The organism is Aureicoccus marinus, from assembly GCF_002954325.1.
In the GTDB taxonomy this organism is placed as follows: Bacteria; Bacteroidota; Bacteroidia; order Flavobacteriales; family Flavobacteriaceae; genus Aureicoccus; species Aureicoccus marinus.
Genome location: NZ_MQVX01000001.1, coordinates 2,640,111 through 2,755,453 on the forward strand (window position 1 = coordinate 2,640,111; position 115,343 = coordinate 2,755,453).

At 47.2% G+C, this 115,343-nt stretch carries 98 protein-coding genes and 4 pseudogenes (2 of these 102 cut by a window edge); 60 read left to right on the forward strand and 42 right to left on the reverse strand.

The genetic code is table 11. From position 1 onward, the window contains the following. From BST99_RS12335 to bioD, 9 genes are all read left to right on the forward strand, one after another. A protein-coding gene (locus BST99_RS12335; protein ID WP_105002068.1) for a DUF4270 domain-containing protein crosses the window boundary here: on the forward strand, positions 1-747 show its end. 1,113 nt of this gene lie to the left of the window's left edge; 747 of the gene's 1,860 nt are visible here — the last part of the coding sequence; the start codon falls outside the window, past its left edge; it ends in the stop codon at positions 745-747. 123 nt (positions 748-870) lie between these two features. After that, positions 871-2,718, forward strand: a complete 1,848-nt coding sequence (gene glmS, locus BST99_RS12340) for a glutamine--fructose-6-phosphate transaminase (isomerizing) (RefSeq protein ID WP_105002069.1) — start codon at positions 871-873, stop codon at positions 2,716-2,718. Positions 2,719-2,896: 178 nt separating this feature from the next. Beyond that, complete coding sequence (locus tag BST99_RS12345; protein WP_105002070.1) at positions 2,897-5,650, forward strand: TonB-dependent receptor; 2,754 nt, start codon at positions 2,897-2,899, stop codon at positions 5,648-5,650. Between the two features lie 177 nt (positions 5,651-5,827). Beyond that, complete coding sequence (atpD, locus tag BST99_RS12350; protein ID WP_105002520.1) at positions 5,828-7,336, forward strand: F0F1 ATP synthase subunit beta; 1,509 nt, start codon at positions 5,828-5,830, stop codon at positions 7,334-7,336. A 14-nt stretch (positions 7,337-7,350) separates the two neighbouring features. Further along, positions 7,351-7,629 carry a F0F1 ATP synthase subunit epsilon gene (locus BST99_RS12355; protein WP_105002071.1) on the forward strand — a complete coding sequence of 93 codons (279 nt, stop codon included), beginning with the start codon at positions 7,351-7,353 and terminating at the stop codon, positions 7,627-7,629. 57 nt (positions 7,630-7,686) lie between these two features. Continuing rightward, complete coding sequence (locus tag BST99_RS14420) at positions 7,687-7,836, forward strand: hypothetical protein (protein ID WP_181044227.1); 150 nt, start codon at positions 7,687-7,689, stop codon at positions 7,834-7,836. Beyond that, positions 7,833-8,801 (forward strand): aminotransferase class I/II-fold pyridoxal phosphate-dependent enzyme, encoded by a 969-nt coding sequence (locus BST99_RS12360; RefSeq protein WP_105002072.1) that lies wholly within the window; start codon positions 7,833-7,835, stop codon positions 8,799-8,801. Before BST99_RS14420 ends, BST99_RS12360 begins: the two co-directional genes overlap by 4 nt. Before the next feature lie 12 nt (positions 8,802-8,813). Next, positions 8,814-9,221, forward strand: coding sequence for a putative signal transducing protein (locus tag BST99_RS12365; protein WP_105002073.1), 408 nt, complete (start codon positions 8,814-8,816; stop codon positions 9,219-9,221). After that, complete coding sequence (bioD, locus tag BST99_RS12370; protein ID WP_105002074.1) at positions 9,214-9,843, forward strand: dethiobiotin synthase; 630 nt, start codon at positions 9,214-9,216, stop codon at positions 9,841-9,843. Before BST99_RS12365 ends, bioD begins: the two co-directional genes overlap by 8 nt. On the opposite strand, the gene BST99_RS12375 is transcribed toward bioD, so the two are convergent. Beyond that, positions 9,840-11,183, reverse strand: coding sequence for an ArnT family glycosyltransferase (locus tag BST99_RS12375; protein WP_181044228.1), 1,344 nt, complete (start codon positions 11,181-11,183; stop codon positions 9,840-9,842). The genes bioD and BST99_RS12375 overlap by 4 nt on opposite strands. Before the next feature lie 193 nt (positions 11,184-11,376). Here BST99_RS12375 and bioA point away from each other — a divergent pair. The 4 genes and pseudogenes from bioA to BST99_RS12395 all read left to right on the forward strand — a co-directional run bounded on the left by bioA (position 11,377) and on the right by BST99_RS12395 (position 16,079). Next, positions 11,377-12,652, forward strand: a pseudogene (gene bioA / locus BST99_RS12380) (adenosylmethionine--8-amino-7-oxononanoate transaminase). Between the two features lie 2 nt (positions 12,653-12,654). Continuing rightward, entirely contained in the window at positions 12,655-13,830 is a 1,176-nt protein-coding gene (locus BST99_RS12385; RefSeq protein ID WP_105002076.1) for a beta-ketoacyl synthase N-terminal-like domain-containing protein, read from the forward strand. Between the two features lie 273 nt (positions 13,831-14,103). Further along, positions 14,104-15,207, forward strand: a complete 1,104-nt coding sequence (gene bioB, locus BST99_RS12390; RefSeq protein ID WP_105002077.1) for a biotin synthase BioB — start codon at positions 14,104-14,106, stop codon at positions 15,205-15,207. An 11-nt stretch (positions 15,208-15,218) separates the two neighbouring features. Further along, complete coding sequence (locus BST99_RS12395) at positions 15,219-16,079, forward strand: cupin-like domain-containing protein (protein ID WP_105002078.1); 861 nt, start codon at positions 15,219-15,221, stop codon at positions 16,077-16,079. Here the strand turns inward: BST99_RS12395 and BST99_RS12400 are convergent. From BST99_RS12400 to BST99_RS12410, 3 genes are all read right to left on the reverse strand, one after another. Beyond that, positions 16,076-16,567 (reverse strand): regulatory protein RecX, encoded by a 492-nt coding sequence (locus BST99_RS12400; protein WP_245916258.1) that lies wholly within the window; start codon positions 16,565-16,567, stop codon positions 16,076-16,078. The genes BST99_RS12395 and BST99_RS12400 overlap by 4 nt on opposite strands. Positions 16,568-16,639: 72 nt before the next feature. After that, positions 16,640-18,190: an Rne/Rng family ribonuclease gene (locus BST99_RS12405; protein ID WP_105002080.1), complete on the reverse strand. Its 1,551-nt coding sequence runs from the start codon at positions 18,188-18,190 to the stop codon at positions 16,640-16,642. Positions 18,191-18,441: 251 nt separating this feature from the next. Then, on the reverse strand, positions 18,442-18,732 hold the full coding sequence (locus BST99_RS12410; protein WP_105002081.1) for an HU family DNA-binding protein: 291 nt from the start codon (positions 18,730-18,732) through the stop codon (positions 18,442-18,444). Between the two features lie 92 nt (positions 18,733-18,824). Between BST99_RS12410 and mutY the strand changes: the two genes are divergently transcribed. The 4 genes from mutY to gldD are packed head-to-tail and all read left to right on the forward strand — an operon-like array spanning position 18,825 to position 22,303. Beyond that, positions 18,825-19,922, forward strand: coding sequence for an A/G-specific adenine glycosylase (mutY, locus tag BST99_RS12415; RefSeq protein ID WP_245916259.1), 1,098 nt, complete (start codon positions 18,825-18,827; stop codon positions 19,920-19,922). A gap of 23 nt (positions 19,923-19,945) precedes the next feature. Then, on the forward strand, positions 19,946-20,407 hold the full coding sequence (locus BST99_RS12420; protein WP_105002082.1) for a single-stranded DNA-binding protein: 462 nt from the start codon (positions 19,946-19,948) through the stop codon (positions 20,405-20,407). A gap of 17 nt (positions 20,408-20,424) precedes the next feature. Next, positions 20,425-21,753 carry a gliding motility-associated protein GldE gene (gene gldE / locus BST99_RS12425; protein ID WP_105002083.1) on the forward strand — a complete coding sequence of 443 codons (1,329 nt, stop codon included), beginning with the start codon at positions 20,425-20,427 and terminating at the stop codon, positions 21,751-21,753. Continuing rightward, positions 21,743-22,303 (forward strand): gliding motility lipoprotein GldD, encoded by a 561-nt coding sequence (gene gldD / locus BST99_RS12430; RefSeq protein WP_105002084.1) that lies wholly within the window; start codon positions 21,743-21,745, stop codon positions 22,301-22,303. Before gldE ends, gldD begins: the two co-directional genes overlap by 11 nt. A 2-nt stretch (positions 22,304-22,305) precedes the next feature. Here gldD and BST99_RS12435 read toward each other — a convergent pair whose 3' ends face one another. Then, positions 22,306-22,767: a hypothetical protein gene (locus tag BST99_RS12435; RefSeq protein WP_105002085.1), complete on the reverse strand. Its 462-nt coding sequence runs from the start codon at positions 22,765-22,767 to the stop codon at positions 22,306-22,308. 89 nt (positions 22,768-22,856) lie between these two features. Between BST99_RS12435 and BST99_RS12440 the strand changes: the two genes are divergently transcribed. Beyond that, positions 22,857-23,792: a DMT family transporter gene (locus tag BST99_RS12440; protein ID WP_105002086.1), complete on the forward strand. Its 936-nt coding sequence runs from the start codon at positions 22,857-22,859 to the stop codon at positions 23,790-23,792. A 17-nt stretch (positions 23,793-23,809) separates the two neighbouring features. Here BST99_RS12440 and BST99_RS12445 read toward each other — a convergent pair whose 3' ends face one another. Together BST99_RS12445 and BST99_RS12450 are read right to left on the reverse strand one after the other, a co-directional pair. After that, positions 23,810-25,882, reverse strand: a complete 2,073-nt coding sequence (locus BST99_RS12445) for a M16 family metallopeptidase (protein ID WP_105002087.1) — start codon at positions 25,880-25,882, stop codon at positions 23,810-23,812. Between the two features lies 1 nt (position 25,883). Beyond that, positions 25,884-27,206 carry a M16 family metallopeptidase gene (locus tag BST99_RS12450; protein WP_105002088.1) on the reverse strand — a complete coding sequence of 441 codons (1,323 nt, stop codon included), beginning with the start codon at positions 27,204-27,206 and terminating at the stop codon, positions 25,884-25,886. A 273-nt stretch (positions 27,207-27,479) separates the two neighbouring features. Here BST99_RS12450 and rplU point away from each other — a divergent pair, with 273 nt between their 5' ends. After that, complete coding sequence (rplU, locus tag BST99_RS12455; protein ID WP_105002089.1) at positions 27,480-28,019, forward strand: 50S ribosomal protein L21; 540 nt, start codon at positions 27,480-27,482, stop codon at positions 28,017-28,019. A gap of 18 nt (positions 28,020-28,037) precedes the next feature. After that, positions 28,038-28,295 carry a 50S ribosomal protein L27 gene (gene rpmA / locus BST99_RS12460; protein WP_105002090.1) on the forward strand — a complete coding sequence of 86 codons (258 nt, stop codon included), beginning with the start codon at positions 28,038-28,040 and terminating at the stop codon, positions 28,293-28,295. A gap of 59 nt (positions 28,296-28,354) precedes the next feature. Here the strand turns inward: rpmA and BST99_RS12465 are convergent, their stop codons facing one another. Genes BST99_RS12465 through ahcY form a run of 3 tightly spaced genes read right to left on the reverse strand, consistent with a single transcriptional unit; the run spans position 28,355 to position 31,384 of the window. After that, on the reverse strand, positions 28,355-28,900 hold the full coding sequence (locus tag BST99_RS12465) for a DUF1569 domain-containing protein (protein WP_105002091.1): 546 nt from the start codon (positions 28,898-28,900) through the stop codon (positions 28,355-28,357). A gap of 57 nt (positions 28,901-28,957) precedes the next feature. Next, a complete protein-coding gene (locus tag BST99_RS12470) occupies positions 28,958-30,067 on the reverse strand; it encodes an SDR family oxidoreductase (RefSeq protein WP_105002092.1) in 1,110 nt (369 codons plus the stop codon). Next, positions 30,068-31,384, reverse strand: a complete 1,317-nt coding sequence (gene ahcY / locus BST99_RS12475) for an adenosylhomocysteinase (RefSeq protein WP_105002522.1) — start codon at positions 31,382-31,384, stop codon at positions 30,068-30,070. 75 nt (positions 31,385-31,459) lie between these two features. Between ahcY and BST99_RS12480 the strand changes: the two genes are divergently transcribed. The 7 genes from BST99_RS12480 (at position 31,460) to BST99_RS12510 (ending at position 38,821) form a co-directional block, all read left to right on the forward strand. Further along, a complete protein-coding gene (locus tag BST99_RS12480) occupies positions 31,460-32,092 on the forward strand; it encodes a 4'-phosphopantetheinyl transferase family protein (RefSeq protein WP_105002093.1) in 633 nt (210 codons plus the stop codon). An 8-nt stretch (positions 32,093-32,100) separates the two neighbouring features. Beyond that, a complete protein-coding gene (locus tag BST99_RS12485) occupies positions 32,101-32,361 on the forward strand; it encodes a thiamine-binding protein (RefSeq protein ID WP_105002094.1) in 261 nt (86 codons plus the stop codon). Beyond that, a complete protein-coding gene (gene pnuC, locus BST99_RS12490; protein ID WP_105002095.1) occupies positions 32,345-32,986 on the forward strand; it encodes a nicotinamide riboside transporter PnuC in 642 nt (213 codons plus the stop codon). The genes BST99_RS12485 and pnuC overlap by 17 nt, the downstream gene beginning before the upstream one ends. Further along, entirely contained in the window at positions 32,938-33,528 is a 591-nt protein-coding gene (locus BST99_RS12495; protein ID WP_245916260.1) for an AAA family ATPase, read from the forward strand. Before pnuC ends, BST99_RS12495 begins: the two co-directional genes overlap by 49 nt. Then, a complete protein-coding gene (locus tag BST99_RS12500; protein WP_245916261.1) occupies positions 33,506-35,068 on the forward strand; it encodes a DUF4301 family protein in 1,563 nt (520 codons plus the stop codon). The genes BST99_RS12495 and BST99_RS12500 overlap by 23 nt, the downstream gene beginning before the upstream one ends. A 509-nt stretch (positions 35,069-35,577) precedes the next feature. Further along, entirely contained in the window at positions 35,578-37,761 is a 2,184-nt protein-coding gene (locus tag BST99_RS12505; protein WP_105002097.1) for a TonB-dependent receptor, read from the forward strand. 58 nt (positions 37,762-37,819) lie between these two features. Continuing rightward, on the forward strand, positions 37,820-38,821 hold the full coding sequence (locus tag BST99_RS12510; protein ID WP_105002098.1) for a Gfo/Idh/MocA family protein: 1,002 nt from the start codon (positions 37,820-37,822) through the stop codon (positions 38,819-38,821). Positions 38,822-38,824: 3 nt separating this feature from the next. Here BST99_RS12510 and BST99_RS12515 read toward each other — a convergent pair whose 3' ends face one another. Beyond that, entirely contained in the window at positions 38,825-39,277 is a 453-nt protein-coding gene (locus BST99_RS12515; RefSeq protein ID WP_245916262.1) for a hypothetical protein, read from the reverse strand. A gap of 171 nt (positions 39,278-39,448) precedes the next feature. On the opposite strand from BST99_RS12515, the gene greA reads away from it, so the two are divergent. Both greA and BST99_RS12525 read left to right on the forward strand, forming a co-directional pair. Further along, positions 39,449-39,925 carry a transcription elongation factor GreA gene (gene greA, locus BST99_RS12520; protein WP_105002525.1) on the forward strand — a complete coding sequence of 159 codons (477 nt, stop codon included), beginning with the start codon at positions 39,449-39,451 and terminating at the stop codon, positions 39,923-39,925. Positions 39,926-39,928: 3 nt separating this feature from the next. Further along, positions 39,929-40,327, forward strand: a complete 399-nt coding sequence (locus BST99_RS12525; protein ID WP_105002099.1) for an HIT family protein — start codon at positions 39,929-39,931, stop codon at positions 40,325-40,327. Here BST99_RS12525 and BST99_RS12530 read toward each other — a convergent pair. Next, a complete protein-coding gene (locus BST99_RS12530; protein ID WP_105002100.1) occupies positions 40,324-41,487 on the reverse strand; it encodes a sensor histidine kinase in 1,164 nt (387 codons plus the stop codon). The two genes, BST99_RS12525 and BST99_RS12530, sit on opposite strands and share 4 nt — an antisense overlap. A 76-nt stretch (positions 41,488-41,563) precedes the next feature. Between BST99_RS12530 and BST99_RS12535 the strand changes: the two genes are divergently transcribed. Genes BST99_RS12535 through aat form a run of 3 tightly spaced genes read left to right on the forward strand, consistent with a single transcriptional unit; the run spans position 41,564 to position 44,028 of the window. Continuing rightward, positions 41,564-41,944 (forward strand): DUF3127 domain-containing protein, encoded by a 381-nt coding sequence (locus tag BST99_RS12535; protein WP_105002101.1) that lies wholly within the window; start codon positions 41,564-41,566, stop codon positions 41,942-41,944. A 2-nt stretch (positions 41,945-41,946) separates the two neighbouring features. After that, positions 41,947-43,311, forward strand: a complete 1,365-nt coding sequence (locus tag BST99_RS12540; RefSeq protein ID WP_105002102.1) for a short-chain fatty acid transporter — start codon at positions 41,947-41,949, stop codon at positions 43,309-43,311. 36 nt (positions 43,312-43,347) lie between these two features. Further along, entirely contained in the window at positions 43,348-44,028 is a 681-nt protein-coding gene (aat, locus tag BST99_RS12545; RefSeq protein ID WP_105002103.1) for a leucyl/phenylalanyl-tRNA--protein transferase, read from the forward strand. On the opposite strand, the gene BST99_RS12550 is transcribed toward aat, so the two are convergent. Beyond that, positions 43,988-44,566, reverse strand: coding sequence for a DNA-3-methyladenine glycosylase I (locus BST99_RS12550; RefSeq protein WP_105002104.1), 579 nt, complete (start codon positions 44,564-44,566; stop codon positions 43,988-43,990). The two genes, aat and BST99_RS12550, sit on opposite strands and share 41 nt — an antisense overlap. A gap of 10 nt (positions 44,567-44,576) precedes the next feature. Further along, the gene (locus BST99_RS14425) at positions 44,577-44,834 is read right to left on the reverse strand and encodes a sodium-dependent bicarbonate transport family permease (protein ID WP_181044229.1); all 258 of its coding nucleotides are present in this window, start codon (positions 44,832-44,834) and stop codon (positions 44,577-44,579) included. A gap of 111 nt (positions 44,835-44,945) precedes the next feature. Here BST99_RS14425 and BST99_RS12560 point away from each other — a divergent pair, with 111 nt between their 5' ends. From BST99_RS12560 to BST99_RS12580, 6 genes are all read left to right on the forward strand, one after another. Continuing rightward, positions 44,946-45,617: a TetR/AcrR family transcriptional regulator gene (locus tag BST99_RS12560; protein ID WP_105002105.1), complete on the forward strand. Its 672-nt coding sequence runs from the start codon at positions 44,946-44,948 to the stop codon at positions 45,615-45,617. Positions 45,618-45,622: 5 nt separating this feature from the next. Next, positions 45,623-47,305, forward strand: coding sequence for a peptidase domain-containing ABC transporter (locus tag BST99_RS12565; RefSeq protein WP_105002106.1), 1,683 nt, complete (start codon positions 45,623-45,625; stop codon positions 47,303-47,305). Next, a complete protein-coding gene (locus tag BST99_RS12570) occupies positions 47,298-48,662 on the forward strand; it encodes an HlyD family secretion protein (RefSeq protein ID WP_105002107.1) in 1,365 nt (454 codons plus the stop codon). Before BST99_RS12565 ends, BST99_RS12570 begins: the two co-directional genes overlap by 8 nt. Then, positions 48,659-49,870: a TolC family protein gene (locus BST99_RS12575; protein ID WP_245916263.1), complete on the forward strand. Its 1,212-nt coding sequence runs from the start codon at positions 48,659-48,661 to the stop codon at positions 49,868-49,870. Before BST99_RS12570 ends, BST99_RS12575 begins: the two co-directional genes overlap by 4 nt. Continuing rightward, on the forward strand, positions 49,867-50,073 hold the full coding sequence (locus BST99_RS14715) for a hypothetical protein (RefSeq protein ID WP_245916264.1): 207 nt from the start codon (positions 49,867-49,869) through the stop codon (positions 50,071-50,073). The genes BST99_RS12575 and BST99_RS14715 overlap by 4 nt, the downstream gene beginning before the upstream one ends. 63 nt (positions 50,074-50,136) lie before the next feature. Then, positions 50,137-50,769 carry a thioredoxin family protein gene (locus BST99_RS12580; protein ID WP_105002108.1) on the forward strand — a complete coding sequence of 211 codons (633 nt, stop codon included), beginning with the start codon at positions 50,137-50,139 and terminating at the stop codon, positions 50,767-50,769. Here BST99_RS12580 and BST99_RS12585 read toward each other — a convergent pair. The 6 genes from BST99_RS12585 to BST99_RS12610 are packed head-to-tail and all read right to left on the reverse strand — an operon-like array spanning position 50,749 to position 56,082. Then, complete coding sequence (locus tag BST99_RS12585) at positions 50,749-51,474, reverse strand: hypothetical protein (protein WP_245916265.1); 726 nt, start codon at positions 51,472-51,474, stop codon at positions 50,749-50,751. The two genes, BST99_RS12580 and BST99_RS12585, sit on opposite strands and share 21 nt — an antisense overlap. A 22-nt stretch (positions 51,475-51,496) precedes the next feature. Next, entirely contained in the window at positions 51,497-52,207 is a 711-nt protein-coding gene (gene truB, locus BST99_RS12590) for a tRNA pseudouridine(55) synthase TruB (protein WP_105002526.1), read from the reverse strand. A gap of 1 nt (position 52,208) precedes the next feature. Further along, positions 52,209-53,003: an undecaprenyl-diphosphate phosphatase gene (locus BST99_RS12595; RefSeq protein ID WP_105002110.1), complete on the reverse strand. Its 795-nt coding sequence runs from the start codon at positions 53,001-53,003 to the stop codon at positions 52,209-52,211. 2 nt (positions 53,004-53,005) lie between these two features. After that, complete coding sequence (locus BST99_RS12600; RefSeq protein ID WP_105002111.1) at positions 53,006-53,266, reverse strand: DUF3098 domain-containing protein; 261 nt, start codon at positions 53,264-53,266, stop codon at positions 53,006-53,008. Positions 53,267-53,285: 19 nt separating this feature from the next. Then, the gene (locus BST99_RS12605) at positions 53,286-54,161 is read right to left on the reverse strand and encodes a cell division protein FtsX (protein WP_105002112.1); all 876 of its coding nucleotides are present in this window, start codon (positions 54,159-54,161) and stop codon (positions 53,286-53,288) included. A 55-nt stretch (positions 54,162-54,216) separates the two neighbouring features. Then, on the reverse strand, positions 54,217-56,082 hold the full coding sequence (locus tag BST99_RS12610; RefSeq protein WP_105002113.1) for a T9SS type B sorting domain-containing protein: 1,866 nt from the start codon (positions 56,080-56,082) through the stop codon (positions 54,217-54,219). A 61-nt stretch (positions 56,083-56,143) separates the two neighbouring features. On the opposite strand from BST99_RS12610, the gene leuS reads away from it, so the two are divergent. From leuS to BST99_RS12625, 3 genes are all read left to right on the forward strand, one after another. Then, positions 56,144-58,942, forward strand: coding sequence for a leucine--tRNA ligase (gene leuS / locus BST99_RS12615; RefSeq protein WP_105002114.1), 2,799 nt, complete (start codon positions 56,144-56,146; stop codon positions 58,940-58,942). A 10-nt stretch (positions 58,943-58,952) separates the two neighbouring features. After that, a complete protein-coding gene (ald, locus tag BST99_RS12620) occupies positions 58,953-60,053 on the forward strand; it encodes an alanine dehydrogenase (protein WP_105002115.1) in 1,101 nt (366 codons plus the stop codon). A gap of 111 nt (positions 60,054-60,164) precedes the next feature. Next, positions 60,165-60,860 carry a zinc metallopeptidase gene (locus BST99_RS12625; protein ID WP_105002116.1) on the forward strand — a complete coding sequence of 232 codons (696 nt, stop codon included), beginning with the start codon at positions 60,165-60,167 and terminating at the stop codon, positions 60,858-60,860. A 2-nt stretch (positions 60,861-60,862) separates the two neighbouring features. Here the strand turns inward: BST99_RS12625 and BST99_RS12630 are convergent, their stop codons facing one another. From BST99_RS12630 to BST99_RS12640, 3 genes are read right to left on the reverse strand one after another with little or no spacing between them, the layout of a single operon-like run. Continuing rightward, entirely contained in the window at positions 60,863-61,774 is a 912-nt protein-coding gene (locus tag BST99_RS12630; protein WP_105002117.1) for a lipid A-modifier LpxR family protein, read from the reverse strand. Beyond that, complete coding sequence (locus tag BST99_RS12635; protein ID WP_105002118.1) at positions 61,774-62,244, reverse strand: Lrp/AsnC ligand binding domain-containing protein; 471 nt, start codon at positions 62,242-62,244, stop codon at positions 61,774-61,776. The genes BST99_RS12630 and BST99_RS12635 overlap by 1 nt, the downstream gene beginning before the upstream one ends. Positions 62,245-62,282: 38 nt before the next feature. Then, entirely contained in the window at positions 62,283-63,656 is a 1,374-nt protein-coding gene (locus BST99_RS12640; protein ID WP_105002119.1) for a saccharopine dehydrogenase family protein, read from the reverse strand. Between the two features lie 75 nt (positions 63,657-63,731). On the opposite strand from BST99_RS12640, the gene BST99_RS12645 reads away from it, so the two are divergent. Next, positions 63,732-64,124 carry a DUF423 domain-containing protein gene (locus BST99_RS12645; RefSeq protein WP_105002120.1) on the forward strand — a complete coding sequence of 131 codons (393 nt, stop codon included), beginning with the start codon at positions 63,732-63,734 and terminating at the stop codon, positions 64,122-64,124. Positions 64,125-64,187: 63 nt separating this feature from the next. Then, entirely contained in the window at positions 64,188-65,804 is a 1,617-nt protein-coding gene (gene pckA, locus BST99_RS12650) for a phosphoenolpyruvate carboxykinase (ATP) (RefSeq protein WP_105002121.1), read from the forward strand. Between the two features lie 68 nt (positions 65,805-65,872). On the opposite strand, the gene BST99_RS12655 is transcribed toward pckA, so the two are convergent. From BST99_RS12655 to BST99_RS12665, 3 genes are read right to left on the reverse strand one after another with little or no spacing between them, the layout of a single operon-like run. Beyond that, positions 65,873-66,616: a uroporphyrinogen-III synthase gene (locus BST99_RS12655; protein ID WP_105002122.1), complete on the reverse strand. Its 744-nt coding sequence runs from the start codon at positions 66,614-66,616 to the stop codon at positions 65,873-65,875. 5 nt (positions 66,617-66,621) lie between these two features. Then, positions 66,622-67,278 carry a DUF4271 domain-containing protein gene (locus BST99_RS12660; RefSeq protein ID WP_105002123.1) on the reverse strand — a complete coding sequence of 219 codons (657 nt, stop codon included), beginning with the start codon at positions 67,276-67,278 and terminating at the stop codon, positions 66,622-66,624. A gap of 7 nt (positions 67,279-67,285) precedes the next feature. After that, on the reverse strand, positions 67,286-68,986 hold the full coding sequence (locus BST99_RS12665; protein WP_105002124.1) for an ArnT family glycosyltransferase: 1,701 nt from the start codon (positions 68,984-68,986) through the stop codon (positions 67,286-67,288). Positions 68,987-69,067: 81 nt separating this feature from the next. On the opposite strand from BST99_RS12665, the gene BST99_RS12670 reads away from it, so the two are divergent. Genes BST99_RS12670 through BST99_RS12680 form a run of 3 tightly spaced genes read left to right on the forward strand, consistent with a single transcriptional unit; the run spans position 69,068 to position 71,600 of the window. After that, the gene (locus BST99_RS12670; protein WP_105002125.1) at positions 69,068-69,835 is read left to right on the forward strand and encodes a polyprenol monophosphomannose synthase; all 768 of its coding nucleotides are present in this window, start codon (positions 69,068-69,070) and stop codon (positions 69,833-69,835) included. Continuing rightward, on the forward strand, positions 69,798-71,123 hold the full coding sequence (locus BST99_RS12675) for a dihydroorotase (RefSeq protein ID WP_105002126.1): 1,326 nt from the start codon (positions 69,798-69,800) through the stop codon (positions 71,121-71,123). Before BST99_RS12670 ends, BST99_RS12675 begins: the two co-directional genes overlap by 38 nt. An 18-nt stretch (positions 71,124-71,141) precedes the next feature. Continuing rightward, positions 71,142-71,600, forward strand: a complete 459-nt coding sequence (locus BST99_RS12680) for a DUF4296 domain-containing protein (RefSeq protein WP_105002127.1) — start codon at positions 71,142-71,144, stop codon at positions 71,598-71,600. On the opposite strand, the gene BST99_RS12685 is transcribed toward BST99_RS12680, so the two are convergent. Further along, positions 71,597-72,610: an NAD-dependent epimerase/dehydratase family protein gene (locus BST99_RS12685; RefSeq protein ID WP_105002128.1), complete on the reverse strand. Its 1,014-nt coding sequence runs from the start codon at positions 72,608-72,610 to the stop codon at positions 71,597-71,599. The genes BST99_RS12680 and BST99_RS12685 overlap by 4 nt on opposite strands. A 42-nt stretch (positions 72,611-72,652) precedes the next feature. Between BST99_RS12685 and tyrS the strand changes: the two are divergent. Continuing rightward, positions 72,653-73,947, forward strand: a pseudogene (gene tyrS, locus BST99_RS12690) (tyrosine--tRNA ligase). An 8-nt stretch (positions 73,948-73,955) separates the two neighbouring features. Here tyrS and BST99_RS12695 read toward each other — a convergent pair. The 5 genes from BST99_RS12695 to BST99_RS12715 all read right to left on the reverse strand — a co-directional run bounded on the left by BST99_RS12695 (position 73,956) and on the right by BST99_RS12715 (position 81,874). Beyond that, on the reverse strand, positions 73,956-74,942 hold the full coding sequence (locus BST99_RS12695) for a LuxE/PaaK family acyltransferase (RefSeq protein WP_105002129.1): 987 nt from the start codon (positions 74,940-74,942) through the stop codon (positions 73,956-73,958). A gap of 35 nt (positions 74,943-74,977) precedes the next feature. Then, the gene (locus tag BST99_RS12700; protein ID WP_105002130.1) at positions 74,978-75,301 is read right to left on the reverse strand and encodes a T9SS type A sorting domain-containing protein; all 324 of its coding nucleotides are present in this window, start codon (positions 75,299-75,301) and stop codon (positions 74,978-74,980) included. Positions 75,302-75,426: 125 nt separating this feature from the next. Then, positions 75,427-75,768 carry a T9SS type A sorting domain-containing protein gene (locus tag BST99_RS12705; RefSeq protein ID WP_105002131.1) on the reverse strand — a complete coding sequence of 114 codons (342 nt, stop codon included), beginning with the start codon at positions 75,766-75,768 and terminating at the stop codon, positions 75,427-75,429. Positions 75,769-75,948: 180 nt separating this feature from the next. Then, complete coding sequence (locus BST99_RS12710; RefSeq protein ID WP_181044230.1) at positions 75,949-78,897, reverse strand: beta strand repeat-containing protein; 2,949 nt, start codon at positions 78,895-78,897, stop codon at positions 75,949-75,951. A gap of 49 nt (positions 78,898-78,946) precedes the next feature. Continuing rightward, positions 78,947-81,874: a TonB-dependent receptor gene (locus BST99_RS12715; protein ID WP_105002132.1), complete on the reverse strand. Its 2,928-nt coding sequence runs from the start codon at positions 81,872-81,874 to the stop codon at positions 78,947-78,949. 194 nt (positions 81,875-82,068) lie between these two features. Here BST99_RS12715 and BST99_RS12720 point away from each other — a divergent pair, with 194 nt between their 5' ends. Further along, the gene (locus BST99_RS12720) at positions 82,069-82,755 is read left to right on the forward strand and encodes a response regulator transcription factor (RefSeq protein ID WP_105002527.1); all 687 of its coding nucleotides are present in this window, start codon (positions 82,069-82,071) and stop codon (positions 82,753-82,755) included. Between the two features lie 116 nt (positions 82,756-82,871). Beyond that, positions 82,872-83,813: a sensor histidine kinase gene (locus tag BST99_RS12725; protein ID WP_394335626.1), complete on the forward strand. Its 942-nt coding sequence runs from the start codon at positions 82,872-82,874 to the stop codon at positions 83,811-83,813. Positions 83,814-83,931: 118 nt separating this feature from the next. Here BST99_RS12725 and BST99_RS12730 read toward each other — a convergent pair whose 3' ends face one another. Continuing rightward, positions 83,932-84,849: a glycosyltransferase gene (locus BST99_RS12730; RefSeq protein WP_317046174.1), complete on the reverse strand. Its 918-nt coding sequence runs from the start codon at positions 84,847-84,849 to the stop codon at positions 83,932-83,934. 104 nt (positions 84,850-84,953) lie between these two features. Between BST99_RS12730 and trmB the strand changes: the two genes are divergently transcribed. From trmB to BST99_RS12765, 7 genes and pseudogenes are all read left to right on the forward strand, one after another. Then, on the forward strand, positions 84,954-85,628 hold the full coding sequence (trmB, locus tag BST99_RS12735; protein ID WP_105002134.1) for a tRNA (guanosine(46)-N7)-methyltransferase TrmB: 675 nt from the start codon (positions 84,954-84,956) through the stop codon (positions 85,626-85,628). Then, on the forward strand, positions 85,625-86,266 hold the full coding sequence (locus BST99_RS12740) for a LysE family transporter (protein WP_105002135.1): 642 nt from the start codon (positions 85,625-85,627) through the stop codon (positions 86,264-86,266). The genes trmB and BST99_RS12740 overlap by 4 nt, the downstream gene beginning before the upstream one ends. After that, positions 86,267-86,611 (forward strand): MGMT family protein, encoded by a 345-nt coding sequence (locus BST99_RS12745; protein WP_105002136.1) that lies wholly within the window; start codon positions 86,267-86,269, stop codon positions 86,609-86,611. Between the two features lie 75 nt (positions 86,612-86,686). After that, positions 86,687-87,825, forward strand: a pseudogene (locus BST99_RS12750) (P-loop NTPase). A 1-nt stretch (position 87,826) separates the two neighbouring features. Beyond that, entirely contained in the window at positions 87,827-88,072 is a 246-nt protein-coding gene (locus BST99_RS12755) for a NifU family protein (protein ID WP_394335620.1), read from the forward strand. 40 nt (positions 88,073-88,112) lie between these two features. Further along, positions 88,113-89,219 (forward strand): NAD(P)/FAD-dependent oxidoreductase, encoded by a 1,107-nt coding sequence (locus BST99_RS12760; protein WP_105002137.1) that lies wholly within the window; start codon positions 88,113-88,115, stop codon positions 89,217-89,219. 2 nt (positions 89,220-89,221) lie between these two features. Beyond that, positions 89,222-89,554, forward strand: a complete 333-nt coding sequence (locus BST99_RS12765) for a 2Fe-2S iron-sulfur cluster-binding protein (protein WP_105002138.1) — start codon at positions 89,222-89,224, stop codon at positions 89,552-89,554. Here the strand turns inward: BST99_RS12765 and BST99_RS12770 are convergent. After that, a pseudogene (locus BST99_RS12770) lies at positions 89,551-91,286 on the reverse strand (ABC transporter ATP-binding protein). The gene BST99_RS12765 and the pseudogene BST99_RS12770 overlap by 4 nt on opposite strands. 156 nt (positions 91,287-91,442) lie before the next feature. Between BST99_RS12770 and BST99_RS12775 the strand changes: the two are divergent. Continuing rightward, positions 91,443-93,671 carry an acylase gene (locus BST99_RS12775; RefSeq protein ID WP_105002139.1) on the forward strand — a complete coding sequence of 743 codons (2,229 nt, stop codon included), beginning with the start codon at positions 91,443-91,445 and terminating at the stop codon, positions 93,669-93,671. Here BST99_RS12775 and BST99_RS12780 read toward each other — a convergent pair. Next, positions 93,668-94,342 (reverse strand): hypothetical protein, encoded by a 675-nt coding sequence (locus BST99_RS12780; RefSeq protein WP_105002140.1) that lies wholly within the window; start codon positions 94,340-94,342, stop codon positions 93,668-93,670. The two genes, BST99_RS12775 and BST99_RS12780, sit on opposite strands and share 4 nt — an antisense overlap. A gap of 227 nt (positions 94,343-94,569) precedes the next feature. Between BST99_RS12780 and BST99_RS12785 the strand changes: the two genes are divergently transcribed. Then, complete coding sequence (locus BST99_RS12785) at positions 94,570-96,945, forward strand: GAF domain-containing protein (protein ID WP_105002141.1); 2,376 nt, start codon at positions 94,570-94,572, stop codon at positions 96,943-96,945. Between the two features lie 6 nt (positions 96,946-96,951). On the opposite strand, the gene BST99_RS12790 is transcribed toward BST99_RS12785, so the two are convergent. Continuing rightward, on the reverse strand, positions 96,952-98,157 hold the full coding sequence (locus tag BST99_RS12790) for a Pycsar system effector family protein (RefSeq protein ID WP_105002142.1): 1,206 nt from the start codon (positions 98,155-98,157) through the stop codon (positions 96,952-96,954). Between the two features lie 36 nt (positions 98,158-98,193). Between BST99_RS12790 and BST99_RS12795 the strand changes: the two genes are divergently transcribed. Beyond that, positions 98,194-101,814 carry a metallophosphoesterase gene (locus tag BST99_RS12795; RefSeq protein WP_245916266.1) on the forward strand — a complete coding sequence of 1,207 codons (3,621 nt, stop codon included), beginning with the start codon at positions 98,194-98,196 and terminating at the stop codon, positions 101,812-101,814. A gap of 91 nt (positions 101,815-101,905) precedes the next feature. Here BST99_RS12795 and BST99_RS12800 read toward each other — a convergent pair whose 3' ends face one another. The 6 genes from BST99_RS12800 to BST99_RS12825 all read right to left on the reverse strand — a co-directional run bounded on the left by BST99_RS12800 (position 101,906) and on the right by BST99_RS12825 (position 114,965). Then, positions 101,906-102,766, reverse strand: a complete 861-nt coding sequence (locus BST99_RS12800; protein ID WP_245916267.1) for a hypothetical protein — start codon at positions 102,764-102,766, stop codon at positions 101,906-101,908. Positions 102,767-102,794: 28 nt separating this feature from the next. Continuing rightward, on the reverse strand, positions 102,795-103,706 hold the full coding sequence (locus BST99_RS12805; RefSeq protein ID WP_105002143.1) for a GyrI-like domain-containing protein: 912 nt from the start codon (positions 103,704-103,706) through the stop codon (positions 102,795-102,797). 8 nt (positions 103,707-103,714) lie between these two features. Next, positions 103,715-105,052, reverse strand: coding sequence for a vanadium-dependent haloperoxidase (locus BST99_RS12810; RefSeq protein WP_105002144.1), 1,338 nt, complete (start codon positions 105,050-105,052; stop codon positions 103,715-103,717). 38 nt (positions 105,053-105,090) lie between these two features. Continuing rightward, entirely contained in the window at positions 105,091-108,264 is a 3,174-nt protein-coding gene (locus BST99_RS12815) for a CRTAC1 family protein (protein WP_245916268.1), read from the reverse strand. Between the two features lie 81 nt (positions 108,265-108,345). Beyond that, positions 108,346-111,684, reverse strand: a complete 3,339-nt coding sequence (locus tag BST99_RS12820) for an FG-GAP-like repeat-containing protein (protein ID WP_105002146.1) — start codon at positions 111,682-111,684, stop codon at positions 108,346-108,348. Continuing rightward, positions 111,681-114,965: a VCBS repeat-containing protein gene (locus BST99_RS12825; protein WP_105002147.1), complete on the reverse strand. Its 3,285-nt coding sequence runs from the start codon at positions 114,963-114,965 to the stop codon at positions 111,681-111,683. Before BST99_RS12825 ends, BST99_RS12820 begins: the two co-directional genes overlap by 4 nt. Before the next feature lie 170 nt (positions 114,966-115,135). Between BST99_RS12825 and BST99_RS12830 the strand changes: the two genes are divergently transcribed. Beyond that, positions 115,136-115,343: the beginning of a sodium:solute symporter gene (locus tag BST99_RS12830; RefSeq protein WP_105002148.1), read on the forward strand. 1,466 nt of this gene lie beyond the right edge of the window; 208 of the gene's 1,674 nt are visible here — the first part of the coding sequence; its start codon is at positions 115,136-115,138; its stop codon lies beyond the right edge, outside the window.

Consider the following 115,343-nt stretch of genomic DNA (forward strand, 5'->3'; position numbering starts at 1 on the left):
GAGGACACCACAGACGATTTTGTCGAGAAAGACGAGAGAACCTATACCCTCAACCTCTTGACGGGTAATATTCTGGGAATTGGAGGTAACGCCGTTAATCAATATACTTCTGAGAATTTTCCGGCCGATATTGAAAGTACTATTGCCACAGGAACAGACGATTCTCGTTTGTTTTTAAAAGGTGGCGCAGGGACATTTGCAGAAATTCAACTCTTCGGAGACGAGGCGACTTCTGAGGCCACCATCGAAGAAATACGAGCCAACAATTGGGTGATCAATGAGGCCAACCTGATCTTTTATGTAGATCGCGACCGCCTAACCTCTGTCGGAGGCACTGTTGAACCGCCTCGATTGTATTTGTACAATGCCGAAACCAATCAGCCTTTGTACAACATCATTACCGAATTGACTTTTACCGACACTCCTTTAGGACGTTTTCAGAACTACGGGGGCATCTTAGAAGAAGAGGGTGGAACAGGTTTACGTTACAATGTGCGAATTACGGAGCACTTGAATAACATTATTGTTCGCGATTCAGCCAATGTACCGCTGCGGGTAGTTTTGTCTGCGGATATTCTGAATGTGGCCACCCGAGAAGCCAATGAGGCAGGGGCTACGGAACAAGTGGATATTCCGATCATGACGACCATTACTCCGCTTGGGACAGTACTTATCGGACCCAATCCAGAGGCGGCTTTGGAGGACAAGCGCCTTCAATTGCAGCTCTTCTATACCGAAGCGAACTAGGTTTTCTTAGCAAGAGAATATTAAAACTTCCTTTTTCGGCGTTAATCCTCTGACTAAGTACAAATTGTTTCAAAGGAATCGTTTATTTTACGGTTTATTTCGGCAACCTAAAGCAGAAAGATCATGTGTGGAATCGTAGGTTATATCGGCCCAAGAGAGGCCTATCCTATTTTGATAAAAGGACTGCAAAGACTCGAATACAGGGGTTACGATAGTGCGGGAGTAATGCTCTACGACGGAGGGCAAATCCACCTTTCCAAAACCAAAGGCAAAGTAGAAGACCTCAAAAAGAGGGCAGAACAAGAAATTCCTACGGCAGGAAACCTCGGTCTTGGGCACACCCGATGGGCGACACACGGGGTTCCAAACGACGTGAATGCTCACCCGCAAGTTTCTAATTCCGGAGATTTAGTAATAATCCACAACGGTATTATCGAAAACTATGGAGCCATTAAAAAGGCACTTCAGGATCGAGGGTATACCTTTCAATCGGATACCGATACCGAGGTGCTCGTCAACCTCATTGAAGAAGTCAAGAAGAGCGAAGGAGTAAAGCTGGGCAAGGCGGTACAAATCGCCTTGAATCAGGTTTATGGAGCCTATGCCATCGCCGTTTTTGACCGGAACAAACCGAACGAAATTGTGGTGGCTAAGCTCGGAAGTCCTTTGGCCATTGGCCTGGGAGAAGACGAGTTTTTTGTCGCCTCTGACGCTTCCCCTTTTATAGAATATACCAACAACGCCATCTACCTCGACGACGGGGAAGTAGCCATTATCCGTCCAGGCAAGGAGATAAAACTGCGCAAGGTAGAGGGGGATACGGTGGTGTACCCCAACATCATGGAGTTGCAGATGAGCCTGGAAGAAATTGAAAAAGGAGGCTACGATCACTTTATGCTCAAAGAGATTTATGAGCAGCCCCGGGCCATTCAAGACACCTACCGTGGACGCTTACTGGCGGATCAAGGTCTGGTGCGTATGGCGGGAATTGATAACCACCTCGAAAAATTTACCAATGCTGACCGTATTATCATTGTCGCGTGCGGAACTTCCTGGCATGCCGGCTTGGTAGCGGAGTATATTTTTGAAGATTTAGCGCGTATACCAGTGGAAGTGGAGTACGCTTCTGAATTCCGTTACCGCAATCCGGTGATCACCCCAAATGATGTGGTTATTGCCATTTCTCAATCCGGGGAAACCGCCGATACGCTTGCAGCCATCAAATTGGCGAAAGAAAAAGGTGCCTTCGTTTTTGGTGTTTGTAATGTTGTAGGTTCTTCAATTGCGAGAGAAACCCATGCAGGGGCTTACACCCACGCAGGGCCTGAAATTGGAGTGGCTTCTACCAAGGCCTTTACCACCCAGATTACGGTATTGACGTTGATCGCTTTAAAGTTGGCGAAAGAGAAAGGGGTATTTTCTGAATCTGAGTTCCATGAAATGTTGACTCAACTCGAAGGTGTCCCAGCTAAAGTAGAGCGAGCTTTGCAGTCGAATGACTTGATTGAAGCCATTGCCGAGGTCTACAAAGATTCGACCAACTGTCTTTATTTGGGGCGCGGATACAACTTCCCTGTTGCTTTAGAGGGGGCCCTTAAGTTAAAGGAAATCAGCTATATACACGCAGAAGGCTATCCGGCTGCCGAGATGAAGCACGGGCCAATTGCCTTGATTGACGAAATGATGCCGGTGGTTGTGATTGCCACTCGCAAAGGGCATTACGAAAAGGTGGTCAGTAATATTCAAGAGATCAAATCCAGACAAGGGAAGATCATTGCCGTGGTCTTTGAAGGAGATGAATCGGTTAAGGAATTGGCCGACCATGTCGTCGAAGTTCCGGCTACTTCTGAACCGCTTTCGCCGTTGGTTACCACTATTCCTTTGCAGTTGCTTTCTTACCACATCGCCTTAATGAGAGGATGTAATGTGGATCAGCCGAGGAACCTCGCAAAATCAGTAACAGTAGAATAATCTCAATAATCGTATAAGAATTTTTTGATTTTCTGCGTTTTATAACGCGGGGATTATAAAAAATTTATATGCATGCATAGTATTTTTTGATTTTTACCATGCTATGCTGTGAAATTTTGGTATCTTACCCGCACTGATTAACACCGATTTAATACTTACTTAACAAAGAAAAGTCATCATGAAAAATTTCTTTATGGTCCTGTTTGTACTAGCAGGCTGGACTAGCGCCTTCGGGCAAACTACCGTACGCGGGAAGGTAGTAGACGCCAACAACGAGCCCATTCCCGGTGCAAACGTCGTTATTGTCGGGAAGGCCGAAGGAGCCGTAGCCGATTTCGATGGAAATTTTGTGCTACAGACAGAAGAAACTCCACCGTTCACTGTGCGTGTCACCAGCATTGGTTTCACCGACAAGACGGTAGAAATTACTCAAAGCATTCAGGAAATTACTGTTGTTTTGGAGGAGGCTTCAACAGCACTTGACGAGATTGTGATCTCGGCTTCTAGAACTCCGGAAAGAGTTTTCGAGTCGCCTGTATCTGTAGAGCGATTTGGACTAAAAGAGATCAGAAACACCACAGCGCCCTCTTTTTACGACGGTCTTCAAAACTTGAAAGGAGTTGACATCAACACCAACAGTTTGACTTTCCAGTCGGTAAACACAAGAGGTTTTGCCACTTTCGCCAACGTGCGTTTTATGCAGTTGACTGATGGGATGGATAACACCGCTCCTGGTCTGAACTTCGTACTGGGTAACCTGGTAGGTATGTCGGAACTCGATGTACAAAGTGTTGAAATTCTTCCTGGTGCTTCTTCCGCACTTTATGGTGCAGGCGCCTTTAACGGTATCTTGTTCATGCGCTCCAAAAGCCCATTCGATTTCCAAGGGCTAAGCGCTTACGTAAAAACAGGAATTACTTCTCAAGAAGCTGCAGGTGACAACACCTATTATGATTTTGGTATTCGTGCTGCTCACGCATTCAGCGACAAGTTTGCTGTGAAAGCGAACATCTCTTACCTGCGTGGTGAGGATTGGCACGCCAACCAAACCATTGACTTGAATAACCCAGGTGCGGGTCGTGAGAATCCAAACTACGATGGGCTTAACGTTTATGGTGATGAAGTTGCAACAACTTTGAACTTCGACTTGCTAGCCGGATTGCCTTCAGGAACTTTAGGCGCTGCTGTTGTTAGCCGTACAGGTTATGATGAAGCAGATTTGGCGAACTACAACGCTGAAAGTTTAAAAACTGACTTTGCTGTTCACTACCGTCCTTTCGGAGATGACTTGGAATTGATCTACAACGGTCGTATTGGACGTGGTACAACGATCTATCAAGGGGCTAACCGATACGCAGTAACTGGTTTCAGCTTGCAACAGCATAAAATTGAGTTGAAGAACGATAACTTCTTCATTCGTGCATACCAAGTTTCTGAGGATTCAGGTAACGCTTACGATACGCGATTCGCAGCGATTAACGTAAACCGCCGCTGGAAAGGTGATGTTGCTTGGTTTACTGATTACGCCACAGCTTTTATTGGAGCCCGACTCGGTGTAGGAACAGGTGTTCAATTATCTGAAGATCAAGCTCATGCTGCTGCTCGTGGTTTTGCAGACCAAGGACGCTTAGTCCCAGGAACCTCTCAGTTCCAGCAAGTTTTTAATGATGTTATCTCTGATGGAGACTTGACTACTGGAGCAAAATTCATCGATAAAACCAAGTTCCGTCACATCAACGGTAACTACAATTTAGCTCACCTGATTGACGATTGGGCTGATCTGCAAATTGGAGGATCCTACAGAGAATACGAATTGAATTCTGCAGGAACGATTTTTACCGATTTTGATGGACCAATCCGTTACAACGAATACGGTGCGTATGCTCAGTTGCAAAAGAAATTTGTTGACGATCGTTTGAAGTTGACGGCTTCTGCACGTTATGACAAAAATGAATTCTTCGACGGATTTGTTTCTCCTCGTCTTTCTCTTGGATACACCCTTGGAGAGAAGAGAAACCACAACATCCGTGCTTCCGTACAGCAAGGTTTCCGCAACCCAACTACTCAGGATTTGTTTATCGGATTGAATGCTGGTGCTGCTATTTTGGTTGGATCCGCTCCGACCAACTTGGATCGTGATGTAAGAACATTTGATGTTAGTGCTGGAGGGCAAGCCTTTACAGGATCACCTACCGTGCAGATAACTGGACGTTCAGCTTACGAAAATGCCTTCACCTTGGCTTCTGTAAGTGCTGGAGCTCCAGCAGCGGCTAACCCTGGATTGGTTCAACCTGAAGAAATCACAGCTTACGAAGTAGGTTACCGTGCACAAATCAACAGAAAGATAAGTGTCGATTTGAGTGGTTACTTCAACAGCTACAGCAATTTCATCGCCAACGTAACGACATTGGTTCCATTTTACGGACAAGTAGGGGATAACAGCCTTTCCTTATTGGCTTTGCAAAACGGTGATTTCCAGGCCTACCAAGCGTACACCAACTCCACCGTTGATATCAACTCTTATGGTGCTTCTTTGGGTATTGACGCTAACATTGGAGGATTTGATGTTGGAGGTAGCTATACGTACACCAAGTTGGATTACGATGAAGCAGCAAATCCTGATTTACGTACCAACTTCAACACCCCTGAACACAAGTTTAAGTTGAGTCTTGGTAAAACGGATCTATTCAAAAACTTTGGATTTGGAATCAACTACCGCTGGAGTGATGACTTTTTCTGGGAAGCCTCTTTTGCCGATGGAGAAGTTCCTTCATTCTCTGTATTAGATGCTCAGATCAACTTCCAGGCACCAAAAATAAAATCTGTTTTCAAGGCAGGTGGCTCTAACCTACTTGGTGAGGAGTACTTCACCGCTGTAGGTACCGGTAACATCGGTTCTATCTACTATGTGTCTTGGACAATTAACCCATAATAATTGGGATAGAATAAAGGAGAGAAAGGAGGCTGATTTTCAGCCTCCTTTTTTTGTATAGAATTCTTTCCAGAGCTTTCTTATTGAATAAGGAATGCTATATATTTGCAGCCTGAAAACAGTCGCTATTCGTTTTGGACTTATACGGCTGATACACAAGCTTCAAAACCGCAAAAAATGACCCAGATTACAGGCAAAGTAGCCCAAATCATTGGCCCGGTGATCGATGTAGAATTCGACTCCGGTGTAGAAATCCCAAAAATCTACGACTCTCTAGAAGTAAAAAGAGAAGACGGATCCACTCTTGTATTGGAAGTTCAGTCTCACATTGGTGAGAACACCGTTAGAACCATTTCGATGGACTCTACCGATGGTTTGAGCCGAGGTACTGCTGTACACGTTACCGGTAACGCCATTCAGATGCCGATCGGTGACGCTGTTTACGGACGTCTTTTCAATGTGATTGGAGATGCGATCGATGGAATGGAGAACCTGCCAAAAACAGGTGATCAAGGATTGCCAATTCACCGCGAAGCTCCGGCATTTGATGAGCTTTCTACCTCTACTGAGGTTCTTTTTACGGGGATCAAAGTAATCGACCTGATCGAGCCTTATGCTAAAGGGGGTAAGATTGGATTATTCGGTGGTGCCGGTGTAGGGAAGACGGTATTGATTCAGGAATTAATCAACAACATCGCCAAAGGACATGGTGGTCTATCTGTGTTTGCTGGTGTTGGTGAAAGAACTCGGGAAGGAAATGACCTTCTCCGTGAGATGTTGGAATCCGGCATTATCAAGTACGGTGACGACTTCATCCACAGTATGGAAGAAGGAGGATGGGATCTTTCTAAAGTAGATAAAGAGGCCATGAAGGAGTCTAAAGCGACTTTCGTTTTCGGACAGATGAACGAGCCTCCCGGAGCACGTGCACGTGTTGCGCTATCCGGATTGACCATTGCAGAATACTTCCGCGACGGAGCGGGAGACGGACAAGGAAAAGACGTTCTTTTCTTCGTCGATAACATTTTCCGCTTTACTCAAGCAGGTTCAGAGGTGTCGGCCCTTCTGGGACGTATGCCTTCTGCGGTAGGTTACCAGCCAACTCTTGCTACAGAGATGGGTGCGATGCAGGAACGTATTACCTCCACCAAAAGAGGATCCATTACATCGGTACAAGCGGTTTACGTACCGGCGGATGACTTGACTGACCCTGCCCCAGCGACAACCTTTGCTCACTTGGATGCAACGACTGTACTTTCAAGAAAGATTGCAGAGCTCGGTATCTACCCTGCGGTAGATCCATTGGATTCAACCTCTCGTATTTTGACACCGGAGATCTTGGGTGACGAGCACTACGGTTGTGCCCAACGCGTGAAAGAGCTTCTTCAACGCTACAAGGAATTGCAAGATATCATCGCGATTCTTGGTATGGAAGAACTTTCAGAAGAAGATAAATTGGCGGTAGCTCGTGCACGTCGTGTACAGCGTTTCCTTTCTCAGCCTTTCCACGTGGCAGAGCAGTTTACGGGTATCCCAGGATGCTTGGTAGACATCAAGGACACCATCAAAGGATTTAATATGATTATGGATGGAGAATTGGATCACCTTCCAGAATCTGCTTTCAACCTCAAAGGAACAATCGAAGATGCGATTGAAGCCGGAGAGAAAATGTTGGCTGAAGCCTAAACAAGCTGCTGAATATGCATTTAGAAATTGTATCACCAGAGGCCACCTTGTTTTCAGGAGACGTCGTTTCAGTAACGGTTCCTGGATTGATGGGTGAGTTCCAGATGTTAGAAAATCACGCTCCTATCGTATCACTATTGACCGAGGGAGATGTCAAAATCCAAGGCGATATTTGTATCGAAGAGGAATTTGAGGACCGTTTTACTTCAGGAGCTCAAGGCCAAAAGGTGTTGAAAATCAGAAGCGGCACTTTGGAACTGAAGGACAACCGTATTGTCCTCCTGGCCGACTGATACAGGCAATATACGACCCATAGAACCCGGCCCAAGGCCGGGTTTTTTTGTTAAGGAATGAAAAAAACACCGAAGAAACTCAGCCAAAGACTGGAAGAGCGCCGTTCCCGTGGAGGAATGCGCACGCTCTCCTTGCAGGGAGAGTTGGTGGATTTTTCGTCCAACGATTATTTGGGTTTTGCTACGGATCCACCCCCCTCGCGATGAAAGAGCCCAATGGGCATTGGGGAGCTACCGGGTCTCGTTTATTGACGGGGCACCACCGGGCCTATGAAGAGCTGGAGAAGAGCCTGGCGCAATTTTACAGAGCTTCGGAGGCCTTGGTCTTCAATTCGGGTTATGACGCCAATATGGGGCTGTTATCGGCCCTCCCACAAAAAGGGGATTTGGTCTTGTACGATCAGTTATCGCATACCAGTATCCGGGAAGGACTTCGGCTAAGCGAGGCCAAGACCTTTAAGTTCCCCCATAACGATTTGCAGGCCTTAGAGGAGTTGGCCAAGCGTTGGAAGGATAAAGTAGAGGGGGATCGTTACCTGGTTACCGAGTCCGTCTTTTCGATGGATGGAGACAGCCCGGATCTCAAAGCCATGGCTCGCTGGTGCGAAAAGAACAATTTTTACTGGATCCTGGACGAGGCCCATGGAACCTTTGCTGGACAAGGGCGGGGTATGGCCGTAGAATGGGGTATTGAAGAGTTTGTGTTCGCTCGCCTGGTCACCTTTGGAAAGGCGATAGGGGGTCACGGAGCTTGTGTTTTGGGATCGGAGGAGTTGAAGGACTACTTGATCAATTTTGCCCGCCCACTGATTTATACAACTGCTTTGCCTCCGGGACAATTGCGTTTTTTAGAAGCCATTCACCAAGTTCGGGAAGGGCAAGAAGGAGAAGAAAGAGCCAAAACCCTGGCGGACCGAATTTCTTATTTCAGAGAGGGGGTTCATCAGAGGCACTTAGATTCCCTGGTGTCAACAAATGCGAGCCCAATTCAATGGGTCAGTACCCCAGGAGAAGATGCTATTTTGGCTTGGCAGAAAGATATCGGGTGGAGGGTTTTGACATTCGAGCGATCAGACCTCCTACGGTGCCTCAAGGAGGAGAACGCCTGCGAATATGCCTGCACGCCTTCAATACGGAAGAGCAAATCGATCAAATCCTCAGTATACTTGTAGAAGCATAGCGCCATGAGTAAGAACAGAAAAGTAGTTCAGTCCTTTGATTTTGGGAGTGAAGCCCAAGTCTTAAAATCCCGATTGGAGTCCGAAGGCATCGAGGTCTTTTTGAGGGATGAAGCTATTTTGGCAAATGATCCTTTTATTAGCGAGGCGATCGGTGGAGTCAAGCTCGAGGTCTATGAAGCGGATTACGAAAGGGCCAAGAGCATCTGGGATGAACTGAGAATCTACGCCACCGATGAAGAGGGTCGTCCGCTACAATGCCCCAACTGCGGGGCTTGCAAGTACGAGGCCGTCTACCTCGAAAAATCTTGGTTTTACAGACTTTTTCCTTTTTTCCAAGACCCCGTTTACGAATGCCAACAATGTGGAACCAGAAGCCGCAATCCCCAACCCAAAGCCGACGATGATGAATAAGACTGTTTTTGTAACCGGGATTTCGACCGAGGTGGGTAAGACTGTGATCTCGGCAATTGTGACCGAAAGCCTGCAGGCTGATTATTGGAAGCCAGTGCAAGCCGGAGACCTCGAGTACGGGGATAAGGACAAGGTTCAGGATATGGTCAGCAATACACAATCCCGTTTTTTTGACAATACCTATACCCTGAACACGCCCATGAGTCCGCACGCGGCTGCTGATATTGATGGTATTCGGATTGAATTGGAACAGTTAGACCGACCAGCCACAGAGAACACCTTGGTCATCGAAGGTGCGGGTGGACTTTTGGTGCCCCTTAACGAGCAGGATACTATTGCCGACTTGATTCTGCCAGAGGACAAGGTACTTCTTGTATCGCGGCACTATTTGGGCAGTATCAACCACACCTTATTGAGTTGCGAATACTTACTTCAGAAAGGCATTCAGCCCGGGCTTCTTTTTAGCGGAGACCAGCACCCAACAACGGAATCCATTATCCTTCAAAAAACCGGACTTCCCATTTTGGGCCGTGTGGAGGAAGAAAAGACTTTTTCTAAAGAGGTGGTTGCCCATTATGCGGAAACGTTTAGACCCGCCCTGACGGATTGGCTGAACAGCTAATCTTTTCTTTTGTACACCAAAGCCCTATCCAAAAGGACTTCTTTTTGGTAATCCTGGTCTAAGTACGCCTGTACCTGTGCATTCAGTTCCGGAAATTTCTTGAAGAAGATCTTGTTTTTTTTTACCACCACATAATCAGGCTTTTGCGAACTAAAGATGAAATCTATTTCCTCTTCAGAGGTGGTTCTGGGGTTACGCATATACGGGAAAAGCTCGTCGCGGGTGAGGTTGCTGGGGTGGGTGCCCGCTCTGGAAACAGGAGGAGTCCCCATCAAAAAGGAAGTGGTGTGGAAGTGAAGGTAAAAGACCCGGGCCTCTTCCTCTTTTTTTTCTTCCAGGTAGGACTGCAATAAGAAGCTTTCGCCCCGGTACCAACTGCCCGTTTCGACTTTGTTTTGAAACCATAAATAGTACTCCCGGTAAGTTTCTATGGGCAGTAGTAATAAGAGAATCAGCGCCCACTGTTTTAGACGCTTCCTTGGCGCAGAACGTCCCACTGCAAAAAACGAAACCAATAAAAGGACAAGAAAAGGATAAGCCTGAAGCAGATAATGCCCATTGATCCTGCCTGCCTGAATAAAAGAAAACAAAATGCCGAGGAGTCCAAAAACCAGCAGGCGTGCGCTGCGGTATTCACCGAATCCGGTAGATCGAAGGAGTCCTAAGATTATTAGAGCAGCCATGGGGAGGCATATGAGTGCTGCTTCCCAAGAATGACTCTGTACATCTCCATAGGCTAGGGGTGCTTCGATGACGGATTGACACCAAATATCTCCTAGTCCTTCCAGGGCATAGGGCATGTAGGTCGAAATGATCAAGACTACAACCCCTGAGCCCCAAGCGATCAGAGGGGCCCATTCTTTGATTTGTTTCCAGTTCGGAAGGCGTTCAAAGACTAAAAACAAGCCCATGGCCAACAGAGGATAGGCCAGGTTGAGTTTGGCCATAACGGCCAAACCCATCAATAGCCCAGACAGAAAAGCGTGTTTGAACGAAGACCTTGGGGAGCGCAGCAAGAGCCAAAGACCCCACAACAGGAAGAAGGTGGAGATGTGTTCCGACATGACGCCTTGCATGGTGCCAAACAAGCTCCATAAAAGCACCACTAGAACGGCGGTGAGGCGTTTGAAGTCTTCTGGCAATTGCGGTCTGAGGAGGTCAGCGATGCGGTATGTAAACCAAGCCGAACCGGCGACCAAGAGAACGCCCATTAAGCGAATCAGGACCAGGTTTTTCCCAAAAACCAACAGTTGAAGTGCGAAGTACAAAAAGGTAATGGGCGGCTTGAGATCCCAGAGTTCGGTATAGGGTAAATTGCCTTTAACCCAGGATTGGGCCACCAGTAAAAAGGTGGATTCATCCCAATCGATATAATCCCTGAAAAAGAAGGGAGCCCGAATCAGGAAGGCCAGCCCAAAAATTTGGACGAAAAACCGGGAAATACGTATGTTCGGTAAGGCTCGTATCAGGGTGGGTTAGCAATTAATTCTCATCTTTGCAAGATAGATTATTTGGCCTTTATCTAGAGGGAATATGGAGCAGAAAAGCCTAAGACAAAAAGACCGGGATTACGTTTGGCATCCGTTGACGCAACACAAAACGTCAGGAGAAATGATGCCTATTGCCCGGGCGCAGGGAGCCCTGCTCTTCGATCCCGAAGAGCGTTCCTATATCGATGGGATTTCTTCCTGGTACACGGCGGTGTATGGCCATTGTCATCCCGAACTAATCGGTGCCGTCCGGTCCCAGATGGAAACCCTGGATCAAGTTGTTTTTAGCGGATTTACCCACCGCCCCGCTGTTCAACTTGCAGAGCAACTGCTCGCTGTGCTTCCCGGAGACATGAGTAAGGTCTTTTATTCCGACAACGGTTCTACAGCAACTGAGATCGGCATCAAAATGGCCTTGCAGTATCACTTTAACCGAGGCGAAAAACGCAGTGTGCTCCTCGCGTTTGAAGAAGGCTTTCACGGCGATACCTTTGGAGCCATGTCGGTATCGGGCCTTTCGGTGTACAACGGGCCTTTCGAAGACTTTTTCCTTAAAGTCAAACGAATTCCAGTACCTACTGCAGAGAACAAACAGGAAGTTCTGAAGATGGCAGAACAGCTTCTCCAAGAACATGCTGTGGCAGGATTCATCTATGAGCCATTGGTTCAGGGGGCTGCCGGAATGAAGATTTACGATGCCTCAGCATTAGACCAACTCTTGGGGATGATGCAGGCAGAAGAGGTAATTTGTATTGCGGATGAGGTCATGACAGGTTTTGGAAAAACCGGAAGTCTATTTGCCTCCTCTCAACTCCAGCATACTCCCGAAATCATCTGCCTCTCCAAGGCTCTTTCCGCCGGATGGTGCCTATGGCGGCGACGGCCTGCAGCGAAAAAATATACCAGGCCTTTTACGCGGACGAAATCGCCAAAGGGTTTTTCCACGGGCATACTTATACCGCGAACCCCTTGGCCTGTACGGCGGCTCGCAAAGCTTGGAACTCTTGCAAAGCAATGAAATCCAACAGGGGATTCGCCGCATCCGAACGGCCAATGAACTTTTTGCAGCGGAGATGAAGAACAACCCCAAAGTCACCAATGTGCGGACCCTAGGGGTGATTTTTGCTTTGGATTTAAACCTTCAAATGGACCGCTACGGCAACCTTAGAGATAAGATGTACCGGGCCTTTATGGAAAGAGGGGTCTTCTTGAGGCCCTTAGGGCAAACCATCTACACCCTTCCTCCTTACGTCACCAGTATCGATCAATTGGAACGCATTTTCCAGAGTATTCGCGAAGTAGTGGATTTGATTGACTGATCATGCTCAAACAGCCGATTGACATAACCGGAATTGCCACTGTATCGGCCTTGGGGAGCTCCCCACAGGAGGTGCGAGATTCCTTTTATTCTGTAGATCATCTTTTGACTTTTCAAGACGGGTATTGGGCTGGGCGCTTACCCGATCTGCTCAAACAGCAACTCAAAGCCATTCAAAAAGAAAAGAAAATCTACCGTAAACTCGACCCTACTGTTTTGTACGGATTGCTTGCCGGGCGATTATTTCAGGACCAATACCCCTTAGATAAAAGCCGAAGAACCGGGATCAATATGGGGTCTTCGCGGGGCGCGACCACTTTGTGGGAAGAGCATTATGAGGCGCACCTTCAGGGGAAAGCCCTGACCCCTGCCGTTTCGCCAAGCACCACCTTGGGGAATCTGTCGACTTGGCTAGCCGATGATTTGGGGGTTGAAGGGCCCGTTTTGAGCCATTCCATTACCTGTTCTACCGCCTTGCACGCCGTTTTGAACGGGGTGGCCTGGTTGCAGTCCGATATGGCTGAGGTATTCTTAGTTGGGGGAAGCGAAGCCCCTTTAACTTCTTTCACTCAGGCCCAGATGAAGGCACTTAAACTGACCTCTCCCTTAGGTGAAGAAGGTGCACAAGCGTACCCCTGCCGATCGTTGGATTTAGAAAAAACGAAGAATCATCTGGTGTTGGGTGAAGGGGCCGGATTACTGCGACTTGAAAAAACCTCCGGCAAAGCCCCTTTGGCCCGAATTGTCGGAGTGGGGTACTCCACAGAACGTCTGGAGAGTGCAGCCGGTCTGACCCCGGAAGCCGAGTGTTTTCAGCGTTCCATGAAGGCTGCTTTGGGCGCCTTACCTCCCGAAGAGGTGGATGCAGTGGTCATGCACGCTCCTGGAACAGTGAAGGGCGATTGGGCCGAGACCCGGGCGATCCAAGCGGTCTTTTGTAACACATTGCCTTTTTTAACTACACACAAATGGAAGATAGGACATACCTTTGGTGCTTCGGGTATTTTCAGTCTGCTTCAGGCCCTCCTGATGTTGGAGGACAATGCTCCACTTCCCCTGCCTTTCCCCCTATCTAAGGAAGCTCCTTTTGCAAACACCACACCTGAGCAAATGGATTACGTACTGGTCAATGCCGTAGGCTTCGGCGGAAACGCAGTCTCGATCTTATTATCAAAGTAAAGGGTGGTTTACAGCTGCCAATTGGCACCCCGCGAAAGATTTATTCAATAGGGCCGGGATGGAATTACCAGAGTATCTTAAAGGGAAGAACCTGCTTCAAAAGAGGAATCAATTGAAGACGGCACTGTTGTCGAAGAAGGAGAGCAGCAGTAGAGGCGTTAAAAGGGAAGGGTCGATTGGCCTTTCTCAAGATTTCGCCTATTTTTGAAACTTAGATTAGAACTAAAGCACTGCCCGGTTCTCGGGCTGTGCTTTCATCTTTCCAGAACGCCTATGAGTTCAAACATTCCAACCAAACACGACTGGACCCGAGAAGAGATCATGGAGATCTACAACACCCCGCTGATGGATTTACTCTATCGTGCGGCAAGCGTCCACCGACAAGTGCATGACCCCAATCAAGTTCAGGTATCAACCTTGCTTTCGATTAAGACGGGGGGGTGCCCAGAAGATTGCGGCTATTGCCCACAAGCAGCCCGTTACCATACGGATGTCGAAGGCAATGACCTGATGTCGGTACAGCAAGTGAAGGCCCAGGCTTTAAGAGCTAAGTCAGCCGGTAGCTCGCGAGTGTGTATGGGAGCGGCATGGAGAAACGTGCGCGATGGAGAGGAATTCGACCAGGTACTTGAGATGGTTCGCACCATCAACGGCTTGGATATGGAAGTCTGCTGTACTTTGGGAATGATTACCGAAAACCAGGCCAAGCGTCTTGCGGAGGCCGGATTATACGCCTACAACCATAACTTAGATACCTCCGAGGAGTACTACAAGGAGGTGATCTCTACCCGAGGGTACGAAGATCGTTTGCAGACCATTGAGAACGTCCGTAAAACCAACGTGACGGTTTGCAGTGGAGGGATTATCGGAATGGGTGAAAGCTTGGAAGACCGCGCTGGAATGCTGGTCAGCTTGTCCACCTTGAATCCACAACCGGAATCGGTGCCCATCAACTCTTTGGTGGCTGTGGAAGGTACCCCTATGGAAGAGCAGAAACCCGTCGATATTTGGGAAATGATCCGGATGGTAGCCACCACGAGAATTGTCATGCCCAAAACCCAGGTGCGTCTTTCTGCCGGAAGAACAGAGATGAGTGCTGAGGGACAAGCCATGTGCTTTTTCGCTGGAGCCAACTCCATCTTTGCCGGAGATAAGTTATTGACGACTCCGAATCCGGATGTGAACGAAGACAAAGCGCTCTTTAAAGCCTTAGGTATTGACATGCAGGCGCCTTTCGAAAAGCATCCTCAACCGGAATCCAAGCCGGCGGAAGAAAGCACTCCAGCTTTGGGAGAAAAACCAAAGTGGAGCCGACCCGGTCACAGCATCGCCCGTAACGAAGAGGCGAGGATCACCAAAAAGACAATCGAAAGCTAAACCACCTCGTTATGGAGTTGCGTTTACAAAATATTCCCAAAGTTGAAGGCCTGACCAAAGAGGCTTTTTTGAAAGAGTATTACCGCCCTCAGAAACCGGTTGTTATTGCCGGTGGGATCAAAGAGTGGCCTGCTTTTGAAAAATGGAACCTCGACTACTTCAAAGAAATTGCTGGAGACAAGTTGGTCCCTCTTTACGACGATCGGCCGGTCAAACACGATGAGGGCTTCAATCAGCCGCATGCCGAGATGAAGATGTCGGACTATATCGATCTTCTGAAGAAAGAGCCTACGCGCTACCGTATTTTTCTGTGGAATATTCTGAAAGAGGTCCCCCAATTGCAGCAGGATTACAAAATGCCGGATTTCGGATTGCGCATCATGAAGGGCTTACCCATGATGTTTTTTGGAGGGGAAGACAGCTACACCTTCATGCACTACGATATTGATCTGGCGAATATTTTTCACTTTCACTTTGATGGCAAAAAGGAGTGTATACTTTTTGGTCAAACGGAAAACAAGTACCTCTACAAGGTGCCTCATTCCCTGATCACAAGGGAGGACATTGACTTTAAACAGCCCGATTTTGAAAAATGGCCAGCACTTAAAAAGGCCAATGGACACATCGCTCATTTAGAACACGGGGATGTACTTTATATTCCCGAAGGCTACTGGCACTATATGCGTTATATCACGCCCGGTTTTTCTATGAGCCTACGCTCTATGGCCAAGAAGCCTAAAAACCTTGGGAAAGCGCTCTATAACATCTTCATCATGCGACACTTCGATAACCTGATGCGCAGACTCAAGGGGCAGGATTGGATCGATTGGAAAAACGAGCAGGCGATTGAGCGCACAAAGCGATACGCTTAAGACTTCATTTTATCACCCAAAGCCTCATAAATCCATTCGGGTTCCCAGCCGCGATAGCGGAGGCCGTCTTTGAGTTTTTGCAAGCGGTTGGCCTGGGGTTTTCCGGTGCTTTGCCTCCAGAGTTTCTCGACCCATTGATGAAAAGTAGCCTGGTATTCTTCCAGATCGATTTCGCGCAGAGCGCGGTCAATGGCCAGGCCAGAAATATCCCGTTGCTTGAGTTCCTGACGCAGGCGGTTCTTCCCCCATCCTTTGTGGCGAAACTTCCCCAATACGAATTGTTCTGTAAAACGACCCTCGTTCAAATAGCCCTCGGCGATCAAATGCCCAAGAATGTGATCGATCGCCTCTGGGATCATTCTCATCTCTATCAATTTTTGACGTACTTCCTGGTGGCAACGCTCTTGATAGGCACAGTAGTTTTCGGCCTTTTTCAGGGCTTCTTCCAGGGTGTATGTCGGGCGATTAAAGGTCATTTGCGACTGCAAATTAGTTCGCTTTGGGGTAAAAAAAAGCGGCCCAGATGGGCCGCTTTTACACTGTCATTTTGAAGCATTCGTTTAAGCCCGAAGGGTTTTTCCTTCTCCATCTTTAAAACGATACTCCAAATACGTATAGGCATCACGGGGTTGAATTTTGACCCATTTTTTGTGATCCATAAACCACTTCTGTCGAATGGACGGAAATCCTTGGGTTAGGTAGGCGGCAATGAAAGGATGAATGTTGAGGGTGATTTTTTTCCCTTTGTTCTTTCCTTTCAGAATCCGTTCCAATTCGTGGTTAATGCGATCAATCAAAACAATAGGGGCTTCGATTTCTTGCCCGGGAGCGTTTGGGTTTTCTTCACTGGTTTTGATATTCATTTCAGGACGTACCCGTTGACGGGTGATCTGAATCAAGCCGAATTTACTTGGAGGTAAAATCTTGTGCTTGGCACGATCCTCTTTCATGACCTCTCGGAGGTGATCGTACAGGCGACGCCTGTGTTCACCTTTGGTCATATCGATGAAGTCGATCACAATGATTCCCCCCATATCCCTGAGGCGGAGTTGGCGAGCAACCTCTGTTGCGGCCAATAAATTTACTTCAAGGGCTGTATCTTCCTGATTTTTTGCTTTGTTGGATCGGTTGCCCGAGTTCACGTCGATGACGTGCAAAGCTTCTGTGTGTTCGATAACCAGATAGGCCCCGCGACTCATGGAAGCGGTGCGTCCAAATGACGTTTTGATCTGCCTTTCTATACCGAATTTTTCATAAATAGGGGCGGCTCCTTTGTAATTCTTGACAATTTCGGCCTTTTCAGGGGCAATCTCCAGCAGGTAATCGCGGATATTGTCGCCCAGGACTTCATCGTCTACGTGGATTCCAGTAAAGTTATCGTTGAAGACGTCGCGCAGAATACTACTGGCGCGGTTTAGTTCAACCAACACTTTAGAAGGATGACGAGCTTTCTGTAGCTGACTGCACATATGCTCCCATTTCTCGTATAGATTTTGCAGGTCTTTGTCGAGTTCTGCAACTTTTTTGCCTTCTGCTACGGTACGGATGATCACACCAAAGCCCTTCGGCTTTATACTGGTGACAAGTCGTTTTAATCGGTCTTTCTCTTCTTTACTTCCAATCTTCTGGGAAACGGAGACACGGTCAGAAAAAGGAACCATAACCAGGTAACGGCCCGCAATGGACAGCTCGGAGCTGATGCGGGGACCTTTGGTAGAAATCGGTTCTTTCACAATCTGAACCAAGAGTGATTGACTCGACTTGATGACCTCGTTGATACTTCCGTTTTTGTTAATATCTTTCTCGGACGGGAAATTTTTTAGCGAAAAATCCTTGAGCTTTCCGCCTCGAACAAGTTTGATAAACTTGAGAAGCGATGCGAGTTGTGGACCCAAATCGTGGTAGTGCAGGAAGGCGTCTTTTTCGTATCCTACATCCACAAAGGCGGCATTTAAGCCAGTTACTGGCTTACGTATTTTCGCTAGGAAGATGTCACCAACAGAAAAGCTGTTGTTGTCTTCCTCCTTGTGAAGTTCTATGAGTTTCCCATCTTTTAGCAGGGCAAAATCGACAGCGTCTGAACTAGATCTAACAATTAATTCATAACTCACTTATATCGATTTTTATCATGCATTCCGGGTAATTCCGGTTACAATTCAGTTAAACAAATGACACATCAAATCGCGTTTTGATGTGTATCGGACCAGAATGTCAAAGAACGTCTAAAAGCAAAAAGTAGTTATGAAACTACTTTTTCTTGTGTCGGTTAGCGCGTCTGCGTTTTTTTCTTTTGTGCGTCGCTACCTTATGTCTTTTTCTTTTTTTACCACTAGGCATACTACTTATACTTTATATTTAACGATTACTTCACCTGAACATTGCTCTTCACACCCTCAACAAAAACTTTTGCTGGCTTGAAAGCGGGAATATTATGTGCGGGAATCTTGATTGTAGTGTTCTTAGAAATGTTGCGGCCAGTTTTCTCGGCTCTTGTTTTAATGATAAAACTTCCAAAACCTCTTAAGTAAACGTTGTCTCCGTTTTCAAGAGAAGTTTTAACCTCCTCCATGAAGGATTCTACCGTGGCTTGCACATCACCCTTCTCTATCCCTAGTTTCTCTGAGATTCTAGATACGATATCCGCTTTCGTCATTGTAATTATTTATTTTCTGTTTTTTTTGGCAGGCAAATATATAAATTTAAAGTCAGCTTTAGCCTAATCCCCCTGATTTTAAGGAATTAAAGATGGAGGTTTTTCATTTGGCTGAGTTAAAGAAAACCCCTACACCCAAATTCATGAAGTTTGCTGCTTGTATTTTGCACTGGTATGACCAGAATAAGAGGGACTTACCCTGGCGTCAGGACCCTATTCCCTACCACATTTGGCTTTCAGAAATTCTCATGCAGCAAACCCGAATTGAGCAGGGGACTCCCTATTACTTGCGTTTTGTGGAAGCCTTTCCTACAGTTCACGACCTGGCAGCCGCTCCGGAAGAAAAAGTGATGAAGCTGTGGCAGGGTTTGGGCTATTACAACCGGGCTCGAAATCTTCATGCAACCGCTCGGTACATCAGTCGGGAATGCGGGGGGGTGTTTCCGGATAGCTACAAGGATCTGTTGTCTTTAAAAGGAGTGGGCTCTTATACTGCCAGTGCCATTGCCTCTATTTGTTTTGGAGAGGCGCGAGCGGTAGTTGATGGGAATGTCTACCGGGTTCTTTCTCGCTACTATGGAATCGACAGCCCGATTGATCGTCCTCCTGGTCAAAGGGAATTTCAGGCCTTGGCGAACTCTTTGCTGCCTAAAACAAGAAGGGGAGATTACAACCAAGGCATCATGGAGTTTGGCGCGATGCAGTGTCGCCCTAAAAATCCAAGGTGTTCGACTTGTCCCTTGCAGGAAGGTTGTCAGGCTCATCGGCAGGGGCGTATAGTGGAACTGCCAGTAAAGGCTGGAAAAACCAAGGTTAAAAAGGAGTATTTGCATTTTGCCCTAGCACTGGACCCTAAGGGGGAGTTTCGCGTCCAACAGCGGCCTGTCAAAGGGTACTGGCCACGATTATATGAATTCCCGGGCTTGAAGCTTGATCGGGAAGAAAGTTCAGAGCGCATTCAGGAAAGCCTGCGAAAAGAGTTGAATATGGAGCCGGCAACAGAACTCCGTCAACTACACGAACAACCCATTAAGCATCAACTATCGCACAGGGTCTTGCAACTCTTTTTTTGGTCTACGGAGGAGGTCTATGAAATGGGGGTTGAACAAAGGCAAGAGGCGCTTTCAAAAATCGAGGGCTTTGCTTGGCCAGTTCCCTTAGCTGAGTTCCTACAGCGGATGAAATTTTAGTACTTTTACCAGAAGCGAGAATTATGAGTGGAACACTGAATAAGGTCATGTTAATTGGCCACTTGGGAGACGAGGTTAAAATGCACTATTTCGAAGGAGGTAACTGTGTTGGACGTTTCCCTATTGCAACGAATGAAACCTATACCAACCGCCAGACAGGAGAGAAGGTTAACAATACGGAATGGCACAATATTGTTGTGCGCAACAAGGCCGCTGAGATCTGTGAAAAATACCTAAAAAAAGGAGACAAAATCTATGTAGAAGGCCGCATCAAAACACGTCAATGGCAGGGTGAAGACGGGCAAACCCGTTACAGTACCGAAATCCAGGTGACCGATTTTACCTTTTTGACTCCGAAAGAGGGTCAGTTTAATGCAGGTCCTTCAGCACCTGCTGCACAAGCACAGAGTTCTTCAGCACCCGCAGCTGCGCCTTCTAATCCGGCGCCACAACTCCCTGCGGAAGATGATGATCTCCCTTTTTGATTTTAAAGCAGTAGTAGTTGGAAGCAGAACCCTTTCATTTGGCCGTATCGAACATTGCAGAGACCGGGCTTTTTTGGGTCAACATTGTCGTTTTCTTGGTACTCCTGGTATGTTCGGCCCTGGTCTCAGGCGCTGAGGTCGCCCTTTTCGGACTTCACACAGCTGACATTCAGTCTTTACAGGAAAGTAAAGACAAAAGGCCTCAACTGGTTTTGCGCTTATTGGAAAAGCCCAAAAAGCTATTGGCAACTATTCTCATTGCCAACAATGCCATCAATATTGCCATAGTTCTATTATTCACCGCCATCGGGGATGTCTTATTTGATCAGATAGAAGGGCGATTTTTTGATTTGGTAGCCAAGAGAACGGTCTTGGATATTGCCTTAGCAACGATACTCATTTTACTTTTCGGGGAGATCCTTCCCAAGATTTATGCGAGCCGAAACCGGGTGGCCTTCAGTCTCTTTATGGCCTTGCCCATCTCTTTCTTAGAAAAGCTGTTTACCCCGCTCAGTCAACCGATGAAGTCGTTCAGTCAATCCCTGGAGAACCGCTTGGGGCGTAAAAAGTCCAACATCAGCGTAGACCATTTATCCCAGGCGCTTGAATTGACCTCCGAGGGGGATACTACGACAGAAGAGAAAAAGATTCTGGAAGGGATTGTCAACTTCGGAAACACCGATACCAAACAAGTCATGCGTCCCCGAACCGATGTCTTTGCTCTTCCGATAGAAAAGAGCTTCGCTGAAGTGATGCAAATGATCGTTAAAGCGGGCTATTCGAGGGTTCCGGTCTATGAAGAGCAACTTGATCGTATCATTGGGGTGTTGTATGTCAAGGATTTATTACCCTATATCGAAAGTGAAACCCTTGATTGGGTATCTTTAGTACGTCCGCCTTACTTTGTTCCAGAAAACAAAAAACTGGACGATCTTCTCCTGGAGTTTCAGGACCAAAAAAATCACCTGGCCATTGTGGTCGATGAGTATGGCGGAACCTCCGGAATAGTGACCCTGGAAGACGTAATTGAAGAGATCGTAGGAGATATCAGTGACGAGTTTGACGACGAGGATTTGATCTACTCCAAATTAGATGAGTTCAATTATGTATTCGACGGAAAAACCACCTTACGGGATTTCTACCGGGTCGTCAAGCTCAAAGAAGAAGAACTCTTTGAAGAGCACAAAGGAGAGTCCGAAACCATTGCCGGTTTTGTGCTGGAGGTGGCCAAAGGATTCCCGAGAAGAGGAGAAAAAGTAAGTTTTAACCAGTACCAGTTTGTTGTTGAGAGTATTGACAAAAAGCGCCTAAAGCAAATTAAAGTTACCCTGCCCCATGAAACTTAACTGGTTACTGTTTGTCTTGATTTTTATCCTCTTTTTTGAATGTGAGGATTCCCTTGTTCCCAAACCCAAGGCTCAACTTCGCCTTGATTTTCCTGAAGCAAAATACGTGAGTAGCGAGAACACCGCTTGCGATTACACCATGGATGTCAATTTGATGAGTATCATCAAACAAGGAGAAGACTGTTCCATTGTCGTGGAGTACCCACAACTAAAAGGGTCCATTTACCTGACCTATAAGAAGGTAGAAGACAACCTGGAAACGCTGTTGATCGACGCTCAAAAACTCTCTTATGAGCACGTCGTTAAAGCAGATCAAATCAGTGAGCAGCCGTTTATCAACGACAAAGACAAGGTCTACGGAATGTTTTATGAGGTCAGTGGAAATGCTGCTTCACAATCCCAGTTTTACGTGACCGATAGTACGGATCATTTTCTTGCTGGGTCTTTGTATTTCTATGCCAAGCCGAACTACGATTCCATCATGCCGGCTGCGGTATACCTGCAAAAAGACATCCGTCATTTGATGGAGTCCTTAAAGTGGAAGAAGTAGTTCTAAGAGTCTAAAAAGCTTTTCGCCTTCTCCAGGCTTCCATTGATCTTATCGCGAACGATTCTGACCTTTTCTTCTTCTTGGTTTAGCAGTTGCTTTTTCTCTTCATTGAGTTCAGAACCATCCATGATCTCTTCTGTCGTGAAACCCTGGCTAAAATCCTTCATCCAGGTCATCATACTCTTGTAAGCATCTTGAAGTTCAAGGACAATAGCTGCTGCTTCCTGACCACGCACTGTTGTACTGTCAACCTCCGCCTCTAATTTCACAATCATGGCGTTGAGTTCACTCATTTTGGGCATGACTTCGTCGTGGATGGCCATAACCTCTTTCATTTGGGCAGAACTATCATCGACTTGTTCTTGTTGACTGCCTTCTTTTTGTTTGTTGTCATCCTTGCAGAAAACAAAGGCGAGTGTAAGGACTAAAAAGCAGAAAGTGAGGAATTTAGGAGAGCTGTGCATGAAATTGGCGTTAAACTTTTCGCAAAAATAACAAAGAAAGAGAGCGGCCCGGATATTAATCAGGACTTTTGTGGCTTATTCTCGAGGGCTTGAAAACAGATCAGAAAAAATGGGTATACCTCCTTGTTCTCTCCATCATTTGGGGAACCTCGTATATCCTCATTAAAAAGGGACTCCAGGGTTTTACTCCAATTCAATTGGGTGCTGTTCGAGTCTTATTGGCTGCCTTATTTTTAGGGGTCATCGGTTTTAGAAGCCTCACAAAACTCACGCCTTATCAGTGGAAATGGATTGCCGTCTCTGGCTTTTTGGGGAGCTTTTTTCCGGTCTTTCTTTTTGCCTACGCCCAAACCGAAATCGACAGTGGTGTAACGGCAGTTCTCAATTCCATGGTCCCATTATTTACCCTATTTATCGGACGGTTCTTGTTCGGTACGGCCATTCGGCCCTTGCAACTCATCGGGGTGCTCTTTGGTTTTATTGGGGCCGTCGGATTAATTCTTGTCGGAGCACAGATTCACGCCGATCAGAACTACAGCTACGCCCTTTTGATTCTATTAGCGGCTTTAGGATACGCCTGCAATGCCAATATCATTAAGGCCAAATTACAAGGTGCTTCCCCTTTAGCGATTGCGACGGGCAATTTTGCCGTCATTACTTTGCCGGCACTTATCATTCTGCCTCTGTCGGGTTTCTTTGACACCGCGGTTATCGAAGGCCCTTACTTCTGGAGTTCTTTGGGTTACCTCACCTTGCTCTGTGTGATGAGCACTTGTATTGCCAAGATTATGTTCAATCGCTTGATTCAGATGGCCGACCCGGTCTTTTCGGTCTCCGTGACCTATTTGATTCCGATCGTCGGATTGATGTGGGGGGTGGCCGACGGTGAATCTTTTGTATTACAGCAATTGTTAGCAGCTCTCTTCATCCTTCTCGGTGTTTACCTGGTTACTCAGAAAAAGGAACGCCTTTTCTTTTTTTCGACAAAGACCAAAAAAAGGCGCTCCCTTAGGAACGCCTCTTGATCTGGTTAAAGAAATGCTTATTTGAAGTCAGCCTCAGAGACGCCTTCATTCACTTTGATTTCTTTTACTTTAAACTCGAAAGTTTGCGGTCCTACAGTCTGTACCAACATAAAAGGGAACTGGATTCCAGAAACCTCTTTGTAGTCTCCGAGCATTGTTTTTTGCTCGAACTGCTGACCTTGAGCTTCGATGATGTTTACTTCCAACACTTTTAGTCCGCTCTCTACGTCGTAGAAGACGTTTTTGTTGTCGGTTACTTTGATTTTGTAAGCTGCCTTACCATCAATCTTTTCGATGGCTTCCAGACTTACATTACCAAGAGTCAGCCAGTTGAGTTCTGGGAAAGTAGAGGACTCTTCTTTGGCCTTTTCGATTTCCTCAGGCGTCAACTCTCGTTTTTGACCTTGAGCAACGGCATACCCCTTGTCTCCGTCAATAACCTGCTTTTGGACCGAGTTCCCCATCATCTTGATGTCTTGCATGAATCGTCCTTTTGGCGCCTTTTTCATTTCGAGCTCCAAAACCATACCCTGCATTTCTGCTTCGGCAGTCATCAAGTAAGACTCAACTGCTTCCAATTTATCTTTTCCTCCTGCGGCAGCAACGTAGGCCTCTAATACCGTAGTAGCATTTACACCCTCAGGGATTGGAATTTCAAAAACAGGCTTTTCTGTTTTCTGAGCCGTCTTGTCGTAGAAAAGAACAGGTACATTCTTTCCTTTGAACTCGATTTTTTCGAGGTTGTCAATCACATCGGCACCTTTTCCAACAACCACAACACGTGCGTTGTCAGAGCTCAAGTACTTCTGAGCAGCCTTTTGAACATCGTCAATGCTAACAGCATCTAGGCGCTCAAGGTAGGTCTCGTAATAGTCCGAAGGAAGGCCTTCAGTCGCGATGTTGTAGGCAAAGTTGGCCAGGGTTTGTGGGCTCTCTAGGGAACGAACAAAGCTCCCTGCGTAACCCGCCTTAGCATTCGCCAATTCTTCAGCACTTACAGGAGTTGTGGTGATTTTATCGATTTCTTCCAAAATCTGAACAACAGAACTATCGGTTACCGCATTACGAACCGATGCAAAGGCGCGGAAGCGAACTTTACTGTTTTTGTCATTTCCGATACTGGAGTAAGAACCGTAAGTGTACCCCTTGTCTTCACGCAAGTTGAGGAAGAGACGTCCTTCAGCTCCACCCCCTAGAATTCGGTTAGCCAACAGAGCGTCTAGGTAGTCGTCGTTCTTCATTTTAAGATCGACTAAGTTTTGAACGGTGACCTCTGATTGAACTGCATTCGGCATATCCACAAAGTTGATTTGCGTGTACTGAGCGTCTTTAGGCTCGCTAAAGCTCAAGGACAAAGGAGTCGCTTTGGTCCAATCGTTGAAGTACTTTTTAACGAGTTTCTTCACCTCTTTAAATTCGACATCACCAATAACGATCATGTACGCATTGGCTGGAACAAAATAGTCTCTGTAGAACTTCTTGGTATCGGCCAAAGTAACGTTGTTTACAGTTTCTTCGGTAGTGAATTCACCATACGGATGAGAAGTTCCATAGGCCAAAGCACTCTGAACACGTCCGGCGATGGCAGAAACGTCTTTCTCTTGCGTTTTTAGACCTGTCAAAAGGATTTCTTTTTCCTTGTCAAATTCTTCCTGAGTGAAGTTTGGATTCAATGCGGCATCCGCAAACATTTCCATAACACGAGGGAAGTACTTAGACAAACAACTGGCAAAACCACTTTGAGATCCAAAACTGATGTTGGCTCCCATAAAGTCCACTTCGTCGTTGAAGTCGTCCTTAGAAATATTGGTAGATCCTTTTCCGAGTAAGCTGCTCACCATGGATGACATACCGGCCTTGTCGCCTTCAGCGATAGGTGGGTTGTCCATGCTCAATTGAATAGAAACTCTTGGGAGTTTATGGTTTTCGACCACCATGACGGTCAGGCCGTTGTTCAGGTCAAAGGTCTCTGGAGTTCCCAAATTGATTTTAGGAGCAGGACCTGGCTCAGGTTGTTTGCTTCGATCGATCTGGGCGTTTACCAGTACAAAAGCAAAAAGTGCGAGTAGTGTAAATAAATTCTTCTTCATCTTACTTAGATTCTTTTTGTTCTGGCAAGTATTCCAATTCCAGACGTTGATTTGGGTTCAAGTATTTGCGGGCTACATCGCGAATTTCTTCACGGGTGATGCTTCTGTAGATATCGATCTGGGTGTTGATCAGGTTGGTATCATCATAGAGCATGTAGTAGCGAGCCAAAGAGTTGGCGATTCCAGAAACACTGCTGTTGGAATTCACAAAGTTATTCTCGAACTGGTTCTGAAGTTTTTGGTAATCTCTTTCAGAAATCAAATCCTTTTGGATCTTGATAATTTCTTCGTCTATTTCTTTTTGCAGATCTGGAAGGGTATTATCACCTACAGGAAGTGCACCAACGATGTAAGAACCGTAATCCTCACGAGAGTTGTTGAAGGCAAATACCTGAAGAGCCATTTTCTTTTCATCTACGATTTTCTTGTACATCTTGGAGCTCTGTCCACTGCTGAGGTAAGAAGAAATCATGTCCAAAACATAGGCATCTCTTTCGGTTTGAGCAGGCGTACGGTAAGCCATCATCAAAAGAGGAATCTGAATGTTTGGATCGTAGAACTTGGTCTTTATGGTTTCAGTGATCGGCTCTTCCTTGTAGGTTTTACGAGGAACGTCTTTCCCGCGTGGAATAGGGCCGAAGTAGTCCTGAATCATTTTCTTGGTTTTGGCGATATCAATATCACCGGCAACAACCAATACCGCGTTGTTGGGTACGTAATAGATTTCGTTAAAACGTTTGAAGTCATCCAGGGTTGCGCTGGCCAAGTGCTCAAGAGAACCAATCGTTTGCCAACGGTAAGGGTGATTTTTGAAGAGGTTTTCGGCAACGACGATACTCCACTGTCCGTAAGGAGAGTTGTCGTAACGCAATCTCTTCTCTTCCTGAACAACTTCTTTCTGGGTGTCTACCCCAATTTGGTTGATGATCGGGTGGAGAAGACGCTCTGATTCCATCCAAAGTCCCAATTCCAAATTGTTGGAAGGGAAGTTTTCGTAGTAATAGGTGCGGTCCTGAGTGGTGTTCGCGTTGTTACTTCCTCCATTAGAAGTAACCAACTTGAACCACTCACCGCGTTCGATGTTTTCGGTTCCTTCAAACAGCAAGTGTTCAAAGAAGTGAGCAAATCCTGTCTTGTCACTCTCTTCATCTTTTGCACCGACGTGGTACATAACTGAAGTAGTCACCACCGGGGCAGAATTGTCTTGATGCAGAATAACATGCATGCCATTGTCTAGGTCATACTCTTCATAACTCACTTGCTGGGCATGGAGTAAGGGCATGAAAAGTAACAATGCACCTGCAAGAGTGATTGTGTGTTTCATTTGTATCTTATTAAGTTAATTTCCGAACATTAGTGTTCACATTTCTAAAAGTGTTACAAATTATCGAGATTATTTCGCTTTACCGCAGGAATACCCTAGGCTTTAACAAGAATTTAAAGGATAGAGATGGGAGGCAGAAAAGCACGACGAGAGGTTCGAAAGAAGGATTTTGATTTCCCTTTCAATTTTAGGCTCGAACTCCTTGATATTTCCTGAATTAGAAGTATATTTGCAGCCGCTAATTTAACAGCAATACAAAAAACCTCAGGCAATATGTATGCAATTGTAGAAATGGCAGGGCAGCAATTTAAGGTTGCGAAAGACCAAAAAGTCTACGTACATCGCTTGGACGCAGCAGAAGGAGATCAGGTCGTATTCGACAAGGTTCTTTTGTTGGACAACGATGGAAAAGTGACTGTTGGCGCCCCCGTCATAGAAGGTGCGGCTGTAGAAGCCAAAATTGTAAAGCACCTGAAAGGAGACAAAGTAATTGTCTTCAAGAAAAAGAGAAGAAAAGGCTACCGCAAGAAAAACGGGCACCGTCAATCCCTGACAGAAATCGTCGTTGAAGGAATTGTGGCCAGTGGAGCTAAGAAATCAGCAGCCAAACCTAAAGCGGCTCCTAAGAAAGCAGAAGCTCCTAAAGCGGAGGCACCTGCCAAAGCTGCTCCAGCCAAGAAGGAAGCCAAAGCAGCTCCAGTAGGAGATTTGAGCTCTAAAACGGTTGCTGAATTGAAAGAAATGGCCAAAGCGGCCGGTATCTCAGGATATTCATCTATGAAGAAAGCTGACTTAATCGCAGCTTTGTCTTAATCTTAATACGGAAGAGAAATGGCACACAAAAAAGGAGTTGGTAGCTCTAAAAACGGAAGAGAATCCGAATCGAAACGATTAGGGGTTAAGATCTTTGGTGGCCAGCATGCTATTGCAGGAAACATTATCGTTCGTCAACGTGGAACTCAACACAATCCTGGCGAAAACGTGTATGCTAGCAAAGACCACACACTGCACGCCCGTGTTGACGGAATTGTAAAGTTTGAAAAGAAAGCAGGAGGAAAAAGCTTCGTATCTATTGTACCTGAAGCTTAAGACTCTGTCTTAGAATAAAAAAGCCCTGGTTTTGCCAGGGCTTTTTTGTGTCCTTTGGTTTAGCTTCCCGATTTAAGGATATCCCGAACAATTTTGAGGTGATGCCGGGTGTGTACCTTCATTAGTCTCTGAGTCTGACCACGGTCGATCATACCAAATACGGGATGTTTGGTGTAGGCCTTTTCGTCAAGATCCTTCAGTTTGGCGATGCGTTCTTTCGCTTTGCTCAATTGAGCTTCGATATCAGATTTTTCGATGACTTCAGGTGGTCGAACTTCATCCGTAGCTTGTGCGCGTCCTCTTGGAATGATGCCCGTTGTAAAAACAACCAAGCGACTGGCGTTTAATTCAGATTCAAAGTCTTCAGGATTGGAGTTTTCCAAGGCGTCATAAAGGCGGTTAACAACCAGCAGCATATGGTCCAGGTGCCAGGCGACATCTGCTTCCGACACTGCGGTATTGCGCACTTTACGTTTTTCGATAAGGCTTTCGATTTCGGCCAACTCCTCATCGAGAAAGTCATTGGAAGTTTCGCGGTTATTGATCACGGCGAAAATCGCTAAAACAGCGATTAGGGCGACCAAAAAGAACAGTACTTTTTTCATGTTAATGGTATTGTATTCAGCAGTGAAAATACTGAAAAGGAAAGGATTACGCCTTTTTTACCAACTCTGGTTCCGAAAGTTATGGGCTAATGCATAGCGAACAGAAGATTGTAGGTACTCCTGGGTGTTGTATTGCGGCATGGGCAAAATACTCTCTAATAAGGCGGTATCCCATTCAGAAGGAGCAGCGGTCAGGTAGGGAGTCAGGTGGACGCCGATGGTCTCGTAATAGAGTTTTTCGAGTGCAGATTCGAAGCCACTAGTGGCATTGATCAATTCTCTTGTCAGACGATATCCCTGAAAGCCGACAGCCTTCAGTATTTGGCTAATCCCCCCTTCAATAGGCGTTCCTTGCGCGTGAACGATATTCAGCTGATCAATAGGTTGATCCATCACCTTACAAATAACCTTGGCGGCGTAATCCGCGGGGATGATGTTGAGGTTGCTCTGTTCTCCGGCGGCAATGCGAATACCCCGTTCGTTGTGCTGTGCCATATGGGCAAAGAACTTGGCGAAGAGGTAGAAAACCATGTATTTCGAAATGAAATAGGGGGAGCTGCCGTAAATATTGCCCCCCAAAACACTGGGTCTTAAGATTTGCAGTTCCAGTTGGTCTTGGGCACATTTTTCGGCTAAAAATCGCTCGGAGGCGTGCTTGGATGCCTCATAAAAATTACGGTAGTCCAGGTTTTCGGCCGAGAGGTAGTCGTTGCCAATCAGACCCGTACGACGTCCAATGGCGAAGGCTGTACTGATGTACACCCATTTCGAAAGAAAGGGCCGCAAGAGGCCATAGAGCTTTTGGGTAAAGCCCAGATTTTCTTGGTAGATTTCTTCTTTGTGTTTGGGATGCTGCGAAAGATTCACAAAGCCCGCTAGATGCACAAAAATATAAGACTGGAGTCCTTGGAGGACCTCGGAGGTACGTTCCAATTGCTCGGGGCTAATAACCCGAAGACGCTGATCTTCCCAAGGCTTTTTGCTCCGGATTAGAGCCGGAGCAAAAGGGCTTGAGAGCAATTTTTCAATGCGTTTTTCAGGAGAAACACCCTTCTTGGGACGCACCACAAGCACCAGTTCTTCAAGCATATCTAAACGGCTTTCCAGCAGTTCAAAAAGCACTTGAGACCCCAGGGCTCCGGTTGCTCCAGTCAGGATGATTTTCATTTAGTATCGGTAATAGTCAGGTTTGAATGGACCTTCAACAGTTACACCAATATAAGAAGCCTGATCTTCTTTCAGTTCAGTCAGTTCTGCACCGAGGCGTGCCAAGTGCAATTGAGCGACCTTTTCGTCCAGGTGTTTAGGCAACATATAGACCTTGTTTTCGTACTTCTCGTTTGAGTTCCACAACTCAATCTGAGCCAGGGTCTGGTTGGTGAAGGAATTACTCATCACGAAACTCGGGTGGCCTGTGGCACAACCCAGATTCACCAAACGACCTTCGGCCAATACGATCAAATCCTTATCGCCGATGGTGTACTGATCTACTTGTGGTTTGATCTCCACTTTGGAATCTCCGAAAGCACCATTTAACCAAGCCATATCGATTTCGTTATCGAAGTGACCGATATTACAAACGATGGCTTTGTCCTTAAGGGCTCGGAAGTGTTCCTCGCGGATAATGTCTTTATTTCCGGTAGCGGTAATCACGACATCAGCTTGATCAATCACCGTCTCGAGTCGCTTGACCTCGTAACCGTCCATAGCGGCTTGAAGGGCACAAATTGGATCGATTTCCGTTACCGTAACAATGGCTCCAGCTCCTCGGAAGGAAGCGGCAGTTCCTTTACCTACATCTCCGTATCCGGCAACGACAACTCGTTTCCCAGCCAACATGGTATCGGTGGCTCGACGGATAGCGTCTACTGCGCTCTCACGGCAACCGTATTTGTTGTCAAACTTGGATTTAGTCACCGAGTCATTGACATTGATAGCGGGCATGGGAAGGGTTCCGTTTTTAACTCGCTCGTAAAGGCGGTGTACCCCGGTGGTTGTTTCTTCAGAAAGACCTTTAATGGCAGCGGCCAATTCCGGGTATCGGTCCAAAACCATATTGGTCAAGTCCCCTCCATCGTCCAAAATCATATTTAGAGGATCTCTGCTTTCCCCGAAGAAAAGCGTCTGTTCGATACACCAATCGAACTCTTCTTCGGTCATGCCTTTCCAGGCGTAAACAGGAATCCCGGCTGCAGCAATAGCGGCAGCGGCATGGTCTTGTGTCGAAAAGATATTACAGGAACTCCAGGTGACCTCTGCTCCCAGGGCAACAAGGGTTTCGATGAGAACCGCAGTTTGAATCGTCATGTGCAGGCATCCTGCAATTTTTGCTCCTTTTAAGGGTTGTTCCTTCCCGTATTCTTCTCTTAAAGCCATCAATCCGGGCATTTCGGCCTCGGCGAGACGAATCTCTTTTCGGCCCCAGTCGGCCAGGCTGATATCTTTTACTTTAAAAGGTACGTAAGGGATTGTTTTTGTGCTCATAGGTGCTTTGCGTTTTCTTTTTGTAGCTTCGCTTTCTGCCTTTCGGCAAAGGTACAAATTCAGTAAGTCATAGTCGTGCCATTATTCAAAAGCCTTACAATCAATTCTGGGACTCAACTGCTTCTGTGGAAGGTGACCGAGAGCGAAAGCGAACTGGCCGCTGAGGTAGAATTGACACCGTATTGTCAAGCCCGTATGCAGGGCATGAAATCCGAGATACACCGCCGGGCTTTTTTAAGCATCCGCCATCTTCTGGCCGAGCGGGGGTACCAGGACCGAGATTTGTACTACAATGAACAGGGGAAGCCGTTTTTAAAAGACAAGACCCGAATTTCCATTACCCATTCCGGCCCCTTTACGGGCATCATTCTAAGCACTTCAGAGGAGGTGGGAATAGATATCGAGCAACAGCGTTCTAAAATTATTCGCATCGCTCACAAGTTCACCCCTCTACAAGAATACCGAACCCTGGCCAATACCGAGGCACTGATTCGCAAACTCACGGTGGTTTGGGGGGTAAAGGAATCGCTTTACAAAATATACGGAACCCCGGGGCTGAGCTTCTTGAACAACATTGTGGTTCAGGATTTTGATTTGGGAGATGAGGAATTGCAGGCCACTGTACACTACAAAGGCCAAAAAAGCGCTTTTCGATGCACTTACGAAGAATTTGAAGGCTACACTTGTGTGTACGCCCGCCAACTATAAATCAAAGCATGGAAATATCCGTCGAACTTACTTTGAGCCCTTTACAAGACAATTTTGAACCCCCCATCATCGCCTTTATTCAGGCCCTGAGGTCTTCAGGACTAAGGGTTCTCGAAAATCCCTTGAGCACACAGGTTTACGGGCCATATGATCAGGTCATGGAGGTCCTAAACAAAGAGATTAAAACAGCCATGGAAGCCCTGGATCAGGGAGTCCTACTATTAAAAATGGTCAAGTCTGACCGAAGCGATTATGAACCCCATTTTTGATTTTTTCTTCGAGATCTATTCGGGTCGCCCGACGCACCTGATCATCCTTGAAGCGATCGCTTTTGTCACCGGGATCGCCAGTGTCATCCTGGCCAAAAAGGAACATATTGGGGTGTATCCAACCGGATTGATCGCCACCACGATTACGGTCTACCTCTTCTGGGTCGATCAGCTTTTGGGGGACATGATGATGAATTTTTACTATTCCATCATGAGCATTTACGGTTGGTATAACTGGGCTCGTAAAAAGGAGGGAGATCCGGTGGTTCACATTTCTAAAACGACCTCTAAAGAACGTTGGATTGGGGCCGTTCTTTGCCTCTTTACGATGGGGGTAACCTATGGAGTTTACCGGGGTTTTGATGTGGATCTCGGCCCATTGAACTACATTGATATCCTGACTTCAGGTATCTTCTTTACCGCCATGTGGTACATGGCCAACAAGAAGATTGCCAATTGGAGTCTCTGGATTTTGGGAGACTGCATCACGGTGCCTTTGTACGGATACCGGGGATGGGGTATGTTTGCCCTCCAGTTTTTGGTGTTTACGATTTTGGCAATTCAAGGTTATCGAGCGTGGAAAAGATCATACCAAAGCAACTTGAAAGAAGCGAACCTCCCCTAGTTCGGGTGGTACTCTTTGGGCCGGAATCTACCGGAAAAACAACCTTGTCCAGGCAGCTATCAGAGCACTATCGGGCGCCCTGGGTGGCTGAATTCGCAAGGGACTTTTTACAGCGAAAATGGGACGCCCAGAAGGAAGTGTGTTCAGAGGCGGACTTAATTGATATCGCTATCGGGCAAGTGGAGTCCGAAAATCAAGCAGCCGAACAGGCAGACCCCCTTCTGATTTGCGATACGGATGTTCTGGAAACCCTGGCCTATTCTTATTGGTATTTTGGTTCGAAGGCGGATGAAAGGCTGGAAGAATCTGCACAGCAAGCTGAATACGACTTGTACTTACTGACTTATATCGATACCCCATGGACTCCGGATGATCTTCGAGATCAGCCCGATGCGCGCCCGGAATTGTTTGCTCATTTTAAGAATTGCCTTGAGCGATTTGACCGAAATTTCGTTATTTTGAAAGGAGATCCTTATACCCGTTTTACCCGGGCTACTGAACTCATCGATAAACTTATTCATGCAGCTCAAAACAAGCGATAAGTACATGAACTTATTCAACGAAAAAGACCTGGAACAACTCCGGGTCAAAGGAATTACCAAAGAACAAGTCGAAGCGCAGATCAGAATTTTTGAACAGGGAATTCCCTTTGTTCAATTGCAGGAAGCCGCGGTTGTTGGCAAGGGAGTCAGACGTTTTACCGCCGAGGAAGAAAAGGAATTACAAGATTTTTTTGATGAGAAAAGCAAAGGACTCGCCCTCTTGAAATTTGTTCCTGCCTCGGGAGCAGCATCGCGTATGTTCAAGGCCTTATTTGCTTTTTTGGATGCGTATAATCCCCATAAGGAAGCCTTAGCGGACTACTGGAATCGCACCGGTGACGACGCCATGAAAACCTTTGTAGAAGGGATGGAACGCTTCCCTTTTTACCAGCAAATCCAAGAGCGTATTTCGGATCGTGTAACCTCTGCAGATCACGGGGTGTATTTGTTTGTCCAGGAATTACTCACCGAGGACGGCTTGAATTTTGGGTTTTATCCCAAAGGGTTATTGCCTTTTCACGCCTACCAAAAGGCCGCGACTCCTTTTGTTGAGCATTTAAAGGAAGCCGCCTTTTATGCAAAATCAGGAGGAAATGCAGCCCTTCATTTTACGATATCACCTCAGCACGAAGTGCTTTTTAAGGCGGAGGAAGAAAAGTCGGCCTCCGAGGTTGCCCTGGAGACCGATAGCCAGTTCTCCATTGGGTACTCCTTCCAAAAATCTTCCACCGATACCCTGGCCGTCGATAAAGAGAACCAGCCTTTTCGAAATACGGACGGGAGTATCCTTTTTAGACCGGGGGGGCACGGGGCCCTGATCCAGAACCTCAATGAGGTGGATGCCGATGTTGTCTTTATTAAAAATATAGATAATGTGGTAACAGAGGAGAAGCTCGAGGTGGTGGGCAACAGCAAAAAGATGCTGGCTGGCCTCTTACTGCAACTGCAAGAGAAGTCTTTCCACTACGCGGCTCAACTGGAAGCAGGATCTGTTTCGGAAGATCAAATGAAGGAGATGTCCACCTTTTTGGAAAATCAGCTCAACTCTCCTTGCTCAAGCGATTATGCGGAATTCACAACAGAAGAAAAGCACCGCTGGTTAGCCGGTCAACTGAATCGTCCGATTCGCATTTGTGGCATGGTGAAGAACGAAGGAGAACCTGGAGGAGGTCCTTTTTGGATCAAAGATGCTGCGGGCCAAGTGTCTCTTCAAATTATTGAATCTGCTCAAATCGATCGGGATAACCCACAGCAGGATGCCATCTTGCAGAATTCAACCCACTTCAATCCGGTGGACCTCATTTGTGGGTTAAAGAACCACAAGGGAGAAAAATACAACCTCCTTGATTTCGTCGATCATGAACAAGGATTCATCACGGCTAAATCAAAAGATGGAAAAGAACTAAAAGCTCTAGAACTTCCCGGTTTATGGAATGGAGCTATGGCCTTTTGGAATACCATCTTTGTTGAGGTGCCCTTGGTCACTTTTAATCCGGTAAAAACCGTTAATGACCTGCTTAAACCCAGTCATCAGGCATAAAATTACAAGAATAAAACACTGAAAAACAGCCGTCTAAATAGTTTAGGCGGTTTTTTTGCGTCTAAATGTGACCTCCAGAATTATTTGGTGTCTGAATAGATGAAGACCCACAAGAGGGGATCCGATAAAGAGACATAATCCGGTTATTTGATTGATTACCGGTTTTTTGGTTGGTTGGTTTGATTGAAAGGGCTGCAGAGGCTCTGGCTGATGTGGCCCCTTTCTAAAATCACGACCTCATACAGGACGCGGAGAATGCTAGATTGAACACTAACCTCAGCATTTCCAGTTCCCCCCGAAATCGGGAACACAAGGCTGCTTCGGCAGCCTTTTTTCTTTTTATCTTTGCGCCGTCTCAACAAGGGGTGCTCTGAGAATGGGCTGAGATTATACCCGATGAACCTGGGCGGGTAATGCTGCCAAGGGATTCCAACAAGCTGTCTGCAAGGCAGCCTCTTTAAATCATTAACCAGAATAATGACCCCTTTTATTCGTAAACATGCTTACGGATGAAAACTTTATTCGCATCATTGGCCCTATTCGGCCTAGTGGGCTTCGTGCAAGCCCAAAACACCGAGCCCGACTCGGTGAAACAAAAAGAAGTTAAACTCAAGGAGGTGGTTGTGTCTTCTTCACGAGCTTCCTCGATTACACCGGTAACCTTTGTCAATTTTGAAAAGGCCGACATAGCCAAGGTCAATTTAGGACAGGATTTACCTGTACTTCTCAACTATTTACCTGCTGTTGTTTCTACCACTTTTGACGGTACGGGAGTAGGGTACACAGACTACCGTATTCGTGGTGCAGACAACTCCCGAATCAACGTGACCATCAATGGTATTCCTTATAACGATGCCGACAGCCAAACGACCTTCTTTGTCAACTTGCAGGATTTTGCCAGTTCGATCGAGAACATTCAAATTCAACGAGGAGTGGGGACTTCCACCAACGGAGCGGGTGCCTTCGGGGCCAGTATCAATATTTTGACAGACCGTGCCTCCGATGAAGCTTTTGCTTCAGTCAGTACAGGGATTGGAAGCTTTGGCACCAACCGCCAGAGCATCAAATTTGGAACTGGGGCCCTAGGGGATGGCTTCTCTTTTTCTGGACGCCTTTCTCGTATTGCTTCAGACGGCTATGTCGATCGAGCGACTTCTGAACTCAAGTCCTACTTTTTGCAAGGGGACTATGTAAAAGGAGAAACCCGCCTACAGGCCATCACTTTTGGGGGAACCGAAAGAACGGGATTGTCCTTCTTTGGACTCGATCAAGCCGGTCTCGATATGGATCGCCGAATGAATTTTGACGGGTTCTATTTTGACCGTGACGGCAATCAGCAGATTTATCAAAACCAGACGGACAACTATGCCCAAAACCATTTCCACTTGCATTGGAATCAGGGGTGGAATAGCAATTGGCGCTCTCAGTTTTCGCTTCATTACACCCAAAGTGCAGGCTTCTTCGAACAAATGAATGACGATGCCTCTTTGAGTGCTTACCGCTTGGATGATTTTACCTTCAACGGAGAAGCGCAAACCACGGCAGACTTGGCTACTCAAGCCCACTTGAACAGTGATTTTTATGGAGGAGTTTTTAGTTTGACGTATCAGAAAGATCAATTGGAGTGGATTACCGGAGGTAGCTTTAATTACTACGACGGGATACAGTTCGGAGAAATAGTCAGCGCGGATTTAGCTCTACTTCCTGGAAGACCTTTCCGTTTTTACGAAAACACCACAGTCAAAACCGATTTGAGTGTTTACTCAAAAGCGAATTTTGAATTGGCGCCGAACCTCAACGGTTTCGCGGACCTGCAGTTTAGAAGAGTGGATTACGAAGCGTCAGGAACCCTTTTGGAATTGGGAGCACAACTAGATGTGGACGAGACCTACAACTTCTTTAACCCCAAAGCGGGATTGTCTTATCAACTCCAGCCGGGAAGTCGTTTGTACCTTTCTTGGGCAAGATCTCACCGCGAGCCAGCCCGTGTTGATTTCGAAAACGGTTCGCCTGAAGCGGAGCGTTTGGATGACTTTGAGTTGGGTTGGAGAACCCAAAACCGCACTTTTCAATTGGGAGCCAATGTGTACTACATGCTCTTCAATAACCAATTGGTCTTGACGGGAGCCTTGGATGAGGTTGGATTTCCGATTCGCCAAAACAGTGGAAAGAGCTATCGTTTAGGGATTGAATTGGACGCACAATGGCAACCCCATCCCAAGTGGACCATTGCCCCCAATGTAGCGCTAAGCGAGAACAAGAACCAGGACTTTATTACACCATTGGATGGGACTCTTCAAAATCTGGGAGATACGGATATTTCTTTTTCTCCCTCAGTGGTTGCGGGCAACCGGATTGAATTTCGCCCGGATGACAGCTGGAGTTTTACCCTTTTCTCTAAGTATGTTGGCGAGCAGTTTATGTCAAATACCGAAGCAGCGAATTCCCGTTTGGAATCTTACTTTGTACAAGATCTAAACTTGCAGTACCAAACCGGTTCTTTCGGATTTGTAAAAAAGTTGGTGTTGCAGGGACAGATCAACAACCTGTTGGACCTGGAGTATGAGAATAACGGATACTACTTCACCTTTGATGTACCGGATGGTTCAGGGGGAGTAAGTACCTTGGATGGGAATGGGTTTTATCCTCAGGCAGGAATCAACTTCCTCTTAGGAGCAACACTTCATTTCTAGAAAGAGCCTCCGCTACCGTTTTTTTCAGATCTTTAATTGGGAGAAAACAAGGCGGTATATGACAGCACAAAATCCACCGCAACCCAAGCCTCTAAGCTGGGGGATTATAGGTTGCGGTGCAGTTACAGAAGTCAAAAGCGGACCAGCCCTCTACAAAACAGAGGGCTTTTCTGTTCGTATGGTGATGAGGCGAGATTTGGCCAAAGCCCAGGATTATGCCCAAAGGCATGGGATTCAGGAGGCGACGGACCAGGCCGATTACTTGATTGACCATCCCGAAATCGATGCGGTCTATATTGCTACACCACCTGACACCCACCTTTCTTATGCTTTGCGGGTAGCCGAAGCCGGAAAACCCTGTTGTGTCGAAAAGCCCATGACGCCCTCTTACGCCGAGAGCCTTGAGTTGTATGAGGCTTTTAAACGTAAAAAACTGCCCCTTTTTGTTTCGTATTACCGCCGTTCCCTGCCCCGTTTTTTAGAATTGAAAAATTGGATTGACCAAGGGCGCATCGGCGAGATTCGCCACCTTCATTGGCACAAAACCAAGCCCGCCAGTCGGTGGGATATTGAGGGAGTAGACCAATGGAGAACCGATGCCCGCATTGCACCAGGGGGGTATTTTGATGATCTGGCAAGCCACGGATTGGATTTGTTTGCCTTCTTGTTGGGTCCCTTTAAAGAGGTAAAGGGCATCAGCGGGAATCAGCAAGGGTACTACACGGCCAAAGACGCCCTAAGTGCGAGTTGGAGGCATGAGTCCGGAGTGACCGGTTCTGCTTTTTGGAATTTTGGAACCGGCCTGCGAACCGATGAGGTCATTCTGGAAGGTTCCCAGGGTCAAATACGGTTCTCAGTCTTGGATGAACATCCCTTACGACTTCTGACTGCAGAATCGTCAACACCGGAGATCGTTTTGGAGATTACTCATCCCGAACACATTCAGATCCCCCATGCGCTGAATATGAAGAAAGCCCTTTTGCATGGTGTACCTCATCCCAGTACAGGCGAAACGGCCCTGCACTGCAGCTGGGTCATGGATCAGATTCTAAAAGGATAGGGATTAGTTGCTGATGATAACCAAGTTACCACTGGCATTGGCGCGGTATTCCAACATGTCGTAGTAGCGGTTCCCATCATCGGGGCGGTTTAACTGCTGGCCGGTAAATAGGCTGTATTCAAAATTGTCGCAGTCGCATTTAGCCACCGTTCCCTCCATGCGCATAGTTGAGCAATTACTGGGAACCTGGTTGGGGCAACTGGCCTCAAAAGCCCGAAAAACACCAAAGCCAGTATTAATTACATAAACCCCGCGTATGCCGACTCCATTGTTGCCGATGTACACCGGATTTCCAGGGTTGTTTAGATCCGTATAAAGGGGCAAATTCAGGTTGATGTCAAAACGAAAACCCACTTCTGGCAGGAAGGGATTTCGGTTGGTTGAATTGACCGAGCAAGCCATTAGAATTAAAAGAAAGACGCTAAAAATCAAATAGTTACTGGGTTTTCTCGGCATGATTCGAATTCTTGAGGAATTAAAATTGACCAAAAAAATCGTATATTAGCGTTAAATCCTCGCAAAAACTCCATTTGGGAAGTGGCAGCGGAGGATTTTTTGTATTTTGATGGATTAGGCTCCAGACCATTTAAACCAGAAAAAAGAGGGAGCGCCTAAAGGAAAGTGATTATGAGTAAGGTATCTTATTATACCAAGGAAGGTCTACAAAAACTTCGTGACGAACTGAATCAGTTGAAGGACGTGGAACGTCCAAAAGCCTCTGCGGCCATCGCAGAAGCTCGAGATAAAGGCGATTTGTCTGAAAATGCCGAATACGATGCGGCCAAGGAAGCTCAAGGCCTGCTCGAGATGAAGATTTCGAAGATGGAAGAGGTATTGGCCAATGCTCGGGTCATTGACGAATCCCAATTAGATACTTCGAAGGCCTTGGTCCTTTCCAAAGTAAAAATCAAGAACCAGGTCAATGGCATGGAAATGCAGTACACCCTGGTTGCCGAGTCGGAAGCGGATTTGAAATCAGGAAAGATTTCGGTCAATTCCCCCATCGGGAAAGGACTCTTAGGTAAATCCGTTGGAGACGTTGCCGAGATTCAGGTACCCAACGGCACCATGAAGTTCGATATTCTAGAAATTACAAGAGACTAAGTCGTGGCGAGCATTTTCAGTCGGATCATCGCACGAGAAATCCCCGGTCATATCGTTGCCGAAACAGAAGAGCACATTGCTCTTCTCGATATCAATCCCAACGCCCCAGGGCACACCCTCTGTATTCCTAAGAAAGAGACGGATAAGATTTTTGACTTATCAGAAGAGGAGTATATGGCCTTGATGCAATTTTCTCGTCAAGTAGCTTTGGCCCTCGAAAAGGTGGTTCCTTGTAAACGCATTGGGATGAGCGTGATCGGTTTGGAAGTGCCTCATGTGCACGTTCACCTTATTCCGCTGCAAGAAATGGCCCAAGCGACCTTCGGTCAAAAAGCCAGTTTGAGTAAGGAAGAGTTCGAAGATTTGCGCCAGCGCATAGCCGCCGCCTATCAGGGACTTTAGGCGCTGAGATTTTCTTGACTTTTTCGCAGGACGATCTGCATGATGGTGCCTTCTTTGCTGGAGGACATCACCCGAATCTTTCCTTGGTGGTATTCTTCAATAATGCGCTTAACCAAAGAAAGTCCTAAGCCCCAGCCCCGTTTTTTACTGCTTACCCCTGGCTGAAAGATCTCTTGAAATTGTCCCTTTTGAATTCCGTGCCCGGTATCACTGACCAGGACGTGAACCTGCTGACCGTGTTGTTCGATGTTCAGGGCAATATGCCCTTTCCCCTTCATGGCGTCGATTCCGTTTTTGACCAGGTTTTCGATACTCCAACTAAACAGGGCGGGATTGAGATCGACCAGGACCTTATCGGTATCGGTATGAAAGCTAAATTGGATGAGCTTGGAGCTTCGTCTCTTCAAATAATTCAGGGTCTTTTCTGCTTCCTCGACCAGGTTGCGGGTTTCGAGATCTGGAACAGAGCCGATCTTGGAAAAGCGTTCGGTTATGGTCTGCAGGCGGTAAATGTCCTTTTCGATTTCTCTCGTAATCTGTGGGTTGAGCTCTTCACTCTTGAGTAGTTCATTCCAACCGAGTAAGGAGGTCAAGGGGGTTCCGATCTGATGGGCCGTCTCTTTCGCCATACCCGCCCAAAGGCGGTTTTGTTCCGCAATTTTATTGGTTCTAAAGAAAAAGTAAATCACCGTTGCAAAAAGGAAAATGATGAGCAGGAGTGCAACAGGGTAGTATTTTAATTGGTTCAGTACTTCGGAGTTTCCGTAATAAATGACGGCGTCTTCTTCCTGGTTGGAGCTCAGGATAATCGGCTGGTTCTGCTTGCCAAATTTCTTGATGAGTTGCTGAATTTTAAGGCTGTCTTTAGCCTCTTCTTCCGGCAGGTTATGGGTGCGAATGGCCCCAACCGAATTCACCAGGATCATGGGGGTAGACTTGTTGTTGCCCTGCACCATCAAAATGAGTTCGCCGGGATCTTCCTCCAGACTCAGGCCATTGAGTTCCGAAAGGGAGCTGGCCCATATTTGCATCTTTAAGCGTTCCTCTTCCTTGAATTTCTTGAAAAAGTGATTGGTATTCCAGAGGATCAGGCTCACAATGCCAAAGGCGACCACGACCAAAATGATCTGAGTAGCGCGTCGACGTGGGTGGATAACCATATAGGGATTCTCTGCTTAAAGATAGGTTTAAAAAAGTCCAATTTAATTACTTTTGGGGGATCAAAGAAAGGGCATTATGGAAGTACAAGGAAGCATAAAACTCATTGAGGCAACAAAGACTTACGGGAACAATGGTTTTCGCAAGCGCGAAGTCGTATTGACGACAGAGGAGCAATATCCTCAACACCTCTTGATTGAGTTTATTCAAGATAAATGTGATTTATTGGATTCTTACTCCGCGGGCCAGCAAGTGAAGATTAGTATCAACTTGCGCGGTCGGGAATGGGTCAACCCCCAAGGAGAAACCAAGTACTTCAACTCCATTCAGGGTTGGAGAATCGAATCTTTGGCGCAGAATGCAGCCGGAGGAGTTCCTGAGGCGCCTCTGCCTCCAATGGATCAATTTGAGCCGGCAAAAGAAAACGGCGAAGAAGACTTCGACGATCTGCCCTTCTAAGCATGTGGCTTAGCCGCTTTACGACAAAATTATTCGGGCAGTACCTGCCTTCCCCTTTCGCTATAGCCGTCATCCTGACCGGGATTTCGCTTATTCTAGCTTTGCTTTTTGGGGAATTTAAACCAGGCAGTTCGCCTTTGGTACAGGTCTTTAGCCTCTGGGAAACCGGCTTGTGGAATCAGGGCTTGCTTGTCTTCGCCTACCAGATGATGCTCATCCTGGTGCTGGGGCATGTATTGGTCCTCAGTGAGCCGGCGGATCGGTTTATGGAGGCCTTAACCCGGCAGGTAAAAGACCCAACAACGGCGGTATTGTGGGTATTGGTTCCCACCCTGCTTCTCTCTTTTTTCAATTGGGGATTGGGTCTCATTTTTGGAGCCTTAGTAGCTCGGAAAGTAGGAGAATTCGCCCGTCGCAATCGAATTCCGGTAAATTACCCCTTGCTGGGTGCCTGCGGTTATGCAGGGATGATGATTTGGCATGGTGGAATCAGTGGCTCAGCGCCTATCAAGGCTTCTGAACCGGGTCACCTACAGGATTTGATGCGGGGAAGTGAAACAGCCATTGTCTGGCCAGATTCGATTAGTACGGCGGCTACGGTGTTTAGCTGGCCCAATTTATTGATCACTTTTACCGTCATTCTAGTCCTTGTTGGAGTCGCCTACCGCATAGCTCAAAAGGCCAGCCCCAAGAGTCAGGCCTGGCCAGATTCCATCAGTGAATTTCACGAAGAAGAACCAGAATCCGGTGAGCAGATGGACAACTCCGTTTGGGGAGGTCGAATCCTTGGGGGGCTTATCCTGATCGTGGTTGTTATCCAGTACGGTGCTGCACTGGGGAAACTCCAAATAACTCCCAATCTGTTAAACCTCTTTATGTTAGGCTTGGGACTGGCCTTACACGGTAGTTTTAAGCGCTTCTTGTGGGCGGTAGGTCAAGCCATTTCAGGTGCCTCTGGCATTTTAATTCAGTTTCCACTTTATTTTGGAATCATGGGCCTTATGGTGGGCAGTGGTCTGATTGAGCAGCTCTCTGAAGCCATCGTCCAAACGGCATCGGCATTCAGTTTGCCTATTTGGACCTTTTTCAGCGCGGGCTTGGTCAATGTATTCGTTCCCAGTGGCGGAGGACAATGGGCGGTACAAGGGCCCCTGGTACTCCAGGCGGCCAATGAACTCCAGGTGCCTTATGCCAAAGTCATCCTGGCCCTCTCTTATGGGGATCAACTTACCAATATGCTTCAACCCTTTTGGGCCTTACCTCTGCTGGGTATAACCGGCTTGAGGGGTAAAGATATCTTGCCTTATTCTTTGACTTTTATGTTCTGCGGTGGAATCATTTACCTTTTAGGGCTCATGTTGTTCTAATGATTACCTTTAAAGAAGATCCAAGTCTTTTGTGTTTTGGAACAGTCAAACAATCAATTTCCGCTTTATTTCTTGAACGACCACCTGGTTTTTCCTCCGGTGGAATCAGCCAATGAAGAAGGGCTTTTGGCGGTAGGGGGTGATCTGTCTTTTGAACGCCTGCTATTGAGCTACCGAAGCGGGATTTTTCCATGGTTTAACGATGACGCTTTAATTCTCTGGTGGAGTCCCGATCCCCGGATGGTTTTGTTTCCGAATGAAGTCAAGCAATCCAAGAGCATGAGAAAGGTCATGCACTCAGGACAATTCAGTCTGACCAAAAATCAATGCTTTAGTGAAATTGTAGACCGTTGTGCTCGACAGGAAAGAAAGCAGCAGGAGGGCAGCTGGATTACCCGAAACATGAAGCAAGCCTATGGAAACCTATTCGAAAAAGGCTTTGCCCGTTCGTACGAAGTATGGGAAGGACAGGAATTGGTCGGCGGCCTTTACGGTGTAGATTTAGGCCATGTTTTCTGTGGAGAAAGCATGTTCAGTAAAGCTTCGAATGCCTCGAAATTCGCCCTGATACACCTTTGTCAAGATCTGTTATCCGAAGGATACGAGCTGATCGACTGTCAGGTCCATACGGATCATCTAGAAAGTATGGGTGCACGAGAAATTCCCAGAGCAGATTTTATGAAGTACCTGAAACCGCTGTATGGCGGGGACAGCTGACCAAGTGGTCATTCACCATACCGGTGGCTTGCATAAAGGCATAGACCACGGTGGGCCCTACGAAGCGAAAGCCTCTTTTCTTCAAGTCTTTACTTAGGCTTTTGGCCAATTCGGTATGGGCAGGGACATCAGCCAATTTTTCCCAGTGATTTTGGATGGGTTTGTGATCTGTGAATCCCCAGTAGTAATCGGAAAAACTGCCAAACTCTTTTTGGAGCTCCAATAAAGCACGGGCATTGCTGCGTGCGGCTTCAATTTTTAAGCGATTGCGGATAATCCCAGGATCAGAAAGCAAGTCTTCTAGTTTTTGGTCACTGTAAGCGGCCACAATTTCAGGGACAAAATTGTCAAAAGCCAGCCGAAAGGATTCCCTCTTCCGCAACACGGTAATCCAAGACAGCCCGGCTTGAAAGGTTTCTAAAAGTAAAAACTCGTAAAGACTGCGGTCGTCGTTCTTTAAAGGAACTCCCCATTCTACGTCGTGATAGGCCTCGTAGAGGGTATCTCCAAGGCACCAGCCGCAGCGCTCATCAGACATCTTTGTTTATTTACATGGATTGTGCAATGTAAAGATACAAAGGTATCCCCAGGGTAATATAGAACGGAAAGGTGATGGCCAGCGCCATGTAGAATCGGGAGATCTGAATCCAAAAGAAAATAGAACTGACCTCCAATGAAGCGGTAAAGCAGTCCGTTTTGGCGGGATTGGGTTTTTCGGCCATGCCCCTGATTTCCTGTAAAAACAAGAGTTTTTCGCCTGTGGCAGAGGTCTTTTTAAAGTATTCGGAAGAAGAAAAAAAGGACATTCTTGCCAATTATTTCTCTTGGTACGAGGAAGTGAGTTGATCACAAATAAAAGTTAAACCAACACAAAATGATAGTAATACTATTATATTTGCGAGACCAAAATTTGGGGTATGCACCGATTATTTCCATCCTTGCGAATAGATGTCAATTCTGGACTTTATGTGAAGGATCCCGAGTCTTCTGATCTCGGTAAGCGCATCGTCAGTGAAGGTATTTTGCTGATTCACGAATTGGGCTTTGAGAGTTTCACCTTCAAAAAACTCGGCTTGAAAATTGGTTCGAACGAAAGTTCGCTCTACCGATATTTCGAAAACAAGCACAAATTTCTTCTGTATTTAACCTCCTGGTATTGGGGTTGGATGGAATACAAATTGGTATTCACTACCCACAGTCTTCCCGATCCCATGGAAAAACTTAGTACCGCCATTCAGATCCTCACAGCTACTACAGAAGAGGATGGTGCTTTTACGCACGTAAATGAGGTGGTCCTGAACAAAATCGTGATCAATGAGTTTTCTAAGTCTTACCTGACTAAAGAGGTGGATGAAGAAAACCGCAACGGGTATTTTGTGATTTACAAAAGACTGGTAAGTCGCATCAGTGAGATGATTCAGCAGGTAAATCCGGATTACCAATACCCCGGAGCCTTAGCCAGCACGCTACTGGAAGGGGCATTACACCAACATTATTTAAAAGAACACTTCCCCCAACTTACGGAGTGTGGATCATCGACTTCACCTGCTGAATATTTCCTTGATTTAATTCAACGCTCCTTATCCTAAACCCCATGGCTAAAACAATTTTAACCGCCTGGCAACGCTTACTGGGATTGCTCAGACTGGACCGAAAGGACATTTCGCAGGTCCTGTATTATGCGGTCTTTGCTGGAATTGTGAACCTGACACTTCCTTTGGGTATTCAGGCCATTATCAACCTGATTCAGGGTGCCCAAGTGAGTACCTCTTGGATTGTTTTAGTGATATTGGTCACCCTCGGTGTCGGTTTTGCCGGCGCCCTTCAATTGATGCAGCTCCGCATTATCGAAAATGTGCAACAGAAGATCTTCACCCGTTCCTCCTTTGAGTTTGCGTACCGTTTTCCGAAAATTAAGATGAGCGCACTACGGAATCAGTATCCGCCCGAATTGGCCAACCGTTTCTTTGATACCCTGACGGTTCAGAAGAGTTTATCGAAGATTCTGATCGATTTTCCTGCGGCACTACTGCAGATTATACTTGGCCTTTTACTGCTCTCATTTTATCACCCCTTCTTTATCGTTTACGGGGTGCTGTTGATCCTTTTGATCTACGTTGTATTCAAGTACACGGCTCAACGGGGTTATGACACCAGCTTGTCGGAGTCCAAGTACAAGTACAAGGTGGCTCACTGGTTGCAAGAGGTTGCACGTTCCATTGTCAGTTTTAAGCTTTCAGGCCATACTACCCATGCTCTGGACAAGAATGATTCTTTGGTTGTGGAGTACCTCGACGCCCGAGAAGGGCACTTCCGTGTCTTGGTATTGCAGTTTATTCAGATGATCGGCTTTAAAGTGCTTGTAACAGCTGGGCTCTTGCTGATCGGAGGACTCTTGGTCTTGAATCAAGAGATGAATATCGGGCAGTTCGTCGCTGCCGAAATCATCATCCTTTTGGTTATCAGTTCGGTTGAAAAATTGATTTTGGGACTGGAAACGTTCTACGACCTACTGACTTCTTTAGAGAAATTGGGCCAGGTGGTCGATAAGGAACTGGAGCCTCAGGATGGTCAAAAACCCTTTAACGAAAACGAAGGCTTTTCGGTACAGTTGGATGAGGTTTCTTATCGCGTTCCAGATCGAGCCAAGTTTATTCTTAAGGACATCGCCTTTTCCATCAGCCCGGTATGCAGTATTCTGGTACAAGGGCCATCAGGCTCCGGCAAGACCACCCTGCTGCGGCTTATTGCCGGTATATTGGAGCCGGATGAGGGGAACATCTTTATCAATGATGTGGCCCTGAAGGGAATGAACCTGAATTTTTATCGCTCGCATCTAGGGCAGTCCCTAACCGAGGAGTCTCCTTTTGAAGGGAGCATCCTGAACAACATCACTTTTGGGGATCCAAGTATAACCGAAGAGCAGGTGTATTGGGCTCTCGAGAAAACTAAGTTAACGGAGTTTGTCAAGGAACAGCCTCAGGGTTTGAGAACGATTCTCTATCCGGAAGGACGTCAAATTCCTTATACCGTTTCTAAAAAGATTGTTTTGGCACGTAGTATCGTACGTCAACCCAAAATGCTGATCCTGAAAGATCCGTTGGATCAGTTCTCGGAAGGAGAGGCCAACGAAATCATGGACTTCTTGGTCAATCCAGAGAACGGATGGTCTTTGGTTGTGGTCAGTGAAAACCAGCGATGGGCCAGAAGCTGCAGCCGCACCATTACCCTGGAGAACGGAAAAATCACTAACGAAACACGGAACAACAATGCTTAATATCACTAAAAACAGTTTGCACCAAAAGGTGGATCTTACAGGGTATAAAGCCGGAACGATTGTATTCCACCGAAGACATTTCAAGCAGTTCAACCGCTTCTTGGCAGCCTTTGCCCTCATCTTGTTGATTGTATTATTCTTGCCCTGGACCCAGAACATAGCAGGTAAGGGGTATCTGACTACGCTCAAGCCGGATCAGCGTCCACAGACCATTCAATCCCCTATCCCAGGTCGGATTGAAAAGTGGTTTGTCAGAGAAGGGGAACACGTTCAAAGTGGAGATACCATCCTCTTTATTTCGGAAATTAAAAACGAATACCAGGACCCTGATCTGGTGGCCCGTACAGGTCAGCAAATCCGGGCCAAGTCTCAGTCTGTATTCAGCTATGAAGAGAAGGTGAAGCAGTTGGAGCAGCAGATCGGAGCTCAGCAACTTGAACGGAACCTCAAACTAAAGCAGGCCCGAAACAAGCTGTATCAGGCCAACCTCAAAGTAAAGTCAGATAGTATAGATTTGGAGGCAGCCAGGACCAATCTGAGCATCGCCCAGCGCCAGTTTGATCGAAGTACCCAGCTCAATGAAGAGGGTCTGAAGCCCATGACTGATGTGGAAGCAAAGAAATTGAAGCTGCAGGAGACCCAGGCCAAATTGATTTCGCAAGAAAACAAACTCTTCGCTAGCCGCAATGAGGTCATTAATGCCCAGGTTGAAATCAACCGGGTACAGGCCGAGTACACCGATAAGATTGCCAAATCCAGATCTGATCGAGCCACTGCCCTGAGCAACCAATACGATTCAGAAGCCCAGGTGACTAAACTCGAGAACGCCTATACCAACTATCAGATTCGCCAGGGAATGTATTACATCACTGCGCCCCAGAATGGCTTTATCAACCGGGCCCTGCAGTCAGGGATTGGGGAAACTTTTAAGGAGGGAGATAAACTGGTTAGTATAATGCCTTCCGATATTGAAATGGCGGTCGAGACCTATGTAGATCCCATTGATATTCCTCTGGTGAAGATTGGTGAGAAAGTTCGTATCCAATTTGACGGATGGCCGGCGATCATCTTCAGTGGATGGCCCAATGCCTCTTATGGAACCTACGGTGGAGAAGTTGTTGCCATCGAAACCTTTATCAGTGATAACGGAAAATACCGCCTACTTCTGGCCCCGGATCCCCAAGACCACCCTTGGCCGGAAGAGCTTCGAATAGGATCCGGTGCAAATACCATGGCCCTTTTGGAAGATGTGCCGATTTGGTTTGAGTTGTGGAGACAGCTCAACGGTTTCCCACCGAATTACTACGAGCCTGATGGCAAAGAAGAGGAAGTCAAGCGTATAAAAGTCAAAATATGAGGTCGCACACCTACATGACGGTTATGCTGATAGAGTTACTGCTCTTTCCGCTACAACCTCTTACTGCCCAAGAGACGCCAACGGCCGAGTTGGAGTTTGTGGAGTATATGGGCTATGTGCGGAAGTACCACCCCATTGTTCGGCAGGCGGAACTGCGCTTGGCCCAAGGTGCCGCCAGCCTGATGAAGGCCCGCGGAGGATTTGATCCTAAAATTGAAGTCGACTACGATCGCAAAAAGTTCAAGGGAACGGAATACTGGGATCGCCTGAATACGACCTTCAAAATTCCAACCTGGTACGGACTGGAATTCAAGGCGAATTTTGAGCAGAACCAAGGAGCTTTTATCAATCCTGACGAGACCTTACCCGAGCAGGGTTTATTTGGAGCGGGGGTTAAACTTTCCCTGGCTCAGGGCTTGTGGATCAACAAGCGTATGGCCAGCTTAAAAAAGGCCCGCTTTTTTCGGGAGCAAACCCGAGCCGAGCAGCAGATATTGGTGAACGAAGTGCTCAGCGAAGCGGCAACCGCCTATTTCGATTGGATTCGCGCCTACCAGGACTACCAGATTTTTAACAGCTTTCTCCTGAATGCCCAACAGCGGTTTAAAGGGGTAAAACAACGCGCAATTCGCGGTGATATGGCCATGATTGATACGGTAGAAGCCAAGATTGCTGTCCAGAACCGGGATTTGAGTAAGGAGCAGGCTTGGCTGAATCTTCAAAAGGCTGCCCTCAATCTTTCGAACTACCTCTGGATAGAGGATGTGCCTGTGGAGTTGCAGGGAGTTGTTCGACCAGCCCCTCTTTCTGAGTCCAGTGTCGACGGTTCTTTGGGCCTGGTCGGTCTGAATTTTGAGGATTTTAATGTGGCAGAGCACCCCAAGTTGATTGCTTTGCAACAAAAGGTACAGGGCTTGGAAGTCGAGAAGAACCTCAAGGTCAATCAGCTCCTTCCCAAGATCGATTTGGAGTATAATTTTTTAACTCCGGACCCCAACCTGATCGGCACCTTTGATACCCAGCAATACAAAGGGGGCTTGAGCTTTCGCTTCCCACTCTTTTTGAGAAAGGAAAGAGGAGAACTCAAATTGGCCCGCATTAAGTTGAATGACGCGAGCTACGAAAGGGATTTTGCCCAAGTCAGTATTACCAACAAGGTGGGAGCCTCTATGCCCAGTTGGAGTCCTTTGGACGACAGCAAAGTATGATTGGTGATATGATTATGAATTACCGCACCCTGCTTCAGGGAGAAGAAAGAAAGTTCAATTTTGGAGAAAGCTCCTTGTTTCTTATCAATTCGCGAGAGAGTAAACTCATCGATGCGGAACTCAAAGGCAATTCTCTTCAGAACAAGTACTATGTTTCTAAAATCAAACTCTTTAAGGGCTTGGCCCTGGACGCTGACTTTTAGGAAGATTCCCTGATGTAAGGAAAGGGGTTCAGAACGAACCAATCCACTGTGAAGTTTAATGATATGAAACCTACGGAAGCCTTAACAGAAAACCAAAACGGATTGGACCTACAGCAGTACTGGGAAAAGGCGATGCCTTATGCCGAATACCGAGCCCTCTTCCAAGAACAGGCCGAAAATGGTCGGACTTCTGGCCCGCAACAAACGGAAGCCTTAATCAACTATACCCAGCTGAATGATCGCCGTTCGCGCCGCTGGGAAAAACGCTTTAAGGTCGATGGAGAACTTCAGTCTCAACTCGAACAACTAAACAAACCTCAAAGGTGGTTGGTTCTCAACGAAAGCTGGTGTGGTGATGCGGCCCATACGGTACCCATCATGCAAAAATTGGCGGAGCTCACCGACAAGATTGAGGTCCGGGTTTTGTGGCGGGATGAGAATTTAGAACTCATGGATGCTTATCTGAGTCAGGGTACCCGAGGAATTCCAAAGCTGTTGATTCTCAACGAAAGGAACGAAGTTGCCGGGGAATGGGGATCGCGTCCTGAGCCTTTGCATCAACTGGTTCAAGAGGCCAAAGACGAAAACGGAAAACTTCCTGCTGACTTCAAAGAAGAAATTCAAAAGTGGTATAACCAAGACAAAGGACAAACTACCGTCCGGGAATTGGAGGCCTTAGTACTTTCCTTGGAATAAATAGGTGATACTCCCAATTTGCTTCGGCTTAGAAGATTTCTCAAAACTCGAGCGCAGAGCATAGGTAATGGCCTCGTCGACCAGGCATCCGTTGTCGGATGTTGAGCTGTTTGAGTTGAAACGGGCTTCCAGAACCTTTCCTTGGGAGTCAACAACGATATTGATGACAACCTTTCCTCCTTCGATACATTTGTAAACAGGTGGATCCAGGTAAACATGATTACGATCTACTAGGGAGTAGGAGATGGTGGTACGTTTGTCTTTGAGGAAGGAGGTGCGTTCTTTCTTTTTCGCTTCCCTTTCTCCCAACTGATCCTGGAGTTCTTTGCGTCGTTCCGCCAGTTTTTTGAGGTACTCTTGGTAGGCTTCGTCCTGTTGAGTTACATCAGCTGATTCTCCTTCCTCGGATTGGAGTTCGGCTAATTCCTGTTCCAGTTCTTCCAGGGTTTTAAAAGGTTCAGGGTCTCCGGCATTTGGATCTGCTGTTTCATTAAACGCTCTGTGGGAAGTGGGGTTTAACTGCGACTGCAGCTCTTCAATGCGCTCCTTCTCTTCCTCGATCAACTCTTCCAAGTTCTCATCCAGGTTCATCTCGATCACGTACTCGTCTTCCTGTTGTCCGCCCAATTGAATAGTGTAGAGTAGTGAAACCACAAGAGCCATCGAAAGTCCGGTTATCAATAACGAAAGTTGTTTTGCACTCATTTTACTTCTTAACGAATATAGCTTATTCGACCCCCAATTGTTTTTTGAATTCGAGAGGCTCTATAGCCTTATCTACGTGAAAATCTCCGATTTGGATTCTTCTCAAGGCAGAAAGATAGCCTCCGGTCTGCAGTTTTTGCCCCATATCGTGAGCCAGAGATCGAATATAGGTTCCCTTGCTGCAGCGCACTAAAAAGTCCATGCTGTTATCTTCTTTCAAGGGTTCCAACTGAAATTCATGAATTTCAATTTCCCGGAAGGGAATATCGGTTGTTTCTCCTTTTCGAGCCAATTCATAAAGGCGTTTTCCGTCTTTCTTTAGGGCGGAGAACAAAGGGGGTTGCTGCTGAATCATTCCAACAAACGAAACTCTTGAAGCTTCAATGGCCTCTGCTGTGGGAGGCTGATAGCCCTCAACTACTTGGGGTTCGGTCTCCAAATCATAGGAGTCGGTAGTTGCTCCCAATTGGATACTCCCGGTATAGCCTTTGGTTTGCCCTTGGTAGTTTTGGATTTGCTTGGTCATCTTCCCTGCACAAATGATGAGTAATCCTGTTGCTAAAGGGTCGAGGGTTCCCGCGTGTCCTATCTTGATCTTCTTGAGGTTGTGTTTCTTACGGATAGCCCATTTGACGGCATTCACCGCCTGAAAGGAGCTCCAGTGCAAAGGTTTATCAATCAAAATAAGTTGCCCTTCCAAGAAGTCTTCGGCAGTAAGTGAACCGTAATCCATTTTATCCCCAAAAGCTCCAGCCAATGGCGATTAAACCAACGACCAGACAGTAAATTGAAAAGTAAGAAAGCTTGCTGTTGCGGACCAATTTAATCATCCAGGTACAAGCCAACATGCCCGAAACAAAGGCAGCGATAAAGCCAACGCCCATTAAGCCCAATTGACCCGATTCCAAGTTGAGGTCTCCTGAAAGGATGTCCTTGGCTATTTTTCCAAAAATCAGTGGCACCACCATCAAGAAGGAGAAGCGGGCGGAACGGGTTTTGTCAATCCCCAAAAGTACCGAGGTTGAAATCGTAGCACCACTTCTCGAAATGCCTGGGAGCATTGCAATGGCCTGAGCGATACCGATGATCAGAGCATTCGGGAAAGAAACTTTTTTCGAGGTGTCTTTCGCTTTATCTGCTAAGTACAACAGGATGGCGGTAACGATCAGCATAAAGCCAACAAATTGGATGTTGCCTCCAAAAAAGGCTTCCAGTTGTTCTTCAAACAAAAAGCCGATCAGGGCAGCCGGAATCATGGAAACGATGATTTTCATAGAAAACTCCATCTGTTCGTTCCATTTAAACTGAAACAGACCACGAAGAATTTCCATAACTTCTTTTCGAAAAACCACCAAAGTACTCAAAGCGGTAGCAAAGTGCAGGACCACAGTGAATAAAAGGCTTTCTTCGGGAAGGGAATTATCGCCCAGGATGACTTTTCCGAGTTCTAAATGCCCGCTGGAGGAGACGGGTAAAAATTCTGTAAGACCTTGTATAATCCCAAGGAGAATAGCGTCAATATAACTCACGATCAGTCTTTTTTACTGGGGTTGTGCAGGATGGCAAACACCTGAATACCCAGCCCGATCAGCACCAGAGTCGGTGCAAGACGGATTCTACGGAAGTTGTAAATCGCTTCGTTGAACACTTTGGGGTCATCACTTCCTCCTCCGCTCATCAAGATGAACCCTAAAACGAGAAAAGCCAAGCCCACAAAAAGAATTTGGTAGTTGCGGCGCTCCATTACAAAGAGCGAGTTGTTTTTGGTTGGCTGTTTCTGATTTTTACTCATCTAAATGGACTTTGTCTAATTAATACAGGCGGTCTGTTCTTAGGTTTAAGAACCGCTGAGTCGCGTAATGCGTACTGATATACGAGATCGCAATACCCAACCCAAAAATTGCAGCAAATAAGACCAAAAGAGGAATGGCGTCATCGAACAACTGCAATTCTGGAAAGCTCTGATCGAGGTAAAACAAGGTCACAGAAAGGGCGATGAGCGCAAGTAAAGCGCCCAGCATCCCCAACTTGACATTGGTGACGATAAATGGCTTACGTATGAATTTTTTAGTTGCTCCAACCATTTGCATGGTTTTGATGATAAAACGTTTTGAGTAAATCGACAGGCGGATGGAGCTATTGATCAGCAGGACTGAAATCAGCGTAAAAATTGCGCTAGCAACTAATATCCAAAGACTTAAGCGGCTAACATTGCTGTTCAAAAGTTCGATCAGGGGCTTGTCGTAACTCACTTCATCAACGTAGGTTTTGGTACTTATGGTATTTGCAATCTCTTCTATTTGAACCGGAGAGACGAAATCGGCCTGTAAATTCAGGTCAATGGCGTTCTTCAGCGGATTGAATCCGAGAAACTCCACGAAGTTCTCGCCGATGTCTTCACTGTATTCTTCTGCGGCTTCTTCTTTCGGGATGTAACGCGCCGATTTGACGTAGTCAGCCAAAGCAAAACTCTTCTGAAGTTGGTTGACTTCGATCTCTTTGGCGTCGTCTTTTAGGAAAATGGTGAGGGTGATTTGTTCTTTAAAGTGGTCAGCCAACTTCTTGGCATTGAATACCAATAAGCCGAGAATGCCCATTAAGAAGAGCACTAAAGAAATACTGAGCACTACGGAAAAGTAAGAGGTTATCAGTCTCCTTCTTTGATACCGCTCGATGTATTGAGCCATATTACGCCACTTTCTAGGGTAAAAATAGCAAAGTAATTCATTTAGCGTGTCTCCTTTAACGCTTCAATGTGAAATGACCGCGCAAGACCTGATCATCGGCCTGTAGGACGTACCAGTAGTCCGAGGAGGGCAAGGGACGTCCCTCTCTCAATCCGGACCAACGAATACCGGGGTCGCCGGTCTCAAAGACAAGTTGCCCCATTCGGTCATAAATACGGAGCCTGAACTGGCTTAGACCTGCAGCTCCTTCTATGGTGAATTCCTGGTTTTGGGTATCGCCATTCGGAGTAAAGAAACGCGGAATGACCAAATGGTTGTAATTCAGACGGGAATCTCCACAACCGTTCTTTTCTCGGACGACAAGAAGATAAGGGCCTCCTACCTGATCCGGAAAGTTGGGAGAATTCTGGAAGTTGAAACCGTCTATACTGTATTCAAAATCTCCCGCTTCAGCCACTTCGATTTGAATCTCTCGGTGATCGCTTCTCACCAGACTGATTCGAGGAATTATAATTTCTTCCAAGACGATGGTCTTTGTTTCTGCGCAACCCGCTCGATTGGTCACCAGAACGGTATAAGTTCCCGGTTCACGTACCAAAATTTCAGGGCTCATCTCCCCGGTAGACCACTGGTAGGTGCCTCCGACATAACCAGCTGATAAAAAGGCGGAGGTGCCTTGACAAAAGTCTAAGGTCTCATCTTCGACGTCAGGCGGAGGAACAAAACGCAGCTCTAAGGCAGTACGGGTTGTCGACAGACAACCACTGCGCACATCGACGGTTTCGGCGTAATAAATTCCTGCAGCGGGTGGACTGAATTCCCTATTGTCTGAAAGTAAAGGGTTTCCCCCACTGGCCTGTCCATACCAATCGATGCGTTCTCCCGCACTGACTACCGCTTGAAGAACGCCAATTTCTCCTTCACAGATTTCCGTTAAGGGATTTCCGCTAGGAGGCAAAGGCGCGGGAACCACTTCTATTTGATAAATGTCCGAAACGGTGGCGCAATTGTCGTTCGCCAGATTCACTGCGTCTTCTGCCACTTTTACCCGGTAGAATTGATCGCTGAGTAAGGGCGGACTCTGGTAGGTAGCTTGGTTGGCGCCAGCGATATCGGCCCAATTTATTCCGTCCAGACTTTCTTGCCATTGGTACGCGTGGGTATTGAAAACCGAAAAATCCGGAGTGGCTTCCAGTTGCACGGTGGTCGCACCGTCTTCCTGACAAACGATACGGGAAGTCTCGTTGGCTTCGTCTTCCAGCAGAAGGCGATCCCCGCAGGATCGAAAGCTAATGTCATCGATAGCCAGATCATTTCCACAACCGCCTTGTCCGTTGTTGATCAATTTCAAAATCACTTCATTTTGACCGGGAAGTGTCTGGAAAACCAGGCCGTAGTTTTCCCAAAGAGGAGCCGTCATGGCCCCAATCGGGCCCGTTTCTCCACTGCGAAGAAGTTGGGTATCGGTGATGTCCCAAATTTCAAAACGAACATTGATCGGGATTCCCCCGTTCGGACAGCTATTGGGTGAGGGCAGGAGGTTTAACACCCAGGCGGCAAACTGGTAGGTGGTGTTTTCGCACAACCCACTGACTTCCCGTCGGTAGAATTCCCCGGCGGTAAAGCTTGCATTGACGATTAAAGAGCGCCCATCGGTATCGCCGACGGTGTGATCGGCTGTATTGTGCCAATCATAATATTGGGTAAAGCTCGAGATGGTGTAGCTTCCGTCTGATGGAGCGCCATTGACGTAGGAATAAGTGGTGGTTCCCGGGGCCAGCGCAGGGCCATTGGTCAGGCCTGTTCCAAAGTTTTCTGTAAAGATGGGATCGCCGGTATTCCCTGTGCAGAATTCGATCTGCCCGTGCAGGGAACCAAGAGAAAAAAGACTGAATATTAAAACGAGAACGAAACCCTTCATATTCCTTTTCGGCTTTGGGGGAATCCCCGTAATTTAGCCGCTGATCGCGACAAATTAAGAAATGCAGTACAATTTTCTCGAAATCGAGGCTAAGTGGCAAAAGTATTGGGCAGAACAACAGACCTTCAAGGCAGAAACACATTCGGCTAAGCCCAAGTTCTACGTTCTGGATATGTTTCCTTACCCTTCCGGGGCAGGCTTGCACGTAGGTCATCCGCTGGGGTATATCGCCAGTGATATCTACGCTCGTTTTAAACGGCATCAAGGGTACGAAGTACTGCATCCCATGGGCTACGATTCCTTTGGTTTGCCTGCAGAACAGTACGCGATCCAAACCGGACAACATCCGGCAGTGACTACCGAAACCAACATCAACCGATACCGGGAGCAACTGGATCGACTTGGCTTCTCTTTTGACTGGAGCCGCGAGTTTAGAACCTCTTCACCGTCTTACTACAAATGGACGCAATGGGTCTTTATACAGCTTTTTGAGTCCTGGTACAATACCAGTTCCGACAAGGCGGAACCCATATCGGATTTGATAAGCGAATTCGAGGCGAACGGAAACACCCAAATAAAAGCGGTAGCCGACGAAGATGTAAAGCAGTTTAAGGCTGCTGAATGGAAGGCTATGAAGGAGGAAGAACAGCAGGCTATTCTCTTGCAATACCGCTTGGCTTATCTGGCCGATACAGAGGTCAACTGGTGCCCGGCGCTGGGGACCGTACTGGCTAATGACGAAATTGTCAATGGGGTCTCTGAAAGGGGAGGCCATCCGGTGATCCGAAAGAAAATGACCCAATGGAGCATGCGTATTACAGCCTACGCCCAACGACTGCTCGACGGTTTACAAAATATAGATTGGCCGCAACCGCTGAAAGATTCTCAGACCAATTGGATTGGCCGATCCGAGGGGGCAGAGGTGGAATTTGAAGTCGAGGGTCACCCCGAAAAAATCAAGGTCTTTACCACCCGACCTGATACCCTTTATGGAGTCAGTTTTATGACGCTTGCACCCGAGCATCCCTGGGTGGAGCGCTTTACGACAGCGGAGCAAAAGGCCGAAATCGATGCCTATGTCGAGGCGACCTCTAAGCGGTCTGAACGCGACCGAATGTCTGACGTTAAAACCATTAGTGGTGCCTTTACAGGAGCCTATGCCCTGCACCCCTTCACCGGAGATCGCATTCCGATATGGATCGGAGATTATGTGCTGGCCAGCTACGGAACCGGTGCTGTTATGGCGGTCCCTTGCGGGGATCAGCGCGACTATGATTTTGCAAAGCACTTTAATTTACCCATCCCCAATATTTTTGACGGAGTTGACATCAGCGAGGAAGCCTTTGCCGACAAAGCCAATACCCGAATTGCACAGTCCGACTTTCTCGATGGGATGGATTACTACCAAGCCACCAAGGCGGTCATAGAACGGCTGGAAGCGGAAGGCCGAGGTACCGGAAAGATTAACTACCGCCTCAGAGATGCAGTCTTCAGTCGTCAGCGCTACTGGGGAGAACCTTTCCCGGTCTACTACGTAGACGGAATGCCTCAGATGATTCCAACCGAATGTCTACCCTTGCCATTGCCGCAGGTCGATAAGTATTTGCCTACGGAAGAAGGAGATCCACCTTTGGGGAATGCTGAGGTCTGGGCCTGGGATGTGAAGAAGCAAGAAGTGGTGGCGAACGATTTGATTGACGGAGAAAACGTGTTTCCGCTCGAGTTGAATACCATGCCTGGATGGGCGGGAAGTTCGCAGTACTTTAACCGCTATATGGACCCCCATAATGAGGAGGCGATTTTTAGCCCTGAAGCCATTGGCTACTGGAAAGGTGTTGATCTTTATATCGGAGGTAGCGAGCATGCCACTGGGCACTTGCTGTATTCCCGATTCTGGCAGCAATTCCTTTATGATCGCGGAGTAGTTCCTCAGGCGGAGTATGCCCAAAAATTGATCAACCAAGGAATGATTACAGGGACCTCGGCTTTGGTGTACCGCGTGAGTGGTACCGATCAGTACGTCTCTTATGGCTTGAGAAAGGACTACCAGGTAGAACCCCTGCGTGTCGATGTTAATCTGGTCAATGCCTCCGATGAATTGGATGTAGATGCCTTGCGTCAATGGCAGCCTCAATTCGAAAAGGCCGAGTTCAGACTGGAAGATGGAAAGTACATCGTCGGACGGGAAGTAGAAAAAATGTCAAAACGCTGGTTTAATGTCGTGAACCCTGACGCCATTTGTGAGCAATACGGAGCCGATTCCCTTCGCTTGTACGAAATGTTCCTCGGGCCCTTGGAACAGTCCAAGCCCTGGAATACAGCCGGTATAACCGGAGTGCACGGTTTCCTGAAAAAACTTTGGAAACTCTATCTCAACCTCAATGAGGAGGAGCCCAGTGCGGAGGCCTTGAAGAGTTTACACAAAACGATCAAGAAGGTAGGAGAAGATATTGAGCAATTTTCTTTCAACACCTCGGTTTCGACCTTTATGATTTGTGTTAATGAACTGACCGCGCAGAAGTGCAGTTCCAAAAGCATTCTGGAGCCCTTGGCCATTTTGGTGTCGCCCTATGCGCCGCACATTGCGGAAGAGCTCTGGGAGATGCTCGGTCACCAGGGATCTATTTCACAGGCTCCCTTCCCGGAGTTTAAACCGGAATACCTGGTGGAGGCCGAAAAAGAGTACCCTATTTCTTTTAACGGTAAGATGCGCTTTAAACTGAAGTTTCCAGCGGACATGGGGAAAGAAGAAATTGAAAAACAGGTTCTTGCACACGAAAAAACCCAAGAACAAATGCAGGGCCGTAGCCCGAAAAAGGTTATTGTTGTACCAGGAAAAATCGTCAACATAGTCGGATAAAATTGAGCTCATGAAAATCGGTGTACCCAAAGAAATCAAGAACAACGAAAGCCGGGTGGCGATGACGCCTGCCGGAGTTAACGAACTGGTAAAGCGAGGCCATGAGGTTCTTGTGCAAACTGAGGCAGGAATCGGCAGTGGGTTTTCAGATGCAGACTACCAGGCGGTAGGGGCATCAATTGAATCGACCATAGAAGACGTATATGCCAAGGCCGAAATGATTGTCAAGGTCAAGGAGCCCATTGCTCAGGAATACGGGTTGGTCCGAAAGGGCCAGGTGGTGTTTACTTATTTTCACTTTGCGTCGAGTCAACCCCTGACCGAAGCCATGATCCAAAGCAAAGCCATTTGTATCGCCTACGAAACCGTTGAGGACCGCAATGGAGCACTACCTCTTTTGACGCCGATGTCTGAAGTGGCGGGACGTATGGCTATACAACAGGGAGCTAAATTTCTTGAAAAGCCCGTTAAAGGCCGAGGAGTTCTCTTGGGAGGTGTTCCGGGAGTCGCTCCAGGTAAAGTATTGGTCATTGGTGCAGGTACCGTTGGAATTCAGGCAGCGAAGATGGCGGCAGGTCTTGGCGCTCATGTGACTATTTTGGATGTGAATATGGACCGTTTGCGCTATGTGAACGACGTAATGCCGCCTCATGTGGTAACCGAATATTCCAACGAATACAACATCAGAAACCACATCAAAACGCACGATTTAATTATTGGAGGCGTGCTGCTCAAGGGAGCAAAAGCTCCTCGTTTGATTACCAAGGACATGCTCAAAACCATGCGTCCGGGAACGGTAATCGTCGATGTCGCTGTGGATCAGGGCGGCTGTGTTGAAACAACACGCCCCACGACCCACGAAGATCCTATCTTCATTATTGACGATGTGGTGCATTATTGTGTAGCGAATATGCCGGGAGCTGTTCCGCATACCTCTACGGTGGCTTTGACCAATGTGACTCTTCCCTATATTTTGAGATTAGCGGATAAGGGTTACGAGGAAGCCCTGAATCAAGACCCTGGCTTGGCCAAAGGATTGAATATTCAGGCCGGTAAGGTGGTGTACGAACCGATCAAAGAGGCATTCGCAGACCAAATGCAAATGAACTAAAACCCGTATTTTGTCAGGATTCCTGACACCAATTACTTAAAAAGGGCTGATTTCACAATTGGTCTGGTTCTTGTTTCCTTTTTGTAAATTGAAATCAAAAGCGATACAAATATGATGACGTACTATATTCTTATTGGCGCAGTCGCACTTTTTAGCTGGTTGGTAAGCAATCAACTGAAGTCTAAATTTAGAAAATACTCCAAGGTTCATTTGCAGAACGGTATGAGCGGGGCAGAAATCGCTCAGAAAATGCTGGATGATCACGGTATTCGCGATGTGAAGGTTATCTCGACCGCCGGGATGCTCACAGACCACTACAATCCAAAAAATAAAACCGTCAACCTTTCAGAAGGGGTGTACAACCAGCGCAATGCGGCGGCCGCAGCTGTTGCGGCTCACGAAGTCGGACACGCCGTACAACATGCCCAGGCCTATGAATGGTTAACTATGCGTTCGCAACTGGTCCCTATCGTTAGTGTAACGTCTGGTATGTCGACCTGGGTTGTCTTTGGAGGCTTGATGCTAGGAGCAGCAGCAGGTGTAGGACTTGGTTTCTACATCGCCATTGCCGGATTGGTTATGATGGGCTTTGCTACCCTATTTAGTTTTGTTACCCTACCCGTGGAGTACGATGCCAGTAAGCGTGCCTTGGTCTGGTTGAAGCAAAAACACATGTTGACTCAGCAGGAACAAGCCGGAGCAGAAGATGCGCTGAAGTGGGCAGCCAGAACCTATTTGGTGGCTGCACTGGGAGCCTTGGCTTCTTTGCTCTACTGGGCGTTTCAGGTATTTGGAGGCCGAGATTAAAATTAAAAGGCCAATCCATACGCCAGACCAATGTACTGATGAAATCGGTTTTGGTCTGGCGTTTCTCTTCCTATCATGCGGTAAATCACCTTGTAATCGTGGCGTCCGTAGCGGTGGTTAAAATCAAAACCAAAGCGCCATACACCACTCAAGGCTAGAGTCGTAAAAGACGATGCTGTGCTGCCCTTATTTCCTTCGATAAGACTGTTATGACCTACACAGCGGTAACTCGCTCTCAGGGCCATAAAGATTTCTCTTTCTGAACTTCCGAGTCGTCCATGAGCAATACTGTTGTGAAGGGCTCCTCGTCGTCCCAAATAAAGGGCGATTTCGGGTTGTACGTATTGTTCAAGCGTACCCCAAGACATTTCTCCCAGTACGGCAAGACGGACACCAAATGGAACCGGAGCCAGTTCCCATTCCCGGAGGTATTTCAAGTAAAAATTGGCTTGCCAGGCATCGGCAATTTCGGCTTCCCAGGCCGGCACGAGGTAGAGCACCACATTTCTGTGGTACCAGCGCTGAAAGCTTCCTGCACGGGAAGAAGGACCTGTACGCCCCAAGAGAACACGGCCTTCCCAGAGCGTGTTTTCATCGGCTTTGGTCCACCGGGTCCACAGCCCGGATAGACCTGCATAAGGTCGATCAAAATCTTCGGTATTTCTGGAACTCACATCAGAGGGGGTGTAGACTTCCTGCCCCAGCCTTAAACTGAATTGTTCTCCTTCTTCGCTCAAGAGTCCACGCTCCGGAATTCTTCGGTAGGTGAGAAAGAGACCGGAAGAGTAGTAGCGATCTGTGGTCAGTAAAAAGTCGTTGTCATGCGAAATTTCCAATTGTTGACGCCGCATCTCCTGGGCTCCCGCGCTGAAGTTCAGTGTAAGGGCTAGACCAAGTAAAAGGAACTGCTTCATCAGAGGCTGATTTGCCGGTCGATTTGCTGGTCTAACGAAATGAAGGTTTCGGTTCGCGAGACTCCTTCAATAGCCTGAATTTTTTTGTTGAGCAGCTGCATGAGGTGTTCATTGTCTCGGCAGAGCACCTTGATCAGAATAGACCAATTACCCGTGGTGTAGTGGCATTCTAAAACTTCCGGCACTTTTTCCAAGGCTTTTACCGCCTGGGGATTGCTCATGGCGCGGTCGAGATAAATGCCGATGTAAGCCAGGGTTGAGTACCCCAATACACGGGGATTGATGACGAATTTGGAGCCGCTGAGAAGTCCTGAACTTTCCAGTTTGCGCAGGCGTTGGTGAATAGCCGCTCCCGATATACCGATGCTGCGGGCGATTTCGAGGATAGGTGTCCGGGCATCCTTCATTAAGTGCCTTAGGATTTTTTTGTCTATCCCGTCAATTTTAACCGAATTGGAACCTTTTTTCATGATTAGCTTATACAAAGATGTATTTCGCTAATGTATACTTAAATACCGACACCTTCAAGGTTGTAACCCAAATAGGGGACTTCTTTTTCGGTAAAAACAATACCGTGGTCGGCGAGTTCGGTTAAAACCGGGTCGTATACTTCTTGAGCCAAAGGAATTTGAACCCCAGGGGTTTTGATGCGACCTTCCAGGATATGCATGGCTACCATTGCCGCAGGGAGGCCCACTGTTTTGGCCATTGCCGTGTAGCGCTGGTCTTTCCCAAGCACCACCATATGCGCATCGATTTGTCTTTTTTCTCCATTGAGCTCAAAGCCAAATTTGTGGTACATGGCAATCATGTCTTTTTCGTCCGGTTCCAAAGTCCAGGACCGTTCTAAAATCTCCTGTAGAGCTTGAGCCGGGGTGCAGTTAGCCCGACGGACGGTCTTTTGGATGCTGAAGAGGTCGAGCTCCAAAAGTTTATCCCAGAGAATGTCGTCCTGATCAATCTTGAGGTAGTGCCGTAACTTGAGTTCCACAGAATCAGTGGGTGAGTAGGGCAGAAACAAATTCACGTAGTCTCTGTAGGTCATCCCTTCTGAGTTTTCGATCTGGTAGCTGTCGTCGGTCATTCCGAGTTGAATGAAAATATTCCAGGCTTTAGAAAAGCCAACCCGGCGCATGGTACCGCGGAAAAGGGTCAGTACATCCCGGAGACCATAGGCTTCCTGATACGACAAAGAGTCCCGATTGGCATAGACTTCAAAACGACCATAGCCGTCAATTTCAAGAAATTCCGTACGCCGAAAAAGCTTGTGGTAAGGGATGTATTTATAGGTACCCTCCTGAAGGAATTTAGCAGCTCCACCTTGACCAGCCACAACGACATTGCGGGGATTCCAGCTGAACTTATAATGCCACAGATTGTTGTCATTAATCGGCGCTACGAGACCTCCTGTAAAGGACTCGAAGAGCAGCATTTTTCCTCCTTGAGAACGAATGCGGTCGATGACCTGCATAGCACTCATATGATCAATGCCCGGGTCTAGTCCCACCTCGTTCATAAAAACAAGGCCTTTCTTTTTTACCTCTTGGTCGAGTTCGCGCAATTCTTTGGATACATAGGAAGCGGTAACCAAGTGCTTCCCATAGTGGAGGCAGTCCTGAGCCACGAGGATGTGCATACGAGCAGGCAACATCGAAACAACTACTGTTGCCTTTTGAATGAGTTTTTGTCGGTCTTCTGTTTGAAAAATATCCAAATCAACACAGTCGCAATAGGCCCGCTGGTCTGAAGTGATCGGGAGTTGACTGGCAGTTTGATCCGCCACGATTAGACGAATTTCTCCTGCCGCACCTCGCTTGAGCAGGTATTGAAGTAGATAGGCGGTTGATTTACCGGCACCGACCAAAAGAATTGTTTGCGGCATGGGCCTGTTGTACTTTTGCGTTCGGCTACGAATGTATCAATTTGTTGAACAAAGGCCGAAAAGAAATCGACGAGAATGAAAAAAACAGCATTGGGCGTGATTGCCCTTTTGGGCGCAGCGGCAGTGGTTTTAGGGGCTTTTGCCAGCCATGGTTTAAAAGAGAGTTTAGAACCAGAGCAGTTGAACAGCTTTCAGACCGGCATACGCTACCAGTTCTATCACGTTTTCTTTTTGTTTGTGGTTTACTTGCTTCCTGGACTCAGTGAAAAGACCAAATCTCTGATCTATCACTTAGTACTGGTTGGCCTCCTGCTTTTTTCGGGTTCCATTTATTTATTGTCGACCAAAGCAGTAACTGGAATTGACATTTCTGCTGTTGGATGGATAACGCCCATCGGTGGTTTACTCCTCATTATCGCCTGGTTTGTGTTAGCTTTTCGTTATTTCGCATCAAAGTCACACTCTTAGGCAATATAAATAAGGCTCCCGGGTTATATTTTTTTAGTTTTGCACCAAATTAAAAGTCAAGTTATGAGTCATTACGACCCAGTTACGAAAACGATTTCGCTGGCCGAGTACGGCATCAAACATCAAAACATCAATTATCAGTGGGAACCGGAGCGTTTGCACCAAACTGCCGTTGATCTTGAGATGGGGCGAACCTCCGATATGGGGGCTTTGGCGGTAAACACTGGAGAATTTACCGGCCGTTCGCCAAAAGACCGGTTCATCGTTCGCGATGAAATCACCCAGGACAAGGTGTGGTGGGGAGACATCAACATACCTTTCGAGCCTGCCAAATTTGATGCCCTTATGGAAAGGGTCATTGACTACTTGAACAAAAAAGAACTCTACGTAAGAGACTGCTTTGCCTGTGCAGACGATAATTACCGACTTCCTGTTCGTGCCATTAACGAATACCCCTGGTCAAACCAGTTTGTCTACAATATGTTTATACGCCCTACGGAGGCGGAGCTAGACAGCTTTAATGCAGAATGGACGGTGATCAATGCGCCTGGTTTTATGGCGGACCCTGAACGGGACGGAACACGCCAGCACAACTTTGCTATTTTAAATTTTAGCCGAAAGATCGCCTTGGTAGGCGGAACGGGTTACACCGGTGAAATTAAGAAAGGAATTTTCTCGGCCCTGAACTTTTTGTTGCCTGTTGAACGCGAAGTTCTGCCCATGCACTGCTCTGCCAATATGGGTGAAGAAGGAGATACGGCCTTGTTCTTCGGTTTGTCGGGAACAGGAAAGACTACACTCTCAACAGATCCAGAGCGCAAGCTCATTGGAGATGACGAGCACGGCTGGACTCCAGACAACACCGTCTTCAATTTTGAAGGGGGATGTTACGCGAAGGTGATCAACCTTTCGGCTGAAAAAGAACCGGATATTTATGGCGCTATCAAGCCTGGAGCCATCCTCGAGAACATTGCCATGGATGCCAATGGCAAAGTGGACTTTACGGACTCCAGCATTACCCAGAATACACGGGTGAGTTATCCTATCCACCACATTCAAAATATTCAAACACCTTCTGTAGGGAAAAATGTCAAGAATATTTTCTTTTTGACGGCCGACGCTTTTGGTGTACTGCCTCCAATTTCTAAGTTGACCCCTTCTCAAGCTGCTTACCACTTTATTTCGGGTTATACCGCTAAGGTGGCCGGAACAGAAGCAGGTGTAGTAGAGCCTGTACCTTCTTTTTCCGCTTGTTTTGGAGCCCCCTTTATGCCTCTACACCCGACGGAGTACGCCGAGATGTTGAGTAATAAAATGACGGAATCAGGAGTTGATGTCTGGTTGGTGAATACCGGTTGGACCGGAGGACCTTACGGCGTAGGAAGCCGCATGAAATTGGAGTATACCCGTGCGATGATTCGCGCAGCTCTTTCAGGAGAGCTGGGCTTGTACTCCTACGATACCTATCACATTCACTCGGTATTTGGCGTAGCCCAACCTAGAGAGTGTCCTGGTGTTCCAACGGAATTGTTAAGTCCAAGGGCGACTTGGAACGATGACGAAGCGTATTACAATATGGCTTTTAAATTGTCCAATGCCTTTAGAGAGAACTTCAAGAAATTCGAAAGCTATGCGAACGAAGAGATCCGCCGTGGTGGACCTCAGCGTTATGCATTCTGAGTGTAACTAACTCAAACAAAAAGGCCGGAACATCTGTTCCGGCCTTTTTTAATGCTTTGAGAAGTCCATTATTTATTGGCTTCTGTAATGTATTTCTGAAGGGCCATGGTCATCGAGGGTGTCTCTGGCGTCGGCGCTTTGATATCGATACGCAGCCCAGCTCCGGTAGCAGCCTGAATGGTACTGTTACCAAATACCGCAATACGGGTATCGTTTTGCTCAAAATCCGGAAAGTTCTTCAACAGAGACTCGATTCCCGAGGGGCTGAAGAAAACCAATACATCGTAGTAAACATCTCTGAGGTCAGAAAGGTCAGAGATGACTGTTTTGTAGAAAATACCGCGAGTCCAGTCGACTTTCAGTCCGTCCAAAACACGTGGGATTTCGTCCTTAAGGCTGTCAGAAGAAGGCAAGAGAAAGGTCTCGTCTTTGTACTTCTTGAACATAGGACTCAAGTCGGCAAAGTTACGCTTACCAACATAAATCTTCCGCTTGCGGTAAACCACGTACTTCTGCAGATAATAGGCAACCGCTTCCGATTGGCAGAAATATTTCATGGTGTCCGGAACCTTGAAGCGCATCTCCTCCGCGATACGGAAAAAATGATCTACAGCGTTGCGGCTCGTTAAGATAATGGCTGTGAATTGGTTAAGGTCAATTTTTTGTTGACGTACCAATTTGGCGTCCACTCCTTCTACGTGAATAAAAGGGCGAAAATCTACCTTCACTTTCTCCTTTTCGATCAATTTCGAATAAGGAGAGTTTTCCATTTTGGGTTCCGGTTGAGAAACCAAAATTGTTTTTACTTTCATGAGCGTCAGACTTTTAAGTAGCTTCCAAAGAGCACTAAAGGCGCTATTTCAAGGGTGCAAAGGTACAAAATAAAATAGATTAGGTTAGCCTGAATCAAATTTTGATGTTGCTTAATTACCGAAAGAAGGCCTACTGAATTGATCACCAGAATAAGACCAAGGGCGATGTACAGAAGAAGTGTGGATTGCGGCCAGATATAGACCAGGCTAATATTGACCAGAAAGACCACCAAGCTGGAATAATTGAAGTAGGAACTTTTGTAAAAAATAAGATCCCCCACCAGAGACTCCAATTGAAAAATATAGCCTTGACCAAGCTGCAGTGCTGTCTTGGCCACTAAGAAGAGAAGCAGCCCTCCCAAAACCGGATAAAAACCATATTGACTCACGACCCCACTTTGGTCCCAGAGCATTTCTTTGGTCAGGTAAATGAACAAGGCGTAGTTCACAACTTGAAATACCGTGATGGAAAGGTGAAAGCCGTTAAAGAATAAGGTGCCTCTTTCGTAAAGGGAGACGTATTTGTCGTTCAGCGGGAGGCTGATAAAATTCATGAAACGGGACGGGTGGTAGTACTTACCCGAAGCCAAAACCATCAGACTGAAAAGAATCAAAAAAGTAATCCAATCAAGGCTTTCTATTGGTCGGTATTCCAGTTCCATACAGTCTCTATTCTTTTTCTTCCAGTTTTAATCGGATGATACGGCTGTTCAAGCCCGGGAGCTGTCCGTATTCTGATAAAGCAATTTGCAAATAGCGAGCTTCCTCAGGAGCATCCAAAGGCAAAGTTATTCGGAATTCTGTAGTATCCGTACTTTTTAAGTAAACCTGGTCCATAGGACCTTCCAAATCGTGCTCGTCTGTTTTAACCAAAAAGGGTGCAGGGTAACTTTCTAAAATGCCTCGGTTAGCGTCCCGAAAGGCAACACGCACCTTGAGTTGGCCTATCGGAATGGAATCTTGGTAAGGGTTGTAAACCCGTAGTTTGCGGGTGCTGATCGTCCGGGATTCAATTTTATCGGAATCGAGCCAGGCCTCTAAGTTACGATAGGAATAAAAGGGAAATTGGACTGGAAGGGCTGGTAACAGACTGTCGATCGAAGATAAATGTTCGGCTTGTGGATCTTGCTCACTGAGGTAAGCCACCTTCTGAAAGCGCAATTTATTTTCGGTTAACGTGTCCAGATTGTACTGGTTTTTTCGAAAACTAAAGGTGTTGAACGAATAGGTTGGACGACCGGTGTAAAAAGAAAACAGCGCTGCCTTTTGGGGGTTGTTTTCAAAAACAACAGGCAAGGAATCACTTCTCTGTTCCAATTGGGTCGTCCATTCCGGGATGTCGTGGGCGGGATGAGGATAAAGTGCCATTCCCGGAAAAATCAATGAAAGTCGAAAGTAAAAAAGGATGGCCACTTGAACACCAGCGAGAGGCCACAGCCACTTTTGCCAGTTTTCGCGCTCGTAAAGAAAAGAAAGGCTCAATAAAAAGGCTGGTAAACTGAACAAGGCCAAGAGCTGCAAACTGACCGGGCGTTGGAAACTGGATAAAAAGTAGAAGACTAATAGACTACAGGCCAGTAAAAAGGATACCCGATCTACCAAATTCTCTTTTTTCCAATTTAAAAGACCCTTATAGACAAAGGGGGTCATAACACCCAGGACCAAGGTGAGTTTTAGCAGGGTGCCGGAGGTAAAGGCAAGAGGTTCTCTTTCGGGCAAGGGCCGTTCAAAAAAGGTGTAGCGCAAACTCACCCAGTCGTTTAGCCCCAGCCAGATCAGGTGTGGACTGTAGAGTAAAAGACAAAGTCCAAGCGCTTGCAGATACAGGCGATTTTTAATCAGGCCGCGTTGAGCAAAACTCATCACCAGCAAAACGAATATTCCCAGGTATTCGCTGTAAAGTAAACCGGCTAAGGACACCCCTAAAAACAGGGATCTGCGGCGAGAGGGCGCGTTGACAAATACCCGAAAGGCCCATAAACTGAGCGCCGTAAAAAAGAGTAATACCGAATTGGGTAAGCTGATAAAGCTGTAGAGATGCAAAAGAGGAAAAGCGCAAAAGACCAAAGCAAACAAGCGTGCATCCTTGCGTGGATTATCCTGACAAAGCCAAAGAAACAGAGCAGTTCCAGCTCCTAAAAGGATGGGGAGTAGTCGTACCCCGGACTCTCCACCATGAAATTGTAGGCCGATCCCAATCAACCAAGAAATCATCGGCGGGTATTCAAAATACCCCAGGGCGGGTTGTTGGGCGTAATACCAAAAATAGGCCTCGTCATACAGCAAAGGCGTGTTTGCGCTTTGCAGTAAATTCAATCCGAGAAAAACGAGCAAAAAGACCCGCATAGAGGAGGGAATACGTACGGCCATGCAAGGAAATTACAGGTTTCAAATTTAGTAACTGTACAGGCCACCATAAAATTGTAATTTTGACGCTAAAAGCTTCTTACCTTGAGTAATTGCCTTGTTATCATTCCCACCTACAATGAGATCGAAAATATCGAGGCGATCATCCGTACGGTATTCGATTTAAAGAAGCCCTTTCACATTCTTATTGTCGATGACAATTCCCCGGATGGTACCGCCGAAAATGTGCGTGAGCTGCAGGAGGAATTTGCGGATCAACTCTTTTTGGAAGTCCGTCAAGGCAAGGCAGGCTTGGGAACCGCCTACATTCATGGGTTTAAATGGGCACTTCAAAAAGAGTACGAGCATATCTTTGAGATGGATGCAGACTTTTCTCATAAGCCCAGTGATCTCTTGCGCTTGCACCGGGCATGTTTGAACGGAGCAGATCTGGCCATTGGATCCCGTTATAAAAAAGGTGTCAATGTGGTGAACTGGCCCCTTTCGCGCATTATTCTTTCTTACGGTGCCTCTTTTTATGTGCGCTTTTTGACTGGTATGCCGATCAACGACCCGACCTCAGGCTTTGTGTGTTACCAACGCCAAGTCTTGGAAGGCATTAATCTCGATGCCGTCCGCTTTATCGGTTATGCTTTTCAAATCGAAATGAAATACCGGGCGTACCTGAGTAAATTCGAACTAAAAGAAATCTCGATCATTTTCACAGACCGCATCAACGGAAAGTCCAAAATGAACAGAGCGATTATTATTGAGGGCATCACAGGAGTAATTAAAATGAGACTGAAAAGCCTCTTTAACCGCAAAAAATTTCAGAATGGCCCAAACCCTACTAAAAAACTGTCGACTCGTTAATGAGGGAGTAGAAAAAGAGGCAGATGTCTTGCTCTCTCCCCCTTTTATTGAGTGTATAGATTCCAATATTTCTCACCCAGAAGCCCAAGTCCACGATCTCCAAGGGAACTACCTCTTGCCGGGATTGATTGATGATCAGGTGCATTTTCGCGAGCCGGGTCTCACCCATAAAGGAACCATAGCCAGTGGGAGTAAAGCCGCTCTGGCTGGAGGGATAACCACCTTCATGGAGCAGCCCAATACCAATCCTCAGACTGTTACCCTGGAGGCTTTAGAAGACAAATATGCACGGGCAAAAGAGACCTCCTATACGAATTACTCCTTCTTCTTAGGGGGAACCAACGATAACCTGGAAGTCATTAAGTCCGTCGATCCAAACCAGTGTGCAGGGATCAAACTCTTCCTGGGATCCTCTACGGGGAACATGCTCGTCGACAACGAAGAGGTCATCGAGCGAATTTTTTCGAATACCCCATTGGTCATCGCGGTCCACTGCGAGGACGAAAGGACCATCCGACACAACCTGGCCCTGGCCAAAGAAAAGTACGGAGATGATATTCCGATGGAGATGCACCCTATTATCAGAAGTGAGGAAGCCTGCTACCTCTCGTCTTCTCGGGCGGTTGAATTGGCTCGTAAAACCGGTGCACGCTTGCATGTTTTTCATTTGTCTACAGGCAGGGAAGTCCCCCTTTTTGATGCGGGCCCTCTGGAGAACAAACAGATTACTGCTGAGGTGTGTATTCACCACTTGTGGTTTAGCGATGAAGATTATGCTTCCAAAGGCAGTCTGATCAAATGGAATCCAGCGGTAAAGCAGGCCTCGGATCGCATGAGTCTACGACAGGCCGTCATGGAGGATCGCATCGATATTATTGCCACTGATCACGCGCCCCATACCTGGGAAGAAAAGCAGAACCCTTATACTTCCGCACCTTCTGGTGGGCCTTTGGTTCAGCACGCATTACCCGCTCTTTGGGAAATGAAGAACGATATTCCGATTGCGAAATGGGTCGAAAAAATGGCCCACAATCCGGCCATCCGTTTCGAAATCGACCGCCGAGGCTATATCCGCGAGGGCTACTACGGCGACCTGGTGGAGGTCGATCCCACCACGTCTTGGACGGTAGAAAAAGAAAATGTCTTGTACCAGTGCGGTTGGTCCCCATTTGAAGGCACCACCTTTGGGTCTAAGGTCAAAAGAACCTGGCTCAATGGCGTATGCGCCTATGATCAAGGAGAATTCATCGCTCCGGGAACGGGAATGCGGGTTACCTACAACCGATAGGAATAGTACCTTTACACCATGATGCAGAGCAAGCGCATTGGATTTTACTTTTTGGGGCTGAGTTGTTGCCTCTTGATCGCTTGTGCCGAAAAGGTACTCGAAGAACCAGAGAACCTCATTGAGCCGAATACCATGATTGACATCATGTACGATTTGTCGGTTCTCAATGCGGTGCAAACCACCAGTCCCGGCACCCTGGCTCAATGGGACAAGGAGATCATGCAAATCATCTATGCTCGCTACGAGATCGACAGCACCCGTCTGGCAGACAGTGATGCCTACTACGCTTCCCTTCCAATTCAATACAAAGGCATGTACGACAGTGTGCAAAAGCGCATAACTCTAGAGTCGGAAAAGCTGGAGGAAATCCGCCGTTTGCGAAACGAAAAAACCATGGAGGAACAAAAGAAGAAACCCCGCTTGGATTCCATTATGAAGGCCAATGGTGTCCCTCAGTCTGTTCGCCAAAAATCCTAGGGTCTTTTCTTGTACTGCCGGTAAAGCCCTGTGTTTTTCATAATCTCCTCTTCGAGCGGAATGAATTCCACGTCCACCACTTCTTTAAGGGCCTCATTGCTGTAGGTCGTTGGTACCTGCAAACTTTTAAGAACTTCTGGAGGTAGCTGCCTCGTGCTCTTAAAAAAGAAAGCTTTCAGTCGGTCTAAGAAGGACAAAATCCCCAGGCTCCAGAGTGGTATTTGTACAAAGGACGGGTTTTTGTTAAGGCCTTTAGCGATATGCCGAAAGAGCTGTTTAAAATTCCACTGTTCCTGAAAGAGGATGAACCGGCGCGATTGGACTTTGGACTGCATCAGGGCCATCATAGCAGCAACCGTATTGTCGACACTGATAAAAGTCGCTTGTCCGGGAGGGTATATTTTGAGGCCTTTGTAAATACGAGAAATCAATAAATCACTGCCTTGGCCCCAGAAACCGGTGCCCAGAATGACCCCTGGATTGACCACGACGGTTTCTAGTCCTTCTTGCTGCCCACGCCAGACCTCCAATTCGGCTTCCCATTTGCTTTGTCCATAGGCATAACTCTCGGTGGGATTCCATGGACTTTCTTCATTGACGGTGCCGCCATCTGCTTCTTTACCGGTAGCGGCAATGGAACTGACAAAAAGCAATCGCTTGACCCCCTTCATTAGGCAGACGTCAATCAGGCGGGAGGTGCTGCGCACATTGTTGCGGTAAAGGGCCTTTCGATCGGCGGGATCAAAAGAAACCATGCCTGCACAGTGGTAAACCTGTTCAATACTGGCTAGGGCTTCTTCCAGAGCAGGAATATCCAGCAGGTCGGACTGTACCCATTCGATTTTACTGAACTGATCCCCCTCAGAATCACCCAATAAGCGAAAGAGTTCCTTTGTTTTTTGGAGGCGCTCCGGGCGGCGAAAAAGGGCCCTTAGCGGTGTTGTTTGCTGGCTCAAATAGAAGAGAAGATGAGAGCCCAATAAACCTGTTCCTCCGGTAACCAAAACCATACGCAAATGTAATTTATATTTGCGATCCAAAAGGCTGGAAAAATGAAAGCAAACTTTGTAGAAGAATTGAAGTGGAGAGGCATGATCCACGATAGTATGCCGGGTACAGAAGAGCACTTGCTCGAAGAAATGCGCTCGGCCTATGTCGGTATTGATCCCACGGCTGATTCCCTGCACATCGGTCACCTGGTCAGTATCATGATGCTACGCCATTTTCAGGAAGCTGGACACCGTCCTGTAGCCCTGGTCGGTGGAGCTACGGGTATGATCGGAGATCCTTCGGGTAAGTCTGCAGAACGCAACCTTTTGGATGAGGCTACTTTGCGCCATAACGAAGACGCCCTAAAAAACAGCTTTCGCTCTTTTTGGATTTTGACAGCGATGTTCCAAATGCCGCCCAATTGGTGAACAACTACGACTGGATGAAGGACTTCAGCTTTTTGGCCTTTATCCGCGATGTGGGCAAGCACATTACGGTGAATTATATGATGTCCAAGGACTCGGTTAAAAAACGCTTGAGCGCCGAAGCCCAGGAAGGAATGTCCTTCACGGAGTTTACCTACCAACTGGTCCAGGGCTACGACTTTTTGCACCTCTTTCGGGAATTGGATTGCACCCTTCAAATGGGGGGCAGCGATCAGTGGGGAAACATCACCACGGGAACTGAACTGATTCGCCGCATCGGAGGCGGGAAGGGATTTGCTCTCACCTGTCCGCTGATCACCAAAGCCGATGGCAGCAAATTCGGAAAAACCGAAAGCGGAAATATCTGGCTGGATGCTAAGCGCACTTCGCCATACCGTTTCTACCAGTACTGGCTCAACACCTCGGATGTCGATGCGGAACGCTACATCAAAATATTTACTCTCTTGGGTAAAACGGAGATTGAAGACCTAATAAAAGCTCACCAGGAAGCTCCTCACCAGCGCGCCTTGCAAAAGCGATTGGCGGAAGAAGTCACCCTAATGGTACACGGAAAACAAGAGTTGGAAAATGCCCAGCAGGCGAGTCAGATTCTCTTCGGAAAGTCGACTTCCGAAAGTCTCAAGGCGCTCGACACCGAGACCTTCCTGGATGTTTTTGAAGGAGTGCCCCAGGCGGTGATCTCACGGGAAAAGCTGAATACTGGACTCGATATGATAGCCGCTTTGGCTGCAGAAACCGGTTTTTTGGCTTCCAATGGGGAGGCCCGACGAGAACTCAAGCAGAATTCTATTTCGGTCAATAAAACCAAAGTAAAAGAGGATTACTCTATCAGCGCGGAAGATTTGATCGCAGACAAGTATGTTTTGCTACAACGCGGAAAGAAGAATTACTACGTCTTGATCGTCGAATAAGACGCTGATTAGTCAGCGACCATCAGGTTGCAGCCCCTTATTTCTGCATGGTCAAATCGACCCAGCACTTCAAAGCCATTGGTGTGCCATCGGCCTAAATCCTGAGTAGCGATAAAGCTGCAGGAATGTTGATTGGCTAGATCGATGACGTTGATCCCTCCACTTTTGCCTTCAGTTGCTAAGCTGAGAGGATCCTCGGCATCCCGAATGAGTATTTTTTTCCAGGGAGGACTATTGAATAGTCCATTGCCCAAGCTGTAGCTCTGAGAAAGCAGCTCAGTCATTCCGTATTCAGAGTGGATAGCCTCCAAATTGAACGCCTCCTGAAGTTCTCCATGCAGTTCTTTGCGGATCATTTCTTTTCGTCGGCCTTTCATCCCCCCGGTTTCCATGACCGTGACTCCGGAGAGGTCCGGATGGTACTGTTCGGCCAGGTCCAGTAGCGCATAAGAAACCCCCAATAAGAGCACTAGGGTTTCACTTGTTTGGGCTTGCTCAATGCGGTTTAAGAGTTCCTTGTAATCACTCAGAAAGAACCCGCCCAAGGGGTTTTGGGAAAGGTCCAACAACTGATCCACCATATAGACCAGAGACGAATGCTGCTGCTCCAGGTAATTCGGCAGGAGGGCAAGAATACAATGCTCTTTGGGGTCCCCGTAAAAGAGCTCAAATGCTTTGATAAAACTTTGTTGGTAGTACGGGGCTTGGGCAACGCGATGTATACTGCGCTGCTGCGCCGTGGTACCACTGCTGCGGAATTCAAGCTCGTAAGGGCCCGGGTGACTGCTTACCTCTCGGGATTTGAAAAAGTCAATCGGTAAAAAGGGAATATCGTTCAGGTCAAAAGCCAGATTCGGGTCAAAGCCCAAATGCACACAGTATTCGCGATAAACCGGATTGTTGTGGTATTGGAATGCAACGGTACGCCGTACAGCTGACCAAAAATCGGCCTCGGTTCGAATACCAAATACTTGGGAGGGAGATAGGGCTTCCACTCCTCAAAATTACGGAAAAGCTTTTCGGGTAATACTTACTTCACAACCAGCTTGCGGGTCATGGTGGTGTCGTTTTCTTTGACTTGTAAAACGTACACTCCAGGAAGTAGTTTCGAAATGTTCAGGGTATGACCTTGCAGGTTTTCTGCCATCACCATCTCGCCAAAGACATCAAATACCTTCACTTCTTTCGTTCCAACGATAGACGTTCGAATGGTCACCTGATTCCCGTAAGCGGGATTTGGATACATTTTAAAAGTCTTGGGTGAGGTCTTGATCGGGCGATCGGCACTTGCGATTTCTTGCCCATGGGTCAGTAGAGGTAAGGCCATAATAATAAGGAAGAATAATTTTCTCATTCAGTCTGATTTGGGTAAGCAAACTAAAAGTAGAAAGACTTCAGGCCTTGACCTATTTATTGTTGTGAGGGGCTCAAAAGACGCTGTGTATAGCTTAAAAGGTGTGGTGTCCTAAAAGGGGAAAATTAGCGGATGATCAGCTTGCGCGTAGCCGTTTTGTTGTTCTCGAAGACACGCAAGATGTACACCCCTTTATCCAGACGGCTGAGGTTGAGCTCACGACCCACCAGTTTCTGTTGCATCACTTGGGTCCCGAAAACGTCAAAAATCAAGATGTTCTTGGGAGCGTTGTTTCGGGTTTCGATGGTGATTCTGCCGTCTGTCACGGGGTTAGGAAAGAGTTTGAAGTCTTGAATCTCTTCCGTAGAAGCCTTCCCTCGACTGCTGTTCATGGCAATAGAGCTATTCTGCGCATAAGTCAGCGTAGAAAAACAAGCCAATAAAAGTACGAGGTAGAGTTTCTTCATATAAGATTGGGTGACAAAGAGTGTGCCACAAATATAAATTTTTTTACGAATTGATTATAAGCTGGTTAGGGCTTTCGGGCGGTTTTTCGATGAACCGCAAGGATTTGACCCAAATTTTAACAAAAAACAAAAACCCCGGCCAGATGACCGGGGTTCCTTGAATTGATAAACTAAACGCTCTTAGTTCGTTGCCCAGCTGAATGTAGAGATGTCTACAGTAGCAGCTGCGTTGTATGCATTTTGTGGGTCAGCATCAGCTCCTTCGATCTGAATATTGGCGAAGGATCCCTGATCTGGGTTAGCCAATTCAACAGAAGTAGCGTATCCGCTCAAAGAAAGTCCAGTGATAGTAGCACCAGAAGCTTTTTTGAACTGAAGCGCTGTACCGTTTACAGAAGAAACAGCGGTAAAGTTGGCAAGGGTTGGGTTGCCATTTGCTCCATCCGCCTCAACAGCCGTGGAGAAAGCTACATCGTGAACAACATAGGTATTGGTCAAAGTACCGTTCCATCCTTCTGTCCAGTCAACAGCATCATCTTCGTTGTTTTCTAGGTAGAAGTTAGAAGCAGAAACCGTTCCACCGAAGAACTCCACACCATCGTCTGTTCCATTCAAGATAGCCACGTTATCGATAGTCGTACCAGAACCAACAGCGTAAAGAGAAAGACCGTTGAACTGAGACTCCGAGTTGATCTGAGCACCAGCGTAGTTGATGATCAAGTAATCGATGTTTCCAGAGCTGTCTTCTGCGTTGTCTCCTCCGTATTGGATTTGACCTACTTCAGCGATTGCATTTACTCCTTCCGTGGTTGGAGCGTTTCCAGCGATCACCAATCCACCCCAGCTTCCAGGAGTTTGAGTTGTAGAAGTCAAAGTAACAGGGCTACTCGCTGTTCCTTGGATATCGATAGCAGCACCTTGCTGAACGACGATGTAGGTTGAAGTAGATTCACCAACAGTCAAATCAGCAGTGATGGTTGTACCCGCAGGGATCGTCAAAGTAGCTCCTGATTCAACACTGAAGGTATTGCTCAAGAAGTAAGCGATACTTGCGTCCAGGGTCAAGTCAGAAGAAAGAGATCCTGTCAAGATTTGAGTCTCAACTTCTGAACCATCTGCCCAGCTGAACATAGAAACATCCACAGTGGCATCAGCCAAGTAAGAGTTAGCAGGATTCGCGTCAGCTCCATCGATTTGGATGTTGGCGAAAGATCCCTGATCCGGGTTAGCCAATTCAACAGAAGTTGCGTATCCAGTCAAAGACAAACCGGTGATGGTTGCACCAGAAGCTTTCTTGAATTGAAGTGCAGTACCACCGACAGTAGATACAGCCGTAAAGTTGGCAAGGGTTGGGTTGCCATTTGCTCCATCCGCCTCAACAGCAGTAGAGAAAGCACCAGTATGTAGAACATAAGCGTTGGTCAAAGTTCCATTCCAACCTTCTGTCCAGTCTACGGCATCATCTTCGTTGTTTTCTAGGTAGAAGTTGGAGGCAGAAACTGTTCCACCGAAGAACTCCACACCGTCATCTGTACCGTTCAAGATCGCAACGTTGTCGATCGTTGTTCCAGAACCAACCGCGTAGAGAGTCAAACCATTGAATTGAGACTCGGAGTTGATTTGAGCACCAGCGTAGTTGATGATCAGGTAATCGATATTACCAGAGCTATCGGCATCTTCCGTACCACCGTATTGAATTTGACCTACTTCAGCAATAGCATTCACTCCTTCTGTAGTGGTTGCATCTCCAGCGATAACCAATCCACCCCAGCTACCAGGAGCTTCTGTAGAAGAGGTCATCACAACAGGGTTACTTGCAGAACCCTGTACATCGATTTCAGCACCTTTCTGAATAACGATATAAGTAGAAGTAGACTCGCCAGTTTCCAACTCGGCAACAATCCTTGTTCCTGCAGGAATAGTCAGTTTTGCTCCGGCTTCAACACTGTAGGTTCCATTAAGGAAGTAAGTAACTCCAGCGTTCAACGTACGGTCAGAAGTCTGTGATCCACTCAAGATGTCCACAGATCCAGAATTCTCGCTCGCCCAGCTAAAGCCAGATCCGTCTTCTGAAGAAGAAGAGTAGCTTGCAGAAGGATCAGCAGAAGCACCATCGATGATGATGTTGTCAAAAGATCCTTGCTCTGGGTTAGCCAATTCAACATTGGTGTCATAGCCGGTCAAAGTAAGACCGTTAATCGTGGCTCCAGAAGCTTTCTTAAACTGAAGGGCTGTACCTCCAATTTTTGAAGAAGTTCCGGCAGAAATGGCAGTGAAGTTAGAAATAGTAGGGTTGCCATTAGCTCCATCCGCTTCGATAGCCGTTGAGAAGTCATTGATGGTGTGCAGAACATAAGTGTTAGCCAAGGTTCCGTTCCATCCTTCTGTCCAGTCTACCGAATCATCTTCGTTATTTTCTAAGTACAAATTCGTAGCAGAAACAGTTCCTCCAAAGAATTCAACACCATCGTCCGTTCCGTTCATGATGGCAACGTTGCTAATGGTTGTTCCAGAACCTACAGCATATAGGGTCAAACCATTGAACTGAGATTCAGAGTTGATTTGAGCACCAGCGTAGTTGATCACAAGGTAGTTGATGGAACCTGAGCTGTCTGTGTCTTCTGTTCCCCCGTAAGAGATGCCTCCAACTTCGGCAGTAGCGTTTACTCCCTCCGTAGTGGTAGCGTTTCCGGCAATCACAAGACCTCCCCAGTTTCCTGGAGTTTGTGCAGCTGAAGTCATGACAACAGGGTTGTTGGCAGTACCCTGAATGACAATATTCGCTCCTTGTTGAACCACAATATAAACGTTGGTTCCTGTGGCGGCGGTAATGGTGGTTCCTGCAGGGATGGTTAAGGTGACTCCTGCGGTAACACTCATGGTACCGTTTAATTGGTAATCTACATTCGGATCAAGAGTGGTGTCCTGATCGATAGAGCTTGGTAGAGCGTTGTTGACTGGGCAGGCGTTGGTACAAGTTCCGCCGCAGTCCACACCCTGCTCTCCAGGATCTTGAACTCCGTTGCTACACAAGTCAACGGGATCCCCGTCGTCCTGCTTACATCCAACAAAAAGTACACTCAGCGCGGTGAGAAGGACGGCAGAGGTCTTTAAAACATTCGATTTCATAAATAGTGGTTTAGATGAAAAAAAAGGAGGCTAAGTAAAAAACAGGTGATTAAAAGTTGTAGTTGAAACCTAGGCTAATCGTTCTTCCCAAGTTGTAGGAACGAACGGTAACTTCTTCTTCTACGCGTTGAGCATTTAGACGTTGGTCAATTGGTAGAGGAGCGAGGTCCCGAATATTTCTTAGAATAAGTTGTGTTTGACGGATGTCTGGATTTAAGAGGTTTCGACCGGTAAGACGTACTTGCCAATGCTCTCCCAAATCCTTGGTTACTGTCGCGTCGAGTACGACAAATCCTTTTTCAACGATCGCGTCATCGTAAAAGATGTCGCGGTTGATCTGATCGGTGGGAACACCCAATGCGAAGATCTTGTCAGATGCATAGTTGGCCGTTAGAGAAACTCCAAAAGGGTTTACTCCCGCAGTATTGAAGTTCAGGCTACTGTTGATGATGTAGTCAGGAGCACCCTGAAGATTGGTCTTGCTAATGGTCTTGTAGCGGAAGCTACGGATTAGTGCACCTGATTCCGTGCGCTGCTCAATGAGGTCCTGGTTGGTCCACATGCGTGTCGCATTGAACACCATACTCAGTTCGTTCCCTGTAGCTTCTCCTTCTTCATTCGTCGTGGCCTTAATCAGGTCCAATTTGGTTTCTAGTTCCAGACCAACCACCTCGGCTCTTTCTGAAGTGTTGAAGTAAGAGAACACACCAGCAGATCCTCTGTCACGAACACGGTTGATCGGGTCTTTGATGTCCTTGTAAAAAGCAGCAACAGAAATCAATTGTCCTGGAGTAGGGAACCATTCCCACTTCAAATCGTAGTTGAAATCAATTGAAGCTTCTACATCCGGGTTACCACGAGTGACCTGCCCTACGGGAGATACATATTCAAAGGGAGCAATTTCTTTGAACTCTGGCAGAGTAATGGTACGGCTAGCCGCAAAGCGGATAGCTTGTTGTTCGTTCAAGCTGTACTTGATGTTCAACGCCGGGTAGAAGTTGTTGTACTCCTGGTTGCTTTCGCCCACACGCAAGGCCAAGTTACCCACATCGTAGTTGACGTTGATCTGGTCGCGTTGGTAGCGGAAGCCCGCATTGAAGTTCCACTTGTTGTTCAAGTTGATATTGAAATCAGCGAAAGCGGCCTGCGATTCCAGGCGCCCGGAATAGATATCTGCATTGTCACCGTTCGCATTAGCTCCTAGCACATTTAATTGCAACAGGCCATTACTGAAGTTGGAAGCTGTAAAAATGGATCCCAAATCGTCCAAGCTGCTTGCCGTTACGGTATTGAAGTTACGCTCTTCAACTCCGACAAACTCCGAGTAAAAGTCTCTTTCTTTATTTCGGTAGGCTGCTCCAACCTCAATTTTGAAGGCGGTTTCTTCCTTGTCGATCAGGTTGATTACATCCTTGATGTAACCATTGTATTCGATATCTTCAATTTGCTGAGCAGATTTTCTTTGCTGAAAACCACCGGTGAATCCTAGCTGAATACTCTCAGCGCCCGGGTTGGTAGGATCAAAAACTTCTCCTGGAGCAAGGTCTTCTGGCTCGCGAGGGTTGAAGTTCACCTCGTTGCGAATACGGTTAGGCTCGTCCGCGTACAACAGGTTGTATCCAACGGCCCATTCCAGGTTGTGTTTATCATTCAGTTTGTGGGTACCGGCCAATTGGGTAACCAAAAGCTGGGTACGCTTCACGTTTTGGTCGCGGATAAACTGAGAGATCGAATCGTTGTTCAGATCGTCTTCTTCAAAAATGGTCGAGTTTCCGGCGCGTCCTCCTTCAAATACGTTTTCGGCGTATTTGTTAATGAAGAAGGTGGTGGATTTCAACTTGTTTTTATCGTTGATAAACCAAGTCAAATCAGCTAAGGCTGAGTTGACAATTTCAGAAGTGTAGTTGGTTGCATCGGTAATCGTGTCTTCCAAAGCATTTCCTCTGAACTGACGGAATACACCTTGTTGGTAACCGTTAGAACGACCATGAGAAGCGGTAACCAAAACCGCTAATTTATTGTCGAAGAATTTCTTTCCTGCAGCGATAGAAGCGGTATAGTTTACCGGATTATCCAGGGTTTGGGTATTCCAACCCTGACTGATGACTTGCTCGCGAATGGAGCGCGGACGCAAGTAAAAGCCCAAGGTGGCATCGTTGATATTGGGTGAAATACGGAAGTTGTCAAATACCCCTTCTTGGCTAACGTTTGTATTTACTCCAGAAGAAAGACTAACCTGTAAAAGGTTATCTCCTTGCAGTTCACGAGAAGAAACATTGATCACGCCGGACGCCTGATCCGCTGAGTTAAGAGCGGAGTAGGTCTTACTCACACTAACATTTTGGATTACCCTAGTTGGGAAGAGATTCAGGCTGATGTTTTTGCGTTCTACATCATCAGAAGGAACAGGAAGTCCGTTCAAAGTAGTCGACAGGTAGCGGTCTCCAAGCCCACGGACAAAGATGTCTCCCGAACCTTGACTTGCCGTAACCCCAGAGATTTTAGTGGTGGCTTTGGCTGCATCCGAAACGGCCAATTTACCGAGTTCTTGTGCCCCAATACTTTCAACAACGGTGACGGCTTTCTTTTGAGAAATCAATTGAGCGACTTGAGAATCCTGTCGACGAACGACGGTTACAACGACCTCTTCTAGTTGTTCGGCCGACGCACTCATGCTCACATTGACTTCAGAAATTTTACCGGCTTCCACAACAACATCGACCACTTCACGGGTTTCGTAACCAACGTAGCTGAAGACAACGGTATAGGTGCCTGGCTCAAGTCCAGAGATTTCATACAAACCATCAAAGTCAGAAGTGGTCCCTTGAGTAGTCCCTTTAATTAGGACGTTGGCGAAGGCCAGGGGTTCATCATTAAAGTCAGCGTCAGTCATCTTTCCGGCAATGCTTCCGGTGGATTCCTGTGCAATAGCCAGGGAGGAAATGATAAAGGCTAGAGCGGTTATAAGTGTTCTCATTTTAAGTTAAGTAAATTTCGATGGCAAAGAACGATAGGGGAAGTAAAAGCCGGGTTACTCTCATGTTAAGAGTGGATTTTATCAGGGTTACCTTAGTGTTAGAAGATTAAATCAACGTTAAGGATAGCTGCTGACTTCTGATTATCTTTACTTTTATGGCAGCAGGCCCTCGGGCTTGTAAACGATTATACGTCATGAATAAAAAGGACATTAAGATCCTACTGGTCGACGATGAACCAGATATCTTGGAAATTGTGAGCTACAACCTTTCGTCCGAAGGGTACCAGGTCTATACCGCTAAAAACGGAGTAGAGGGGGTAGCCAAAGCCAAAAAGAAGCAACCTCATTTGATCATCCTCGATGTGATGATGCCCGAAATGGACGGGATTGAAGCCTGCGAAATGATGCGCGCTACGCCTGGGCTAGAAAACACCATCATTACTTTCTTGACCGCTCGTGGAGAAGACTATTCCCAGTTAGCCGGATTCGATGCCGGAGCCGATGATTATATTACCAAACCCATTAAACCCAAGGTTTTAGTAGGGAAGGTAAAGGCCCTTTTACGTCGCCTCAAGGAAGACAAAAACGAAGTGGAAGACATCGTTGAGGTGGGCGATATCATTATCAACCGGGAAGAGTACAAGATTGTCAATAAGGGGGTCGAAATCATTCTTCCCCGCAAAGAGTTTGAGTTGTTGGCCCTGCTTACTTCCAAGCCCAGTAAAGTGTTCAAACGAGAAGTGATTTTGGACAAGGTATGGGGCAACGAGGTTGTTGTCGGAGGTCGTACCATCGACGTTCACATCCGGAAGCTCCGTGAAAAAATTGGCGATCACCACTTCAAAACCGTCAAGGGCGTCGGGTATAAGTTCGTGCTCTAATGGCCGCTGCAGAGATTAGAAAATCGTACCGATTTGCGATTCGTTCATCGCTCTTCATCACCCTGCTGTTGGGTTTCTTGGTCTATTTCTTGCTCAAGGCCTTCGGCATGGTAGACATGGGCTTTTTCTGTGTCTTTCTGATCCTCTGTTTTTCGTGCTGTTTTTTGATCATTCAGTCCCGGATAGAGCGCTTTATCTACCGTCGGGTTAAAAAGATTTACGACGACGTTTCCCTATTAGAAAGTACCGACTTTCGCACTAAGAGCATCACCACCGACATGAAAACCCTGACGGAGGAGATCGAAAAATTCGCCGAAGACAAAAAGGTAGAAATTGACACCCTGAAGATTCGGGAAGAGTACCGCAAAGAATTTCTCGGTAACATTGCACACGAACTGAAGACTCCGCTTTTCACTGTGCAAGGCTATATTTTGACCTTGCTCGATGGAGCGATGAGCGATAAAAAGGTAAGAGAAAAGTACCTCGAAAGAGCCAACAAAGGGGTAGAGCGGCTGATCTACATTGTGAAGGACCTGGATTTGATTACCAAGCTGGAGGTCGGAGATTTGAACCTTGATAAAGAAGAGTTTGATATTCTTGAGGTGATTCAAAGCGTTTTTGATTTACTCGAGATGAAGGCGTCTAAAAAGCGCATCAGCCTTACCTTCGATATGGAGTATTCGGAACCGGTCATGGTCTATGCTGACCAGGAGAAGGTGCAACAGGTCATTACCAATCTCTTGGTGAACTCCATCAAATACGGAAACGAAAAGGGAACGACTGAAGTCAGTGTAGAAAACCTGATCGCCAACAAGGTGATCGTTCGGGTGACGGACAACGGGGAAGGCATTCCTAAGCAACACATCCCTCGTCTGTTTGAGCGTTTCTACCGAGTCGATAAGAGCGGTAGTCGCAAAGAAGGAGGTTCTGGATTAGGTCTCGCTATTGTAAAGCATATCGTGGAAGCCCATGGAGAGCGCATCTATGTAGAAAGTGAGGAAGAAGTCGGTTCTGAATTCTCTTTTACGCTGGAGAAAATGGAGAATAAGAAATCATAATCCAACTGAACTTGCAGCCCAGTAAAGCCTTTATAGTGTGCTACTCTTTCTAATTCTTTTAGGCTAAAACTATCTTGACTGCAGTACGGAATAAGTTGTTGGTCCTCCAGACGCTCGGCTAAGTACACCTGTTCGTATTGACCAGGAGTAGGAATAAAAAAGGCTTTTTGCCTAATTTAGCCAAATCCATCACCGTTGTGTAACCGGAACGAGAAATAATCAGCTCGCTGGAATTCAGAGCCTTCTCCAGTTCTTCCGATTGCATAAAGTTCACCAGTTCTATACTTCCGCGAGGGGTTGTTATAACCTTCTTCGTCTTCTCATCTTCAATTTTCCCTCGTACAAATAAGACGTGCCCTTCAAACGCATGGAGTTCTACCATTAGTTTCTCTTCAAGGAAGGTTCGTTGTGGTTCGGGGCCAGAGAGCAAGACCATGAGAGGGTATTTTTTGGGCAGATCCCTTTTTTCGAAACGACTCAGCGGACCGGTATACCGTATCGAAAATCGTGGATTTTTTAGATGACCCAATCGACCTGTTAAGTTCGGTTCACGATCAAAATCAGGTACCCAACACTCTTTAAACCGGCGAATTACTTCTTGATGAAAAGTGGAACTTATCCAGGTAGTGCTACCCGAAAGCACATTCAATTGATGCGAGATAAAGACCGAGGGAACCTTTCTGCTCAACGCCCCCATACGGTTATCTGAAATGAGACCGTCGATTTCTTCCTGAACAATCAGCTTCTCGATCGCAAGTCGTTCTTTGGCCATGGCCGCGAGCAGTTTAGGTGAATCAAAGATCATCTTGAGTTTAAAGAACTGTCCTTTAGATGCGTACTTCACATTGTAGGAGGGGAGCTCAAAAGCAGGTAGTTCAGGGAATTCGTGTTTGAGTAAGCGGAGGGCAACTCCGTCGGAAGCCAAGTAAACAAGGACACCTCTTTGGATAAGGGCATGGATAAGAGGAATACAGCGCGTAGCGTGCCCTAATCCCCAATTTAAGGGAGCAACGAGTATTTTTTTCCCTTTTAACACGGGTGCAAATTAGCAAAAGGCTAAAAGCCTCATGTACGGAAAATGTTATGAAATTGGCATTTAAAATTAATGGCTAGTTTTGACCCCCAGAAGAAGGTGGACAAGTGGGAAGCAAGAACAAACTCAAAAGATTTAAGGAGAACGAAGGATTTCAGAATGTGATCCAACCCACCCGGGAAGAAGTCACGGGAGGCTTCGTTCACAAAGGAAAATGGGAAAAGGAATTCGGCCGGAAGGTACCCTTGATCCTTGAATTGGGGTGTGGAAAGGGTGAATACACGGTTGGCTTGGCCCGCCAGCATCCAGACAAAGACTTTGTGGGGATTGATATCAAGGGTGCCCGCTTTTGGAGAGGGGCCAAAACCGCTCTGGAAGAAGGCCTGACCAATGTGCGTTTTGTTCGTACCCAAATTGAGCTGATTGATCTGATTTTTGGAGAGGGCGAGGTCGACGAAATCTGGATCACCTTCCCCGATCCGCAAATCAAGTACAGACGCACCAAACACCGCTTAACCGGCTTGGAATTTTGGAAGAAGTACCAAGCGGTCTTGCGTGCAGACGGACTGGTTCACTTAAAAACCGACAGCGAGTTCTTGCATGGTTATACACTGGGTTTACTGCATGCCAAGGGAGCCGAAATCATCTATGCCAATCACGATGTGTATCAGCATCGGGAAGCCCCAGAAGAAGCACTGAAAATTCAGACCTTTTACGAAAATCAGTATCTTGAACAAGAGAAACCGATAACCTACATCCAGTTTAGGATCCCTGGCCAATGACCCATTTGCTTATTCTGTTTTTTGCGACCTTTTCGGCCGCCTTTATGGCTACGGTTCCTCCAGGTCTTCTCAATATGAATGCTGCTAAAACCAGTGTCGAAAAAGGCAAATGGAACGGCATAGTTTTCAGTTTGGGGGTGAGCAGTACCATTATCGTTCAGGCCTATATCTCGGTCTTGATTTCGAAATTCCTCTACAACAACCCGGATGTTATCGATATTTTGTTGAAGGCCGCCTTGGTGGTGTTCGCTTTCTTTACCCTGTATTTCTTTTTCAAGGCGCGGAGTAAAAAAGTCAAGTCCCCAGAAGAACTGGCCCGTCGAGGCAGCAAGAAGAACAGTTTTTTTAAGGGGATTCTCTTGGCTTCCCTGAACTTTCTGACCATCCCTTATTATGCCGGGATCCACGCTATGTGGAACAAGACCGGGTGGATTCAGTTCAAGCAGGAAGATATTTTGGTCTTTGTTTTGGCCGCAGGTGCCGGTACCTTTTCGGTACTCTACCTCTACACCTTCTATTTCAATAAAATGGAGACCCGGACCAACCGCTTTTCGAAGAACAGCAACTACATCATCAGCCTGTTGATGCTTGTTTTGTTGGCCATTACCCTGATTCGAATCATGTATAGAGATATGTAAATGGCAGGCAAGAACGATTCTTTTTTTGAACGGGTTTATCAGGTGGTACGGCACATTCCTGAAGGGAGGGTGACCACCTATGGCGCCATTGCCAAATACCTGGGAGCGGCTCGCAGTGCCCGTATGGTCGGCTGGGCGATGAACAACAGCCATACTTTGGAAGTACCGGCTCATCGGGTCGTCAATCGTCAAGGCCTTTTGACCGGAAAACACCATTTTGGAGGGACCAATGTGATGCAGCAGCTCCTGGAAGAAGAAGGGGTAATGATCCAAGGCGACCAGGTCCAGAAAATGGATGAAATCTTGTGGGATCCATCAGCCGAGTTGGCCCCTGACCTCTACTGAGTTAGACGCGCGTATTTGCGCTGAATTCTAGCCCTTATACGTTATCTTTGCACTTCTAATACACTCCATAGGTAGATGAAGTTTACGAAGCAACAAGTACTGGATGCACTGCAAAAAATTACCGTCCCCGGAGAAGGGGCCGATATGGTGAGCAGTGGTGCAGTAAAAAATGTTCAAGTATTTGGTGATGAGGTGGTTGTGGATATCGTGATCAGCAACCCCAGTTTGCAGGCCAGGAAGAAAACCGAGGTAGAAATCCTGAAGGTTGTTCACCAGGAGGTGTACGAGAAAGCCAAGATCAAAGTCAATATCAAGGTAGAGGCTCCCGAAAAGAAGCCCAGTAATATCCTTAAAGGCAAACCCATTCCTGGGATTCAGAATATTGTGGCTGTTGCTCCGGGAAAGGGGGCGTTGGAAAGTCTACCATTACAGCCAATTTGGCGGTAACCCTGGCCCAGATGGGCTTTTCTGTGGGTATTCTGGATGCCGATATTTACGGGCCTTCTATGCCTTTGATGTTCGATGTGGAAGACCAAAAACCCATCGCCGTTGAGGTAGAGGGCAAATCGAAAATGGCTCCGGTCGAAAACTTTGGAGTGAAGATTTTATCGATTGGGTTTTTTACCCAACCCAACCAAGCGGTGATCTGGAGAGGACCCATGGCTGCAAAAGCGCTGAATCAAATGATTTTTGATGCCGCCTGGGACAAGTTGGATTTTCTTCTCTTGGATTTACCTCCCGGAACAGGGGATATTCACCTGAGTATTATGCAATCCCTTCCCGTGACGGGAGCGGTGGTGGTAAGTACTCCTCAGCAGGTGGCTTTGGCTGATGCTCGAAAAGGGGTAGCCATGTTCCAGCAAGAAGCCATTCAGGTTCCCGTGCTCGGAATCGTCGAAAACATGGCCTACTTTACACCAGAAGAGCTGCCGAATAACAAATATCATATTTTCGGTGAGTCAGGTGCCCGAAATTTGGCGGATGACCTGAAGGTTCCTTTCTTAGGAGAGATTCCTTTGGTTCAGAGTGTACGAGAAGCCGGAGACTTTGGCAGACCTGCTGCGCTTCAGGAAGGTACTGCTGTTCGGGCGGCCTTTGAAGAAATGACCCGATCAGTGGTGACTGAAGTGGTTCGCCGTAACGAGGATTTGCCTCCTACGGAAGCGATAAAAATTACAACGATGGCGGGTTGTTCTGCCGTTAAAAAGAACTGATATGACTTTGACAGCAGATGAATTAAGAGCCAAAGTAGAGGAAGCCCTGACTGAAATCCGTCCGTTTTTACAAAACGATGGAGGGGATATCGAACTGGTCGAAATAGAGAATGACTCGCTGGTTAAGGTTCGCCTTAAAGGCAACTGCATCGGTTGCAGTGTAAACCAGATGACTTTGAAGAGTGGGGTCGAAATGACCATTCAAAAGTACGCTCCACAAATCGAGAAGGTCATCAATTTGGATTAAGCCTACAACAGGTTTAAACGACAATTTTAAAGACACCTACATGTCCACTGAACATCTGCAAGCACCTACTTCAGATCAGATTTCGGAACCCATAGAAACGGATATCCTGATTATCGGGGCAGGTCCTACTGGTTTGTTCGCTGTCTTTGAGGCCGGATTGTTGCAACTCAAATGCCACTTGATTGATGCTTTGCCACAACCGGGCGGGCAGTGCAGTGAGTTGTATCCCAAGAAACCCATTTACGATATTCCTGGATTCCCCGAGGTGTTGGCCGGTGACCTGGTCGACAACCTCATGGAACAAATCAAGCCCTTTCAACCGGGCTTTACTTTAGGTGAAAGAGCAGATACCCTGGAAGAACTCGAAGACGGAAAATTCCTGGTCACCACCAATAAAGGAACAAAGCATATCGCTTCTGCAGTGGCTATTGCCGGTGGTTTGGGAAGCTTTGAACCCCGTAAGCCCTTGCTTGAAAACCTCGGGCAATTCGAGGACAAGGGAGTTGCTTATATTATCCGTGATCCGGAGTACTACCGGGGCAAAAAAGTGATTATCGCTGGGGGAGGTGACTCCGCTTTAGACTGGACCATTTTTTTGGCGGATTTGGCCGAAGAACTCACCTTGGTGCACCGTCGCAATGAATTCCGGGGCGCCTTGGATTCCGTCGAGAAAGTACAACAGCTCAAAAACGAGGGAAAGGTCAAACTGATCACGCCCGCCGAAGTCGTAGCCCTCAAAGGGGAAAGTCACTTGGAAGGTGTTCAGGTCAAGAAGACCGATACCGATGAAGTCATTGATCTGGACGTCGAGGAGTTTGTTCCCCTCTTTGGTTTATCTCCTAAACTCGGCCCCTTGGCCGATTGGGGTCTCGAGATCGAAAAGAACGCCATCAAAGTCAACAACAGCTTGGATTACCAGACCAACCGGCCTGGGGTCTATGCCATTGGAGACGTCAATACGTATCCCGGGAAGCTCAAACTTATCCTTTGTGGCTTTCACGAAGCAACCCTGATGGTGCAGAGCGCCTATCAGCGCATCTTTCCGGACAAGCGCTACGTGCTAAAGTACACCACTGTTGGTGGAGTAACCGGCTTTGACGGAAGCAAAAAAGAAGCTCCAAAGGCTGTCGTAAAGAAGATTGAGTAATCGTGGAGGATATTCGCATTCGCATAGTGGATCGTCAGGGGGAAGAGCATTGGGTTGATGCTCCCGTCGATATGAACATGAACCTGATGGAACTCGTTCGCTCCTACGAACTGGCGGAGGAAGGCACCATTGGAATCTGCGGAGGTATGGCCATGTGCGCCTCCTGTCAATGCTACATCCTCAAGAGCCCGGTCGACCTGTCTGAGCGTTCGGATGACGAAGAAGCCATGCTTTCGGAGGCCTTCAATGTACAAGACAACAGCCGTCTGGGCTGCCAAATCTTTGTACAGCCGGAACTAGATGGACTCGAAATTGGGCTAGCTCCAGAAGACTAGATTCTCGCTTGGTAGGTGAACAGGTTGTAGTACCGGCCCTCTTTGGCGATCAACTCATCGTGTGTTCCTCTCTCGGCAATATGCCCCCCTTCAATAACCAAAATATGATCTGCCGAGCGAATTGTACTTAAGCGGTGCGCAATTACAAAGGTGGTTCGGCCTTTGGTGAGTTCGGCTAAACTCTTCTGAATCAAGGTTTCACTTTCGGTATCCAGGTTCGAAGTGGCTTCATCTAAAATGAGGATTCTAGGGTTGGCCAAGATCGCTCTCGCAATAGCCAGGCGTTGGCGCTGCCCTCCCGACAGCTTTACGCCTCGTTCTCCGATGAGGGTATCCAGTCCATCCTCAAAGCGATCTGTGAATTCATCCACATAGGCTGCTTTCACCGCCCCTTCAAGTTCTTCTTCCGTTGCCTCAGGACGCGGAAAGAGAATGTTCTCTCGAATGGTCCCTTCAAAAAGAAAATCATCTTGCAGGACCACTCCCAAGTGCTGGCGGTAGCTGGACAACTGGGATTGAGCCAGGTCCTTGCCGTCAACAAGCACCTGCCCAGAATCCGGTTGAAGAAAGCTTGCGGCTAGTCCTGCTATGGTGGTTTTGCCCGAGCCAGAACTCCCTACCAAGGCCACGACTTCCCCAGGCTGAACATCAAAGTTGATCCCGTGAAGGACTTCTTTGTCTTCCTCATAAGAAAAGTGGATGTTGTTGAACTGCACCCGTCCTTCGATTTGATCAAAGGTCAGATCTCGACCGCTTTCATCCGCCTCGGACGCCGTATTCATCAATTCTTCCGTTCGGTCCAAACCGGCTAGGGCTTCCGTCAGTTGACTTCCGATATTACTCATTTGAACGATAGGAGCAATCATCAGACCCAATAGAAAGGTAAAGGACAGAAAATCTCCTTCAGTTAACTCCCCTTGGATGTAGTAGTAACCCCCCAAGCCCAGTATTCCCGTGGTGGCAACCCCAATTAAAAAAGTGCTGAACTGGTCATCGCAGCGGTCCAGGTCAAGCTCTTTTTTACATTTTGGAATAGGCGATCGACCCCTTCTTCAAAGATTCGGGTTTCGGATCTTTCTGCATTAAAACCTTTGATAACGCGAATACCCCCAAGAGTCTCGGTCAAGCGTCCGGTCACTTCTGCATTGAGTTTCCCTCGGTTGCGAAAAATGGGTCGAATAACCTTAAAAATGCGCAAGGCGATCAAAGCGAAGATGCTTATCGGAACTAAGGTGAACAGGGTCATGGGAACCGATATTTGTAGCAGGAGGACCAAAGTTACAACCGCTGTGATGGAACCTCCCACCAATTGAACTAGACCTGTTCCAATTAAATTGCGAACCCCTTCAACATCTGTCATGATTCGGGATACCAATTCGCCTGACTTTGTATTGTCGAAGAATCGGAGAGGCAAGGACAAGACCTTTTTTTGCACCTGGGCCCGGAGTTCCGAGATCAAAAATTGGGCCTGAACACTAAGAATCCGAGTCAATAGAAAAGAGGTGATGGATTGCACTAGAATCGCCAACATAACCACCAAAACCAGAATCTTGAGCTCATCGGTGTCCTTATTGGGGAGGATCTCATCAAAGAGTGATTTGATAGAAATCGGACCGACGAAGCTGGCTGCCCGGCTGATAACGATAAGAATTAGACCGATCAGCACCAAGCCTCTTCTGGGCCAAATGATGGTGCGAAATGCCTTGAGAATACTTACGCGGTTGTTGCTCATTTTCAAGAGTTAAGTAAATGCAAAGGTACGCCTCTTTCCCGAAAAGGAATTGCAGGCCCAACCGGAACGGACCCACTACAGAGGTTTGTCATTTCGGTAGAAAGGGAGTAATTTTCATCTCATTCATTTGCCTGCCTGACGGCTTAAAATCACTTTATGAAAACGCTTCGATCGCTCCTTGCTCCTCTTGCCCTACTGCTCCTTGTTTCTTGTGTCAAAAAATCCCCTCAAACCGAGGTCGACAAGTGGATGGAACAGGCAGATCGCATAAAGATTACCCGAGACGACTACGGGGTGCCTCATATTTATGGAATCAGTGATGCCGACGCTGTTTTTGGTCTACTCTATGCCCAATGCGAAGACGATTTTGCACGGGTAGAGCGCAATTATATTTGGGCTACGGGACGCTTGGCCGAGATTGAAGGGGAAGAAGCGCTCTACAGCGATTTACGGGCCAAGATGTTTATGAGTGAAGAAGAGGCCAAGGACCTGTATAAGAAGAGTCCGGTTTGGCTGAAAGAATTGTGCAACGCCTTTGCTGATGGGATCAATTACTACCTGCACACCCATCCTGAGGTAGAGCCCGAACTGATCACGCGTTTTGAGCCCTGGATGCCCTTTTACTTTAGTGAGGGTTCTATTGGGGGCGATATTGAGCGTGTTTCTACCCGCAAGATCAAAGCGTTTTATGAGCAAAGCCCAATCGAATACCTGGAAGAGCAAGAACAGGTCGCTCTTTTTGAAAGAGCGGCAGCACCGGATGTGGTTTTAAAGGAGCCACAGGGATCCAATGGTATTGCCATTTCGGGTGAGCTCACCGAATCCGGGAACACTCTTTTACTCATCAACCCCCACACCTCCTTTTATTTTCGGGGCGAAGTTCATGTGGTGAGCAAAGAAGGCCTCAATGCCTATGGAGCGGTGACCTGGGGGCAGTTCTTTGTCTACCAGGGCTTCAATGAAAAAACAGGATGGATGCACACCTCGACCTACACCGATGTGATCGATGAATTTGTGGAAAGGGTGAAAGAAAGAGGCGATGGGCTCGTCTATCAATATGGGGACGAGTGGAGAGAAGTCGAGAGTGATACCGTGGTTTTAAAATATTCGAGCGATAAAGGAATTCAGGAAAGAGCCTTTCCGATTTACCGAACCCACCACGGCCCGGTGACGCATGCCGAAAATGGCCAATGGACCTCTACTGCGCTCATGTGGGAACCCTTGACGGCTCTGCAGCAGTCTTACATCCGAACCAAGCAGACGGGTTATGAAGGATTCCGCAAGATGATGGACCTCAAAACCAACTCTTCCAACAACACGGTTTATGCCGATGCGGAAGGGAATATTGCTTACTTCCACGGAAATTACATTCCGATTCGCGATACCCAATTCGATTATACACAGCCGGTAGACGGGAGTGATCCCAGAACCGATTGGCAAGGACTGCACCCCGTGGAGGAACACATAACCTTACTCAACCCCCAAAATGGTTGGCTGCAAAATTGTAACTCCACCCCCTTTACGGCCGCTTTGGAGTTTAGTCCTAAGAAGGAGGATTACCCGGATTATATGTCTCGTGCTCCCGAAAACTTTAGGGGGATCCACGCTATAGCCTTAATGAAAGGCCGAAAAAACCATACCCTGGACGGTCTGATTACCTTGGCGCACGATCCGTTTTTACCCGCTTTTGAAGCACTTATTCCCGGATTGGTCTCGGCCTACGAAGCTCAATCGCCGGGATACAAAGCCCAACACCCTGAAATGGAAAAGGCCATCAAGGTGTTAGAAGAGTGGGATTTTACCACTGGAGTGGATCAAGTGGGGATGACCCTGGCTCATTCCTACGGGACCCGTTACTTCCGGGAAGGGGAGCGCCCTGAATCGGTCAAAAGCAGTATGGAACTCCTGCAGTATTGGGGAGAAGCCAGTCCGCGTGAAGAACGCTTACAAGTGTTTGCAAACACTTTGAAGCAATTAAAAGAGGATTTTGGAGATTGGGCTCAGCCTTGGGGAGAAGTGAACCGCTATCAACGCCTAAATGGCGATCTGAGACAGGCCTTTGACGACGACAAACCCAGTACAGCGATTGGACTGGCCAGCGGTCGCTGGGGTGCTTTAGCGGCCTATGGTGCACGCTATACCAACGGGACGAAGAAGATCTACGGTACCCGTGGAAACAGCTTTGTAGCCGTGGTAGAATTCGGGGAAAAAGTAAAAGCCAAGAGCATCCTTGCCGGAGGACAAAGCGGTGATCCAAAGAGTCCTCATTTTGAGGATCAACTCGAAGGCTATGCCAATCAAAAATTTAAGGAGGTCGCTTTTTACAAGGAAGATGTCAAAGCCCGCGCGGTAGAAACCTATAAGCCCGGGGAGCGCAAGCCTTAGTTCTGGCTCTCGTCTTCTGATTTTTCTTCCAAAGGATTCTCAAGTGTCGGCGTCTTGACCACAATGATGCTGGCTTTGGAATTGGTAGAAAGGTACCAGCCGTTGTTATAGAGTACCTGATTCTTGTCGTCTGTGATGACAAACTGTGAAGTGTTCAGGCCTTCAAAGCCTTGATTCAGTGCCTGAAATTCAATCGTATTAAAGCCTTCTTTCAGCTCAATTCTCAAGGTCTTGAAGGACCCGGTCAATACCTTGTTGTACTCGATAATGTCTTTGTTGAGAATGGTCATGACCCGATCGCCATCAATACGGCCGTGATCGCGCAAATGCAACACCACAAATTTGGATTTGGTCTTGATGTCTCCGAGATAGACATTCCCGGTAGGCTTGTTCTTAGCACCTTCCCCTTGGGCAATCTTGGGATCGATCTTCATGCCATTACCCGCCTGAACGAGTTTTTTCTGCGGCAACATCGAAACTCCTTTTTTCTCCTTGACCAATTTTTCGTCCAGGACAGAAGGAATGCGCAAAGCCGTTCCTGAACTGGAGGGCAAGGCATCCAATTTTTTCTTCTTGTTGATCTCCAGAGGTTTGGTCGTCGGGATGTCTCCTTGAGCCATAACAGCTCCGAAGCTGGCAAGAAAAAGAAGGCTAAAAATGATTCTCTTCATAGCATTTGCAGTTTACAAGGGTAAATTTAGTCGCGCAAAATCCCTTGAACTAAATCTAAATTAGCAAAAACCGAGCCACCAGTCTGTAAATGAGCTGTTAATTGTCTCAAATTTTCGATCTACCGTTTTTAGGTGCTTAAACGGAGTTTTTGTCCGTTGGTGTTATTTCTCGATTGATCTGGTGTATGAATTGTAACTTTAGGTACGTTTATTCGTCTAAGTACACCATGGCAGCGAAGTTTATAGGAGAATCTCCATTACAGCATTTGGTGAGCTTTAATAAATGGCTCACCTACTACGACGAGAAGGCCAATAGCGATGATCCTTTGCAAGCGAAATACGCGAGAAGGATCTTGAAAGCAGTTGAGCCTTATCCAGAGTTGCGCGAAGGTTTTTCGGATCTCAGTTTACTCGAAAAACACAAGGGTCTGATTCGTTTGATTCTCCATGAGGCCTTCTCCCCAGTATTGACTCAGAACGAGATCAAGACGGCGGCTGTCGCTTTTGACGATATTACCTTCAACAGTTCCCAGCGCTTCGAGAAGATTCTCGGAGAGGCCGGACCGGAGTTCCAGCTGCAAATCCAGAACATGCCGGAAGGCATACACTACATCATCCAATCGGTAGTGATCTTGAATTTCTACTATGGATTCAATATCGATTTTAAACGACCGATGTTCTACAGCATCCCGAATGCTGATGGGGTGATGAAGCACTACCGCATACTGTATAACGCTGACTTTATGGAGGTCATCCCGACCAAGAAAGCCAAGAAGTTAGGGAAGAAAGACCTGGACGTGCTGCTCGAAAACTTTGAAGATCTGGAGCTTTGGAAGAAGAAAATCCCACCCAACAGTTTTATCGGGAAGGGATTTGTGATTTCCAATATGTTCGACGTAACCGCTGAGCATTCGATTTCGGAGATCAAATCCACCTTAATTGGCGGTAAAAAGAGAGATAACGAGGACTTTATGGATGGTTTCCAGGAAACCTTCCGCTCCCTGTTCAACCTCCCTAACATACAGGTGGGCTTTACCGGATACGAAGAAGAGAGCAACCGTTTTTTTCGCATTTACGGAAAAGGGATGGACAGCTATATTCTCAACGGAAAAGAGAAGGAGTATTGTGACGATATGCTCTGTGAGTATTCGGCCGATAAAATCCTGGGTGATATGTCGTACTACGCCATTTCGAACCTGAAGAAATCCTACCAGAGGTCAGAGAGGACCCAACCGTATAAATCCCTTTACGAACAGGGATTCAAGAGTGCCATCCTCGCACCTATTGCCGATGGAGGAAAGCTCTTAGGGGTTTTGGAGATTGTATCGACCAAAACCAACGAACTCAATAGCATCAACACCATCAAATTGGATGATGTGATGCCCTTTATCGTTTCTGCGGTATTGCGCTCCATTGAAGAGGAAGAAAACCGCATTGATGCAATCATCCAGCACGAGTGCACCACGGTACACGATTCGGTCTTCTGGCGCTTTAAAGAAGAGGCCAAACGTTTTATGGAGCAGCAGCAACAGGGGAATAATCCAGTTTTTGAAGAGATTTCCTTTAAGGATGTTTACCCGCTCTACGGGCAGATTGATATAAAGGATTCTTCCAAACAAAGAAATATTGCGGTCCAACGGGATTTGGTGATTCAGTTGTCTGAAATAAAGACCATTCTGTCTTTCGCGATTAAAACCCTTCAGTTACCGATTTACGAGGAACTTCAATTCCGAGTGGGAAGCTATTTGGAAGAGATCAGTGAAAATCTATTGACCAACAGTGAGCAGGCCATTGCCGACTTTGTCAAGGAAGAAATCAATCCTATTTTTGAACACTTGATGGGGCAAGATGCAGCCCTGACCCAGGCCATTGAGACCTACTACAGTCATATCGACGATTCGACAGAGTCTTATTACGATCACCGCCGCAACTACGATCAAAGTGTGACGCGCATCAACCGCAAGCTCGCGTCCTTACTCGATAAGAAGCAGGAGGAAGCGCAGCAGATGTTTCCGCACTATTACGAGCGCTACAAAACAGACGGGGTAGAGCACAACCTCTACATCGGAAGTTCGATTTCGCAAAGCAAAAAATTCGATCCAATCTACCTCAGTAATCTTCGCCTTTGGCAGTTGCAGGTGATGGTCGAAATGGAGAACGCACATTACGCCTTAAAACCGGATTTGCCGGTCAAGTTGGATGTCGCCTCTCTGATGTTGGTATACAGCACCTCTTTGGCCATTCGTTTTCGGATGGATGAAAAGCGTTTTGATGTAGACGGGACTTACAACGCCCGATATGAGATTATCAAAAAGCGGATCGATAAAGCCCTGATCAAAGGGACCCGAGAGCGTCTGACCCAAAAAGGAAAGCTTTCCATCGTCTACTCCCAGAAGAAAGACGAGCGGGAGTATCTGCGGTATATCCATTTTCTGAAGGCGAAGGGCTACTTTACAGACCAGATCGAAATTCTGGAACTCCAGGGTTTACAAGGAGTTTCTGGATTAAAGGCGATCCGTGCCGAGATCCTTTACAAGAAAGACAAAGGGGAAGAGCAGACCTACACCTACGCCGATTTGATGCAGGAGTTGGAACTGGATTAAGGCGACCTAAAGTGCTAAACGGTCCGGACCAAAGAAGTGGAAAGCCACGCCAAAGGCAATCACCGTAACAATCATTCCCACCATAAAGATATTATAGGTAACGCGCAGTATTCGGTATTTGCGCTCCAGTACTTTTCCCAAGAAATAGAGGTCTTTAGTCAAGGTTGCGTAGACATAATCCTTGTCTTTGACCAATTCCGTGATGGCCCATTCGTAATCGTTCAGACTCATTTTATGAAAATTCCCGAAAAACAGCAGATTGACCTTGCGGTCTTTAACGTCTTGGTGGGTAAATTCTCCTGAAGTGATATTGGGTCGTGTAGCCAGAATTGAGAGCACCATCGAAACTACACTGAAGAGAACAAAGATCACCGTTGGGTAGATCAAGTAGGTGTTGGAAGGATTGTCCAATTTTGGGATGAGATTGGCCAAGACCAAAGAGATGATGATGGCGTTTACCGAAAGCAAGATATTGGCCTTGGTATCTGCAATATCACTCAGTTTCAAGTGGTTTTTTAAGGTCACCCGATAAAGGGTTTGTATACTTCGGTCAGGACTATCGCTTTTGAATTTTGCCTTAAGGGCTTCTTTTTTGGCGATCTCTATTTCGGCCTTCTTCTCTTTTAATAATTGTTTCAGGTTCTTGTCTTTGCCTTTCTGCCAAGCGTTACGGGCATACTCGGTATAGTATTGGTGCTCTTTTTTGAAAAACGCAATGTTCACGTCCAACCATTCCTCATGAGTATGGTACTCTAAATCGAGTAGGGCCAATTCCTCACGCAGGTAGTCGGTGGTTTCCCAATAGGTTTTCTTGGCAAAGTGAGAACAGTCGGCGTCCCGGATGATTTTTTCGAGCTCGGTTTCGGGTTCAAAATACCGTTGGGTGGCTAGAATAAGCCGCTTGACCAGTGCAGTGCCTTCGGCTGAATATCCCTGTTGAGATAAAAAGTCTTCCGCCAGTACGCAGCCCATTTCTTCGTGATTGTCCAAACTGACGGTAAAGCCGGTGTCGTGAAACCAGGCCGCTAGAAGCAAGGCTTCCCCTTCCTCTTCGGTGATTCCACAGGCATTGATCAATTCTTTAGTACTTTTAACCACGCGCTGGGTATGCTTTAGGTTGTGGTATAAATACCGCTCGTCTAAATGATTTTCCAGCAAATCGGTCACATGCTGTTTAGCTAATTGAATAATTTCGGACTGATTGTCTAACATATAGGGCAAATTACAAATAAAATAGGACCTCACTTTATGAAGTTTCTTCTCAGAATCCTACCTCTTCTGTTGCTTAGCGCCTGCGCTACTCAGAAGACCAAATACGCCAGTCAGTCGAACTGGAAGGCCGAAACTAACGCTACTCAAAGCGCCAAAAGCTCACCTCTGCTGCACCGGATGTACCTGGTAGGAGATGCGGGTTTAACCAAAGAAGGCCGCGATATGAATGCGGTTTTGGAGAGTTTGAAAGAGCACCTCGCAACGGACGCGGAGGCGGGGAGTGTTTTTTATCTGGGTGATAATATTTACCCAGCCGGAATGCCTAAAAAAGCAAAAAAGAGTTACAAAGATGCCAAACACCAGCTAGACGCTCAACTCCTGGCCGTTCAGGATTTCAAGGGCAAGGTGGTGTTTATACCCGGGAACCACGACTGGTACAGCAACGGTTTGAAGGGCCTAAAAAGACAAGAGGACTATCTCGAGAAAAAGCGCAAGCAGAAAGAGATTTTTGCCCCTGAAAATGGCTGTCCACTCGAAAAAATAAAGCTGAACGATCAGGTGATTGTTTTGGCCATCGACACCCAATGGTACATCACCAATTGGAATAACCACCCGGGGATAAATGACGATTGTGATATCAAGAGTCGCGAAGCCTTTTTGGAAGAGGTCGAAAGCCAAATCAAAAAGAACCGTGACAAAACGGTAATTCTCGCCTTGCACCATCCGCTGATGACCTACGGCTCTCATGGGGGCTACTTTTCTGCCGGACAGCACCTCTTTCCGGTAGGGGGTATTCCTTTGCCAGGACTGGGTTCTTTCTTGCAATTGCTGCGCCGCAGCAGTGGGGCATCCAATGCCGATATGTCTCATCCGCGCTACTGGGAGTTGCGAAAGCGCCTTCTAACCCTGGCCCAGTACTCCGAACGGGTGGTTTTGGTATCTGGTCACGAGCATACCCTTCAGTACAATAAAGAGGCCAATACGCCTCAAATAGTAAGTGGCTCTGGAGCCAAAAAGGGCTTTACGGTTATGCGCAAAGGAAGCCTCTTTTCCACAGGGAAAAGGGGCTACGCACGCTTATCCATATACGCCAATGGGCAGACCGAAGTGGAGTTCTTTACTGTAGCGGATAATACCGCCAGAGAAAAGGTGTACCAAACCCAGGTACTGAAGGCCTTTAAACCACTTTTGAATTCCCGCTTTACCCAAACCAATTTTCCTTCCACTCAAAAAGCTTCTGTCTACAGTGCAGAGGAAGTCGATAAGAGTGGATTTCACCGAGGGATGTGGGGTGAACGCTACCGCAAGTATTACGGAGTCGAGGTCGAAGCTCCGGTCGCTTTACTCGATACACTTTACGGTGGTTTAACTCCAGTCAGAAAAGGAGGAGGACACCAATCCAAATCCCTCCGATTGCAGCATGCAGACGGGCGTCAATTCGTTTTGCGTGCCTTGCGCAAAAGCGCAGAGCTTTACTTGCAAGCCATTGCTTTTAAAGACCAGTACATTGTCGGAGACTTTGAGGGTACGGTGACCGAAGGAATCATTCAGGATTTTTATACCGGTTCTCACCCTTATGCACCTTTTACGGTAGCACCACTGGCCAAAAAGCTGGGAATCAACCACACTAATCCGAAGTTAGTCTATGTTCCAAAACACGCGGCTCTGGGAGGATTTGTCGAGGATTTTGGAGATGAGCTTTACATGATCGAGGAACACGTGTCCGGTGGTCACACCAGCTCTTCTTTTGGAGATGCCAAGGAGATATTAAGTTCGGATGACCTGATCTTAAAACTCCGCAAAGACGAAGATTTTCAACTGGACCGAAAAGCTTACATAAGGGCCCGTCTTTTCGATATGGTATTAGGAGATTGGGATAGGCACCCGGACCAGTGGCGATGGGCCGAATACAAGAATCCAAAGGGCGGCAAAATCTATAAACCAATTCCGCGTGATCGCGACCAGGCCTTTTCTCGAATGGGGAATGGCTGGTTGGTTGGTTGGGCCACGCGTGTGGTTCCTTCTCTGCGCTTGTTTGAAGGCTTTGAGGAAGAAATACGCAATGTTCGAGGCCTGAACTCTTCCCCCAAGACCTTTGCGTTGGATATTTCTCTACTCAGTGGAACCTCCTGGGAGGATTGGGAGGAGCAAGCCCGTTTTATTCAGGAACAACTGGATGCCAAGACCATCGCTCAAGGGTGGGAAAACCTTCCAGTTGAGGTGAGGGACCAAACCCAACAAGAGTGGCAGGCCTATTTGGTCAACCGCATAGGGCAGCTGCAGTCCACTGCCCGAGAGTACTACGCGGTTCTTCATCGCTTTGGGGTGGTTCGAGGTACCGACAAAGACGATTTCTTCCGAATCAGTACGCAAGGAGATCACTTATTGGTTGAAGGTTACCGCATCAAAAAAGAAGGCAACGAGCTCTTTTTTAGTAATCGCTTTGACCCTAAACTGACCAAAGAAGTGTGGGTTTATGCTTTGGACGATGAGGATCGTTTTGAAGTACTTTCGAACCCTACCTCTATCAAGCTGCGGTTGATTGGTGGTCAGGGTAAAGACGATTATGCTGTGGCCAAGAGAGCCCGTGGGGTTCATATTTACGATCAAAAATCGAAAAAGAACAACTACAAAAAAGTGGCTTCTGGACGGGTACACAAAACAGACCGCTACTTGTTAAACACCTACCGTCCTGATTTGGTGAAGGACAATGGTTTTCAGTTACTTCCCTTACTCGGATTTAATCCGGATGAAGGCATGCTGGTTGGAATCAATACAGCGATTATTCGCAGTGGTTTCAACAAGCCCTATAGGGCTAAACACCGGTTGAGTGCAGGGTATTATTGGGCCAATAATGGTTTTGATTTGCAGTATAAAGGACACTTTACCCGGGTCTTTGGCTCAGCAGGCCTCGAATTAGAAGGCCGCTTTACAAGCCCCAATTACAGTAGAAACTTTTTTGGGTTTGGAAACGAAACTCCCAATAATGACGAAGAACTTGATCTGGATTTTAACCGGGTCCGTACCCGAATTTTACAAGGAGAGGCGCGCCTACTCTGGCAGGGTGATTTGGGATCGAGAACCTGGTTGGGAGCCGGAGTCCATTCCTACCAGATTGAAGCCAGCCCGGACCGATTTATCGGTGACTTTTTACAAGCCAACCCCTTGTCTAGAACCCAGTCCTTTGTCAAGTTTTCAGCAGGCTATCACGTTGCCAATCTGGACAACGCAGCCTTCCCTTCTCGAGGAATGGTCTTTGGCTTAGCAGGGGCCTACTACCAGAACATCGAAGGTGACGGGGGTAACTTCGCCAGCATCCTACCAGAGATTACCTTCTATCAGTCTCTGCTTGGCCAGGGTCAGGTGGTGTTGGCGACTAAACTCCAAGGGCAGCAAAACATAGGGGATGACTACCTCTTTTATCAATCGGCCCAACTTGGAGGACGAACCGGATTGAGGGGCTTCCGATTTGAGCGTTTTAGTGGGAAATCGTCTTTCTCGCACAGTTCAGATGTGCGTTGGATTTGGGGGAAACGCCGTACGGGTTTACTTCCAATACGTCCGGGGATTTTCGCCGGTGTCGATTATGCCGAGTCTGGGTCCCAGGAGATGATTCCAGACGTTGGCATAATTCTTACGGTGGCGGATTTTTTATAGAAGGAGCCGAGATGCTTACCGCTCAGTTGAGCGTATTTAACAGCACGGATGGAGCCCGTTTTGTTTTCGGCTTCCAGCTGGGTCTCTAGGGCTATTTCAGGGTATAGCGGTACAGAAAGCGGCCTCTGGATTGGGACTGTTCATCACTGATCAGTAGGGTATTCTCGTCCTCAAAGCAGACGGATTCCATTTGGGTAGGCCAAAGAAGATCGACCATCTTTAAGTTGGATTGAGGCAGGGCCGAGAAATCTGGATTCTCGATCAGCCACATCTTTCCGTAGCCCATCAGAACAAGTAGCTTCCCAGAAGGAGAGAGTGCCGCAGAAGTGATCTTGCAGTAGCGCTCCGTGGTGCAGGTGACAAAGCTTCCCAAGTATTCAGCCTCGTATTTCCCCGCTTTCGCAGGAATGCGGTAAATAAGAGATTCCCCGCTAAAGGGTTTGGTCCTGTTTTTTGTAAACAGGTAAAAGAAGCCTTGGTGGTATAAGAAAGCCTCGGTATCGTACAGGCGCTTTTTGGCTTTGGGAGGAAAGTCCTTTTGTTCCGGAAAAGAGAAGGCTATTTTTTCGGCCTCGATCTTATCGCCCTTTTCGGTTTCTGGAGACGGTAGAAGGTAGATCGCCAGGTCTTTGCGGGCATTGTCGTTATTCCCGAAGTCACCGATGTACAATTCTCCGTTCGGACCTTGGGCAAGGTCTTCCCAGTCCTTGTTTATGGCATTCTTTACGCGGAACGACTTGACCAGTTCACCGCTGAAGTTGACGGCGTAAATTTCATCCCGGTTGCCGTTGTCTTCAATAACCCATACCTGTTCGCCTTTAAAATAAGCCAAGCCTGAATTCTCGTTGAGTTTGGAAGGCAACTTACTCAAAACCTGAAGCTGAGGGTTTTGAGGCTGAGGTTCCTGAGCACATCCCGACAAAAAACTCCCGAAGGCCATCAGTAACAGCATCGTAGAGCAAGTGCGAAATGTCGCTGATTTATTCATTGGATTCCTCTGTTTTAAGGGGCAAGAAGACCTCGGCTTTCCAGCTTAGGGCGTTACCTCCCATATTGGGGTTGTTGTAGAAGAACTCAATAGGGGTATTTTCTACCGCTATTCCATTGCGTTCTGCGTAATTCTGCAAAGCGTACCAAGCCCGGTCTGAGGTGATGTAATTGCCGTTGTATTCCGCCTTGAGCACTTTCTTGCTGAAGAGCCGTTTGTATTTGATTTCTGGGTGGTTTGGAAGCCTCTCTGAACGGATGATCGGAAAGCAAAAATTGTAGTAGATGCTATCGTTGGTTTGGTTCCACTTGGTTACTTCGATAAAGGGAAGACCATTGAGTTGAACTTCATTTTCGGCCAAAACCTGGCTCAGCAGGGGCTGGTGTTTCATCATCATCGCCGCCTTTTCCCACTGGGTGGAGGCCACAGGAATATAGGCGCAAAAAGTCGTTCCCAGCTCTTCTTCTCCCAGGAAGGTCACGCGTGTGTTATTGAGGTGATCCTTGAGGCGGGTCCTAAAATCCGTCACATTTTGCAGGGTTCTCTGTTCCAGGGCTGTGGTCGAGAACGGCGAGGCCAAGCGGTTCGAAACAGAGTTGTTCTTGTCCGTGACGTAGAGCACGATCTGTGTCGTTGAATCGGTTTTTTGATTGAGTTCCCAACGGTATTGGTGCAAGGAATCTCCGTAGGGCAATAGTTGGATCAGTTCGGTCAAGTCATCCCCTTGAGCAATCCCTTGATCCGTAGGCAGGGACTTATCCCAGGCCTTGAGGGTTTGGTTGATGGTTCCGGGCAAGGCTTTTACCTCCCAGCGTGCGCGCGCATCATAGGGACGAAGGAAGAGGTACCACAGAAGACTGCCTAGAACAAGGGCTAAGGCGACCAATGCGATTTTTTTCTTCATGACAGAATTTAGTTTGTAATGTTCAACTTAGAAACGACGAGTTTACCCAGGCTCTGACCTTGATCAACTCCAACTTCCACCGCAGCGCGGTAGTGGATACCTCCGTACATACGGCTTATAGCTGCTTCCTGAGCGGCCGCTCTAAACGAAGTAAAAGAGCGCATCGGCAGACCGTAGGGCAATTCGGTGTCGTCATCAAAGGTAAAGTTATCTCCAAACAAATCGGTTAAGGCTTCAGAAGCTGCACCGGATACAACGCTGTGACCACTGGTGTACTCTGGGAAAGGAGGTGTTTGAAGTACAGGCTCCCAACTGTCATCGATGTGCTGGTTGATCAAGGTCTCCGGACGGATCAAATTTGAACGGTACTTCTCGTCCCAGCAGCTGATAAAGGCATCAAAGATGGCAATAGAGGTCTGGGTGTAGGCGGTAACGGTCTTGTTAAAATCCGAATTGGTCTTGCGGGCAGCAATCTTGGTGATACCGATCCAGTGAGCACCCGGGGTGATCTTTTTGGTCGCCAGCATCAAGTGGCCACGAACAACCGAAACGTACGGGTTGCAATCCCAAAAACGAGCGATGGCAATTTCTTCAGAACTATCCCCTTCTGCGGTGATTCTGTTACTGATATCATAGACCTCTTGAAGTTCTTTGTAAAAGTCCGACTCTTTTTCTAGAGAGAAGGCTGGCGGAGGCAGGGGTTTGAACTGAGCTGCGGAGTCGATGGCGAAAGGTCGAATCTTAGACCAATGAGGCTCAATCCCATCCATATAGGCCGGAGGAGTCGGTTGCCAACGAGAAGGATCGTCCGTATTCACACTGAATTTTGGCATGGTACGGGTCTGCTTGTAAAAGTCGCCATCCATCCATTGCTTGATGTGGTTTACAACAACCATAGCATGGGCCTTAGAGGCCTCAAACTGTTTTTTATTGGTCTTCCCCCAAAGCGCGTACAAACTGTCTTGGTAAGAAGTCATACGGTCTTCAGAAAAAATCAAGGCCTTGCTCACTTCCATGTGGGCGATAAGCGCCGCCAGTCTTGGATTCAGGTTGGCGGTATCTTTTGCTTGTGGCACGGATCCCAATTCTCGAACGCGACCAGCCAAAGAAGGCAAACCGGCTTCACTTTGCGCTAGGATCTCATAGGCCGCAATATTGGGATAGGCGTAAATACGGCTGGCAACAGGAGGCGAAAAAATATCGTGAACCATGATCTCGGTCACTTTATCCACCGCTGAGTGGTAGTCTTCAGCTCCTAAGACGATGTCTTCATCTTCTGAACAGGAGGTCGCCAAAAACAAGGCGAACAATCCGAGGAAGGAAAGAGTTGATAAACGCGTTTTCATGAATAAGTACTTTATTTAGTTAGGATGCCTTCTGGCGTTTACGGTTGTTTATTGTTGTCGATTTTATAGACTTCAGCCGCGGCGTTATTAAAGACGGCTAAAATATAGGATGCTCCGTTTTTCTCTAAACGACGCAAATGGCGCAGGCTTTTTTGTTGCCAGTCCAAACCTAGGGAGCTCCCGAGCTGGTAGTTACCTGGAGCCTTCCACAGGGCGCCCGGGAAGGAATCGAAACGGCCTTGGTAAGGCTTAACTCCAAAGTAGTTTCCTCCCATCAGCACTTCGTATTGCTGGTCTCCGTCAAAGTCGTAAACCAACATGTCCATAATCGGAGACAACTGCATTGGCCAGTCAAAAGGAACAAACTCGTAGCGGCCATTGTTATTCTTCAGTATTCCACTGCGTAATTCGTCCACTTCCCATATAGTGGCCTTTTTCAAGGCTTCTTTTCCGAGTATATCAGAAATGGACTGACCGGCAAAGGCGGTATAAGAGGTGTATTTTTTACGCAAAGAAACCATCTGACTACCCAAATCGTCCAAGCCTGTTATCGGATAGTATTTTCCGTCCTTGCTGATTCCGGTGATCGCCTCGGTTTGCCCATTGTCATCAAAGTCTGCCGTAAACAGTTTTAGGGGCTCTTCTTCAGAGGCCTTGAATTTGGTGTTGGTTCCCCAGTTACCCAGCAAGAAATCTTCGTCCCCATCTTGGTCAAAATCCAAAACCGCAACACTTTGCCAAAGACCCCTTGGGCCGTCAAAATCTTCTTCTTCTTTTAATTTGTTACCGTCCCAGACGTACTTTTTGGGAGCCATCCATTCCCCAACAACAACGATACCTGCGGGCTTGTCATTTCTGTCTCTGCCCAAGTCAACGGCAGCAGTAGGCATGCCGTCAAAGCTGAATCGTTGGGCGATGGAGAAGCGACCTCCGTTATTGAGAAGGAGGTAGGATTCAGCAGGGAGTCCAAAGCGCCCTGTATTGGTCTGATTACCGACCCAAAGATCTACATCTCCGTCATCGTCAATATCTGCGCTCAGCAGTACCGAGGTATTGGAGAAGTAGTCAGCGAGCTCACTCTTGGTAAAGGTAGAATCGCTTTGTTGGTAGTAGCTGTCTTTCAGAGCAGGGGCCTTTCCGAAGAAGTCTGCTCCCCCTGAGCCGGCAATGATATCCACTTGCCCATTGGCATCGAAATCCTCGGCAACCAGACTTACCCATTCCTGAATGGAATCTGCAGCGAGGGCAGCAGGTACTTCGGCGGCAGAAAAGGCCGAGTCGTTCTCCATAAAGAGTTGGGGAGGAAAGAATTTAGACCCTCCAAAGAGTATGTCCTTTTTCCCGTCCTGATTAAAGTCAGCCTGTACCAGGGCCGGTCCGCGATCGGAAACACTGTAAGGGATGAGCTTTTCGCGGTTAAAGTGGGAATAATTGTCTTCTTTATGCGTAAACGCAATACCGAGCTGGTCCCCCTGCAGTTGAAATAGGGGCGCTTTAGTCGGTTTTGCCGAAGGAAGCTTCCCAGTAGGATTGTAACGAACCACCAGGTGTTGTCCTGCTTTTTGGGCCCGAAGCTTTTGAAGATCTCCCCCGGGCCAGACAATTTGGACGGAGTCCACTTGCGTGGCTTCTCCTAATCCAAAGAAGAGGCGAGGTTCGGATGAGGCCTGGAACCCTCGGTTAGGGAAGAGCTCTCTGTAGTGGGCTTTCCCGTTGATATAGGCCGTAACCTGGGCGCCAATACCCCATTGATTCATCCCTGTTCCTTGGAGCTGCAGGGCCAAAAAGTTTCCTTTTTTCTTTCCGGTATTGATGTAAAGACTCGCCGCTTCGTTCAAGTTGTTGGTCACCAGGTCCAAATCTCCGTCGCGATCCAGATCGGCCCAGGCAGCAGAGTTTGAAACTTTGGCGCCTTTAGGCAGCCAATCGGAAGAGCGGTCTGCAAATTGAAAGGCCTCCTGCCCTTCGAAGACATAATTTTCGACATAACCATCCGGCATTAAGTCCAGGGCTTCCTGATCGATGATGCGGGTGTTGTCAATTTTATTTTTGATCTGATCATTCGAAACGAAACGAATAAAATCCAGGTCATTCGGACGCTGAGGAATCCCGTTCGAAATAAAGAGATCCTGTTTGCCGTCCAGGTTGTAGTCGGCAAAAAGGGCACCCCAACTCCAGTCGGTAGCGGCAACACCGCTGCTCAGGGCGGTTTCCAAAAACCCGCCTTTTTCCTGATTGACAAAAAGCATGTTCCGGGTGAATTGGTAGTGGTAACCAAATTGCTCGATTCGCATGCGCTGGGTCTGAATGTTATCGTCTCCTTCCGTGCTCTTCAATGCTTTTTCAGATTCCGGCAACATGTCTAACGAAATCAAATCCGGCCGGCCATCGTAGTTGAGGTCGGCCGCGTCATTCCCCATCGAAAACCGACTGCTGTGTCCAAAATAATCCCGCAGTGATTCTGTAAATGTACCGTCTCCGTTGTTGATATAGAAGTAATCGTCTTCATGGAAGTCGTTCCCCACGTAGAGATCGGGGTACCCGTCCTTGTTGAAATCCGAAACCGTTAAACCCAGGCCATAGGCATTGATTCCGCCGTAGATACCCGCCTCTTCGCTAATGTCCGTAAAACGGCCATCGTCATTGCGCAAGAGTTTGTCCCCTGTTTCGTAAATTCTTTCTTCTCTTAAATCAACCCGACCAAAGGACTCTTGGGTGTGAACAGCATGGTTCAGCAAGTAGAGGTCGAGATCTCCGTCCAGGTCAAAATCAAAGAAGGCAGCAGAACTGCTGTAGGAGTCATGGTCCAGGCCATAACGGGCAGACTCTTCTTTAAATGTTCCGTCTTTTTGGTTGATGTAGAGTTCATTGTGACCTCGAAAGCCTTGAATACCAACAACGGCACAGACATAAATGTCAAGCCAGCCGTCCCCGTTCACATCAGCCATCACGCTTCCGGTATTCCAGCTGCTTTTGCCTTCCACTCCTGCAGTTTCGCTCACATTTTCGAACTCCAAATCCCCTTTGTTCAGGTAGAGTTGATTGGGCCCCTGGTTGGCGGTGAAGAAAATATCGGGAAGGCTGTCGTTGTTGATGTCTCCGATGGCCACTCCGCCCCCGTTGTAGTAGTATAGATAATCTAGGATGCTGATGTCCTGATCGGGAAGGAGGTTATTGCTAAAGTCCACCCCACTTTTCGCAGGAGACCGCAATTCAAAGAGTTGATCTCCTCGAGAACATTGGGCAAAAAGCAGAGCGAGAAAAAGAATCCCCCTACAAAGGAGAATATGGTCTTATTGAAGCGCATAAACTCGAGGTGCATTATCGTTAATCGCCGCTATAAAATAGGCTTGACCGTTTTTGTCTTGGAAACGTGCCAGATGCTTGACTTCTTCTTTGATAAACAAACCGCTTTCTGCATAGTTTTGCCAGCTGAATTGCCCTGTCCCATCTCCGAGAAGAACGTGTCCGTAGCTTGCGTCAAGTCGAGAGAATTGGGGCTTAAACTCGTAGTTATTCCCCGCCATGATTAGGTCGGTGTTCCCATCTCCATTGACATCAGCGCACTGAATCCCGCATACACAGGACAACTGCACTGGGGAAGGTAATTCCTGAATGCGGAAGTTTCCGTTCCCTTCGTTAAAGGCAATCAATGAGGCCGAGTACTTGGCTGTCTTGACAATCGCTTGCTCCATCACCTGAGGCGCGAAAAGCTCTTGTACCGTTCGGCCAGCGTAGTCAGAGGCCTTGAGGTTCTCTTTCTTCAAAGAAACCAGCTGTCCGGTCAATTCTCTTTTTTGGTGGATAGGGAAGTCCTTTCCGTCTCGAGAGATGGCTGTGATTTGCTCAATGGTTCCGTTGTTATCAAAATCGTGGATGTAGAGCTTCATCGGTCTTTCGGGAACCGCAGGGTAGTGCAGGTTCTTTCCTTGGTTACCCAAAACCAAATCCAGGTCTCCATCGCCATCGAGGTCACTGGCCTCGACCGAGTTCCACCATCCGCTCAAGTCGTCAAGCGTACCAGGCACCCTAGAGAGTCGGCGAGTGTTGTTTTTAAACCAGATTGGAGTTCCCCATTCGGATACGGTGACCAAATCCGCGATTTCGTCTCCATCCATATCGGCCCAGACAGCGCTGGTGATCATTCCAGCATCTTTCAAGTCAAAGGCTAAGCGTTCCGTACTGTTTCTGAATTCTCCATTTCCGGTATTTTCCAGGAAGAGGTGATCCGGGTTTACCCCATAGGTGCCAGCGACAGAACGGGAACCGATAAAGACATCCATGTCTCCATCCTGGTCAAAGTCGTAAGGTGCTACAACCGACATGTTCTTGAAGGTGCTGGGCAATGCTTTTTCAGAAAGCTCCAGGCGTCCCTTCCCGTTGTTTAAATACAGGCGGGGGCGGTAACGTCTGAACTGATCCGCTTGGTTTCCTCCACTGGCGACCAACAAATCGAGATCTCCATCTTGGTCGGCGTCAAAGGCCGCGGCTGCGGTGTCCTCGTAATTTCTATCCTTGTCCAGAGCGGGCTGAACACTGGGCTGTAAACGGCCTCTTCCCTGGTGAAAATAGACCTGTCCCGGTTGATCCATTGCTCCCCCGACAAAGACGTCTTCGTGCCCGTCTCCGTTAAAGTCTCCGGTCGCCAACGCCGGGCCTTCCTGCGAGAGTTTTTGGTAGATAAGGCCTTCGTAATCGAAGTCGCTGTAGTTGTTTTCTTTATGTGAAATCAGCTTTTGGTCGACTTGTGCCAAAAGGGTTTGTGCTTTTGCGGGAGCCGGGATAACATAGGAAGCCAGGTCGGCATTGTACTCCAACTGCAGCAACTGATTGGCCTTTACATCGGTCAAGAGTTGTGTTTTTTGGTCAGGCCAGATGACACGAATGGAATCCAGTTGAGCCACCTTGCCCAATCCCTGGTGTAAACGGTAATCCATGGAAGACTGGAATCCTCTCGATGGAATCAATTCTTGTCGTACCTCTTGCTCATCGAAATAGAAGACCACTGTACTGCCCAAGGCATAGGGGTTTTTATCTACTCCTTTTAGCGCGACCTGGATGGAGTTGTTGCCCAGCTTTTCGGTTTTGTTCTCGTAGACGTAGGCTTCTGTATTGACATTGTTGATCACCAGGTCCAGATCTCCATCGTTGTCTAAATCTCCATAAGCGGCTCCATTCGACATGGTCGGCATCTCAAAGCCCCATTTTTCGTTCGCATTTTCAAAGGTGATATCCCCCTTGTTGCGGTAGGCGTAGTTCGGCTGAGGCTTGATCGGCATTTTAGCAATAATAGAATCGATGGACTCCTTGCGGCCAGTCAAAGCCATTTTTTGGATGATTTCATTTGCGAAGAAGTCCACAAAATCGAGGTCGGTAAGATCGTGGTTGATCCCGTTGGTGATAAAAATATCATTCAAACCATCGTTGTCCATATCAAAAATCAGCCCAGCCCAGCTCCAGTCGGTGGCTTCGACACCACTGAAATAAGCCACCTCAGAAAAACTGCCGTTACCGTTGTTCAGTTGGAGGGTGTTCTGAATGTACTGCTGAGAGAAGTCCTTACTTTGCTTGAGTTTAAAGACGTTATAGCCTTCAAACTCCATAACCGACTTGACCCTTTTTTCTTCCTCCGGCAACATATCGGTTATAAAAATGTCGTTTTGCCCATCGTTGTTGATGTCGGCAATATCGATTCCCATGGCCGAAAGACTCAGGTGGGAGGTGTAGTTTTTGATTTCTTCAGAAAAGGTCCCGTCTTTTTGGTTGATGTAGAGGTAGTCCCTTTCGTAAAAGTCATTGGAAACGTAGATGTCCGGATAAAGATCGTGGTTGATGTCGGTTACAAGAACCCCTAAACCAAAGCCAATCAAACTACCGTAGATCCCGGCATCCTCGCTCACATCGGTAAAGACACCGTCGTCGTTGCGCAGAAGCATATCCCCAACGCCTTTAAAAATATGAGGAACTCCTTCCCAGTCCTGAGCGCGCACCTCGCGTTGCTCTGCGTAACCCAAGCTACTTACCGGGATATTACTGTTGTTAAGGATGTAGGCGTCCAAGTCTCCATCGAGATCGTAATCAAAGAAACTGGCGTGGGTGGAGAAACCTGTTTTGGCCAGGTTGTATTGCTCCGCCATCTCTTTAAAGGTTCCATCTCCTTGATTGATATAGAGATCATTGTCGTGGTTGTTTCCTTCCAGGTTTCCGGCGTTGCTGACATAGATGTCTAACCAGCCATCGGCATTGATATCGGCCATCACCACTCCAGTCGACCAAGGTTTATTACCGGCCACTCCTGCCTTTTCGGTAACGTCCTCAAACTTCATATCCCCTTTGTTGATATAGAGGCGATTGGTCTCCATATTTCCGGTGAAGTAGATGTCTTGGAGTCCATCGTTATTCACGTCTCCAATGGCCACACCACCCCCGTTGTAAAAGTTGCGGTATTTGAAAATATTGAAGTCCTTCTGATTTTCGACGGCATTGACAAAGTCAATGCCGGATTCTTCCGGGGAAAGCAGGCTAAAAAGGGTGTCCTTTTTTTCGACGGGAACTTGCTCCTCGTCGTCACTACAAGCCATAAAGAGAGCGGTACACAAGACTACAGCTCCAAATCGTTTGAGTTCTTTCATTCTCCAGTACTATTACGAAATACCTGCAGCGGACCATCGTTGATTCCGACCAGGTAATAGGTATCCTTGTTTGAGTTAAGGCGAGCGATTTGACGCGCTGCACCATATGTCCAGGGAGTCTTATCGACTACCCAGCTATTGGTCTGATTGTTAAGGTGTAAAATTAAACCATGTTGGGCATCTAACCTACCCAGCTGTGTGCTAATTTGGTGCAGATTCCCCACCAAGTAGATGGCCAAATCTCCGTTGGTTGCTTCGGCGTGTAGATCGAAGACGGGGCTGCTCTGTGCCAGTTGAGGCCAGGCCTCAAAAACCCATCCGGATTCTCCCTTTTTACGGAGCGTCCCCGAACGCAGTTCATTCACTTGAAGAACCTCCGCCAGGGCGAGCGCTTCTTTACCAAAGAGCTCTTCCATACTCGCCGAAGCAAAGTCTTCGTATGACAAGAACTTCTTGTTCAAAAAGGGCATTTGCTTCACCAAATCGTCTTTGGACGAAAAAGGGGTTTCGGTTCCTTGGAGGTAATAGGTAATGAGGGGTTCCACACTGCCGTTCTTGTCGAAATCACTGCGGTAGAGTCGTAGGGGCTGATCGGCATTGGCTTCCCATTTGCTGTTCAGTCCCCAGTTGCCCAGCAGGACTTCTGGGGTTCCATCTCCATCGAGATCCTGTAATTCAATACTGTTCCACAAGCCTTTAAGCTCTGTCCATTCCGATGGGGTGGAGTAAACCAGTTGAGATCCGTTGTTCAGGTAGAGTTGTGGGCTACTCCAGTGACCGACGACCAACAGGTCGGGCGTTCCATTGTTGTCCCAGTCCACCCAGGCCTGATCAGTGAGAATACCGGCTTGCATCAATTGAGGAGACCAGCGCTCACTCACATCTTCAAAACCTTCTCCTGTGTTGCGAAGCAGGTAATGGCGTTGTGCTTTTCCGAAGGCTCCGCCAAAGGCATGACCCGTTAAGAACAGATCTGCTTTTCCGTCTTGGTCAAAGTCAATGCTTTCTATGGAGCTGCTTTGCAGGCTTATTTTTGGAAGGTAGCCTGCAGCCTCTGTAAGTTGCCCTTTTTGGTTCAGGTATACACGAGGCTCGAGGGCGGATCCCTTTTGAAATTCGTTTCCGGCACTGCCGACCACCAGATCCAGCCAGCCATCTCCATTGGCATCGAAGAAGTGGGCTGCCGTGTCTTCGTTCAGCCCCTTTTCTTCAAAATCGGGCATGTTTTGTTTTTCAAAACCGTTTTCCGTCTGAAAATAGAGTTCGCTGGCTTGGGCCTTGGCTCCACCGATAAAAACGTCTTCCAGGCCGTCTTGGTTCACATCTGCGACGGCGATACAAGGCCCTTGGTTGGAACCGGCAAAAGGGATTAAGGGAGAACGATCAAAGTCCAGGGTAGCGTTGTCGCGGTGCTCAAATGGAATCACAGAATCGAGCAGCTGTAATCCTGTTGGGTTGGAGGTCGTTTGATCGGCCAAAGGAGAATCACTTTGATAGGTGACCTTCGCCAATTGGTTGATTCCACTTGGCATCCAGTTTTGAACACGTCCATCAGGCCAGTGAATTCGTAAAGAATCGATTTGTTCTTCCTGCCCTAGCCCAAAATGTAAACGGTTGGAGTTTGATGACAAATAACTGTTGCCTGGGAACAGGGCCCGGTTTTGGGTTTCACCGTTTGAAAATAACTGTACCCGCACCCCAATACCTTGGCTGTTATTCTTTGGGCCTTGAAAAGCGAGTTGTAGCCAATTGCCCTGTGAGATTGTGTTTTCGAGGAGTTCAACCGGAGAGTTGGTGTTGCTCACCACAAGATCCAAATCTCCATCGTTATCTAAATCCACTTGGATGGCTCCCTGACTCATGGAGTTTTCACCGGACAGCCAGTTACTGGTCTGGTTGCTAAAAGTAAGGTCTCCCTGGTTGCGAAAAACATAGTTCGGAGTGGCTTTGGCCGGAATTTCTTCAATCAATGGCAGGTCTTTTTCTTGCATGCCCGCGTCCAGTCTTTTTTGGATCTGATCGTTGGCGATGAAATTGATAAAGTCCATGTTGTTGGTGGCCCCCTGAATTCCGTTCGATATAAATAAGTCTTCCCACCCATCCTGATCAAAATCACCTGCTACCGCCCCCCAGGACCATTCGGTGGCTGCTACCCCACTGAGAAAGGCAATTTCTGAGAACTTTTCTTCTCCCAGATTCAAATGCAAAGTGTTTTGCATGAATTGAGGATGGTAGCCTCGCTTGAGGTACTGTTGGTATATAGGGAAGGGGTACTCCAATCCTGAAGTCTTATAGGTCAATAGGTCTTCCGGAAGCATGTCGAGGGAAAACAGATCAAACAGTCCATCCCGGTTGAGATCAAAGATGGTGTTTCCCATAGAGAAATGCGTAGTGTGCCCAAGTACATTGTCATTTTGTGCGAGCAATTCTTCAAAGCGCCCGTCACCGGTATTCTTGTAGAAATAATCGTTTTCAAAAAAGTCATTGCCCACATAGAGGTCTGGCAGGCCATCATCGGTCAGGTACCCTACCGAAAGACCCAATCCATACCCGGTTTTACCCTGGTAGATACCTGAACGGGTACTGACGTCAACAAATCGACCATTTTTATTCTCGTACAGGCGATCACCGGAACGCGGGTCAAAGCCCATGCGTTGATCTCCTCGGCCATAAGTGCGGTTGGGGTGTACGGAGTGGTTGAGTAAGAAGGCATCGAGATCGCCGTCACCATCCATATCAAAAAAGGCTGAATGGGTGGCGTAGCCGGAAAAATTCAATCCGTATTTGGCTCCTTCTTCTTTGAACTGCGGAGTTCCATCAGCATTGTTCCCTTGATTGATGTAGAGGAGGTTATTCCCTTTCAGTTTTTCATAGCCTGCTACCCGGCAGATATAGATGTCGAGTAATCCATCTCCGTTGATGTCCACCTGATTCACTCCGGTGGTCCAACCTTCTTGTTGGTCCAGACCGGCTTCGACGGTTACCTTCTTGAACTTCCAATCTCCCTGGTTCAGGTAGAGCTCATCCGCTACCTCATTACCGCCAAAAAAGAGATCGATATAACCGTCTTGATTGAAGTCTCCGGCAGCTACACCACTTCCGTTGTAGTAATAGAGGTAGTTTAGGATATTCAGCTCAGGACGGGGAGTCAGCTGGTTGATAAAATCAACATCAGTCTTGGAGGCCCGATGGGAGGTGAATCCGGCTTTATCTTCGTTTTGGCAGGCTGTTATGAGGAGCAGTAAACTGCTTAAAAATATGGGTAATCCTTTCCTTTTCATTCTGTTCTTCCGCGGGCGAAATATAAGGATTCTCGAGGGATCGGACTTTTGATTTTGCAAAACTTTTTAGGCTGTTTATCCTGCAATAATGATTTTAAACAAGAAGAGGAAAAGCGGGCATTGAAAAATCAAAAAAAGCCTAAATTGCGATTCAACCAATTAATGAATTTATGGGAAATATAGCCGTATGGGATGTTGTGGTGATCGCCGGATACTTTTTGCTGGTCTTTGGAATCGCCTGGTTTGTAACTGTTAAAGAAAAGAGTGGTGCCAGTTCGAAGGATTACTTCCTCGGAGGCCGCAATCTCGGGTGGTTCGCCATCGGTGCCTCGCTTTTTGCCAGTAACATTGGATCAGAGCACCTAATTGGACTTTCCG

Excerpts from the sequence above, each read along its gene's own strand:
- glmS (WP_105002069.1), top strand. The coding sequence starts at position 871 with ATGTGTGGAATCGTAGGTTATATCGGCCCAAGAGAGGCCTATCCTATT.
- BST99_RS12345 (WP_105002070.1), top strand. The coding sequence starts at position 2,897 with ATGAAAAATTTCTTTATGGTCCTGTTTGTACTAGCAGGCTGGACTAGC.
- atpD (WP_105002520.1), top strand. The coding sequence starts at position 5,828 with ATGACCCAGATTACAGGCAAAGTAGCCCAAATCATTGGCCCGGTGATC.
- BST99_RS12355 (WP_105002071.1), top strand. The coding sequence starts at position 7,351 with ATGCATTTAGAAATTGTATCACCAGAGGCCACCTTGTTTTCAGGAGAC.
- BST99_RS14420 (WP_181044227.1), top strand. The coding sequence starts at position 7,687 with ATGAAAAAAACACCGAAGAAACTCAGCCAAAGACTGGAAGAGCGCCGT.
- BST99_RS12360 (WP_105002072.1), top strand. The coding sequence starts at position 7,833 with ATGAAAGAGCCCAATGGGCATTGGGGAGCTACCGGGTCTCGTTTATTG.
- BST99_RS12365 (WP_105002073.1), top strand. The coding sequence starts at position 8,814 with ATGAGTAAGAACAGAAAAGTAGTTCAGTCCTTTGATTTTGGGAGTGAA.
- bioD (WP_105002074.1), top strand. The coding sequence starts at position 9,214 with ATGAATAAGACTGTTTTTGTAACCGGGATTTCGACCGAGGTGGGTAAG.
- BST99_RS12385 (WP_105002076.1), top strand. The coding sequence starts at position 12,655 with ATGCTCAAACAGCCGATTGACATAACCGGAATTGCCACTGTATCGGCC.
- bioB (WP_105002077.1), top strand. The coding sequence starts at position 14,104 with ATGAGTTCAAACATTCCAACCAAACACGACTGGACCCGAGAAGAGATC.
- BST99_RS12395 (WP_105002078.1), top strand. The coding sequence starts at position 15,219 with ATGGAGTTGCGTTTACAAAATATTCCCAAAGTTGAAGGCCTGACCAAA.
- BST99_RS12410 (WP_105002081.1), bottom strand. The coding sequence starts at position 18,732 with ATGACGAAAGCGGATATCGTATCTAGAATCTCAGAGAAACTAGGGATA.
- mutY (WP_245916259.1), top strand. The coding sequence starts at position 18,825 with ATGGAGGTTTTTCATTTGGCTGAGTTAAAGAAAACCCCTACACCCAAA.
- BST99_RS12420 (WP_105002082.1), top strand. The coding sequence starts at position 19,946 with ATGAGTGGAACACTGAATAAGGTCATGTTAATTGGCCACTTGGGAGAC.
- gldD (WP_105002084.1), top strand. The coding sequence starts at position 21,743 with ATGAAACTTAACTGGTTACTGTTTGTCTTGATTTTTATCCTCTTTTTT.
- BST99_RS12435 (WP_105002085.1), bottom strand. The coding sequence starts at position 22,767 with ATGCACAGCTCTCCTAAATTCCTCACTTTCTGCTTTTTAGTCCTTACA.
- BST99_RS12445 (WP_105002087.1), bottom strand. The coding sequence starts at position 25,882 with ATGAAGAAGAATTTATTTACACTACTCGCACTTTTTGCTTTTGTACTG.
- BST99_RS12450 (WP_105002088.1), bottom strand. The coding sequence starts at position 27,206 with ATGAAACACACAATCACTCTTGCAGGTGCATTGTTACTTTTCATGCCC.
- rplU (WP_105002089.1), top strand. The coding sequence starts at position 27,480 with ATGTATGCAATTGTAGAAATGGCAGGGCAGCAATTTAAGGTTGCGAAA.
- rpmA (WP_105002090.1), top strand. The coding sequence starts at position 28,038 with ATGGCACACAAAAAAGGAGTTGGTAGCTCTAAAAACGGAAGAGAATCC.
- BST99_RS12465 (WP_105002091.1), bottom strand. The coding sequence starts at position 28,900 with ATGAAAAAAGTACTGTTCTTTTTGGTCGCCCTAATCGCTGTTTTAGCG.
- BST99_RS12470 (WP_105002092.1), bottom strand. The coding sequence starts at position 30,067 with ATGAAAATCATCCTGACTGGAGCAACCGGAGCCCTGGGGTCTCAAGTG.
- ahcY (WP_105002522.1), bottom strand. The coding sequence starts at position 31,384 with ATGAGCACAAAAACAATCCCTTACGTACCTTTTAAAGTAAAAGATATC.
- BST99_RS12485 (WP_105002094.1), top strand. The coding sequence starts at position 32,101 with ATGGAAATATCCGTCGAACTTACTTTGAGCCCTTTACAAGACAATTTT.
- pnuC (WP_105002095.1), top strand. The coding sequence starts at position 32,345 with ATGAACCCCATTTTTGATTTTTTCTTCGAGATCTATTCGGGTCGCCCG.
- BST99_RS12500 (WP_245916261.1), top strand. The coding sequence starts at position 33,506 with ATGCAGCTCAAAACAAGCGATAAGTACATGAACTTATTCAACGAAAAA.
- BST99_RS12505 (WP_105002097.1), top strand. The coding sequence starts at position 35,578 with ATGAAAACTTTATTCGCATCATTGGCCCTATTCGGCCTAGTGGGCTTC.
- BST99_RS12510 (WP_105002098.1), top strand. The coding sequence starts at position 37,820 with ATGACAGCACAAAATCCACCGCAACCCAAGCCTCTAAGCTGGGGGATT.
- BST99_RS12515 (WP_245916262.1), bottom strand. The coding sequence starts at position 39,277 with ATGCCGAGAAAACCCAGTAACTATTTGATTTTTAGCGTCTTTCTTTTA.
- greA (WP_105002525.1), top strand. The coding sequence starts at position 39,449 with ATGAGTAAGGTATCTTATTATACCAAGGAAGGTCTACAAAAACTTCGT.
- BST99_RS12530 (WP_105002100.1), bottom strand. The coding sequence starts at position 41,487 with ATGGTTATCCACCCACGTCGACGCGCTACTCAGATCATTTTGGTCGTG.
- BST99_RS12535 (WP_105002101.1), top strand. The coding sequence starts at position 41,564 with ATGGAAGTACAAGGAAGCATAAAACTCATTGAGGCAACAAAGACTTAC.
- BST99_RS12540 (WP_105002102.1), top strand. The coding sequence starts at position 41,947 with ATGTGGCTTAGCCGCTTTACGACAAAATTATTCGGGCAGTACCTGCCT.
- BST99_RS12550 (WP_105002104.1), bottom strand. The coding sequence starts at position 44,566 with ATGTCTGATGAGCGCTGCGGCTGGTGCCTTGGAGATACCCTCTACGAG.
- BST99_RS14425 (WP_181044229.1), bottom strand. The coding sequence starts at position 44,834 with ATGTCCTTTTTTTCTTCTTCCGAATACTTTAAAAAGACCTCTGCCACA.
- BST99_RS12560 (WP_105002105.1), top strand. The coding sequence starts at position 44,946 with ATGCACCGATTATTTCCATCCTTGCGAATAGATGTCAATTCTGGACTT.
- BST99_RS12565 (WP_105002106.1), top strand. The coding sequence starts at position 45,623 with ATGGCTAAAACAATTTTAACCGCCTGGCAACGCTTACTGGGATTGCTC.
- BST99_RS12570 (WP_105002107.1), top strand. The coding sequence starts at position 47,298 with ATGCTTAATATCACTAAAAACAGTTTGCACCAAAAGGTGGATCTTACA.
- BST99_RS12575 (WP_245916263.1), top strand. The coding sequence starts at position 48,659 with ATGAGGTCGCACACCTACATGACGGTTATGCTGATAGAGTTACTGCTC.
- BST99_RS14715 (WP_245916264.1), top strand. The coding sequence starts at position 49,867 with ATGATTGGTGATATGATTATGAATTACCGCACCCTGCTTCAGGGAGAA.
- BST99_RS12580 (WP_105002108.1), top strand. The coding sequence starts at position 50,137 with ATGAAACCTACGGAAGCCTTAACAGAAAACCAAAACGGATTGGACCTA.
- BST99_RS12585 (WP_245916265.1), bottom strand. The coding sequence starts at position 51,474 with ATGAGTGCAAAACAACTTTCGTTATTGATAACCGGACTTTCGATGGCT.
- truB (WP_105002526.1), bottom strand. The coding sequence starts at position 52,207 with ATGGATTACGGTTCACTTACTGCCGAAGACTTCTTGGAAGGGCAACTT.
- BST99_RS12600 (WP_105002111.1), bottom strand. The coding sequence starts at position 53,266 with ATGAGTAAAAATCAGAAACAGCCAACCAAAAACAACTCGCTCTTTGTA.
- BST99_RS12605 (WP_105002112.1), bottom strand. The coding sequence starts at position 54,161 with ATGGCTCAATACATCGAGCGGTATCAAAGAAGGAGACTGATAACCTCT.
- BST99_RS12610 (WP_105002113.1), bottom strand. The coding sequence starts at position 56,082 with ATGAAGGGTTTCGTTCTCGTTTTAATATTCAGTCTTTTTTCTCTTGGT.
- leuS (WP_105002114.1), top strand. The coding sequence starts at position 56,144 with ATGCAGTACAATTTTCTCGAAATCGAGGCTAAGTGGCAAAAGTATTGG.
- ald (WP_105002115.1), top strand. The coding sequence starts at position 58,953 with ATGAAAATCGGTGTACCCAAAGAAATCAAGAACAACGAAAGCCGGGTG.
- BST99_RS12625 (WP_105002116.1), top strand. The coding sequence starts at position 60,165 with ATGATGACGTACTATATTCTTATTGGCGCAGTCGCACTTTTTAGCTGG.
- BST99_RS12630 (WP_105002117.1), bottom strand. The coding sequence starts at position 61,774 with ATGAAGCAGTTCCTTTTACTTGGTCTAGCCCTTACACTGAACTTCAGC.
- BST99_RS12635 (WP_105002118.1), bottom strand. The coding sequence starts at position 62,244 with ATGAAAAAAGGTTCCAATTCGGTTAAAATTGACGGGATAGACAAAAAA.
- BST99_RS12640 (WP_105002119.1), bottom strand. The coding sequence starts at position 63,656 with ATGCCGCAAACAATTCTTTTGGTCGGTGCCGGTAAATCAACCGCCTAT.
- BST99_RS12645 (WP_105002120.1), top strand. The coding sequence starts at position 63,732 with ATGAAAAAAACAGCATTGGGCGTGATTGCCCTTTTGGGCGCAGCGGCA.
- pckA (WP_105002121.1), top strand. The coding sequence starts at position 64,188 with ATGAGTCATTACGACCCAGTTACGAAAACGATTTCGCTGGCCGAGTAC.
- BST99_RS12655 (WP_105002122.1), bottom strand. The coding sequence starts at position 66,616 with ATGAAAGTAAAAACAATTTTGGTTTCTCAACCGGAACCCAAAATGGAA.
- BST99_RS12660 (WP_105002123.1), bottom strand. The coding sequence starts at position 67,278 with ATGGAACTGGAATACCGACCAATAGAAAGCCTTGATTGGATTACTTTT.
- BST99_RS12665 (WP_105002124.1), bottom strand. The coding sequence starts at position 68,986 with ATGGCCGTACGTATTCCCTCCTCTATGCGGGTCTTTTTGCTCGTTTTT.
- BST99_RS12675 (WP_105002126.1), top strand. The coding sequence starts at position 69,798 with ATGGCCCAAACCCTACTAAAAAACTGTCGACTCGTTAATGAGGGAGTA.
- BST99_RS12680 (WP_105002127.1), top strand. The coding sequence starts at position 71,142 with ATGATGCAGAGCAAGCGCATTGGATTTTACTTTTTGGGGCTGAGTTGT.
- BST99_RS12685 (WP_105002128.1), bottom strand. The coding sequence starts at position 72,610 with ATGGTTTTGGTTACCGGAGGAACAGGTTTATTGGGCTCTCATCTTCTC.
- BST99_RS12700 (WP_105002130.1), bottom strand. The coding sequence starts at position 75,301 with ATGAGAAAATTATTCTTCCTTATTATTATGGCCTTACCTCTACTGACC.
- BST99_RS12705 (WP_105002131.1), bottom strand. The coding sequence starts at position 75,768 with ATGAAGAAACTCTACCTCGTACTTTTATTGGCTTGTTTTTCTACGCTG.
- BST99_RS12710 (WP_181044230.1), bottom strand. The coding sequence starts at position 78,897 with ATGAAATCGAATGTTTTAAAGACCTCTGCCGTCCTTCTCACCGCGCTG.
- BST99_RS12715 (WP_105002132.1), bottom strand. The coding sequence starts at position 81,874 with ATGAGAACACTTATAACCGCTCTAGCCTTTATCATTTCCTCCCTGGCT.
- BST99_RS12720 (WP_105002527.1), top strand. The coding sequence starts at position 82,069 with ATGAATAAAAAGGACATTAAGATCCTACTGGTCGACGATGAACCAGAT.
- BST99_RS12725 (WP_394335626.1), top strand. The coding sequence starts at position 82,872 with ATGGGCTTTTTCTGTGTCTTTCTGATCCTCTGTTTTTCGTGCTGTTTT.
- BST99_RS12740 (WP_105002135.1), top strand. The coding sequence starts at position 85,625 with ATGACCCATTTGCTTATTCTGTTTTTTGCGACCTTTTCGGCCGCCTTT.
- BST99_RS12745 (WP_105002136.1), top strand. The coding sequence starts at position 86,267 with ATGGCAGGCAAGAACGATTCTTTTTTTGAACGGGTTTATCAGGTGGTA.
- BST99_RS12755 (WP_394335620.1), top strand. The coding sequence starts at position 87,827 with ATGACTTTGACAGCAGATGAATTAAGAGCCAAAGTAGAGGAAGCCCTG.
- BST99_RS12760 (WP_105002137.1), top strand. The coding sequence starts at position 88,113 with ATGTCCACTGAACATCTGCAAGCACCTACTTCAGATCAGATTTCGGAA.
- BST99_RS12775 (WP_105002139.1), top strand. The coding sequence starts at position 91,443 with ATGAAAACGCTTCGATCGCTCCTTGCTCCTCTTGCCCTACTGCTCCTT.
- BST99_RS12780 (WP_105002140.1), bottom strand. The coding sequence starts at position 94,342 with ATGAAGAGAATCATTTTTAGCCTTCTTTTTCTTGCCAGCTTCGGAGCT.
- BST99_RS12785 (WP_105002141.1), top strand. The coding sequence starts at position 94,570 with ATGGCAGCGAAGTTTATAGGAGAATCTCCATTACAGCATTTGGTGAGC.
- BST99_RS12790 (WP_105002142.1), bottom strand. The coding sequence starts at position 98,157 with ATGTTAGACAATCAGTCCGAAATTATTCAATTAGCTAAACAGCATGTG.
- BST99_RS12795 (WP_245916266.1), top strand. The coding sequence starts at position 98,194 with ATGAAGTTTCTTCTCAGAATCCTACCTCTTCTGTTGCTTAGCGCCTGC.
- BST99_RS12800 (WP_245916267.1), bottom strand. The coding sequence starts at position 102,766 with ATGCTGTTACTGATGGCCTTCGGGAGTTTTTTGTCGGGATGTGCTCAG.
- BST99_RS12805 (WP_105002143.1), bottom strand. The coding sequence starts at position 103,706 with ATGAAGAAAAAAATCGCATTGGTCGCCTTAGCCCTTGTTCTAGGCAGT.
- BST99_RS12810 (WP_105002144.1), bottom strand. The coding sequence starts at position 105,052 with ATGAAAACGCGTTTATCAACTCTTTCCTTCCTCGGATTGTTCGCCTTG.
- BST99_RS12820 (WP_105002146.1), bottom strand. The coding sequence starts at position 111,684 with ATGAAAGAACTCAAACGATTTGGAGCTGTAGTCTTGTGTACCGCTCTC.
- BST99_RS12825 (WP_105002147.1), bottom strand. The coding sequence starts at position 114,965 with ATGAAAAGGAAAGGATTACCCATATTTTTAAGCAGTTTACTGCTCCTC.